Genomic DNA, 115343 nt, shown 5'->3' on the forward strand with positions numbered 1-115343 from the left:
CGAATACGTCGAGGTCCTCTTCCAGTCAGCACCGGAACTGCTGGCTCACGGCGAGCACCACGATCAGCGCCCCGCACTCGTCAGACAACTCAACGGCCTCGACGCCCCCGAGGACACCCGCCTTCTCGCCCTGTGCGAAACCGAGTACGACCCCAAAACTTGGGCCCGCCAACGACGCGCCTCGAAGAAGACCGACTCCACCGTCGTCAACCCCGACACCCTCGACGCAAAGCACCGAGTCAACGGCGAGCTCGCCCGACATCGAGTCCTGGCACAGTTCCTCACCCTGTACAAGCCCGGACGACGCAACCCCCGCAAGAAGGACCGCGAACTCACCACCGACCTCGAACTCCTGGGCCTGGAACTTCAAGGCCACCACCGCGGCCACATGGCCGTAGCAGACCTGTCCCGCGTGGCAGGCCTCGTACACCCGCGACTGACCAAAGCACTCGCCTCCGGCCCCAACGGCCTCAAGGAGCCGCTCGTCCACGTCGGGCTCCACCTGCGCCAGCAGCGCGGTGAACGGCACGTAGGCACCGACGAACCGAAACTGATGTGGACCCTCGTCGCCCTCGTTCCCCACGGCCCTTACTGGCGAACCCTCGCCTACCTTCCCGCCGAGCACGCCGGCCCTGGCACCTGGCTCGACTACGCCACCGCCAACCACCAGTTCCGGGCCAGGCCACTGCCGGAAGGCAGACGCCGCGATGACCTCCTGCCCCGGCACATCGACCACGCACTCTACGACCTGGGCAGGCACGCCGGCCGATCACAGGGATACATCCTGTATGTCTCCGGAGCCGAAGCCCGCAGCATCTGGCCCCTCCTCGCCAACAAAAACCTGGGCGAAAGGCCCGACGCCGCCGGCCTCATCAATGGGCGGCCGGCGCTGCCCGGTTTCACACTCGCACCCGACCAACGCCCCCGAGCAGTCATCCGGGTCACCTCTGGAAGCGACAACGTGGCGAGGCCAGCCCTCATCGAACGCCTCCTCCACGACCCGGAGCACGACGAAACCTGCACCGAGGAAGGCAAGCTCGCCACCGGCCTGTTCCAGATGGAAGACGCAGAACAGACATTCATCCTGTGCAACCTTCCCCACCAGTTCACAGGGGGCGCACGCTACGCCCGAGCAGGCGAGTCCTACACCCGGTGGGGCAGCAGCGACCCCAAGGAACAAGCCGAAACCTGGTACAGCCACACGGCAACGGAGATCACCGTGCTTCACCATCCAGCCGACCAGGCCCTGGTCACCTACGGCCTCACCGCTGCCCGTCTATGTGACCACGCCCTTCACTGGGAACACCGCACCCAATACCCCGCACCGATCCATCTCGGCATCCAGATGGACAAGAACCACCCCGAGTACCGCCGGACAGTCGACAACCCCGACACCGGCGATGAGGCCGAGACCTAAGCCACGAGGCAGCGCGAAGCCCAGCTGTGCCCCGCACAGCTGGGCGACACCTCCCGCATCGACACATGATGCGAAAGAGGCGGTACGGCTCGCCGTGGACCCGGAAGACCCCGCGGAGTGGAACCACTGGCTCGAGCACTTGGTCGACGGCGTCCCCGTTCAACTCGTACGCCCCATCGACACAGACCGCCCCTCCTGGGCCGCCTACGAGAACGCTCGATACCTGGGCACACTCCATGCCCAGATCGACCTCGACGGACGCTGGCACGTCCAGCGGCTGAACGAGCGCCACCTCAGCCTCGACGATGCCGTCCGCGCACTGCGCCGCCCCGATGACTAGCTAAGCAAGGCAACCGAACGCCTAAACCTGCCGCGCCGCGACGCTGGTGCTTGGTGCACCGGGCAACGCGGCACGGCAGGACGCTGGCCGGGAGACGCCGACGGGCCGCGACCCTCCCCCAGGGCGACGTGTTCGGCGCGGATGCCCGGACGAAGCCGGAATCATCCTCGGGCGAAAGCCAGCATGTGGGCCGAGGAATCCGTCAGGGCCGGGTAGGGCTCGGCGACACGTGCAGCAGCGAGCGCCGCTTCGTACATGGGGGTGCCGATCAGGTCGATACCCGCGTACTTCGTGATCGCCTTGACTGCGACCCAGCCCGGCCCCTCCACCCCGTAGACGGCGTGCTCGGCAAGCCCTGCCGCCGTCAGCTCTTCGCTGAGCTCGGCGGAGGTCTGGAAATAGGCGTGGGTAAACCCGCGGGAACCGGAGTAGCGACCTTCGTCGAGGGTGGTGCGCACACCGTCCTGGATGGCGCGCTCGGCGATGCCAGTCGTGGCAATGTAGTCGAGCAGCGGGCTATAGCGGCTGATCACGGCTGCGGCGAGGAGTCCGCCGGGCCGCAGGACGCGACGGGCCTCGCGCAGGGCGGCGAGTCGGTCGGACTGTTCGTGCAGGTGGTAGAGCGGGCCCAGGAGCAAGACGACGTCGAAGGAGTCGTCGGCCGCGGTCAAGGTCCGGGCGTCGCCAAGTTCGGTGGTGACGCCCGGGATTTCGGCGGCCTGGGCGATGTGCTTGTCGACGGGGTCGATGAGGTGCACGGTGTGGCCGTCCTCGGTGAGCCAGCGGGCGTGGGCGCCGGGCCCGCCGCCGACGTCGAGGATCCTCGCTGGTGCGGGTGGCAGCTGCCGGCGTAACAGCTCCCGGGTGCGTTCCAGTTCGAGCATGCCGGTGGCCGTGGTGTGCAGGCGTCCGGCTTCGTCGGACTGGTCGTAGAAGGCGATGATCTCCGGGCGAACGGGCTGGAAACTGGACATGAGGCCCCCCTTGTCGGTATCGGATGGCGAGCAGGCTAGGGCACTCCACAAACTGATCGCCTCGCATTTCTGGCCGGCGCGTCCCCTCGCCATCCCGCGCCCGCCTGCCTCGGCCGCCCCCGGATGGTGTCCGCCTTGTCGGCAAACGCAACAGGCCCGGAACCCCCGTTGAGGGAGTCCCGGGCCTGAAGTCATAAGTACCGATAGAGCGGCATGCCGTCCGGGACCGCTTGGACCAGCAGTCCGGGCCGGTGCCTTCATCCGCACGCGTGCCGTCTACGGGCGTCGTCGGGTACGACTCTGAGACTAGCCGTTCAGGTCCATCCGCAGGTGCAGACTGCTTCCCATGTGGCGCGGCCGGTGCAGCCTTCCGTGCGGGGGTAGCCGCGTGGGGACAGACGGTGCCGGTCGGGGCCGACGGTCGGGCATTCAGTGCCGTCGGTGTGGTAGGCGGTCAACTTGGGCAGGCTGCGAGGCAAGGGATCCTCCAAGACGGACGTGCAAGTGGGTTGGTGTCCGGGTTCAGAGAGCCCGGGTGAGGATGAGGCGGCCCTCGGTGCCTTCGGGCAGGTTGCGGCGCAGGACTGGGGCAGGTGAGGCCAGGGAGGCGGCGAACACGGCGACGAGGTCGTGCGGGACGCTGGGGCTGAACGTGGCGGCCCACTGGTACGGGGCGCCGAGTACGGGCTCGGCCCACGCCTGCCAGCCCATGAGGTCCGGGCGAGGGTCGGCGTCCTGGATCTCTGCCGGGGTGGGGCCCCAGGTGAAGCCGGCGGACAGTCCGGGGTCCCATGCGGTGGTCTCGGGCCGGTCCACGTCGCGGGCCCAGCCGAGCGCGGTCAGCGCGCCGAGGACGGCTTCGGGGCCGTCGTAGTTGAGGGCCGGGTCGGTGCGTGCCTCGACGGCGAGGAGGAAGTCCGCGACGGCTTCGTGCGGGGTGCCTGCGGTGAAGTAGGCGTTCCACTCGGCCAGTGCGCTGTCGGCGGCGGGGCGGGCGGAGACCTGCCAGGCGACGGGGAGGTCTCCGAGGTGGAAGAGGTTGTCGGTGAGGATCCATTCGGCGCCGCACAGTCGGCCGGGGCTGAGGAACAGCCAGGTGCTGCGGGCGGTGGTCCAGCTGGTCCAGCCTGCCTCGGTGAGCAGGCCGGTGATCCGGTCGGCGAGGATGCCGTCGTCGCCGGCCAGGTGGCGTGGGGTGACCCAGTACGCGGGGTCGGCGGGGTTGGGGGTGGACGGGTAGCGGGGGTGGTGCGGGTTCAGCAGCGCCTCCAGGCGGTTGCGGTACGGGTCACTGGCCGGCGCCTGCAGTGCCGGTGGCGGGGCGGCGGCGCCGCGGGGGTGCCTCGTTGGGCTCGTGCCAGGCCAGGCCCACGGCGACCGCGGGCGGAATAGGGCCGAGCTGTTCACCGCGTTCGGCGATGTAGGCGACCGTCCGCCCCTGTGTGTCCACGGTCGTGGTGATGCCGGCGATCGTGTGCTCCAGCGGGAAGAACGGGTTGATGGCCAGGCGCACAGGTGCGCTGCGGTCGAAGGCGGACAGGCGGTCAATGAACTCGCCGACGGTGATCTCGCGATCCAACAGGTTCTCCTTCAAGAACGTGAGTGAGACTGCCCTGCAGGCGTCGCGGGCGCTGTTCAGCCCAAGGTCACAGGGCAGGAAGTGGCCAAGACGTGCGAGACGGCGGCCGCAACGACCTCTGCGGGCGTGTCGACGTCGAACGACACGTGGTATCCAGGGAAGTCGGCGAGACCAGTGACCGCGAGTTTCCAGCCCTCGCCGTCGGTGCCGGGGCGTCCGGCGGGGAACCAGCCGAGGTAGAAGCGGCCGTCCTTGCTGCTGATGTGGAGATCGGCCCGGTCGTCCACGATGAGGTTGAAGTCCTCGGCGGTGAACTGGTCGATCACACTGGACGGCTGGCCGGGGCCGAGCTGCCAGGAGCGGAGCCTCAGCGCCTCGATCGTCGTCGCGAACCCGTGTTTCGAGCCTTCCGCAGCCATGAGCTCACACCTCTCTGACCTGGGGTTTCTTGGGAAGGTGTCCACGTTGACATCGGTTGCCGCGCTCCACCAGTCCTTTGCCGATCTTTCCTGTCTGCCCCAGGCGAACTGGGGCACCGAGGCCCACTGCGGGACGCCCGAATCTCACGATTGATGGACCCACGGCCTACCTGCCATGGAACCCCCGTTGGTCCGCCCTCAGCCGACGCGACGACGGTGGGCGCTGTCAGCGGCGGGTTCTAGGATCCCGGCATGATTTCCCCCGAAGAAATCGAGCAGATCATGACTCGGATCGAACTCGAAGGGGACGGTGAATTCTGCGACTGCGGGGCATGGGCGGCCCGCCTGGTACGGGGCCGTGAGTGCCCGGGGTGCTACCGGATGCGCCGGGGCATCGAGAAGTACGGGCTCACCATCTCCGAGTACAACGCCATCTGGCGCGCGCAGGGTTTTCGGTGCGCCCTCTGCGGGGACAATGACGAGCCCTGCGACGGCGGTATCCCTCACGTCGAACCACGCCCCTGGCAGATCGATCACAACCATGAGTGCTGCGGCATGAAGGGCTCCAGCAACCGTTGCTGCGTTCGCGGGATCCTCTGCCGCCCCTGCAACCTGAATGAGCTGGCGCCGTATGAGCGCAAGCGCCGTCGCGGCGCCGGCTTTGCCGTCCCGGACATCGACGCCTATCTCGCCAACCCGCCGGCGCGCCGCCCAGAAGCCCGTGTCATCCGCGGCCGCGACGATGCCTACCTGCCGACCTCCTGGGCCTTCATTCACGATGCGGAGGTGGTTAAGCACGGGTATGTGAGGTAGTCGTGAGCATTCCACCACTGATGCCCGCCGCCGCACAGACTATGGGGAGGCGTCTAGCTGGCACGCATGCACGTCCTTGGCCTCCTCTAGGAGGGGCGCGGACCGCTCGATAGGGTGATCCTGCCGAGGGCCACCTCGGCCCCTGCACCCGATCAATACGGTGTACGTGGTCTGGGACGAGCAGGGGGTTCGGGTGGCGGAGGTTTCTCCCGCACAGGCGCTGGCCCGAGCGACGGCCGTCGGTGGGCGGGTGTCAGACCTGGTACGACGGGAACCCCGAGGAGACGACCAGACGTGCCGCTGGGAGCTCGTTGTAACCCTCAGCGGCAGCCCCGAGGACCGGGCTGCCGCCGCGTGGATCATCGCCGACGAGATCATGCGGGAACGTACCGACGGGCGCCCCCGGAGCTACGGAAAATGGCACGAGGCCGCCTTGAACGGGGTGAAGCTGACCGGGAAGGATCACGTCCTGGTGGAGCACTTCGCGAAGCCCGTCTTCGAAGCGGCAGCCGCGAAGAAGGAAGGCAACCACGGGTTGGCCGGGTACGTGGGCGAATGGCTCTGGTACCTCCTGACGCGCGACCTGCCCCAGGACCCAGCGCGTGCCGTGGAGATCCTCGGACCGCCGAAGGCCTCCGTCAACGATGGAGGCGGCGACGGACTCATCGTCTACCGGGAAGACGGAACGGCCCGGGGCTTCTCCTTCCGTCTGTGGGAGATGAAGAAGTACACCGGGAAGACGAACCGGCCGGACGGGGCGATCTACAAGGGCTGGACGCAGCTCAGCACCAAGGGGGCGACCTACCTGGGAATGCTCTCCTGGGGCGACAAACTACTCGCTGACGACACCCGTGAGTTCGTGGGGAGTCTGGCCGAGCAGTGGGTCGATGAGGAGGAGTCGGTCGGCGCCGGCGTCAGCGTCGCACTGAATACCACGGCGATCCCGAAGAAGGCCTTCCACCTCGCGCACGAGCACTTCACTACCCACAAGCACCCCGGCGCGCTGCAGGGCCTGGTGGTGGCGATCGACGATCTGGAGGGCTTCGCCCATCAGGTGAGGAAGTACGTGTGGACCGCACTCTAGATCCGGCTGTCCTCGCGACCGCCCTCGGCGAGTACCGCCCCGGCGGGGTCCTGCCCTCGGCGCAGGAACTGCTGGCGGCCATCACCCAACTGGAGATCGCCGCCTTCGGCAGTGACCAGGAGATCTCGGATGACGTGCTTGCGACGGCGTGGCTCCTGCACGGACTGGCCGCAGTCGAGCCCGAGAGTCCTGGGTTCGACCCGATGCGGACCCGGCAGGCCCTCGCGGTCAGCGCGCACGTGATGGATCTGGCCCTCGCCGACGAGCGACACTCCCCGACCGAGCGGCTGAGGATCGCCTTCGCTGCCCAGGCCGGGTACCGCAGGTGCGAGCAAGAGCCCAACGCCACAGCCGTCTACCGCCAGGTCAAGAACCTGGTCAGCTTCACCTCCTCGCTCCCGGCGCATATCGACACCCTGGCCTTGGAGGCCGGTGTCGTGTTCCTGGCATTCGATCGGCCCGACCTAAACCGGGTTTTGTCCGCCTGGCGCCGGCAGTTCGCGGAGCTCCGCGAACTGATGGACGGCGATCCGCTCGCGGGCACGATGTACGGACCTGCCGAAGCCGTCGTCGATGCGGTCCACCTCTTGCGCCTGTTCCTCTCGTTCGGCGATCCGGACCATCTGCAGGACGCACGGGACCTGCTGGGCAGCGTCCTCGACGGCCGGGCCGGCCGTAGTGACCCGTCGGCCCGGTGGGTTGCGGCCCACCTCCTCGGCCTGAGCGGCGAAATGGCCACCAGCAGCTTGTACACGTTGCTCCCGGAGGGAACTCCGGACGCGGTCGCCCGGACTTTCGCGATGTCCGATCCGCCGGTGATGACGCTGTGGCCCCCGCAGCGCCAGTTGCTGAACCTGGAGCGGGGCAACCCGGTCGACCCCGCTACCGGCCGGAGCCTGATCAGCGTGCCCACCAGCGCGGGTAAGACTCTGATGGCCCAGCTAGTGATCTGTTCCCACCTGGCGCAGAAGCCCGGCCGCGTGGTCTATGTGTCGCCGATGCGCAGCCTGGGCCGGGAGATGCGGGCCGCACTGCGGGGCCGGCTGCGACTGCTGGAGCGCAAGCTGGTCGCCGAGCAGCCGGACTTCCCACTCGCCGACGGCAGTGGCTCCCTCGTCGGGGACGTGGACATCGTGACCCCGGAGCGGCTCATGCACGTGATCCGCAACGACCCGGGAGCAGCGCTGAACGAGGTCAGCCTCGTCGTCGTCGACGAGGCCCACCACCTCGCGCAGGGCCGGCGTGGTTTCGTGCTGGAGAGCCTGCTCGCCCTTCTGAGGACCCGCCCCGACGTCAGGCTGGTGCTGCTGTCCGCCGCTGTGGGTAACCGGGGTGCGCTGGCGTCGTGGCTGGACCCGGAGCGGCCGGCGGAAGAGGTGTATTTCACCGGCGACTGGCGCGGGCCGAGGCGCCTGCACGGCCTCATGTACCCGCGGCTACTCAAGGGCCAGGCCGAGCGCACCCCGCGTAAACCGAGCAAGAACCAGCCCTCCACAACCCGGGCCACAGTGCCGGTGGCTCCCCGGCTCGACGTCCGGCCGACCGCCGCCAGTGGCATCTTCGGCCGGACCTTCCCCGGTGTCGGCACCAGAGCGTATGCCTCTCCCGATTCCTGGCAGTGGAAGGCTGCCACCAAGCTCAGCGGCGGCATCGCGGACTACGAGGTATTCGCCGCCGGGGCCGCCGCCCTGACCCGGGCTGGCAGCGTCCTGATGGTCGTCGCCAGCAAAGTCATGGCCAGGAACGCCGCGCACGCCATGGCCGATCACCTGGACGTCCGCCCCGAGGCTGCGGCCCTCACCGAGTTCCTGGCCGAGACCCTCGGCGAGCACCACCCCTTGGTCGACTGCACCCGCCACGGCGTCGCCTTCCACCACGCCGACCTTCCCGACGACGTTCTCCATGCCGTCGAACAAGGACTTCGTGACGGAGACCTGCTGGCCATCGCGAGCACCACCACCCTCACCGACGGCGTTAACCTCCCGGTGCGCACCGTCATCATCAATCACACAGTCGAGGGTGATCCCCCACGCGGGAACCAGCGCGGACTCAGTCCCGCGAAACTGCTCAACGCTATCGGCCGGGCCGGCCGGGCTGGGCGTGAGAGCGAGGGGTGGGTCATCCTCACGCGCCCCTACCCTCCTGGGGCCGCGGAGTTCGAGACGCTCAATCCCGACAGCGAGCGGCTCACCGTCACCTCCGAACTGCTCAGCGAAGACGCCCTGCGGTCATTGGCTCATGCCGAGTGGCAGCTCCAGAACTCGCTCGACGGTCTGTTCGGTGTGGTGGGAACCGTCGCGGCCGACTTCGCCACGTTCGTATGGCTCGTCCTGCAGACCCACGCCGAAATCCTCCACGCACCCGGCGGCCGGTTGGACCCGGTGCGGTCGCTGCTCGCGATGGAGCAGGCCAACGACCCTTCGGTCCCGGCCCGCTGGATGGCGCTCGCGGGAAAGGTCTCCGCTGTCTACGACGCCACCGACCCTGTTTCGACCCGCCGGTGGGCCAGTACCGGAACCAGCATCGGATCCGCCCGCTTCCTCGACAAGGTCGCTGGACGCCTCGCGGAGCAACTCGTCGCCCGCGCGGTCCCCGAGGACGCCCCGAACGAGATCAGCGTCTTCTTCGAGCCGCCCGAGTGGCCGCTGGAGCAGACCTTGGGCTTCCTTACCGAGCAGGGCGCCTTCACGGACCTTCTACAGACGCCCGAGACCTTTGGGAGCTGGAAGCTCACCACCCAGCAGACCCCAAGTTTCAACGGCGACGTGCCGATTGGCGACGCGGTCCGGGACTGGATCTCCGGCACCTCCATCCCGGAACTGGCCCGTACCTGGATGCCGGACGGCATGCCGCCCCACCCCCAGATGCTGGAGCTGACCGTCCAGAGCATCAAGCAGGCCTTCGAGCACGCGATCAGCTGGACAGCCGGAGCCCTGATCAACCTCGTCAACACCCATCCCCTGCTGACACCCACTACACCGCGCCTTTTCGCGCAGACGGCCTGGCACATCCGGCACGGTGTCGACACCGACCAGGCCATCACGCTGTTGACCTCCGGCATCACCTCCCGCCGCCTGGCACATCAGATCGGCCGTGCCGCGGCGGAGGCGGGCATCGGCTCCGGTGAGCTCCGAACCTGGGTGGCCGATCAGCAGATCGACGGATGGGTCAATGCGTACAAGGCCAACGCGTACGAGGTCGAGGACCTCCTCGACTACGTGAGCAAGCCAGCCAATCCGCTCAACGAACTGCTGCGAGGTCGCCCCGTGACCATCCCTCTTGCACGGGTAGGACCGGGCACCGGAGACGGGCCGGTCACCCTGGCCCACCCGGGCAAGATGCCGGCGACCATCAGGGTCAAGCGCGACGGTAACCAGATCGCCGCCATCCCCGCCGCCTGGCATCACGCCGTCCTCACCATGATCGACAGCGGTCTCGACCTCACCCACCACCTTGAGGCCGAGCGACTGGTGACCACTTCTGCCATGGCCAGCCGGTAGGGCGCCGAAGTTGGCCAGCGCCGGACGGGCTCGGCCTCGCGGACCTGTCCGGCCGATCATGTGACTGCCGCCTGATCGGATCGCTGTCCCGTGTATGAGGCGGGGTGAACGTGGTGATCTGTCGGGCCGGTTCCTGCCCGTCAGCAATGATCGATGCGGGCGGTGGCGCGACCTTCGTCACGTGATCGACGGGATCTTGCACCGGGTGCGGACCGGGGTGCGGCCCCTATTTGACTCCTGAGCGCGTCTATCCCCCGCTGTCCGGCCCGGTTTCCATGGCAGCGTTCGGGCAAGACGCCACACCCACCGGCCGGATGCGGGCAACGCAACTGGCCCCAGGAACCTGCGGTTCCTGGGGCTTGGCCTGGGTGTTGTTCAGCTATGGGGCATGCGTACGGGATCAGCCGTTCGGCTGGCTTTCCTGGCTGGCATCCCGGCGACGTCGCAGGGCGAGCAGCGCTCCGCCGCCCGCACTGATCAGTAGTCCGGCGCCGGCGAGCAGCCACGACGTGGAGCCGCCGCCGGTCTGGGCGAGGGAACCCTTCGGTGCGGGGGATGCGGTGCTCGACGCGGTTTCGGTCGGCTGCGGAGCAGCCGAGGTCGGCGCAGTCGTGAACGTGGTGGGCGTGCTGGTCATGGTGGGGGTGCCCGACGGTGTGGTCGGTGCGGTGGGTGTCGGGGTGGTGGGTGGGTTGGTGGGCTGGTCCTTCTTGGTGTTGGTGAAGGTGGCGGTGGTCTTCTCGCCGGGCTTGGCGCTGATCTTCACTGGGGTGGAGTTGAGCTGGTAGCCGTCGGGGGCCTTGGTCTCAGTGGCGGTGTAGGGGGTGCCGGTGCGGGTGGAGACATCGATTTTGGTGGTGGCGGTGCCGTCCTTGCCGGTGGTGAGCGTGAGCGGCTTGCCGCCGCCGGTCTGTGGGGTGATGTTGATGACGGCGCCGGCGAGCGGTTTGCCGGTGTCCTTGTCCGTCTTGGCCACCGTGACTTCGGCGGGCTTGAACGGGTCGATGACGGTGAGCTTCGCACCCTGGCCGGGGGTGACGACGATGTCCTGGTCCGGGGCAAGGTCGTGGATCGGGCTGCCGGAGTTGGTTTCCTTGAGCCGCCACACGCCCGGGGTGACGCCCTCGAAGCGCAGGATGCCGTCCTTGCCGGTCTTGCCCTGAAGGGCCTTGGTGCCGTTGAGGGTGTCGAGCAGGGAGAACTCGGCCCCGGCCAGGAGGTCGCCGCCGGGGTCCTTCTTCGTGATCTCGATGTGGCCGGGCTGCGGTTCGGGGGCTTCGGCCCAAGCGGACGGTGCCCAGGTCAGGGTGCCGGTGGCGAGGGTGGCTGCGGCGGCGACGGCTGCCGGTGCGGTGCGGCGAGAAGTGGTGCGGGTACGCATGCGGTGGAACGGTCTCCTGATGTAGTGGTGGGTGCATTGCCGGGATCCCTTGACGGGGCCGAGACGGACGTCAGGGGGTGCGGCCCGGTGCGGGTGCCAGGGCTGGCAGAGCGGGCCGGCCTGTGGGCGCGGCGGTCAGGGCCGGTGGTGCCGTGGGGGTGCGGTAGCGGTGGGCTGCGGCCTTGACCAGGGCGTGCTGGTCTTCGGCGCTGAGTGCGTCGATGCGGGCCAGGGCCGCGGCGGTGCCGGGCCCGTACGGGCGGCCGGCGGTCTGGGTGATGTGGGCGACGGCCTCGGCCTCGGCGAGGACCCCGTACTCAATGGGCAGGCCGAGCGTGTCGCGGACGCCTTCGCGGGCGTAGCGCAGGTTCCGCGAGAGGGGGATGCCGTCGAGGGTGCCGTACTCGGCGAAGTCGAAGACGAGGAGTGTCGCCTGGTGGAGCAGGTCGAGGAAGTCGGTGTCGGCGGCCCAGAAGCCGGCCGGGTGATGCAGCCCGGGCGCGTCGAAGGTCGGTGTCGTACGCGGCTCCTCGCGCTGGTGTCCGCTCGGGGGTGCGGCTGGGGCGTGGGTCCACATGGTGGTAAAGGCGGTCACGGCCTGCCGTAGTCCGGTGAGATCGGCGCCTTGCCAGGGCGGTGGGCCTGAAGGGTGCCAGTCGCGGATGCGGGCGTACCCGTCGTGGCTTGGGGACTTGCCGCGTGCAGTGTCCCGCTGGGTGAAGGTGTGGTGTTCGGCGAAGGTGATGTTCTCCACGTGGAGGGCCCCGCGTTGGGGGTGGATCACGGTGAGGCGCAGTCCGTCGTATTCGCCGTGGCGGATCGTCGGGGCGAAGTCGATGCGCAGCCGCAGCGCAGAGTCGGGGGTGAGGGCGGCGTAATAGCTGTCGCCGACGACGAAGCCGGTGGCGAAGGGCGCGTCGAGTTCGGCGAAGAACTCCTGGGCGTGCAGTGGCACATGAGCTCCGGGGCGGGGTTAGCGGCGTACGGCGGGGCGGGTGCTGGTGGTCCAGCGGGGGACGCTGGTCGTAATGAGGGCCGGCCGTGGCCTCGTCCCGGTGCGGCGGTGTACGTCCAGCGGGGTCGGTGCCGGGGGCGGGGGCGGGACGACCGGGGTGAGCTGGACGTGCGGGCGCAGCAGCGAGCTGAGGAAGCTGTCCCAGCGGGCGACCGGTGCGGGGTCGGCGAGCGCGGTGGTGACGGCGGCGACCAGTGTTACGGGGGTGCCGGTGGAGGCGGTGGCGTACCAGCGGGGCCCCTTGGGTCCGCCTTCCATGTACCAGCGCGCCTGCAGCGTGGTGATCTCCTGGGCCGGGTCGAGGCGGCCGGTGGCGTACTCCAGGCCGGCCATGCCGTCGGGGGACCGTAGGGCCAGTGCGGCGCCGTAGCCGGTGTACGGGAGATTCCAGCCTGCGTTCAGGAGTGGGGCAACGGCTGTGAACCGGTTCTGGTGTGCGCCGTTGTGGAGGTAGGCGTCCGGTCCGGTGGTGTACGCGGCGGCGAGCGCGGTGGTGAAGGCGGTGACCAGTTCGGTGGGGGCCGTGTCGTTGAAGCAGACGCCCCAGGCGGGCGCGGCGAAGGGATCGGTGTAGGCGGTAATGCGCCACAGGCCGTCGTCTTCGCCTTCGGGGAGGAAGCCGAGGCGGACCTTGCGGTCCGAGGAGGCGAGGTAGAGGTTGCCGTACTCGTCGTTGTGGCGGTCGAAGCCGAGGGCGAACAGCGGCTTGAAGGCGGGGTCGACGTTCGCGGCGCTGCCGGCGAGGTAGCGGGGGGATACCCACACGTCGCCGTCGATGTCGGAGGTGTCGGTCAAGGGGCTCCAGGTCTCGGGGTCAGGCGGCGGGCGCGACGGTGATCGTGATGTTCCGGGTGACCGTGTCCAGGCGCTCGTGGGCCTGGCCGGCGTCGGCGGCGGTGACGACGACAAGGCCGACGCGGGCGACGTCGACATCGCCTTCGGGCGGCAGGGTGACGCGGTCGCCGACGTCGAGGATCCAGCTGGTCTGGTGCACCCAGTCGGCTCCGGCGAGGGCAGGGTCGATGCCCCGGGCGGTGACGGTGCCGGAGGTGTCGGGGTAGAGCAAGGCGATGGCCGCGGCCTGGTGCCGGGTCGGGGTGAGGGCGGGGCGGCGGCCGAGGGCGAGGTCGGCGGCGGCCCGGGGCAGGTCGATGCCGGTGGCGAGCAGGACGAGCTTGCCGATCAGGTCACCACCGATGCGCGCGTTGACCTCGACGATCCGTGGTCCGCTCGCCGTGAGCCGCATCTCCACGTGCTGAATGCCGGAGGTGACGCCCAGGGCGGCCACGGCGGCCTGGGCAATAGGGCCGACCTGAGGCAGCAGCGGGTCGGCGGCGTCCACGCTGTGGCCGGTCTCCTCGAAGTACGGGGCGAAGCCGACCTCCTTGCGGGTGACCGCGACCGGGGTGGTGATGCCCTGGTGGGTGACGCACTCGACGGAGATCTCCTCGCCGTCGAGGTACTCCTCCACCAGCACCACCGTGGACTCCCCGCCGTGCAGCTGGGCGCCGGTGGTGGCGAAGGAGAAGGCGTCCGGGAGCTGCTGCGGGGTATCGACGCGGATGACGCCGACGCAGGGCGCGGCTGGTGGCCTTGTCGCGGCAGGCCCGCATCACGCCGGGCCGGTCGCCGGGAAGGCCGAGGTGGCGGGCGAGGCGGGCGGTGTTGACTAGCAGGGTCTCGTTCCAGGTGAGCACGCCGACGACCGGACGGCGCGCGGCCAGGGCCTGCCCGGCCGTGAACAGGGCGTCGAGGTCGTAGGGGTCGGCCTGTTCGTGGTCGATGACGTGGGGGTGTTCCCAGGTGAGGGGGGTGGGGGTGATGACGACGGTGTCGTAGGCGGCGGCGACGGAGGCGAGGCAGTAGCCGCGGTACAGCTCGTCGTTGGGGGCGACGACCAGGACGACGGGGCGTCCGGTCGGCTGGCGGAGCGGTCGGGGATCGGTCAAGACGGGGTCCTTGTCTGCGGGGGCGGGGTGGTGGGCGGCTTCGAGGAGGGTCTGCATGTCGGTGGCGAGGCCGCCGGGCGCCTGCAGCAGGCCGGCCAGAGCCGCCGCCTCGTGGGCGGGCAGAGCATGAAGGCGGCTGGTCAGGGCGCGGAGCAGTGCGGCGGCGCAGGCGGCTTGGTCGGCGGTGTAGGCCGAGACGGGTGCTGGCTGGTCGTTGGGCATGGGCAGTTCCACGGGGGTCAGGGGGTGGCCGGGTGGCGGTCGCGCATGGCGGGTTCGCGGCGCAGGCGCCAGAACGCTGCGGTAAGTCCGAGGGCCTGCAGGGCGGCGCAGGCGGTGAGCACGTGGCCGAGGAGGGCTGGCGGGGTGAGGGCGACGAGGATGCCGGCGAGCGGGAACGGCAGAAGCATCACGAGGATGGTGATGCTCAACGTGGCGCCGAAGACCTGTTCGGGGATGAGGTGGGAGCGCAGGGTGCGCAGCACGACGGTCATGCCGCCCTCGCCGGCCATCAGCACGGCGGTGAGCACCAGGAACTGGGTGTAGGTCCCAGCCTGGGAGACGGCGAGTCCGGCCGCGGCGGCGACGAGGGCGCTGGCTGCTCCGGTGGGCCACAGGCCGACGCGGTCGATGGCGAAGCGGCAGCAGGCCACCGTGAGGAGGGAGGCAGCTGCGGCTGCGGACCAGATGACGCCGACGGCGGCGCTGGAGTACCCGAAGTGCTGGACGACGATGATCGGGGCGGCGGCCTGCAGCATGCCAGTGGCCACGTTGGAGACGGTGAGACCTGCGATCAGCCAGGCGAGCGCTGGCAGGGAGATGAGGGTCTTCCAGCCGGTGGCCAGTCCGGTCAGGGCGGAAGCGGCCAGGTCCACCTGGCGGGGCTCGCGGTGCCAGGGGGCGAGGAGCGCGCCGAGGAGGGAACAGGCGGCGATGGTGACCAGGGTGCCGGTCACCCCGGCCCAGTGCAGCAGGAATCCCGCGGCGGCGGGGCCTGCGAGGGTGGCGGTCTGGTCGATGCCCAGGAGCACCGACTGCACGCGGTGGGCGCGCTCGCCCGCGTCCCGGCTGGCGGTGGCGCCGGCGGTCTCGGCGGCGATGTAGGAGAACTCGGTGACCACGCCGGTGACGGCGGCGAGCGCCATCACCGTGACCGTCGCAGCGGCACCACTGACCTGGGGGAGGACGAACGCGGCGGCCAGCACCACCAGGGCGCGCAGTACGGAGGCGAAACGGAAGACCCTTTTGGTGCCTTGCCGGTCGACCATCGCCCCGGCCAGGGAGAACGCGGCAAGCCTGGGTACCCACTCCAGTGCGAACGCCAGGCCGGTCAGGGCCGCCGAGCGGGTGGTGGCCAGCACGATCAGCGGGATGCCGTACGTGGTCATCGCGAACGCTGCGGCATCCGCGGTGCGAGGGAGGTAGATCCGGCGCAGCAGGGACAGCTGCGGCAGGAGGGCGTGCCGGGGGCCGGCGATCACAAGCTCGGTGGTCATCGTCGCTTTCACACAAGAACGGCGCCCGCCGCAGCGAGCTGAACAGAGAGAAGGAGGAGGAGCGAGGTCAGCGGCGCGGGCCGCGCGCCTGCGGCGGGGAGTCCGCAGGATGCGCCGGACCCGCTGTCCTCGTCGGCCCGGCAGTCGGCTGGGGCCCGGAGTTGGCGGCCTGGTAGAGGGCCAGGTGGGCATCGAGGCGGCGCAGGAGTTCCCCGCGGCGGACAGCCAGGTGCTCGATGCGGGCGCCTCGGTCGCCGAGGAGGCCGTCGGTGGCCCGGAGGCTGCCGGTACCGGCCGCGGTCTTCGAAAGCTCCTCGATCGCGCGGACCGCGTCGTCGCGGAGGTGCCGCTGCACGGCGTCCAGTTCGTGGGCAGTGTTCATCACCGCGAGCACCACGGCCTGCACGTGGCCGGGCGCGTCCTGCATCGCGGTGAACGCCCATACGGACGGGTCGGTGCCGACGGCCTCGGCCACCGTGCGGGTCCCCAGACCTGCTTCGGTAGGACCGTTGGAGGTAGTGCTCACGCCGCCAGTTCCATCCCGTCCTGCGCGCGGGCGGACACCGGGTCCGGGGCGAGGGCGTCGCCGTGGTCGCCGGACCACTGCGACAGGGCGGCCCGTACGGAGTTCAAGGTGCGCGCGGCTTCGTCATCCGGCCCGGCCTCGGCGGTGGTGCCGGGGTGCTGGGCGAGCTGGCGCCCGGTACGCAGCAGTCCCAGCCGTCGGCCGGTTGTGGTGGCGTGGGTGAGCTGGCGACGGGAGAGGCCGTGCAGGGTGGTGGCGAGCATGCGGCGCTGGAGGGGGCCGTTGTCGTCGATCTCGCTGATGAGACGGATGAGCCCGTCGTGGGCCAGCGTGTCGGCGGCCTGCGACGTCTTGGAGGCCGGGGTACGGGAGGTGTTCATCGGGTGCGGCCTCCTGCCGGTGCGGGGGTGATCGGGCGGGCGGGGGTGGTGTGGGAGAACACGTCGCCCGGCTTCCAGACGGTCTGGGTCGGCCGGGGTGCTGCTGCTGGTTGGCGGGGCTGGGCGGTGAGCCACACACCGGGCCCGGCGGTCGTGGCCGGGGAGGGTGCGGGGGCCGGGCCCCAGACCGCGTGGTCGCCGGCCTCCGCCGGTGGGCGGCCTGCCGCCCAGGCGGACAGGGCCCGGTAGACCGGTGCGAGGTTCCGGCCTGCCGCGGTCAGCGCGACGTGGCCGTCGCGGTGCCGGTCGCGGGTGATCAGGCCGTCCTCGGCAAGCCGCTGCAGGGGCTGGTAGATCACGGAGAGGCTGGAGTCGGGCATCACGCTGGCGGCGATGGCCTTGGCGCTGGACGCTCCTCGCACCTGGAGCGTCCACAGGATCGCGGTGGCGTGCCGGGGTGCGAGCAGCGTGAGGGTGTCTTCGATGTCCTGGGCCTGTGCCACCGCCTTGGGTACGCGCTGGCCCGTGACGGCGTCCAGGACGGTGTCCTTCTCCAGGTGGGTACGGCCCCAGTGGGCCAGCTCCGGGAGCACCGGCAACACCGCCTTGCCGCGGGCGGACAGGCCGTACAGGACGTTGCGGCGGTCGAGGGCGGTGCGCTCGACCATCCCGGCGTCGGTGAGCTTGCGGAGCTTGGGGTGGAGCTGGCCGTCGACGAGCCAGGGCAGGCGGGTCTTGATGTCGCTGTAGCGCAGGGGCTGTTCGGCCAGGGTCATCAGTACCCACACGTTCCAGCGCGGGGCGAGCATCTGCAGGCTTTCGGTGACGCGGGACAGGTCGGCGGCGACGTTTTCGGGCATGCCGGGGGTAGGCAAAGTGGTGCTCCTGGAATGGGTGGAGGAGGGTTCAGCGCGCCCGCGCGGCCGGGGCAGCGGGTGCGGGAGCCGGCAGGGCGGGCGTGGCGGGGGCTTGCTCGGCGGGCGCGGGGGCGCGGTGCAGGCTCTGCAGGACGGCGGAGGTGTGCCGGGCCTGGGAGTCGCGGATGGCGACGGCTTCGCCGATGCGGCGGGCGCAGTCGAGGAGGTGTCCGGCGGTGAAGCGGCCGATCTCGCGGTCGGGGTGGGTCAGCTGGCGCAGGCGCTCGGCCTGGAAGGCGATGTCGCGTTCGGCGAACTCGACCGCGGACAGGGAGCCGAGGAGCGCGGCCAGCATGCTGGGGTGGCCGGTGGCGTCCGCGTGGGCTTCGAGTTCGGCGCGGGGCCGGCCGTAGAGGGATTCGATCCGTTCGGTGATGGCTTGGGAGGTGCGGTGGGGCAATCAGCGGCCTCTCGTTGCGGGCTGTGGCGGTAAGGCGGCCGGGGCTGGACGGGGACTCAGCCGGGCTGCGAGACGAGACTGGTCGAATGCGACCGGCCGGCGGGGAGGGTTGGTCGGCGCCGGCATGGTCTTAAGGAGCCAGCCCAGAGCGGTGAGGTACTCGCCGCGGGCGGACAGGGCGGCGTCCATCCACTGCGAGTCCATCCGCAGTTGATCTGCGGACAGCTCGTTCATGTCCCGGTCCGGGGCCATGGCGGCATAGACGCGGCCCCGGACCCGGGCGACCTGTTCCTCGGTCAGTGCGAGGAAGGAACGCAGCTCCAGCGCCCGCGACACCGACGGCGGCGCGATCCCGGCCGCCGCCTGCTCGTACAGCTCGCCGACCGGGGCGCCGAAGACCTCTTCGAGACGGATGTCCTGGCTGGAGGGCTTGGTGGAAGCGCTCATCGCACAGCCCCCCTCACCGGCACCGCAGTGGCGGCGGGCCGGGCAACCGGCGTGGTCCGGACGGCCGGAGCCAGTCCGTTGGTGCGTGCGGACCAGGCAGCGCGGTTGCCGGGGGCGTTGCCGTCGAGGAGGTAGCGCACGACCATGGCCCGGCCGTCGCGGACGGCGACCGCCGCGTTCACCTGGTGGGCCAGGGCCATGGCCGGGTCGTCCAGCTCTCCCGGGGTGCTGCCGAGTTCCTCGACGAGCGCGTCCTCGGCGCGGGTGAGGGCTTCCTGGGCATCGGTGAGATGCCCGTACCAGCGCAGGATCGTGGTCGTGCCGGGATCGGCGCCCGGTGCCGCCGTGACCGCGGCCCGCAGCTCGTCGGTGGTCATTCCGTAGCGGGCTTCGATCTGCTGGGTGATGACACCCACGACGTCGTCGGACTCCAGTGATTGGGACACCGTGGACTCCTCTCCAGGAAAAGTGGGCATGCCTCGCCCAAGGCGACAGGCAGGGGTGGGAGGCCCGTGCGGCGTTACCCGCCGGGCTGATTCAAGAGTCCGGACAATCCCCGGTTTGGCTAACCGGGGATGTGCTGTTACCTTCTCCGCCCGCAACACGGTCAGCGGGACCGTCCCGGATTCGGCCCTGGCGCAGGGGCCGGGGGGCGTGCCGGTGCCGCAGGCGTGCGCGCGACCGATGCCCGAAGCGCCGGCGGGGCCGGGAGCGGGGTGTCGCGGTCCTCCAGCCACGCGTCCGCCGCCTCGAAGGTCTCGAAGCCGCCCTCGCGCAGGGTGTGGGTCCAGGTGTCGGTGTCCACCTCCTCCAGCAGCACCCGGTACGGGTACGGCGCCAGTTCGTCGAGGGCCCGCAGCAGCACCGTGATCTCCGGCTTCGGGCCGTCGTCCTCGGTGTAGCTGAACAGGACGGCGAAGTTGTCCCCGTCGCCCATCAGCCGCCGCTCCAGGGCGACGGTGGTCTCGTCCGCGGGCCTGGACCCCATCCCTTCCGGCAGGCCGATGGCATCGGTGGGGCAGCCGCGCTTGATCAGCCAGGGCTGGGTCATCGAGACCAGCGGCAGGCGGACGAAGTCGGCCGTGAAGGTGCGGGCTGGGGTGTCGCGTGTGAGGTGGAGGGCGATCAGCTGCGGCTCGCCGGGGATGCCCCAGGTCGCGGTGCGGTCGTGGAGTACGAAGAAGCTGGTGCGCCCGTCCGGGCTGTGGTGGGAGGCCAGCACACTCATCTCGTGGGATTCGCTCTCCACGGCGTCCCAGAAGCTCTCCCCCATCGCGGGGTCCGAGGGCTCAAGGCCGTCGAGTCGGAAGTCGGGCTCGTCATCGGTCGGTGGCAAGGAGGTCCGTTCGTCGTGCGTGAGGTGGGCGGGCGGGCGGAGTCAGCGATGGGCCCGCGCGGCGGGCGGCGGCCAGGCACCGGTGCGGACGGCCGGAGGGGGCCCGGGCGCGTTCGTGCGCCGGGGGCCGGTGAGCGTGGCGCGTCCGACCTCGGTCAGGGTGAGGGGGACCCCGGCGTGGACGGGCCGGGAGGCATCCCGCGCGACCAGGCCTGCTGACTCGAGGCGTTGGAGTGCCGAGTAGGCGATGCGGGTGCCTGAGGAGGTGATGACCGACAGCCGCTGGGTGAGCAGGTTTTCGTGGAGTTTGGCTCCGCGGGCGATGGCCAGGAGCGCGGCAGTGTCCGGGGCCGACAGGTCCGGTGCCGCGCTGGTGTCCGGCTGTGCGGGGCTGGCGGACTGAAGTTTGACCAGGGCGGCGAGGACGGCGTCGCGGTGGGTGTCGCGGGTGGCGGCGGCCTGCCGCAGGTGGCCGATGGACCGGTCGATGCGGTCCGCGAGCGTGGTGTCCACGACAGGCTCGTCGAACAGGAGCCGGCGCAGGTGTTCGCGGTGGTAGTCCACGGCGTGCTGTGCCTGCCGCATCAGCCGGTGGGCGTCGGCCAGGGCCGCCGTCGGCTCGCCGAGCAGGCCGCGTTCGTGGTATTCGGCGAGGCCGGTCACGCTGTGACCGGTGACGGCCTGGATCTGGTCGGCAAGCGCCGCATCCGGCGCTGAAGAGGAGGCGGGTGTGGTGGAGATGGGCGGCTCCCGAAGGTGAGGGAAACGGTCGGAGGTGGGCCGAACGGCGTGCGTCGGCTCCTGAGCTGTACGCGGACGTCCACGTGGCTGCCGTGCGGTGTCTGCGTGGCGGGACCGAGGCGGTGCAGGAGGCGGAGTATCGGTGTGTTCGACGCCGCGGTGTAGACCGACAGGGTGTGGGCGCCGCTGCTGCGGGCGTGCGCGGCGGCGTGGTAGGCCATCAGCGTCCCGATGCCTCGCTGCTGCTCGGCGTCGGCGACCTGCAGGCCGAGATCCACTACCCTCGGCTCGCCGCTGAGGCGTCCGGCGGTGGCCACTGCGGTCAACTGCCCGGTGGCATCGAGGCCGAGCCATGTCGTACCAGCGGCCAGCAGGCGTTCGATATCGCGGATCGCGACGCGGGTCCGCCCCCACCGCAGGTGAAGACCGGCAGGTGAGCAGCGACGGCGGAACGCGTCGATGGGGGCGATGTCCGAGGTCCCAGCCCGCCGGATGCTGGCGAGCACAACGGTGTGGGACGGTCTGGGGCGTGGGGTGGTGGGGCGGTTCAGTAGAGGTCTTCGCCCCACGCCGCCGAGACGAAGGCGGTGCGGCGGTAGGACTTGCGGCGCCGGCCGTCCGGCAGGGTGATGTCGCGGGTCTGTATCTCGTACGGGGCCAGGAGCTGGGCCAGTCGGGGCTGAGTGAGGTCGGCGTAGGACCAGCGGCCCTCCGCGGTGCCGGGCAGGAGGCGCAGTCCGTCCACCAGGTCCGCCGACGCCAGCGCGTCCGGATCGCCGAGCGTGCAGAACACCACCAGGCACGCATCCAGCAGGTCGGCCGGTTCCGCGCCTGCCTGCCGGCAGGAGCCGTTCTCCGGACCCTGCCCGCACGGGAGGCACTCGGGTTCTGCCGGGGCGTCTCCGCTCGGGCGGCAGCAGTCCGCGTCCGCATCGGACTCGCCCTCGGCGGTCGGGGTGCTGCCGGTGACCGGGGCGCAGGGGGCGGACAGCAGGAGGGACAGCTCGACGCCGGCGGCGAGGCGGTCGAGGAGGAGCTCGGTGTACTCCTCGACGTACGTCTGGGGCGAGGTGTTCTCGGGCAGCGGCCGGGAGAACCTCTCCAGGAGCTGGCCTTCGAGGTGCTGGACGGTGGTGTGGGCGTCCAGGAGGGCCCGGTGGTGGGGGTTCTCCGGCTTGGGCTGCGTCCCGAGGAGGGTGTGGGCGAAGGCGTCGAGGAGGTTGGGGTGGGTCGTCAACGGGTGTGGCCTTTCGTGGTGAGGGGGGTGGGTGCGGGCTGGGGCAGGCCCGGCAGCGCGTACGGCGCAGGGCCGGGTTTGGGGACGGGCCGGTAGCCGGCCAGCTGGGGGGAGCGGGCGCGGGCGGCGTGGGTGAGCGCGCTGACCGGGCGCCGCTTGATGCCCAGGCGGGCGGCGGCAGTGTTGTAGACGTCGTGGCGGTCCCGCGGGCGGATGGCGACCACGTGGATCTCGGTGCGGTGCGCGGAGCCCGCTGGCGCCGGCCGCTGGGCGTAGACGATGCGCCATGCGGCACGGCTGTCGACGTAGAGCTTGCGCAGGCCGGCGAGGTCGCCGGTGAGCTTGCCGCCGAACAGGCTGGCGTTGACCACGTCCTGGAGCTGGGCGAGGGCCAGGTCGCGGATGTCGCCGGGGGCGGCGAGCAGGTCGTTCAGGGCCCGCGGGTCGAAGCTGAGGCCGAACGCAGGCCGGGGCTCGGGCCCGCTCACGACTCGCCCCCGTCCGGTGCCGCTGCGCCTGCCGGGTCCGGGATCGAGGCGCGGCTGGATCGGCCGGGGCCGCGCAGGAGACGGTGGGCGGGCCGGTCCGGATCGGTCTGGCAGGCCGAGAGAGGTCCGCCCGGTGCGCGGACGGCGGCCATGGTGTGGGTGAGGAAGTCCCGGTGCCACACCGCCATCCCGGACTGGCCCGCGTCGGGTTCCTTGTGCTGGAGGTAGGCCATCCACAGGGCGTGCAGCCAGGCCACCACGTCCAGGTGCTCCTGCCACTGCCCGCACCACGGCGCGGCGGTGGTGACCTCCGCGCCGTAGACGCGTATCAGGAAGTCCTCGACCCAGTCCGTGAGCGTGTCGAGTTCGTTCTCGTACTCCTCGCCCTCCAGTTCCAGGATCGGCCGCGGCTCCGGCGGGAGCGCAGGCGGTACGGGCATCCCCGGCATGCCGGGGAGCGAGGGCATGGCGAAGCCGGGGAAGGACATCGGGTCGGGAGCGGTGGCCAGGCTGTCAAGCTGGCGGGCCTGTTCGGCGGAGCGGTCCAGGAGTTTGAGGACGCTGGCCTGGATGCTTTCCAGCTCGGCTTCCGGTATCCGGACCGGCTCCAGTTCCTCGCCGCCGGTGGCATCTGGTGATTCGTGCACGGGAAAGGGATCTCCTCGCAGCCGTAGAGGGCATGGGGAATTCGGGAAGGGACTTCAACGATCCACGGGATCCCCGGTTTGGCTAACCGGGGATCCCGTGTTACAAAGCCCGGCAACCGGACAGGAACGGGAGTCGAACCCTCGGGAATCCGCCCCCGTGAGAGGGTGGGCGGTATCAGGCGGACAGGGTGAAGTCGTCCTGGGTGAGGGTGTGCTGGAGTGTTTCGGTGAGCCGGCCGGTGGCGATCTCGGCGTAGTGCTTGGTCTTTTCCACGCCGATGAAGTCGCGGCCCTCCAGCAGGGCGGCGACGCCGGTGGAGCCGGAGCCGGCGCAGAAGTCCAGCACGGTGCCGCCGGGTGGGCTGATCTTGACCAGCTCCCGCATCACTTGCACGGGCTTCTGCGTGATGTGCTGACGGTTCTTGCCCGAGGGCTGGGAGGCCGAGTACAGGCCGGGCAGGTAGACCTCGTTCCGGTCCCCGTCGATGGCTCCGTTGGAGCCCCAGACGATGAACTCGCAGTTCTGGGTGAAGCGGCCCTTCTGCGGCCTGGCCTGCGGCTTGTGCCAGGCAAGGACACCGCGCCACAGCCATCCGGCGGCCTGGAGCGCGTCGGTGGTGACGGGCAGCTGGCGCCAGTCGGTGAACAGCAGCGCCGTCCCGCCGGTACGGGTGAGGCGGTGGGCCTCGGTCATGATCTGGGTGAGCCAGAAGCCGTAGGAGCGCTGGTCCATGTTCTCGCCGGTGAAGTCCGGCAGGCTGTGGCCCGCGTCCGCGGAGGTGTACTTCTGGCGTGCCGTCCGGGAGGTGCGCTCCTTCGCGGTCCGCCCGCCGGAGTTGTACGGCGGGTCGGTGATGACGGAGTCGACGCAGTCGTCCGGGAGGGTGGACAGGACGCCGAGCGCGTCACCCTGGTGCAGGGAGAAAGGCAAAGAGAGACCCCAATTCAGGTCGGGAAAGGGATGGGACTCCCCAGAACGCGCCAATAGGACACACGCCAGCCGGGCAGTATGCGGGCATGGCAAGGCCACGGCAGAAAGCGCCGGCAGTTGCAAGGGGGAGTCCCAAAACTGTAGGGCACGATCCCCGGTTGACCACGGTCGCCGCCAAAACCCTTGAAATAGAGCCTTGATCATCAATTTCTTGGTCAACCGGGGATCGGCACCTACAGTTTTGGAACCGCCCCGGCACGCACCGACTGCCGGATGGCCTCCCCCACCCATGCCCTCACGGAGGATCCCTGTGCCCAGGCACACCTGACCCCAGGCCCTGCCACGCCGGAACGAGAGACAACTCGAACCGGCCCGCCGCAGGGCACCAGATCACCCATCACCCGGCACGACGCGCCCTTCTCACACACACCACGGACCGCACGGCCGGGCTTCACTCACCAAGGACACCGTTATGACGCACGCCTGCCCTGACCTGCCTGAATCCCGGCCGCCGGCACCGACCGGCGAGCGGGGAGGCGCACCGGATTGAAGGCCGTAGCCGCCGCTCTCGGCGTCGTCTGCCTCTCCCCTCTCCTCCTCGCCGGCACCGCCGCCATCGCGGCGGCCGGAAGCGCCGGTGCCTCCCGGTCCGCGAACTGCACCCCCGGCGGCGGCACCGTCGACTCCGGTGCCGTCGCCCGGCAGGTCGCGGCCATCCTCGGCGGCCAAGGCGCCGACCAGAACGTTCGCGTCGAAGGCCTGGAACTGCCCGCCGAGCAGATCCCGCACGCCAAGACCATCGTGGCCACCGGCATCGCGATGAAGGTGCCCGAGCGCGGGCAGGTCGTCGCTCTCGCCACCGCCATCCAGGAATCCCGCCTGCGCAACCTCACCTACGGTGACCGCGATTCGCTGGGGCTGTTCCAGCAGCGGCCCAGCCAGGGCTGGGGAACCCCCGAGCAGATCCGCGACCCCGTCTACGCCTCCACCCGCTTCTACAAGGGGCTGCTGGAGGTCAACGGCTGGCAGCAGATGACGATCACCCAGGCCGCCCAGGCCGTACAGCGCTCCGGCTACCCGGACGCCTACGCCCAGTGGGAGCCTCTCGCCCGGGCGCTGCAGCAGGCCATCGTCAAGACCCTCCCGAACGGCGGCCAGAACGGGCCCGGCCAACCCGACACCGGAAGCGGCGCGGGCACGGCAGGATCCGGCGGCTGCCGGCCGGGCGAGGACGGGTCCGGCTGGGGTGAAATCCCCGAAGGCGCGGTCCCCGACGGGTACAAGATCCCCGCCGATGCCTCTCCGAAGGCCCGCACCGCGATCGACTGGGCGATGCACCAGCTCGGCACGATGTACCAGTGGGGCGGCACCTGCCTCGCCCCGCGCGGGCCCGACCCGATGGGTCGCTGCGACTGCTCGAGCCTGATGCAGCAGGCGTACGCCAAGGCCGGTGTCCAGCTGACCCGCACCACGTACACCCAGGTCAAGGAAGGCGACCCGGTCCCGGCCAGTGCCCTGAGGCCCGGTGACCTGCTCTTCACCCGCGGCACCGCCGCCGTGCCCGAGCACGTCGGCATGTACATGGGCGCCGGGCTCGTGATCAACGCGCCGAAGACCGGGCGTCCGGTGCGGATCGAGAAGGTCGGCGACTGGCAGATCCTCGCCGTCCGCCGCATCCCCGCGCTGGGCAGCTGACCGCCGGCTACGCCCCGGCCTGATCCGGGCTCCCTCACGCGCCCCGAGCGCCCCTCGCGCCCCGAACGCGCTCTTCCCTTCCCCGTATTCCGCATGGCCGCTTTGCCCTGCGTACGCAAGGAGTTCCGCTATACCCATTCCACTCGCAGACCGCGTCAGCCACCTCGCCTTCGACCCCGGCATCACCCCGAAGGGTGGCGGCCTGCCGGGACTTGACGTCCTGCGCAACGTCGTCAGCTCGATCAACATGTTCGGCATCATCGCCGTGGTCGGCGCCCTGGCCGTGTCCCTCGGCGTGTGGGCCTGGGGCCACCACAGCGGCGGTCACCAGGCCGAGGCCAACGGCAAGAAGGGCGCCGTCGTGAGCGCCGGCGCGGCCCTCGGTCTCGGCGCCGCCAACGGCATCGTCGCCTTCTTCTCCGCTCTCGGCACCCAGGTGCGCTGATGGGGAGGCGCTCTCTGTCCCCCCTGCACCGTGCCACCTCCCGCTGGCCCGCCAAGCGGCGGATCACCGTCCTGGTGACCGTGACGGCCCTGCTGCTGGCGGTCGCCGCCACCGCGGCCCTGTTCACCAGCCGGGACCAGGGCAAGGCCCGCGCTCCGGCGGCGCCGGCCTCGCCCAATCCCTCCACGTCCACACCGGGCGCGCTCAAGCCTGGCGCGGGTACGGGCTCGGTTCCGTCGGCGCCGCGGCTGGCGGATCCGCTGGCCTACGCGCGGGCGGCGGCGGTGATGCTGTGGTCGTACGACACCCGCACCACCAGCCGCGACCAGCAGCTCGCCGGCATGCACGCCTGGATGACCGCCGAGAAGAAGTACACCGACTGGACGTCGCTGTCCGCCCAGGTCCCGGACCCGGTGCTGTGGTCGCGGATGGGCGACAACGCCCAGTACGCCACAGCGACCGTCACCGACGCCCGCTTCCCCTCCGCGTTCAAGCAGGCCTTGGCGGAGAACCCGACGGCGATCACCGAGGCGTACATCTACGCGGTCACCGTCACCGGCAAGCAGTCCATCGCCTGGAAGGACGGCGGTGGCGGGGCGGAGGACCGTGCGGTCACCCTCGCCGTCCAGTGTCGGCCCGGCGCCGACTGCGCCCTGGTCTCCCTCGCCCCGAGCGTCGCCCCGTAGCACGCCACTGAACAGATAAGGAGGTATCCCTCCAGTGGACTTCTGCTCCCTGCCCATCGCGAGCAAGCTGTGCACGGCGGCCGACGCCATCGACTTCGTCAACGATCCAGGCAAGGCCATCACCGAAGGCATCGGCAACTGGATCGCCAAGTCGGTCGGCGAGTTCGCCGCGGGAGCGGCCGAACTGGCCGCCGAGGCCGTTGACACCACCACCAAGGTCGACCTGCGGGCCGGGTGGTTCGTCGACAACTACGAACTGCTGCTGCCCATCGGCCTGACGATCCTCGTCGCCACCTTCTGCGCCCAGCTCATCCGAGCCGCCGTCAAACGCGACGGCCAGGCACTGGCCCAGGCGTTCACCGGCACCGCCAGCGGCGTCCTGTTCTCCTTCGCCGCCATCGCGCTCACCACCGTGGCCATCGAAGTCGTCGACGCACTGTCGGCCGGGCTGTTCGCCGCAGCGGACACATCCATCCAGGAAGCCGTGCGACGCATGGTCAAGGCCAGCTCGGTCGGCTCGATGGTGCCGCTGGGCTGGATGATCCCCGCCGTCGTCGGCCTCGGCTCCGCGATCGGAGCGCTGCTGTACTGGTGCGTGATGATGGTCCGCAAGGTCGGCATCCTCGTCCTGGTCACCCTCGCCATCTTCGCCGGAGCCGGCGGCGGCTGGGAAGCCGCCCGCAGGTGGCGCCGCGGCTGGATCGAAGCCACTGCCACCTTGGTGGTCAGCAAGCTGTTGATGACGATCGTCTTCCTCCTCGGTGTCTCCGCCCTCGGGCGGACCGAGCCGAAGGACGGCATGGCCGCGCTGGCCGACTGCCTCGCCGGTGCCGTGATCATGATGCTGGTGCTGCTCTGCCCGTACGCCACGTTCAAGTTCGTGCACTGGGCAGCCGAAGGCACCGATGGCGAATCGATCCACCGGGCCGGCGGCGCGGGCGCGCAGATCGCCAAGCAGCACACCGAGCAGGCTGCCCGGAAGGCCGCCGCGATGGCCGCGACCGGCGGTGCCGGCGGCGCCGCCGCCGGTGCCGCCCCGCAGGGGCCGGCCAGTGTCCCCGGCCAGTTCCCCGGCGACGTCGCCGCCAGCCCCACCGGCGGCAGCGGCGGGGAGAAGAACACCGCGCCCCTGCCGTCCACGGGCGGCGGGCTCACCGATGGGCTGTCGAAGGTGGTCCAGCCTCCGCCGACCCGCGTGAACCAGGACACCAGCGGCCACCTCGGCTCCAGCCCCGGCCCGCAGTCCGGGCCGCCCTCCCCGGGCCCGGGTGCCGGTGCGGTACCGCGCAGCACGCAGCAGGTGCCGCCACAGGGCGCCCCGAGCGCGACAGCCGGATCCGCCGGCAGTCCGTTCACTGCTTCGCCGCCGCCCAGCGGTTCCTGATCCGTTCGCCCCCGCCCGGGCGGGACGCCCACACCGCGTGTCCCCCCGGGCGCCAGCCCCGCGCCCCGAAAGCGGCCCCTGCCTTGTCTGATCTCTCCCTGTCCCCCCTGACGATCAAGTTCCCCCACCGGTCCCGGCGCGGCATCCTGCTCGGCCTGTCCCTGCCCCAGCTCGTCCTCACCTCCGCCACGCTCGCCCTGCTCCTGGCGACCGTGGTGTCCACCGGCCTTCTCGGCGCACTCGCCCTGACCCCCTTGTGGGCGGCCGTCGCCGCCCTCGTCGCGATCCGCCGCCACGGCCGCTCCCTGATCGACTGGGCGCCGATCGTCCTGCGCTACGCCCACCGCCGACGCACCGGCCAAACCATGTGGCTGGCCCGCGCGGTCTCCCGCCCCCAGGTGGACGGCCTGCTGCACTTGCCGGGAACCGCGGCCTCGCTGCGCGTGGTCACCCCGGCCGGATCCCAGGCAGCCGCCGTCCACGACCCCCACCACCAGACCCTCACCGCCGTGGCCCGCGTCACCAGCCGTGCGTTCGCCCTCCTCGACCCCTCCACCCAGAACGCCAACGTGAGTGCCTGGGGGCGGGCGCTGGCCGGCATCGCCCGCACCGGGCACATCGCCACCGTCCAGGTCCTGGAACGCACCGTCCCCGACTCGGGCGACACCCTCACCCGCCACTGGACCACCCACGGCCACCCGGCAACACCGGTGGCCGGGCAGGTGTACGCCGACCTCGTCGCCTCCGCCGGCCCGGCCGCAGCACCGCACGAGACGTACCTGGCGATCTCCCTGGACATGAAGGCCGCCAAGCGGCTGATCTCCCAGGCCGGCGGCGGACTGCCCGGCGCGTTCACCGTGCTCGGGCAGACCACCGCCTCCGTCGCCCAGGCCGCCCGCAGCGCCGGCCTAACGGTCACCGGCTGGCTGACCGCCCGGGAGATCGCCGCCGTCGTCCGTACCGCCTACGACCCCAGGGCTCTGGCCGGCCTGCAGCAGTGGTCCAAGCACGGTCGCGCCGAGGCCGACCCGGCAGCAGCGGGCCCGGTCGTCCAGGTCGAGGAGTACGACCGGGTCATCACCGACAGCGCCCGCCATGCCACCTACTGGGTGGAGAACTGGCCCCGCACCGAAACCGCTCCGGGGTTCCTGCACGGGCTGATGTTCACCGCGGGCGTGCGCCGTTCCTTCTCCCTTATATACGTGCCCCAGGAGCTGGAGTCCGCGCTGCGCGATGTCCAGCGCACCAAGGCCACGATCATCGCCGACGCCAACGAACGCGCCCGCCGCGGCCAGGTCGACTCCGAAGCCGACTCCGTGGAGTACACCGACGTCAAGGAACGCGAACGCCAGCTCATCGCCGGGCACGCCGACGTCGCCCTCACGGGCCTGCTCACCCTCTCCGCCGAGACCGACGCCCAACTGGACGCCGCCTGTGCGCAGATCGAGACCGCCGCTGTCACCTCCCAGGTCGACCTGCGCCGCCTGGCCTATCAGCAGCCCGACGCCTTCACCCTCGCCGCCCTCCCCCTCGCCCGCACCGCCCTGTAACCGGCACGCGGACCGGGCATCGCCTACCGCCCTGCCGCCGCTGACCCGCCCAACAGAAAGATGCCCTGCTTCTTGGCTTCCTCCCTCACTGACTCCGGCGACGCGCACCCCTACCTGCGGGCCGCCACCGCCGGCGTCCGCCACCACTCCCGCCAAACCGCCACCGCAGGCGCTCCGGCCGACCGCGCCCACCTCGATGTCCTGCACGGCCACCTGACCGGACTGCACCTGCTCCTGGACCAGCTTGCCGAGGCCACCCGGCCCGCCCACCCGGCGGCCGGACGCCACCTCGCCGCAGCGCACCTGCGGCTGTGGCAGGCCTCAGCCGGCGTCCACGATGCCTTCCACACCCTCCCCGCCACACCCAAGGCCGACGCGGACCCCGTCTGCCGCCCAGAGACGCTGCCCGAGGGGCCGCCCGTCCTCACCATCTGCCAGCGCCACCTCGCCTCCGGGCACTCCATCCGCCGCAAGACCACCCCCAGCGACCACGGCCCCCGCTCCGCCGGCACGGTGTGAGCGGCGCCCACCGCAGAATCGATCCGCTCCATGCCCCAGCAGCACCGTCCCGGCCGCCGCGCCCGCCGTGCCAGCGCCTCCCCTCTGTTCACCCCGCACGGCACCGACCGCGCCAGTCGCCGCGCCGCCCGCAAGCAACTCGCCGAAGCCGAGGCCAAAGCCCGCGCAGCCGCCGCAGTCCACGGACCCGAGCCCGCCGAAGCGCAGATGCCGACGCCCACATACCCGTCCTCCGGACGGTCCGGCGCAGCCTCCGCCCGCGGCAGCGTTCTGCGCCTGCCCGCGCACCGCATGACCACCGCGGTCGCCGCCGGCGCGTATCCGTTCCTCGCCGAGGGAGGACTCGGAGCCGACGGCATCTACATCGGCCGCGACGTCCACGCCGAAGCTGCCTTTGTCTTCGACCCGTTCACCCTGTACGGCAAGGTCGAAGGCTTCACCAACCCGAACATCCTGCTCGCCGGTGTGATCGGCCAGGGCAAGTCCGCTCTGGCGAAGTCCTTCGCGCTGCGCAGTGTTGCATTCGGCTACCGCGTCTACGTGCCCTGCGACCCGAAGGGCGAGTGGACTCCCGTCGCCCAGGCGCTCGGCGGCACCTCGATCACCCTCGGCCCAGGCCTGCCCGGCCGCCTCAACCCCCTGGACGCAGCACCGAGACCGCCTTCCGTACCCGAAGCGGACTGGGCGGGCGAGATCCGCAAGCGGCGCCTGCTCCTGCTCGGCTCCCTGGCCCGCACGGTGCTGGGCCGGGACCTGATGCCGATGGAGCACACCGCCCTCGACATCGCCCTCGACGGCGTCGTCAAGGCCGCCGCCCACGCAGGCCGCACCCCGCTGCTCGGCGACATCGCCCACACCCTCGCCCAGCCCGCCCTCCTCGACCAGGCCGCCGGCACCGTCTCCGGCCACCTCGGCGACGCCGCCCGCGACCTCGCCCACGCCCTGCGCCGCATGGTCCACGGCGACCTCGCCGGCATGTTCGACGCCCCCTCCACCGTCGCTTTCGACCCGAACACCCCGATGCTCAGCATCGATCTGTCCCGGCTCGGCGGATCCGGCGACGACACCGGCCTCGTCCTCGCCATGACCTGCGCCTCGGCCTGGATGGAATCCGCACTCACCGACCCCCGCGGCGGGCGCCGCTGGATCGTCTACGACGAGGCGTGGCGCATCCTGCGCCACCCCGCGCTCCTCCAGCGCATGCAGGCCCAGTGGAAGCTGTCCCGCGGCCTGGGCATCGCCAATCTCATGGTCGTCCACCGCCTCTCCGACCTGCTCTCCGCCGGTGACGCCGGATCCCAGGGCCGGGCCCTGGCCGAGGGCCTCCTGGCGGACTGCTCCACCCGCATCGTCTACCGGCAGGAAACCGACCAACTCCACGCAGCCGCCGCCCTGCTCGGCCTCACCAGCGTCGAGACTGAGGCGATCTCCCACCTCAGCCGCGGACGCGGCCTGTGGAAGGTCGCAGGCAGATCATTCATCGTTCAACATCTCCTGCATCCGGCCGAGCAGCACCTGTTCGACACCGACGCCCGCATGCACTGAGGTCTGCCCACCTCGCCGGGCCACCCCTCACAACCGAATCCTCTCCAGGAGGACCCCCATAGAATCCCACCCGACCACCGCCCTCTTCCCCATGCTCGATGAAGAGGAACTCCAGGCCCTTGCCGACAGCATTCGCGAACTCGGCCTGCTCCACCCCATCGTTCTTGACCCCGCCGGCCGCGTCCTCGACGGCAGAAGCCGCCTGCGGGCCTGCGAACTCACAGGTACTGAAGCGGCATTCACCAGCTACGACGGCGACGACCCCCGGGCCTACTCCCTGGCGGTCAACAGCCGCCGGCGCCACCTGACCAAGGGGCAGCTCGCCATGATCGCCGCCACAGCCTGTTCAGTTTCTGAACATCCAGGCCGTTCAGAGACTGAACAGACGGCCCGTTCAGTTTCTGAACAGGCTGGGGTCTCCCTCGCCCGGATCGGACAGGCCCGCACCGTCCTGCGCCACGCCTCAGATCTCATCGACCGCGTGATCTCCGGCGTCGTATCGCTGGACGACGCTTATGCGACCGCTCGCGAGCGCAAGGCGCAAGCCGACTCCCACGAATCACAGCTCGCTCGGCTGCGTAAGGAGGACCCCGAGCTTGCCGACCGGGTGGTGGAAGGCGAACTGACCATCCAGGGCGCCTGGGCGGAGCACAAGGCCCGCTTGGAGGAAGAGGTACGCCAGCGCCGGGTAGCCACGCAACTGCTGTGCGAGATCGTGCCGGCTCTCGCTCAGATCCCCGGCAGCCGCACCTTCAACCAGTACGACCCCGAACTCGCGCTGCCGGGCCGCACTGTCACCCGCGAAGTGATCGCATACGCCACCGAGGCGCTCGCCGAGATGGCGACCGTGTGGAAGGAGCGTGACCTGCCGTGAAGCGTATCTCCGACCCGAAGCTGCGCCAGCTCGCCCTCGACGCGGCTCATGAGGCAACCACCGACATCGGCCGCATGCACACCAACGACATGCTCGACATCCTCTGCGGGAAGCTGGACAAGCATCCGGACCTGCACAGCGTCCTGCTCAGGAAAGCGGCACAAGGCGCGCTGCGCGATCTCGGCGAGCGCCGCAGCCCCCGTCGCAACCGGACCACCGGCGGGCTCTACCACCCGGACAGCATCATGAAGCTCGGCCATGGGGTCTGGGTGTGGATGAAGGATGCCACGTTCACCCACATGACCGCGTGGGGCCGTGTCGCCGCCCAGAACACGATCCGGACGATCACAGCGGACGGGGCGAAGCAGAGGTACGTCTTCGAGCGCACCGACGCGTTCCGGCAGAACCCGACCTTCGAACGCCTCGCTCCCCAGGAAGCAGCGGTCTTCGACTACCAGCACGTCTCCTTCGATGACCTCGACGTCGAAGACGACTGGGCCGCGTAACGCCCGCACACCGGACCAGAAAGCCCCTGCCCTGAACCCCGACTTCGAGCTGTACGACAACGCCGGCCGCGACGCCGAGCAGATCCACTCCCACGCCACCGGGTCTGCAACCGCGGCTGACCTGGACCGGTGGGCGCGCAGGGATGCCGCCGGATTCCTGGCCCGCCACCGCTTCCCGGAACCGCCCCTTGACGCACCCGACCTTCGCCCTTACCTGAAGGCCCTGGACGAGTCCGCCACCCCCGTCGAGGCCGCCGTCGTCACCAGCGCCGTGCTCAACGCCTCCGAAGCGTTCGTCGGAGCCCTCAGCGACTACCTCCTCGCCGCCGGCCACCGCTACGAGTACAACGCCCCGTCCTCGGCCGACTCCCCACGCACGGCGGCGTGGAGAGCCGCGAGCGGTCTGCTGGCCTCCATGGGCGAGGCCGCTCGCGCCATCGAGACCACCCTCCGCCAGGAGTACGACACCCCAGCCCGACCGGGCAGCCACCCCGGACAGCAGCCACCGGCGCCTCCGCCGAACCCCGCATCCAGCCCCACAGCGCCCCGCCGCTAGAACCCCCAGACAGGAGGCAGCACGCACATGCTGCACCACCCCGTGAGCATCCACGTCGGAGCCCACACTGCCGCACCCATGACCCACCCGCGCACCGACCCCGTCCACCGCCTGCTGTGGGGGCGCGGCTTCTCCTACTGCCCCCGCCTGAAGGCCTACGTCGCACCGTCGGAACTTCCCGGCGACCAGCAGGAGCATCTGGTGCACCAGGCCGTCCACGCCCTCACCGCACTCGGCCATCCGGTCGCCCACTTCCACCACCAGCAGACGGGCGTCTGACCCGCCCGGCCGACCAACCCGGAGCCACCCTCTGCCCACACCGTCCACGCCCGCTCCCGCGGCCCCGAGCCCGCCGAACCTAACCACCCCTTCCGATCCGGACGGCCCCTACGCCTACGGCCTGCTGCTGCTCGACCTCACTGATCGCCTGAGCGGCGCCCCGGACCTTAACCGTGCCGCCGCTCTCGTTGACCAGATCCTCGACCCCGCCGACGGGCTGCTGGCCCGTCTCGCCGACTTCTTCGAAGCAGCCGGGGAGAAAGCGAAGGAGTCCGAGGACGACGACTCCTTCGACCTCGGCGCCGACTTCGAGGAAGCCGCCGCCCAACTCCGCGACATCGGCGAGACCCTGCACGACGCCACCGAGCGCATGACAGCCCTCGCCCCCACACCCTCACCCGTGCGCGCCCCGCGTTCCCTCGGCTCCGCCGTGCCCGTCGGCATCACCCGGCCCATACCTGGCCGCTCCCGCTGACCACCACCCACCCACTTCCTCCCGGAGGATCCCCTGGCCACCCGCTCCTTCATCGCCCGCCCCACTGAACCCGGCAGCTACGAGGGCATCTACGTCCACTGGGACGGCTACCCCAGCCACCACCTGCCCCTCCTGCTGGCCGCCTACCAGTACCGCTTCGCCGGCAGCCTCGACGCCATGACCCGCCACCTGATCGACGATGTCCCCGTCGGCTGGTCCGCGCTCGGCACCGACCTCCTCGACGGCGCCCCCGACGAGCTGATCACCGCCCTCACCCGAGGTGAGCGGTACTCCAGCGACCACCTCGACGTCATCACCCCCGACGGATCACCCCCCACCCGCGCGACTGTCCGAAATGGGCAGGCATCCGGCCTGGACTGGGGCTACGTCCTCCACGAACAAGGCATTGAAGTCATCAGCCTCCGCGAAGAACAGCACGGCCCCGTCGTCGGATGGGCGACCGACCCCCGCACCCGGTTCAGCGACCACCCGGCGCTGTGGCAGCCGACCGGACCGGTCCCCGGCCGACCGCTCTTGCCCGCTCCGAAGCTGGCCACCACCGCCGTGCTGCCCGCCGCCGGGGCGGCAACCCCGCACCCCGCACGCCGCTGACCCGTAAGGAGTCCGCCTCTGTCCGGCCAGTTCGTTCTCGGCACGCACCCGCAGTACGGGTACGTCGCCTCCTCCACCTGCATCCCCCACCACATCAGCCAGTGGTATCTCACCCGCCTCGGCTTCCAGCCGCTCTATGGCCTGCACGGCGTGTACCTGCTGAGCACCCCCGGCCACGACGGTGCTCGGCGCACCCGCGAGGCCGTCGCCAGTCTGCGCGCCAGCGGATACCCGGTCCACGCCGACTACTCCCTCGATCCCGCCAACACCACACAGGCGGCCCCGGCGCCCGATCCGCGGGCGTGGTACCGCACCATCGTGGCGCAGGCCGCAGCCGTCCGCTCCCCGCAAGACCGGCCCGCCGCGCCCGCCCGCCCCGCGCCCGCTGCCGCCACCGGGCGGCCGGCGAACACACCGACAGCCACCGGGCCGGGGCGAAGCCGTTGACGAAGGACACCGCGATCATCTCCATCACGCGCGGCTGGGGCGGGCAGGTCGAGGCCGAGGGCCCCATCGACGCGCTCGCCTCCGCCCTGCTGGACCGTGCCGGGTTCATCCGGCAGCCCACCCTCAGCGGCACCTGGCACCGGCTCCCCTTCGACATGGGCGAGGCGTGGGAGGACGAACACGCCTTCTACGCAGCCGAGATGCTCCGCGCGGCCCGCTACGCGATCCGCTTCGACCCTGCCCTGACCCCCGGCGGCCGTCCCGTACCGAACAGCCCGCGCCAGGGCGCCGGCCCCATCCCGGTACCGGCTGTGCCCGCCGCGGTGCCTCGTACCCGCTGACCACCAGGACCTTCCCATGACCACCACCCCCCAGCCCGGCCTGCCCTCGCCCAGCGAGCTGCGGCGCCAGGCCCGCACGGAGGCTGGATCGTTCCTTGACCTGCCGGAACTGTCCGATCCCGCCGACGCCCTGCGGGACTGGACACGCCGGCTGGCCGAGGCCGAGACACCCGCCCAGTTCCACGTCCTCGTCGACACCGTGACCGGCACCCACGACAGCACGCTGCTGGCCCTGCGGGACTTCCTGCTCACCGCCGGCACCTGGTGCCGCGAGCACGGCCACGCCCGGCTCGGCGAGCGCTACGAGCGCACCAGTGACCTCCTCGACGTCACCGACCGGCTCCTTCACCAGCTCGGCGTCGGCCACCTCGCCGCCACCTGGCCCGGCCAGGCACCCACCGCCCCCTCCCCTGGAAGGACACCTCACTGAACTCGGCCGAGATCACCCTGTTCACCAGCAAGCACGACGGCATCGTCGCCCTGGTCACCGGCGACAACTGGCGCTGGGCCCGCAAGATCCTGCTGGTTGCAGGATTCGCCAAGGAGGGTGACGGCAACTACGCCCTGCCCCTGGCCGACCTCCCCCGGATCCGCGCGGCCCTGACCGACGTCCACGAGCTCGCCCGCGCCTGCCAGATCAAGGTCACCGCCACCCACCAGCCCTATGTCGGCGACTTCGCCCGGGACATGGCTGAGCACCTGCCCGGCCAGTGGAGCGTGAAGGTCGAAAACTACTCCCTGCCGGTGTGGCAGGAGGACCTGGCGGCCTACCTGTGGGACACCAGCCCCCGGCCGGACGCGAAGTTCTACGGCCCTCTGCTGCACACCGTGGAGAAGTACCGGGTGCCTTGGGCAGCCGTGCTGCGCAGCGACACCGGAACCGAACTCTCCGTTGTCCAGGCCCCGCGCGACAGCCTCTACCACGTCGGCGCGCTCGCCCCCAGGGACATGTACCTGGACGAGGAGGTAGTCCCGCCTCGCAGCATCACCGTGCAGCCTTCCGCTGTCACCGCAGCGCGCCGGGTCGCCTCCGTGCTACTGGCCGACTACCGCCGGGCCGTCCTGCAGTCCCACCTCAACCACCTGTCCGATGATCTCGCATGGGCGCAGGAGGCGTTCGAGTCCGGCACTGTGCAGAGTCCGCCGCAGCCGGACCTGGCCGCCGCCTTCGCCCGCTTCGCCACCCACGCCCCTGACCTCATCGCCGCCCTGCGGCAAGCCGCCCCCGGCACGTTCGGCAGGCAGGAGGCGGTGTTCCTGGACCGTATGGACTCCGCCTTCGGAACCCATCCGTCTGGCAGCGACCCGGACAGCCTTGCGGCCGTGCCCTCTGTCGATCCGCTGGCGCTGTGGCTGATGGAAGGCGGCGAGCTGGTCAGCCTGGCCCGCACGGCCCACCCGGCGCTCATCCCAGGGCCCGCTGCCGCCGTGTCCGGCCGGTCTCCGGCCGTTGCGGGTGCTCTTCCCGCTGTCCTGCCGCCGCGTTCCGGGGCCGTCCCGAGCCGCCGATAGCCCCGCCTCCCTGGAGTGCCCATCACCTCTCGCCCGGACCCGACCCCACAACTGCATCAGGCGGTCGACTCCCTGACCGGCTACGCCGCCCACTATTCGTCGATACGGCTGCGCCTCGAAAACTCCCAGAAGGACCCGCGCAGCGCGTACGGGCTGATCACCGTCCCGGGCGCCGCCTTCGAGGGACGCGTCCGCGATCTCGCCGAGGCCTTCAAGCGACTACTGCCTCACGTTCCCGTGCTGCTGGAGTCCGCTCGCGCCGGTATCGACGCCATGCCGCCCGCCCACCACCACCCCGGATGGCGGCTGCGGCTGGACGACCTCGCGCACGCCGCCAACCAGGCATCACGCCCCGCCAACATCACCGACGGACTCGGTGACCGGCTGTGGCCGTACCTGCAGACCTGGGGCGAACGCGCCACCCTGCTGCGCGACCTCTCCCTCCAGCCCCAACAGCCGCACACGAACCGCCTCCTGAGCGCGCACGAGGAGGAGCTGTGGACCGCGCACGCCCGCTCGGCCCGCCTGCGGGGCCTGCTCCAGCCCATGGAGTCCCGCTACGACGCCGCGGGCCAGCAGATCACCGTGGCCACCGCCCTGCACCCCGAAGACCCCGACGAGGAGATCGTCCTGGTCCTGTCCGGGGACATCGACAGCCCCGGCATGCAGGTGATCGGGCACTACGACAGCCACGACGACGCCATCGCCCACCTGCCGCCCGCGGTCCCGCCCGGCGTGCTGTACCCGGCCGGGCCGCCCACCGTACGGGACACGCAGGTGCCGTCCCTGGCCGACCTGACCCGCGACGTGGCCGCAGCCCGTCATAGCGGCGAGGTCGCCGAGGCGATCTCCTACGTCACCGAGCACCCGGTCGAGGGCGGGCACCTCGGCGAGCTCACCGCGTTCCTCGACACCTGTTCGGCCTGGGCGAGCGCCATGGACACCCGCGCCGGCCACGACCTCGCTGCCCGCCTGCGGATGCTCGGCGCCCAGACCCGGCAGCTCGGCCACGAACTGCGCCTCGTCGGCTACGACATGGACGCCGCCGTCGCCGTCCTGCCCCCGCATCGCACCCCGGCCCCCCCGCCACCTCAAGGCGCCGACCACACCGGCGCTGACCACCACGCCGCTGCCGGCCACGCCGCCGGCGAACGCGATGCCCGCCCAACGCCGGTAGCGGCCTGGCCCAGCTCTTCCACCTCACCTCGTACGCCATCTGACGGAAAGCCCTGCCCTGTTGACCCTGGCCGCCACCCCGACCGCAACGCCGCCTCCCGCCACGTATAGTGCCGTTCTCGGCAGCCGGCACGTCGCCCGCCTTCTCGCCGGCACCCTGACCGGGCGCCTGCCCAACGGCATGGTCCCCGTGTCCCTCGTCCTGTGGATCACCGCAGCTGGGGGGAGCCTGGCCTTCGCCGGGATGCTCGCTGCCCTGTACGGGCTGGCGTCGGGGCTGTCCCAGCCGGTCAAGGGCAGGCTCATGGACCGGTACGGGCAGACCCGTGTCTCGGCCCCGGCGGTCCTGGTCAACTCCGGCTGTCTGCTCGCCCTCACCTGGATCGGGGCGGGCGGGCACCCGGCCGCCGTCACTGCGGTGGTCGGCGTGGCGGGGGTCTTCACGCCGCCTTTGGAGGCCGGGCTGCGGGCCCTGTGGCCGAGCGTGCTCATCGACCCCGGACAGCGTCGCGTCGTCCAGGCCCTCGACACCGGCTCCCAGGGGCTGCTCTACATCGCGGGCCCCCTGCTCGCCTCCTGGCTGGCCACCACGTACGAACCCGATGCCGCGCTGGCCGTGACCGCCGTACTGGGCCTGGCCGGCACCGTCGTGGTGCTGACCGCCGCCCCGTCGCGGACCTGGCGCCCAGCCGCCCCGGACGGCGGGGCGGCGGGCAGCGGGCGGCTGATGAACACTGCCCTCGTCCTGCTGTTCCTGGCGCTCGCCGGGACCGGCTTCACCCTCGGCGCGATGAACGTGTGGGCCGTCGGCATGGCCACCACCCACCACCAGCCCCTGCTGTCCGGGGTGCTGCCCGCGGCGTTCTCCACCGGGTCCTTCCTCGGCGGCCTGATCTACGCGCGCCGGGCCTGGCCCGGCACGACCACCACCCAGCTCCTGGCCACCAGCGCGCTGTTCCTCCTGGGCTGGCTGCCCCTGTTGGCCCAGCCCGGCCCCCGCACCGCGATCGGGCTCGCCCTCCTGCCGGGACTGTTCCTCGCCCTGGTCATCACCTGCGGATTCCACACCGTGGACACTCTCGCCCCCGCCTCCCGCACCACCGAGGCGTACGCGTGGCTGATCCTGTCCGTCGGCGTCGGCCAGGCCGCCGGCACCGCCCTCGCCGGAACCCTCGCCGACCACCCGCAGACGCTCGCCGCACTGCCCGCAGCGGGAGCCGCCACCGCCCTGCTCGTCCTGCTCCTGGCCCGCCCGAAGCTCGGGCCCGGACGCCGACCCGGACGCCACCGCCGCCCACGACCCACCCCCCGCTCGCACTCGAACTCCCATACGTCCGAAGGAGATACCCCTATGGCTGTACGCACCGCATGGAAGATCGTCCACAGCTGTGGACACGAAGTCACCCACGACCTGTCCGACCGCCCCGCCGACCGCCGGGCGTCCTTCGCACGCTGGCTCGCAGGCCGCGACTGCACCGACTGCTGGAAGGCCGCCCGCGACGGCGACAGCGCCGCCAAGCAGGAGTGGCTGGCCGCGCGCCGCGCCGAGGAGCAGGCCGCCGCGAAGGCATGGACCGAACAGTTCGACATGCCGCCCCTGGAGGGCCCCGAGCGTGCCCTGGAGTGGGGCGAGCGCTCCCGCTACCAGCTGGCGACCGCCGCCTACACCGCGCTGGTCACCGAAGGGACCTGGGACGAGGCGGACTGGGCCGTACTGGAGGAGAAGGTCCGCACGGTCACTCGGGCCGGGTGGTGGATCGACCAGCGGGAAGCCGAGGGCACCGACCTGCCGGAACTGCTCGACGCAGCAGGCGAAGCGGACCGCGGCACGGAGAACCCGTTCCGGTAAGCGCCGCGCCGAGGCGACGACAGGGGCGGACATATATAGCGGACGATCCCCGGTTAGCCAAACCGGGGATCCTCCAGACCATTGAAAGTGCTGGCCCCACCGCCAGCCGTGCTCTTCGCAGAGAGGATTTTGCCGTGCCCGAAGCCGTCTCCCGTGACGCGTGCATACCCGCCGACACCATCACCCCCGACCGGGACGTCACCCATGCCCACTTCTCCCCGGGCGACCAGATCGTGGTGATCAAGGGCGTCGCGGACGGTGAACTGTGGGGCGACGCGATGACGGTGGTCACCCCGTCCTGGCACACCCCCACCGAGGAGGACGGATGGCGGCTGCGCGACCCCAACGGTGGCGCGCTGTCCTTCATCACCGCACACCCCCGCTACCTCGTCCACCTCTCCAAGCGCTGCCCGGACTGCCTGATCTACCAGCGCGCCCTGCGGGACTACCTGCTGCCGAAGGCCGACGGGGACAAGCCCCTGGACGGAGGCTGGTACTCCATCACGGACCGCAACCAGCTGGTCCACACCGCAGACCAGCGGAGCGCCCGGTGATCGCCCGCCTGCACCGCCGGCAGCACGCCGCTACGGCCGCGCTGGGCAACGCGCTGGAGCGTCCAGTCAGCTTCACCCGCGAACTCAGCCACCGCATCGTGGCGTCCTGGGACCGGCTGGACCCGCGCTCCGGGTTCGCCGAGCGGGAGGCATGGAGCGAGTTCCAATGGGCCGCGCACCTCAGCCAGGCACAACCGCGCTCCGAGGCGGGCGATTCGCCGCTTTTCCTTCATTTCAGCGTCCGGTTGCACCGCATGGACCGGCCGCTCGCCCCGGCGCAGTGGTCGGAGATCGCCCACCGGCTCGCCCGCACCGCAGCCCTGGCCGCGCCTGCGGACGGCGAGCCGTGTCGGTGGATTGCTCTCCAGTTCCGGCACGGGCGACTGGATGTGATCGCCAGCCTGGTCCGCGAGGACGGGACCCTCGCCCGCACCCCAAGGCGGCTGGCCGAGGAACTCGCCCGGCAGGCCCGGATCCTCGAGTCCGAGTTCGACCTCATTCCCGCCCGGCCCCCGGCCGCCCGCGAGGACCAGGTGATCGCCGACCCCCTGGTCGCCGCGGAAGCCACGCCCGCTCAGATCGCCGAGCAGATCCGCGCCCTCACCGACGAGGTGAACGGCAGCCTTGCCCAGGCCCGGCGCCTGGCCGAACAAGCCGCCCACCAGCTGGCGACACGGCCCGAGGTGTACGCCCGGCGCGGCGCGCACCAGCTGGAGTGGGCAGCCGGGCGTCTGTACGGGCTGCTCCACGACCTCGAAGGCACCTCCGAGACGCTGGCCGACCCGCCCGCACTGCTGCGCAACGCCGTGGTCCGCTCCACCCGGCGCCCCGCCCACGCGGCACGGCGATCCCGCTGAACCACCTTCGAAGGGAGCCTGTTTGCCCCTGGCCGAACGCCACCTCGCCCTGCGGCGTGACCCGCGCTCCGGTGAAGTCCTCGCCCGCGGCGGCGACGCCGTCGCCCGCAGCATCCTTGAGCGCACCGGCTTCGTCCCCGTCATCCGCTACCACGACCGCTACCACCGGCTGCCGAAGAACCTCGACCGGTCCGAGGAAGAACGCCTGGCCACGCGCGCCGTGGCCCGCCTAGAGGCAGTCGGCTACCACATCGAGGCGGACAGCGCTTTCGCCACCGAACACCGTGAGCCGTACTACCTGCCCCTCGGCGCCCAGGTCGCGCACCTCGCCGCCCGTATCCGCGAAGCCGAATCCACCGAAGACCTCGCGGCCGTGCTGACCGAGCTGACCGCCGACCACGACGGCATCCTGCCGGCCCTGGCCGAAGTCCTTGCCGCCGCTGCCGACTTCTACGAGCACCTCGGCGGCCCGGCCGACGCCTACACCGCGCAGCGGCTGCGCTACCTGTCAGGGGAGCGGCTCGCCGCCGTCGACGCCGACCTGCGCGCCACACGCAACGAACTCGCCGACCGGAACACCCCGCACCCCCACCGCCGCCCCTGCACCGGCGAGGTCGGCCCCGGCGAGACCGAGGCGTCAACCGTCTGCCCCTGCCCCGCCCCGGTCACCACCCCGCTGCCCTCCGCACCGGCCGCGCCGCCGCCCGCCCCCGTCGGCCGACACCGCTGACCACACCATCCCGCCCCGGCCCGCCCCGACTTGAGGAATCCATGCCCGCCCACCACCACGAAGAGCTCGGTGCCTTCGCCGCGATCCTCACCCAGCTCCTGCCCGGCACCTGGACCCACCAGCTCCGCCGGCACACCGCCCACGACGACCAGGTCTTCCTCACCGCCGACGTGTGGGACATGAACCAGATCGCCGAAGCCGTCGCCACCACCGCCCTCACCCACGACGCCATCCTGACCCGGGACGACGGCCTGCGTCTGTTCCTCATGGACCACCCCCGCCACGAGGACACCTTCCTCATCGCCGCCATGGCCCCTGCGGACACGGCCGCCGAAGCCTTCCGCGGCGTACCCGAACCGGACGGCATCGCGATATCCGACGACCCCGAGCAGGCCGCCGACGCCATCACCACCCGCCTCCTGCCCCGCCACGAAACCGCCCTCGCCCACGTCCGCGACAACGCCGCCCGCCTCACAGCCACCGCGGCCGGGCCGCACACCGTCGAGATGACCTGGACCGAGGACGGCGCCCTCACCGCCGCGGCCACCAGCGATAAGGCCGCCGGGATCCTGGCCGCCAACGGGTTCGTCCACGACCCAGACCGGCAGGCGTACGTCCTCTCCGGTGACGACACCGCCGTCCAGGCCCGCCACGTACGCACCGCCGGCACCCAGCTCGCCGCCCTCGGCATCGGCGTCGCCCTGCGCCGCCCCACGCCCATCACCACCGTGGACACCACGCCCGTCCCGGTCCCACGCCAGCACGCAGCGGGCAAGGCCCGGTCCCGGTGAAGGAGCCCGACGGCTCGCCGGACCCCCGCACGAACCTGATCGCGGCGGTGGGTTCCCCTCGCACCCGCTGATGCCCTGGGCACCCGCCGCATCCTTCCCTCCCGCCCGAGGAGCCCATGCCCCCCGCACGCCCCGACCTGGCCGCCTACGCCGACGCCCTCGCCACCCGGCTGCCCGGCACCTGGACCACCGCCTACAGCCGCAACCCCGCCTACGCCGACCAGCTCCCCACCACCGCGGCAGTCTGGGACGCCGGCGCCGTCGGATACGCCGCGTCCAACTTCGTCCTTGGCCACCAGGCCGTGCTCGCACGGCCCGACGGCGCACGCCTGCTGCTCTTCGACCGGCCCCTGCGCCCCCGCCAGTTCATGGTCGCCGCCCTGGAGCCGGAGGCCCACCACGACGCCTTCCACGGCGTGGCCGAACCAGGCGGCATCAGCGTCCCCGTCGACCCCGCCCGAGCCGCCGCCCAGGTCGCCCGCCGTCTGCTGCCCCGCTACGAGGCCGCCCTGCGCCAGGTCCGGCACAACACAGCGCACCCTCCGCCGCGGCGGCCGGCACCACCCGTGATCGCCGGAATGGTGAGCATCGCCTGGTATCCGGACGGCGTGGTCGGCGCCGTCACCGGCGTCCGCGACGCCACCTCCGCCCTGTACGGCGCCGGGTTCCAATTCCACCCCTACCAGCGGATGTTCCTGCTGCCCGCCTCCCTGGGCGACCGCGAGCAGATCGCCCGCATCGACATGGCCGCTCAGCACCTGGCCCGGATCGGCGTCGGTGTCACGGTGCGCCCCGCCCCGGCCGCCACTCCCGCGACGCAGCCCGCCCCCCGCCCGACCCGGCCGGCCTTGGCCGCACCAGGCCGCTGACCCCAACCCCGCCGCCTTGAAGGAGTCCCCGCCTTGGGCAATCTCGCCGATGAATCCGGCACCGACGTCGAGATCTACCGCCGGGCCTTCACCCCCGACGCCATCCACATCGTCAGCCGCACCGACGCTCCCGAAGAACTCTTAGCCCTCCTCGACAGCGCCGGTCTGGAGCGCAAGACCGAGGCCATCTACACCTGGTACGAAACCCCCCAGGGACTGAGCGAGGCCGCACAGAAGCAGCTCGTCACCCGCGCCGTGCTCCCGCTGCTGATCGCCGACTACAAGGTCAACATCGACCCCGACGTCTACGACGTGACCGCCTGGGCGCAGAACCTCCGCGAGCACCGCGCCGCCCAGGCCCAGTCCGCGGGAGCGCCGGCCCTTCCGCCCCCGGGGCCGGCAGGCCCCCACCCAGGCCGTACCCGCTGACCCCCAGTTCTCAGCCAAGTGTCCGGCCCGGCCCGGCGGGGCCGGGCCGGGCCCCCACCTCACCCACCGGAGCATCCACGATCCCCAACCCCTCGCGGCTTCCCGCGCCGATCACGGCAGACCGCCGTCCGCGCCTGGCCGTTTTCCTGATGCGCCGCTACCTGCGCGCCGTGACCGCCACTAGCGCCGGCCGCCACCACGTACGCGCCACCGGACCCCTCGGCGCGCTGGATGAATCCCGGCACCGATCCCCTCGCCCCTGACAACAACCGGGAGGACCATGACAGACCCGACCCCCGATCCCGTACTGCTGGCACGGCACATCGCCCAGCAGATCAGCCGACTCACTGACCACCTTGCCGTCGCGCCGCCTCGGCAGGCCGCCCAGATCCTCGGACACGTCCTGGCACCCGACGGTGTCCTCGACGGGATTACCGGGCTGGTCGCCGCCGGATCCCGCTTCGTCAAGGACCGCGCCACCTCCGGAGCTCTGCCGCCGGAGGTGTGGCTCGCCCTCGGCCGCGCCTCGAACGATCTCGACGCCATATGCGGTGACCTCGCCGAACACACCGAAGACATCCACCGACTCACCCAGACCCCGGCAACCGCCACAGCCCGGCCGGTCGCATCCGCCCTCGTCGCGCGGAGGCACCGGTGAAGAAGCAGCAGTGGACCGGCTGGGGCCCGTCCGCCGACCAGCCGGAACAGCACTACCTGATCGAACCCCGACACCTCGGCGGCGGCGGCGACCCCCGCTACATCGCCGAGTACCTGCGCGCCTCCGGCTGGAGCGACCACACCCGCAGTGGCGGGCCGTACGTCTTCGAGAGCCCCGACCGCACCGTGCGCATCGGCTACGACCCCACCACGATGCCCGGCGGCTGGACCGTCTCCGGGCAAGCGGTCGGCGAACACCAGGCGGCCTGGCACGCCACGTTCACCATGGCCGTGCCCGTCGAGATCGTCGCCGGCCTGACCGACAGCCTGACCAAACCGCGCTCCGCGCACGCCCCCAACGTGTGGGCCCCGCTCGAGGAGCACGGCTGGGAGACCGAACGCGGACAGCACTTCACCGCCGTCTCCCCGGACCGCAACGCCTGGGTGCAGTACCACCAGAACGAACCTGGCCAGGCCCACTGGTGGGCCGGCGCCCGCACCGAGCACGGACGCGCATGGGACGCGGTCTTCACCTCCACCACGCCCCTGCACCTCGTCCAGGGCTTCTCAGCAGCGCTCGCCGACCCGACCCCGGTGATGCGACCGCGCGGACACGTCCCCGCAACCAAGTGGATCAAGACCACGTCCGTGTCGGTCCGGCCCTCCGAGCTCGGTGCGTGGCAGCAGGCCCGGATCACCGCGGCCCGCGCCGCGACCTGGGCCCGCAACTCCTGGGCCGCCGCCCGCCCCCGCAAGCACACCCCCACCACCAGCCCGTACGCGGCAGCAGGTTCTCGTGGCCGCCGATAACCAGGGAAGGGAGATGAAGCCCTCTTCGTGAGCATCAATGAGCGGCACCTGGCCGCTTTCGCCGCCGACCACAACGTCTTCGGTTCGCCCGTCAGTCCTTGCTACCTCGCTGGCCGCGGGGACCCCCGGCACGTCACCCACGCTCTGTGGGCCGCCGGATGGACCACCGCCTCCGACCCCCTGCACCCGGCGATCCGCATGACCAGCCCCGACCATTCGCTGCGTCTCGACATCAACTTCGCCGATCGCCGCTCCGGCTGGAGGGTCAGTCCCGAATTCGGGCACAGCTACTGGTCAGCCTCCTTCAGCACCGACACGCCGGTGGAGATCGTCGCGGGCCTGACCGACGCCCTGATCCAACCCGAACCCGACACTGCTGCTTCCCCGGTCTCGGACCTCCTCACCGCCCGCGGCTGGCAGCACACCACCGACGAGGCAGGAACGCAGACCCTGCTCTCCCCGGACGGCACTGTCCAGGCGGAGCTGCGCGTCAGCCCCTCAATCGGGGTGATCGGCTGGCAGTTCACCGCCGCATACCGCCACGGCGAGTACGGCCCCGAGGGGCTGGTGTGGCGGGCCGACTTCCACGAGAACACCCCGCCCCACCTTCTCACCGCAGTGACCGCCGCGGTGTGCCGCACCGACCCCGTGCTGCGCGCCCGGTTCGACCACGTCTCCAGCCACTACGTGAGCGTCGACGCGGAGTTCGCCATCGGCGACGCGATGGTCGCCGCTCACAAGCAGCGCCTGGCCCTGGCCCGGCGCCACCGGCCCCGCCCGCCGAAGCCCAACCCGGGCGTGGCCGGCCCCGCGCCCGCCGCCCGTACCACCGCGGCGGGCCCCGCACGATAGCCCCCGCCCTCCAGTTCCAAGGAAGCCCTCACCTCGTGTCCCTGTCCGCTGACGAAGACCACCAGCGTGCCCTCGTCCGGCTCACCCGGTACATCACGGAGGCGGCGGAGATCCTCGCCCGCTGGGACGCCTACTCAGACGCCGAGGGGTGGCCCCACGACCCCCTCGCCTACGGATACCGGCAGCGCCGCCGCGATGCCGACACGTGGGAGGCGTTCGCAAAGATCAGGTTCGTCGCCCTCACCCACCTCCTGCCGTTCGCGGAGCGGCAACTGACCAACATCCCGACACTCTGTGTCCGTCCCCGTTGGTCCTGGCAGCTGAAGACGCTGCGTACCTCGCTCGACGATCTCTACTGCCTCCAGGAGCACTGGCTGGCCGAGCGGGACGCCCTGCCGGACCGGGCCGTGCCCGGGACGGAGGAGTACGACGAACCGCTTGCCGACCGCAATGCCGAAGTGTGGCACCACCTCGATACCTGGGCCGTCCACGGCCAGGCGCTCCTCGACATCGACACCGCTGCCCGGCAACAGCCCCGCCGCCGCACCAGTCCGCCCACGGCAACCGTCATCTCCGCCGCGAGGACGAAGCCCGCATCCAGGAGAACACCCTGACCGATCCCACTGCCCTGCTCGTCGAGCAGGCCCTCGTCCATCCCCGCTACCTCGCCGGACCCGGTGACCCCGCCTGGGTCACCGCCGCCCTGCACCACGCCGCCGGATGGATCCACAGGCACGACCCGCTCGTGCCACGTACGCAGCTCACCAGCCCCGACCAGGTGGCGGTACTGCACCTGGCGCCCGACCCGGACCAGCCCTGGTGGGTCGTGCGCCAGCACCGCACCGACACGAACCCAGCGTGGTCGGTGAAGTTCGGTGCCCGCACCCCCGTCGAGATCATCGCCGCCCTCACCGACGCCCTCACCGCACCCGCAGCCGCCCCCGCAGTAGGAAGCCCGTACGAGCCGCTTCTGGCCGCTGGATGGCGGCCGGGGCGTGACCACGACGGCCTGACCTCGCCCGACGGCATCGCCCACGTCGAGCACTTCACCGACAACGGCTTCAACAGCTGCTTCATCGACGTCGCCGTAAGCGGCGACCCCGAAGGGCAGGTCTGGAAGGCCTTCCTCAGCGGCAGCACCCCGCCCCACCTGGTCACCGCGGTCACCCGCGCGCTGGCCGACCCCACCCCCATCGCCCGCGACCCGCACCGCCTGCCCGACCTCGGCCACCACCTGCACACCACCACCGTGCAGGTACCGGCCGCCGACGTGGCGTTCGCCCTAGAACGGCGGATCGAGGCCCTCACCACCCTCCGGCCGAACACCACGCCCTCCGCCGCACCGCCGGCGGCCCCGCCCTCGCCCCGCCGTACCCGCTGACCCCCTCTGGAACCGCCCCCTTGCCCAACTCCTCCTCCAACTCAGGCAACGACGGCTACGACATAGCCTTCAGGGCACTGCTCGGCGCCATGGCCGTCATCATCCCCGCATCCTCCCTCGCCTGGCTCGGCGGCAACGCCCTCGCCTGGGCCACCGACGCCGGCGACTGGGTGCCCTACCAGCCAGCCGCCGCCCTCCTCCACCCCGACCAGCTGTGGCCCGCCGCGGATGAGACCGCGCTGCTGATCGCCACCCGCATGCTGCCCGCCATAGTCCTCATCGCGCTCGTCCTGGGCGGGCTCACCTGGTGGCGGCGTCGCACCGGCGCCGCCGGCGGAGGCAAGCGGAAACGTATCGCCGGGATGGCCAAGCGGTCCGACATCGAGCCGCTGCTCGCCAAGGCCATCACCGCCAAGGCCCGCTCCCTGCGCCCCAGCCTCAAGCACGCCAAGAACATCGACGCACACGACACCGGCGTCCTCCTCGGCAACCTCCAGGGCAGCCGGCACGAGGTCCGGATGGGGTACGAGGACGTGGCCGTCGCCATCATGGCACCCCGCTCCGGCAAGACCACCTGCCTGGCGATCCCCGCCATCCTGGGTGCGCCCGGACCGGTCCTCCTCACCTCCAACAAGGCGGCCGGGGACGCCTACACCGCCACCCTCGACGCCCGCGGCCAGGTCGGCCGGGTGTGGTCCATGGACCCGCAGCAGATCGCCCACGCCGAACGGGCCATGTGGTGGAACCCCCTCGCCGACGCACGCACCCTCGACGGAGCGGGCCGTCTGGCCGGGCACTTCCTCGCCGCTTCTGTGGATGCCTCGCAGCAGGGGGACTTCTGGTCCAAGGCCGGATCCAACATCCTGTCCCAGCTCTTCCTCGCCGCCGCGCTCGACGAACGGCCGATCACGGACGTGATGCAGTGGCTGGCGTTCCCCGCCGACCGTACGCCGCTGGACATCCTGCGCGACCACAAGTTCACCGCAGTTGCCTCCCAGTTGAAGGGCACCGTCGAAGGCCCGCCGGAAACCAGGGACGGCATCTACGAGACCGCCCGCCAGTACGCAGCCGCCCTCCTCAACAGCGAGATCGCCGCCTGGGTCACCCCGCAGAAGGGTGTGGCGGAGTTCCGGCCCGCCGAGTTCGTCACCTCCCTCGACACGCTGTTCCTGCTCAGCAAGGACGGCGGCGGCGGCGCCTCGGCGCTGATCGCGGCGTGCGCGGACTCGGTGATGCGGGCCGCGACCGCCCAGGCCGAACGCGCTGGCGGACGCCTGGACCCGCCGATGCTGGCGATCCTCGACGAGGCCGCCAACGTGTGCAAGATCAGCGACCTCCCCGACCTGTACTCCCACCTCGGCTCCCGCGGGATCATCCCGATCACCATCCTGCAGTCCTACCGGCAGGGCCAGAAAGTGTGGGGCGACGCCGGCATGGACGCCATGTGGTCCGCGTCCACCGTCAAGGTCATCGGCAGCGGCATCGACGACCCCGACTTCGCCGACAAGCTCAGCAGGCTCATCGGCGACCACGACGTCGAGACGAAGTCCACCTCCGTCTCCGACTCGGGCAAGTCCACCTCCATCAGCATGCGGCAGGAACGGATCCTGCCGGCGGACGCCATCCGCGCCCTGCCGAAGGGCACCGCGCTGTGCTTCGCCACCGGCATGCGAGCCGCCATGCTCGACCTGCGGCCCTGGTACCTCGAGCCCGGCGCTGATCAGCTGTCCGCAGCATCCGCCGCCGCATCGAAGGCGATCACCGCCCGCGCCGTCGCCAAGGCCGCACCGCGCCAATCCGACTTCGGGACCGCCGCGTGAGTGGGCAGCGGCTGCACTCGATGCCAGTCCGTTCCTGGAAGGCGAAGGTGTTCGCCACCCGGCCCTGGTCTCATGCCGAGCTGGACTCTCGGCGCCCGCCCGCAGCGGCACGTGGCCACCGGCCCGCTAACGAACGATCGGCGAATACGGCCTGTCCGGCATCGACCACTCCGCAACTCCATCGCCGCCAGCTCACTGAGACTTCTCCAATCCTGGAGATCTGCGCCGAAGGCTGCCGGTTCGTCTCCGACCACCTCGCCGAGCACTTCACGTCCGGCCCCCGCCAGACCCGCGCTCGCACAGTAGGCGCAACAGCGGCCGTCCCGGGGCAGCAGCCCTCCCTGACGGCAGGCCGCGGGCCGCGCGGTGACAGCCACATCAGACCCAGTCCCCACTGGCTCACAACAGGAGGCCTACCCTGTCCCTTCCCTACCAACTCTGCCTCGCCGAGGCACTGTTTCCCCACACACAACGGCTGCTCGCCGAGCTCGCCTCGTGACCGCCTCCCCGCTGTCGGTCCTGGATCTGTTCGCGGGCGCGGGGGGCTGGAGCCACCCCCTGAAGGTATTCGGCATACGCGAGGTCGGGCTCGAGTGGGACGAGTGGGCGTGCCAGACGCGGGCCGCTGCCGGGCAGCTGACGATCCGCACCAACGTGGCCCTGTATCCGACCTGGCCCTTGGTGGGTCGGACTTCGGGATTTCTGGCGTCGCCACCGTGTCAGGCATGGAGCATGGCCGGAAGGAGGCTCGGCCTGGTTGACCAGCCGCTCGTCCACCAGGCGGTCGCCGACCTCGCGGCCGGGCGCGACACCCGCGCCGGCCTGCTCGCCGCCTGCCATGACGACCGCAGCCTCCTTGCGGCAGAGCCGATGCGCTACCTCCACGCCCTGAACGCGGTGGGGCAGCCGGAGTGGATCGCGATGGAGGAAGTCCCCGACGTCCTGCCCCTGTGGCGCCAGTACGCCGTCATCCTCAGGAGCTGGGGGTTCTCGGTCTGGACGGGCATCCTCAACGCCGCCGACTACGGCGTGCCCCAGACCCGGCGCCGGGCGATCCTGCTCGCTTCCCGTGTCCGTACCGCGGAGCCGCCGGCGCCCACGCATGCACCGGTCGCGGAGCCGGAGTCGCTGTTCGGGCCGGGCCGCGAGCGGTGGGTGTCGATGGCAGAGGCGCTCGGCTGGGGCGCCACCGACCGGCCCACACCGACCGTGTGCGCTGGCGGCGGCCCGGGCGGCGGCCCTGAACCGTGGCCGTCCGGCGCCCGCAGGACACTCGCCGATGCCCGTGACCGCGGCCGGTGGAAACACCACCCCGCGCCCGGCCGCATCGACGGGCGCACCCGGTCCGGCGGCCCGGCCGGGAGGACCACGGGTGGATCGGGCTGGTCCTGGTCGCTGCGGAGCAACAACCAGGCCAACGCCACTATCCGCACCATTGACGAGCCGGCCGGGACGCTGTTCTTCGGGCACCGCGCAAACGAATGCGTGTGGGTTGCTGAACCCACCGCCGCGGAATCGGGGGCGGGCGCCCCTTCGGATCCGGCGCCGGAGGCGATCCGTATCACCGCCGCCGAGGCCGGTGCCCTGCAGTCCTTCCCCGCCGACTACCCCTGGCAGGGCAACAAGGGCCAGCAGTTCGCCCAGATCGGCAACGCCGTCCCGCCCCGCCTGGCTGCCCACCTCCTCGCCCCACACGTGGGCGTCACCCTCACCCGCGACGACTTCACCCTGGCCGCATAAATTGCCCCAACCCAACATCTACGACGTCGACTTCGACCTGCTCGACATCCCGCCTGCCCCCGCCGGCCACTACGCCGAGCAGGCCCTTCTCGGCGCGCTCCTCCTCCAACCCGACCGCCTCAAGACCCTCGGCACCCTGCACCCAGCCGAATTCGCCAACGCCGGGCACCTGGCGGTGTTCCACGCCGTGATCACCCTCACCCCGCCCCCGCCCGAGGTCCACACCAGAAAGCCGGTCTGGCTCACAGCCGTTCTGGAGCACGCCCGGCCCGCCGCCCGCGGCCTGACCGCCGCCTACCTCCACCACCTCGTCAGCGCCTGCCCAGACCCCGCCCACGCGCCCACCTACGCGGCAATCGTCCGCGCCGGACACGCCCGCCGGACCCTGACCGCCCACGCCGAACAACTCGTCCACACCGCCGGGGACAGCATGCAGGAAGACCAACCCACCGCCGTCCTCACCGCCGCCGACACACTCGCAGACGTTGTGGACCACCTCGCCGGCCGGTTCCCCGCCCACTCCAGCACCCTGCCCCGCACCCCCACCCCCACTCACCCTGCCCGCGACCCCGACCACGAGGACTTGCAAGACGAACGCCTGCTCCTCGCCGCACTCTGCGCCCGCCCCCGCCCCGCCGAGGCCGCGCGCTGGCTCCAGCCCGGCGACTTCCTTGCCCCCCTGCACGGCCGCCTCTTCGGCTGCCTGCTTAACGTCGCCCGGCGCGGCGACCCCATCGACCCGATCACCGTGCTGTGGGAAGCCCAGCACCAGGGGCTGATCACCCCCGCCTTGCCTCCGGCCGATCTCCTCGGCATGCTCACCGATGGCCACGGCGTGGCCACGGAGCACTGGGCCGAGGTCGTCCTGCGGCGCGCCCTGCTCGCCCGCGCCCACACCACCGGCCTCACCGTCCTCGCCTACACCCAGGACGACACCAACACTGTCCACCAGCTCCTGGCCGGCACCCGACGCGCCCTCGCCGACCTCGCCGCCGTCCGCGCCCGCTGGCACCGCGCCACCGACCCCACCCTCCCCAGGACCACCCAGTCCGCGGTCCCGGCCTCCCCCCGGGCCGGACCCGTCCCACTCCGTCCTACAGCCACCACGCGGGCCGCCCGCTGACCGACCCGTTCCAGGCTCCGGCCGGCCCCCCGCCGGCCGGAGCCGCCACCCCGAAGGCGCCGTATGCCCCAGTCAACACCCGACACGCGCATCCACTTCGCACTCCCCCCCGACCTTCCGCCCGCCGTCACCGCCACCGTGACCGGTGCCAGGAGCACCTAGGTTCTGTCTCTTTGGTCAGCGCCGGGTCCAGATGAGGATGCCGGCGAGGTGGAGTGCGGCCTGGTATGCGATGGCGAGTTTGTCGGTCCGGGTGGCCAGGCCGCGCCACTGCTTGAGGCGGTTGATGCACCGCTCGACGGTGTTGCGTTGCTTGTAGGTCTCGGGGTCGAAGCCTGGCGGGCGGCCGCCTCGGTGGCCCCGCCGCTGGCGGTGGCCGACCTGGTCGGACGGCTGCGGGATGACCGCCCGGATGCCCCGGCGCCGCAAATGTGCACGGATCGCGCGGGAGGAGTACGCGCGTCGGCCAGGACCACGACGGGCCGGGTCCGTGGCCTGCCTGGGCCGCTTCGGGGCACGCGGATGCGGGACATCACCGTCGCGAAAGCGGGTGCGTCACCGGCCTGGCCTGCGGTGACGGTGAAGGCCAGAGGCCGTGCACCGCCGTCCGCGGCGAGGTGGACCTTGGTGCTCAGTCCGCCGCGGGAGCGTCCGAGGGCGTGGTCGCCGGGCTCGACTGAGCGGGCCGCCCCTTTTTGCGTGCCCCGGCGGCATGCTGGTGTGCCCGCACGACGGTGGAGTCCACCGACACTGTCCAGTCGAGGTTGTCATCGGCGTCCGCAGCTGCCAGGACGGCGGCCAGGATCCGTTCCCAGGTGCCGTCGACTGCCCATCTGATCAGCCGTTTGTGGGCTGTCTTGAACGAGCCGAGCTCGTCGGGAAGGTCCCGCCAGGGCGAGCTGGTGCGGTACTTCCACGCGATGGCCTCGAGGGTGCGGCGGTGGTCGGCCCACCGCCGCCCGCGGACCGGATCAGCCGGCATCAGCGGCTCGATCCGATCCCACATCGCATCAGTGATCACTAATCGGACAGACACATCCGATCAACTGACCTACCTATCAAAGAGACAGCACATCTAGGCCCAATTCACTCTCGCCGCCCGGGGGTTCCGCGACACCGGCGCAGGCTCCATGGTGCTCGCCCGCATCGAACCGCGAAGAGCCGCAGACCCAGCAGACCGCCCAAGAACTCCACTCCAGCACGACTACGACGTCGACATCGGGCCCGCCCGCCAAGAGGAGATCGACACGGAGTGGACCTGGGTCCTGAGTCTGCAAGTCCAACGGCCGTATGGGAGGACCCGCGTACGGGGGATGACGCGGGTCCCCTGTCCGAAGATAACGCGCCCGAGTCGTGTGCAGGCACACTCCCCGAGTGCGCCGGCCATCGTCGGACCATTGGAAGTCCACCGCCATCCATCCCCGAGCCGTCGAGAGGAACCATCACGAACTCAGAGCAGCAGCCCCCTTAGCGTTCCTCCAATGCCCGTGGTCTGGCCACGGGCACCGGGCCATCACGCCAGGGTGTAGCTCTGCCGGAAATAGTCAGCTGCGCGCTCCAGGTCCCGCTCCGTCTGGAGCGTCAGCTCCAGGTCGCCGGTGCCATGGTGGCCGAGCCCCGTCACATCACGCGCGAAACCAGGCACGAGGTCGACCGCCGCCGGGTCGGCCTTCAGGTAAACCAGTAGCTTGGCCTTCTTCGGCGGGACCAGGCACGCGTAATTCTGCATACGCCGGTACGCGGTGTAAGTCTGGTTCGAGACCTTCGTGAGGTCATCACCGAACCCGAGCAGGACCTCATCGACCGCCGCGGCCAACTCCGCCATCGCTTCTTCCTTCGCCGTGCCCCGGGTCCGGCTGCCAGACTTCCGCGCCGCGGCGCGGCCGGGAAAGGAGGCCACCGTCTCAAGGCCGAAGTGCTCGCCGCCAAAGTACCGGTAGCGGACCAAGTCGATGGCGTGCCGGTGCTCGCGGACGGCGTGGATGTCGTAGCGGGTGAAGTCGCCGGCCACGCAGATCAGCCTTGGTGCGCTCCAGAGCACCTGGGCCGCGACATGGGCGCCGAGCCGGTCGCGGACCAGATGCCGAAACGTATCCCGGTGGTCGAGCAACCAGGCCATGTAGAAGAGACCCTGGTTTATGACTCCTGCGTCGATGCCGCGTTTGTACTCGACGATTACCGGTGCACCGTTCTCGTCGATGCCCAGCGAATCGATCCGGCCAGCGTGCACCGGTCCGGTGCTGTACTCGCTCGCCAGGAACCGGACCCCGAACATGGTCTGCATGTGCCCCTCGACGAGGTCCTGCACATCGGCCTCAACCTCAGCCAAACGCGGCACGACCTCGGTCACGCCGCTTTTCGTGTCGAACAGCTTCAGGTCAGACCCCTCCCTCTCCGTACCGAACCTCTGGCCAACACCCAGCTGTCCAAGATTGTTTCCGGCACGCAGGATGAGTCAGGATTTCCTCACGACCGACACCGTACATCTCGGATGCGGAGTTCGAGAGCTTGGCGGGATTCGGGCCCACTGAGCCCAGTCCAGCACGCAGAACGAAGCGGCCTTCCGCGCGAGGATGGGTCCTCGAGCGGAAGGCCGCCTGTTCATGCTGGCGCACCATCAGAAAAAGCGTCGGGCGGCGGTGCGTCAAGCTCGCGTTGCGTCGAACCTAACAGCGGCCTCACAACAGGGGCCGCTACTGCCGCAGCGGCCTCGGCAGTTCAGGTATCCAGAGCGGAAGCCGTTGCCGGACCATGAGGCGCAAACAGGAAAGAGCCCACGAACCCATTACGGTGGCCGTACCCGTTCTCAGCCGGTTCCCACCGCAAGATGGTGAATCAGCCTAGAACTAGCGGGGCCACTCCCCCACGGAATCCGGTTACGTAGCGCCAGCCAACTAGCCCGTGGTGTTACGCCGTTGCAACCACTCCTGCGGCGTCCTCACTCTCGTAAAGCTCATCGCTCTCAATCTCCACATCGTCGACCTTGACCACCGGATCACCGCTGGAGTCAGACAGCTCAAGGCCGAGCCAGCCCTTGAGTCGTGTGTAGGCCAGACGTAGGAGGATGTCAGCACGCTTATTCATGAACGCCGGATCCAATTCGTCCTCACGCAGGCCCAGTGCTCGCAGGTGCGGGAGGTAGCGCGACATGGCCGCCAGGTCCTCAGTCGTCTGCGCGAAAGTGAAGCCAGAACTGTTGAGGATTGACTTGGCGTCGTCGGCCGTCGAGGCACCGAGTGCCGCGTACAGGACCTTCTTCTCAGTCCAAGGCCGCGAGCTGAGGGAAGCGTTCGCAGCTCCTGGCGCCAGGACCAGATTGCCCAGCTTATGTACAGCCTCTTTATCGCTGTAGAACTCCTCATCCCACCCGCTCGTGGCCGACTGTGGCGCGATGTGTTCGATCGTGAGGTGCGTCTCGTCCTCCCAACCGTCTGCGGTGAAGCATGAGGCGACCCCCGCCTTACCTTGGATGATCAGTCCAGGATTCTCCTGATCTTCAATTGTGTCGTGATACGCCGCCAGAAGAAGGAAACGGGCCAGCGGGGGGCTAATTTTATAGAGCGGCAGCGCGGAAGCATCTGCCAGAAACGACGCCAAGTTCGGGATGCCGCCCTTACCCTTGGGGTCCGACAAACGCGCCGCAAGTTCCTTCTTCAGCGCCTCAGCGTCGACGACCGGATCAGGCTTCGTTGCATCGGGCTCTGCCCACTGCCGAGCGAGGGGTCCAATGCCCGTGAGTGAGTCCGCCCCGGCCATGACAGCCCGGTACTGGCTGTCGATGTTACCCGTGGTGCGGCGAGTTGCTCGCCAGAAGACCGTGAAGGCAGTGATTGCCTTGATCGCCTTCTCGAACTCGGCGATGCGCTCTTCCCTCGCCTCACCTTCGTCTGCGTGGACAGCCTCGGAGTAGAACCGCACTAGCGGCGCGATGGCAATCGTATGCTTGAGTGAATTAAGGAAGGCCAGACACAACTTCACGGTGTCCGTCATGGCGGACGCTTCTAGCCCGGGTAGCGCGCGAGGCGCGTTATTCGCAGGTTCCCAGGCATTTCCAATGAAGGCCGCAGTGTCGCGAAGGTGGCGCAGGTACGCGCTTCGATCATCAGCCGAGTCCTTGTGGCGCTCAAATGTATCGCGCATGTAGACCCGCTGGTCCGGGAGGCGCTTGGAGAGCTTCTCTCCAGTCTCTGCCAGCGCAAAAGTGACCAGCAGGTCTCGCGTTGCGTTCTGAAGCCTGTCTCCGACGGCGAAACGGTCCAGGTAGCCCTGAACCGCCTTCATGTATTCGTATGCGCCCGAGTCCTCGTAGTCCTGAATCTTCTCTGCCATCACCACCCGAGGAAGGAAGGTCTCGAAGGCGGTCAGAGGCTCGCCCGTGGTATTCAACGACTCGAAGATCGTGAAGGCGTAGTCCTCGTCCTTGCCTTGGACGACCGTCAGAGCGATGCGGTTCAGGACATAGGCGGCAAACATGACGAGCCGCATCAGCTCGGCCTCAGGCTCGTCTTCCAACTCTCCTAGCAAAGCGCAGAGTTCGGAATCGAGTTCATGATTGAAGAGCGCACGCTGGAACTCGATGTTGGTGGCAAGGGTTGCTAGCGACGGCAGATCCTCCAGCTCCTCGATGGACTTTCGCTGCGATAGCTTGTTCAACCCCGTGCGGATCTCGCTGTACCTCTTGATGAGGTCAGCTTCGCCGTCGCCCGCGTTCTGCCGCGCAACCGGCTTGAAGTCCGTCGGATTAGAGGTTGCTGGCTCACTATCGACCAGCAATGAGTACCGGTAGATGAGGTTGGCGATCGGCGACTCATACTTCTTGAGCTTCTCGTCCCTTGCCCACTGATCATCGAAGGCTCGGATGAGGCGCGGGTAGATCGGCGTAGTTCCGAAGTTCTTTCGCTCGTAGAACGCAGCCCCGAGCATCTGCAGGATGTCGCTCGTTTCCGAGTACAGGTGAGTCCGAGCGCTGTCGGTCGGATCCGGCGTCTTGCCCTTGAAGATTTTCCATGCACGCTGACGAATGAGGTTGTGCAGGCCGACCAGCAGGATCAACAGACTTGACAAACGCTGCTGCCCATCGATCACGGTAAGGACCTTGGACGGGACCTCGGACTTGACGATCGGCTTCACCGTGACGTGGTTGACATCATGGATGGTGATGACCGTCCCCAAGAAAGTGAAGCTGTCCGGCGCCTTACCTAGGTTCTTGAGGCCGTGCAGTGTATCGTCGAGCAATTTCTCGACCTTGTCTTTGCCCCAGCCGTACGGACGCTGGTAGGGCGGCAGGTAGAGGCCCAAGCCATTGTCAGACAGCAGTTCGCGCACACTCTTGCTCTGCGCCTCGAATATCTCCTTGGCCTGCGTAGGCATCCATAGTCCCTTTGTCGTTCAGCAGGTTCGGTCTGACTAGATGTGGCACACGAGGCAAGGTGTCGTCGCCACCGTTCTCAGCAAGGACATCATCTAGTACTCCAGGCTGGTTTCGTAGCATATCCAGCACGTTCGTTGAGTGAGGGTCAGCAGCCTTGGAGGCACGAGCTGTTGGCTGGCGGCGTCTACGCCAGAGAGACCGGTGCGGCAGCCGGACCGCAGACGAGAGGTGGGTTGAACACCCGGCTCATGGGGCCCTCGTCGGTGTCGCCATCGTTCACGTCAGCAGGGGCGCGGGCGTACCCGTACAACCAGCCCGACAGGGTGAGCAGGACCGGCTGCCGATCGGCCCATGGGTGAGCTACTTCGACGCAGCCGAGCAGGCTGGGGTCCGCGCAGGGCCCACGACCTCGCCGCGCTCGACCGTGGGCACCGCGCGGCGAGCGTCCACTTCGAGGATGCCCTCGAGCTCAGTAAGCCTGGTTTCGAGCGGGTGAAGGTCACGGACCGGGTCAGGCCGGCCGCCGCACGGTTCGACGAGGACAAGGCGGCGCGGGGCGCCGCCGCCACAGGCGCCGACCCATCGGTCCTGTGCGGGCGGGCGGAGTCGAGCAAGGTGTTGAGCCGGGAGGCGGCGAGGCTGGAGTCGACGCGGGCAGCGTCGTCGAACGAGGTGCGACCCCGGGGAAGGATCTGGCCGCCGCCCGCCCGACCGCCATCGCAGCCTGAGACCATCGAGCGGATGGGCAAGCACCGTCGACCCGGCCCCGCGAACCGGCCGTTGCGCACGTTGATGCCGCCGACCTGCCCGCCGCGTACAACAAACGGCGCCGGCCGCCGATGGGCATCTACCGGCGCCATCAGCCCGCGCACGGCGGCTCCAGACACCTGCGGCCCGACGAGCTGGGCGGGCTGCCGGAAAGTACAAGGGCACGGTGTTCGTCGAGGCCCGTGTCGAGCTGACCATGAGTCTGAAAGACGCGGCAGTCGACCAGAGCGCCCGGCACAGCCTCGCCACCCAGCAGCTGCCCGAACGCACGAGTCCCTCGGCTCCCGCGAGCCCGTCATCAGCGGCCTCAAAACCGCCCGACGCCCCGCCTCCCGACTGTGCCCTGTACAGGCGCGGCCGCGGGCCCCAGTGTCCGGCCGGTGCTGCCGTCGCCGGGCGCTTCCCCACACGAATCCGTCTCTGGGCGTTGCCCGCACCCTCACTCGGCACCGAGAGGCGACACTCTCCTCGGATATGAGCCCCGATCCCTGCGGCATCTAAGGCGACCACCCGCCCCTTGACGCGTTCACGAACGCGCTGACATCCCCCGCGCGGTTGCCCGGCCCACTAGCGCTCCCGCAATCGACTACAGAGTGTTACCACACGCCTGAATGCCTGAGACGCCCGCAGGGCAAGGGCAGCGCGGCTTGACTGCGCGAAGGCCACCTTTCCGGCGGGACACACAGCCCGTCGCGGGAGGCGACTTTTCTGCAATGACGGCCCGTCAGAAGAAACGTCCGGCGTGCGTCGAACGTGCGTCACGCGTGCGTCACGTGCGTCAGATTTGCGTCAAGATATCGCCCGTAACGCACGTAGCGCACATAACGCACACTCGACGAAACCGCAGGTCAGGCACCCTTTTCGGCAGGCTCAAGGATCGCGACGCACTCGACATGGTGGGTCATCGGAAAGAGGTCGAACGCCCGCAGGGTGCGGACGCGGTAGCCCTCGGACTGGAAGTAGGAGAGGTCGCGGGCCAGGGCGGCCGGGTCGCAGGCGACGTAGGCGATGCGGCGGGCGTTCAGGCCCGCCACGTGGCGGACGGTCTGCTTGCCGGCGCCGGCGCGCGGGGGGTCCAGGACGACCAGGTCGCACTCCGTGATGCCGGTCCGCGGCAGGACCGACTCGACCTTGCCCTGCTCGATGCGGACCCGGGGGAAGTCGGCGAGGTTGTGGCGGGCGTCCTCCACCGCGCGCTTCGTCGACTCGATGCCGAGGACGGCACCGGTCTCGCCGAGGCGCTCGGCGAGGGCGCCGGCGAAGATGCCGACGCCGCAGTAGAGGTCGAGGGCCATTTCGCCCTTGCGGGGCATCAGGCCCTGCATGACGGCGCGGATCAGGGTGTCCGCGGCCTGCGGGTGGACCTGCCAGAAGCCGCCCATGCCGACGCGGTAGGTGCGGCCGTCGGCGCGCTCGCGGACGAAGGGGCGGCCGTGGACGCGGTGCACACCGCCGTCCTTCTCCTCGACGCGCAGGACCGAGACCGGCTTGTCGAGCTCGACGAGCGGGAGGCGGCCGCCGGGGCGGGGGGTGAGGACGACCTGGCGGTCACCGGAGCCGGAGGCGGCGATCGCCTCGACGGTGGCCATCGCGGGCCATTCGCGCTTCTCGATGCCGAGTTCGGTGACGCCGGGGGCGGCGATCATGCAGTGGTCGACGGCCTCGACGTCGTGGGAGCGGTGCTTGCGCAGGCCCGCGCGGCCGTCCTCGTCGATCGCGAACTGGACGCGGGTGCGCCACGCCGGCACCTCGCCCGCGGGCAGCTTGTCGCCCTCGGCGGGGACGACCGTGCCGTCCCAGCCGGCCTCTTCCGGGGTGAGTCCGGCGAGCCGGCGCAGCTGTTCGGCGATGACCTCGCCCTTGAGGCGGCGCTGGGCGCCCGGCTTGGCGTGCTGCCAGTCACAGCCGCCGCACTTGCCGGGGCCGGCGTACGGGCAGGGGGCCTCGACGCGGTCCTTGGACGCGGTCAGGACCCGTACCGCGTCGGCGCGCAGGAAGCGGGAGTCGGCCTCGCCCTCGGTCACCTTCGCAACGACGGTCTCGCCCGGGAGGGCGTGGCGGACGAAGAGGACCCGGCCATCGGCGGTGCGGGCGATGCAGTGGCCGCCGTGCGCGACGGGGCCGACCTCGACCTCGTACTCCTCCCCGACCAGGGACTGCTTCTCGTTCTGCGTGGCCATGGCGGGGGGACTCCAGAGGTTCGGGAGGAGGGTGGTGCGGAAACGGCCGGGCGGCCGACCCACCAGTCTACGTGGATCCCGCCCGGCCGTTCACCACGACCACCGCCGGCCGGCCCGCCGGACACCCGTACGTCGACCGGCCGGCCGCCGCGGCCGTTGCGCCTACCCCTTGGAGCTGGGCTCCTTCGCCCGCGTGTCCACGGGCCCGCGGCGCACCGCGCCCGGTGCGTTCCAGTCCTGCCGCTTGCGGGCCCGCTGCTTGGCCAGCTCTGAGGACTGGAGCTGGTACGGCACCGAGGTGACCATCACGCCGGGCGTGAAGAGCAGGCGGCCCTTGAGGCGCAGGGCGCTCTGGTTGTGGAGCAGGTGCTCGTACCAGCGTCCGACGACGTACTCGGGGATGTACACGCTGACCGCGTCGCGCGGGTTCTCGCTGCGCAGGCCCTTGACGTACTCGACCACGGGACGGGTGATCTCGCGGTACGGCGAGTCGAGGATCTTGAGCGGTACGTTGATGCCGCGGCGCTCCCACTCCTCGCGCAGCGCCTTGGTCTCGGCCGGGTCCACGCTGATGCTGAGCGCCTCCAGCCGGTCCGAGCGGGTCAGCTTGGCGAAGGCCAGGGCCCGCAGGGTCGGCTTGTGGACCTTGGACACGAGGACGATGGAGTGCACCCGGGAGGGGCGCACGCTGTCGTCGCTGGGGCCCTCGTCGGCGGCGATCTCGGCGGAGACCCGGTCGTAGTGCTTCCGGATCGCGGTCATCGTGCCGTAGAAGATCACCATGCCCAGCAGGGCGACCCAGGCGCCGTGGGTGAACTTGGTGGCGAGGACGACGACGAGCACGAGGCCGGTGAAGGTGGCGCCGAACGCGTTGATGGCCCGGGAGCGGATCATCCGGCGGCGGGCCGACTGGTCGCGCTCGGTGCGCAGGTGGCGGTTCCAGTGCCGGACCATGCCGATCTGGCTGAGCGTGAAGGACACGAACACGCCGACGATGTACAGCTGGATCAGCTTGGTCGAGTCGGCGTCGTAGATCCAGACGAGCAGTATGGCGGCGCCGGCGAGCAGCACGATGCCGTTCGAGAACGCGAGCCGGTCGCCGCGCGTGTGCAGCTGGCGCGGCAGGTACCGGTCCTGGGCCAGGATCGAGCCGAGCAGCGGGAAGCCGTTGTACGCCGTGTTGGCGGCGAGGAACAGGACGAGCGCGGTGGCGGTGGCGAGCAGGATGAAAAGGAAGCTGCCGTTGCCGAAGACCGCCTCGGCGACCTGGGAGATGACCGGGTTCTGCACGTAGTCGGGGCCGACCGGCTTGCCGTCGACGAGGAGGTCGACGGCGGGCTTCTCGGCCATCCGTACGTTGGTGGCCATGGCCAGGCCGATGATGCCGCAGAACATGGTGACGGCCAGGCCGCCCATGAGGGCGAGGGTGGTGGCCGCGTTCTTGCTCTTGGGCTTGCGGAAGGCGGGGACGCCGTTGCTGATGGCTTCGACGCCGGTGAGGGCGGCACAGCCGGAGGAGAAGGCGCGCAGCAGGAGGAAGATCAGCGCGAAGCCGGCCAGGCCCTGGTGCTCGGGTTTGATCTCGAAATCGGCGGTGGGTGCCTTCATGGTTTCGTCGAGGACGATCCCGCGCCAGGCACCCCAGGCGATCATGATGAAGACGCCCGCGCAGAAGACGTACGTGGGAATCGCGAAGAGTTTTCCGGATTCCTTCACGCCGCGCAGATTCATCAGCGTGAGCAGAAGGATCATGACGATCGCCGAGAGCACCTTGTGCTCGACGACGAAGTCCACGGCGGAACCGAGATTCTCGACTCCGGAGGAGATCGAGACGGCGACCGTGAGCACGTAGTCGACGAGCAGGGCACTGGCGACGGTCAGTCCGGCCTTGGGGCCGAGATTGGTGTTGGCCACCTCGTAGTCGCCGCCACCGCTGGGGTAGGCGTGCACGTTCTGCCGGTACGAGGCCACCACCGTGAACATCAGCACGACGACCGCGACCGCGATCCAGGGGCTGAAGTGGTACGCCGACACGCCCGCGATGGAGAGGACGAGAAGCACCTCACCCGGGGCATATGCCACGGAGGACAGGGGGTCGGACGCGAAGACGGGAAGGGCGATCCGCTTCGGGAGGAGAGTTTCTCCGAGGCGGTCGCTGCGCAGCGCCCGGCCGATGAGGATCCGTTTGGGCACGTCGGTCAGTTTGGACACGCAGAGGATGTTAAGCGTTCGAAAAGAGCGCTGACCAACCACCACCCGACCATCACACGACCGCCACCCCACGAGCGGACATCCCGTGCACCCGTCGGGCGTCACCGGTGTCCGCCGGTGTTCACGGGCCGGCGCCCGGGTTCAATTGCGCGCCCGCTGTGCACAAGAGGTCACACTGGTGACCGCCCGTGTGTAGCTTGGGCCATGGTCTGAGACCCTGTGAAGCCTGAGCACCACGAGGGTCTGAACTATTGACAGCCGGAAGGACGGCCGTGCACATCGTCATTATGGGCTGCGGAAGAGTGGGTTCCGCTCTCGCGCAGACCTTGGAGCAGCAGGGGCATACGGTCGCCGTCGTCGACCAGGACCCCACCGCGTTCCGCCGGCTGGGATCGGGGTTCGGCGGCCGCCGGGTCACGGGAGTCGGCTTCGACCAGGACACCCTGCGCGAGGCCGGGATCGAGGAGGCGGGAGCCTTCGCCGCGGTCAGCAGTGGTGACAATTCCAACATCATCGCGGCCCGCGTGGCGCGCGAGATGTTCGGTGTCGAGAACGTCGCCGCCCGCATCTACGACCCGAAGCGCGCCGAGGTCTACCAGCGGCTGGGCATCCCGACCGTGGCCACGGTCCGCTGGACCGCCGACCAGATGCTGCGCCGGCTGCTGCCCTCGGGTGCCGAGCCGCTGTGGCGCGACCCGAGCGGAGCCGTGCAGCTCGCAGAGGTGCACACCGCCCCGGCGTGGATCGGTCACAAGGTCAGCCGGCTCCAGGAGGAGACCGGGGTCCGCGTGGCGTTCCTCACCCGCCTGGGCGAGGCGATGCTCCCGACCTCGCAGACCGTGCTGCAGGAAGGCGACCTCGTGCACGTGATGATGCGCACGGACGAGATCGACAAGGTCGAGGCGGCCTTCGCCGAGGGTCCCGAGGAGGCACACGCATGAGGGTCGCGATCGCCGGGGCCGGTGCCGTGGGCCGCTCCATCGCGGGCGAGCTGCTGGAGAACGGCCACGAGGTGCTCCTCGTGGACAAGGCCCCGACCGCCATCTCGGTGGAGCGGGTGCCGCAGGCCGAGTGGCTGCTGGCCGACGCCTGCGAGATCACCTCGCTGGACGAGGCGGCGCTGCAGCGCTGCAACGTGGTCATCGCCGCCACCGGCGACGACAAGGTGAACCTGGTCGTCTCGCTGCTGGCCAAGACCGAGTACGGGGTCCCGCGCGTGGTGGCCCGGGTGAACAACCCGAAGAACGAGTGGCTCTTCAACGAGTCCTGGGGCGTCGACGTCGCCGTCTCGACCCCGCGCCTGATGTCGGCGCTGGTCGAGGAGGCCGTGAGCGTCGGCGACCTGGTCCGGCTGCTGCGCTTCAGCCACGGCGACGCGAACCTGGTCGAGCTGACCCTGCCGCCGGAGTCCCCGATGGCCGGCGTGCAGATCAGCGACGTGGCCTGGCCCGAGGACACCTCGCTGGTCACCATCATCCGCGGCAACCGGGTGCTCACCCCGCACCCGGAGGAGACCCTGGAGGCCGGCGACGAGCTGCTGTTCGTGGCCGCCCAGGCCCGCGAGCAGCAGCTGGAGGAGCTGCTGAACGCCCGCCGCGACGGCTGATCCCGCCGCGGCAGGGCACTCGTACGCCGTCCGCCGCGGCAGGGCACGTACGCCGTCCGCTGCGGCGGCGCACGGACGCCGGAGGGCCCCGGAACCACCACGGTTCCGGGGCCCTCCGTACGCGTACCGGCTACGCCTCGCGGGCCGCCGCCTTGCGTTCCTTCTCGGCCTGCTCCTCGGCCTCCCACTCGGCGATCACGTCGATCGGCGGCGGGGCCTTGGCCAGGAAGACCCAGGTGAAGTACACGGCCAGCACCATGGGCGGCAGTTTGAGCGCCACCAGCAGCCAGCCGAGCTGCGTCTCGTCCCCCCAGAAGTACAGCGGGAAGAGGATGGCGTACTTGGCCAGGAAGATCAGGCCCCAGGCCAGGCTGGCCTTGGTGTACGCCTGCTTGCGCCCGGGGTTGCGGGTGCGCCAGGAGAGGTTCTCGCGGAACACCGGGCCCAGGACGACGCCCAGCAGCGGGAAGCCGACCAGGGCCGACACCGTGAAGGCCAGGCCCAGGCAGGCCCCGTAGATCATGCCGGGCAGGTAGAAGCCCTTGGCCGAGCCGGTGAACAGGGCGAAGGCCACGCCCACGCCCACGCCGAAGACTCCGCTGAAGGCATGCTTGACGGTGTCCTTGCGCAGCAGGCGCACGATCACCAGCAGGACGGCCACCCCGCCGGCGGCGATGGCGGACATCCGCACGTCCTTGTTGAACGTGTAGATCATGACGAACAGCAGGCCGGGCAGCATCGTCTCGACGGTGCCCCGGATCCCTCCGAAGGCGTCGAAGAGCGCCGCCTGCGTCACGGCCTTGACGTCCTGATCCTGCGTGCCCTGCCCCGTCGGACCCGCGCCCGGGTCCGCTGCGCGGCCCTCGTCGGGTCCCGCGGTCGGTTTGTCGAGTGACGTCACCGGCTCAGTGCTCCTGTCCCAGCGGTCGGAGTTCGTACTTCGGGTTGAAGAGCACCCGGCGGCCGTGGCTCATGGCGATCCGGCCGGAGGCGATCATCTTGCGGCCCGGCTCGATGCCCACGATCGAGCGTCGGCCGAGCCAGACCACGTCGAGCGCGGCCGAGCCGTCGAACAGCTCGGCCTCCAGGGCCGGCACGCCGGCCCGCGGGCGCAGGGTCACCGTGCGCAGGGTGCCGGTGACCTTGACTATCTCGCGGTCGTCGCAGTCGCAGATGCGGGTGCACCCCGCGGCCTCTGCGTCTTCCTGCAGCTCCGCGGAGTGCAGCTCTTCCTGCGAGGTCGACAGCCGTTCGATCATCCGGCGGAACCGGCCGCCCTGCTTCGCCGGCTTCACGGGCTTCTCGGAACGAGGTACAGCACTCATACAGGAAGCCTACCGGCGGGGCGGCCGCCTCTCGAAGCGGTATGGCCCACCTCTCGGGGCGGCCGGCTCACTTCTCGAAGCGGTACCCCATGCCCGGCTCGGTGATGAAGTGCCGCGGGTGCGAGGGGTCCGCCTCCAGCTTGCGGCGCAGCTGGGCCATGTAGACCCGCAGGTAGTTGGTCTCGGTGCCGTACGAGGGCCCCCAGACCTCCTGGAGCAGCTGTTTCTGGCTGACCAGCTTGCCGGTGTTGCGGACCAGCACCTCGAGCAGGTGCCACTCGGTGGGGGTGAGGCGGACGTCGCGGCCCGCGCGGCTGGCCTTCTTCGCGGCGAGGTCGACGAGGAAGCCGTCGGTCTCCACGACGACCTCCTCCTCGCCGCCGCCCGCGACCGGCTCGGCACGGCGTACGGCGGCCCGCAGCCGGGCCAGCAGCTCGTCCATGCCGAAAGGTTTCGTCACGTAGTCGTCGGCGCCTGCGTCGAGCGCCTCCACCTTCTCGTCGGAGCTGTGCCGGGCGGACAGCACGATGATCGGCACCCGGGTCCAGCCGCGCAGCCCCCGGATCACCTCGACCCCGTCCATGTCGGGCAGCCCGAGGTCGAGCACGACCACGTCCGGGTGCCGGGCCGCGGCCAGTTCCAGGGCGGTCGCGGCGTCGCCCGCGGCGTCGACCTCGTACCTGCGCGCCTTCAGGTTGATCACGAGGGCGCGCACGATCTGCGGCTCGTCTTCCACCACGAGCACCCGGGTCATTGGGGTCCTGCTTTCTGTCGCTTCGGTTCGGCGGTGGTGCCGTCCCCGGCGGGGGACGGGCGGTACGGGGTGCCCACGGGGGCCGGGCCGCCGGCGGGGAGGGTGAGGACCATGGTCAGGCCGCCGCCGGGGGTGTCCTCGGCGCCGAGCGTGCCGCCGAGGGCCTCGGTGAACCCGCGGGCGACGGCCAGGCCGAGGCCCACTCCGGCGCCGCGCGGGGCGTCCCCGTGCCGCTGGAACGGCTCGAAGATGCGCTCCTTGGCCTCGTCGGGCACCCCTGGCCCGCGGTCGACCACCCGGACCTCGACGTGCCCCCCGTGCGCGCCGGCGGTCACCAGCACCCGGGCGCCCGCCGGGCTGTACTTGACGGCGTTCTCGACGATGTTCGCGACCGTGCGCTCCAGCAGCCCCGGATCGACGGCGACCATCGGCAGGGATTCGGGGATGTCCAGCTCGACGCTGTCCTCGGGTACGCCGCCCAGCGCCATCGGCACCACTTCGTCGAGGTCGGTCGGGCGGATGAGGGGGACGACCGTGCCGGTGTTGAGGCGGGACATGTCGAGGAGGTTGCCGATGAGGTGGGCGAGCCGGTCGGCGCCCTCCTCGATCCCCTCGAGGAGTTCGGCCCGGTCCTCCTCGGACCATTCGACGTCGTCGGACCGCAGCGAGCTGACGGAGGCCTTGATGCCGGCGAGCGGAGTGCGCAGATCGTGGCTGACGGCGGCCAGCAGCGCGGTGCGGATCCGGTTTCCCTCGGCGAGCCGGCGGGCCTCCTCGGCCTGACGGAGGAGGCGCTGCCGGTCGAGGACCCCGGCGGCCTGTGCGGCGAACGCGCCGAGCACCCGCCGGTCCTCCGCGGGCAGCGCCCGGCCGGACAGGGCGAGCGCCATCCGGTCGCCGATCGGCACGTCGACGTCGGCCCCCTCGGGGCGGGCGGCGGGCGCGGGGCCGACGCCGGCCGCCCGGGTCCACCCGTTGCCGTCGGCCCGTTCCAGCAGGGCCACCGATTCCATCGCGAACGTCTCCCTGACCCGCTCCAGCAGGGCGTCCAGGGAGTCCTCGCCGCGCAGCACGCTGCCGGCGAGGAAGGAGAGGATCTCGGATTCGGCGCTCAGCCGGGCGGCCTGCTGGGTGCGGCGGGCCGCCAGGTCGACCACGGAGGCGACGGCCACCGCCACGGCGAAGAACACGGCGAGGGCCACGATGTTCTTCGGGTCGGCGATGGTGAGCCGGTGGGTGGGCGGGCTGAAGTAGTAGTTCAGCAGCAGGGAGCCGATGCCCACCGAGGCGAGGGCCGGGAACAGGCCGCCCAGCAGGGCCGCCGTCACGGTCAGGGCCAGGAACAGCAGCATCTCGTTGGCGAGGCCGAGGCCGGCGGCCGTGTGCGTGAGCAGCACGGCGAGCAGGACCGGGCAGAGGACGCCGACCGCCCAGCCGGCGAGGCGGCGGGTCCGGCCGAGCCGAGCCCCGCGGGCCGCGGGCAGCCCCCGGCCGCGGGCCGCGGCGTCGTGCGTGACCAGGTGGACGTCGAGGTCGGGGCCGGATTCCCGGGCCACGGTGGTGCCGACCGCGGGCCCGAACACGTACTGCCAGGGCCGCCGGCGGCTGACGCCGAGCACGATCTGGGTGGCGTTGACCCCGCGGGCGAACTCCAGCAGCGCTCCGGACACGTCGTCGCCTATGACGTGGTGGTAGCTGCCGCCCAGGTCCTCGACCAGAGCCCGCTGGACCGCGAGTTCCCCCGGGGAGGCGGCGCCGAGGGCGTCGCCTCGGGCGACGTGCACGGCGAGCACCTCGCCGCCGGCGCCCTTCTCGGCCAGCCGGACCGCCCGGCGGATCAGGGTCCGGCCCTCGGGGCCGCCGGTGAGGCCGACCACGATCCGCTCGCGCGCCTGCCAGGTGGTGCTGATGCCGTGTTCGCCGCGGTACTGCCGCAGGTGTTCGTCGGTGCGGTCGGCGACCCAGAGCAGGGCCAGCTGGCGCAGCGCCGTGAGGTTCCCGGGCCGGAACCAGTGGGACAGCGCGGCGTCGACCTTCTCCGGCCGGCAGACGTTGCCGTGGGCCAGCCGCCGGCGCAGCGCCTGCGGGGACATGTCGACCAGTTCGATCTGGTCGGCCCGCCGCACCACCTCGTCCGGCACCGTCTCCCGCTGCCGCACCCCGGTGATGGACTCCACCACGTCGCCGAGCGACTCCAGGTGCTGGATGTTCACGGTGGAGACCACGTCGATGCCCGCCCGCAGCAGCTCCTCGACGTCCTGCCAGCGCCTGCCGTGGCGCGATCCCGGAACGTTGGTGTGCGCCAGCTCGTCGACCAGCGCCACCGCCGGCCGCCGCGCGAGCACCGCGTCGACGTCCATCTCGGTGAACGCGGCGCCCCGGTGCTCCAGGGAGCGGCGCGGCACGAGCTCCATCCCGTCCAGCAGGGCCTCGGTCCGCGGCCGGTCGTGGTGCTCGACGAACGCGACGACGCAGTCGGCGCCGCGCTCCACCCGCCGGCGGCCCTCGGAGAGCATCGCGTACGTCTTGCCGACGCCCGGCGCCGCACCGAGGTAGATCCGTAGCTTTCCGCGTCCCATGTCCTCATTGTCTGTCACGTCCGGTCTGTGCATCGCCCGGGGTACGCCCTTGACCAGGGCTTTCAGGGCTGTGCGGAAGATCGGGGCGTGACAGCCTCCCGGCCGTGGAGGTTTTCGGACAGTCCGAGGAGAACCCGGTTTCCGGGAAGTCTGCCCGTTCTTGACGGCCCCCGTACGCCACCGGCCCGAGCCTTGACGCCTCCTTGACGGACGCCGCCGCCGGGCCGGGAACGCCGATGGGCCGTACCCCCCGAAGGGAGTACGGCCCATCCGTCGTGCGGGTCAGCGGACCTCGGTGATCTCCGGGCCGCGCTCCAGCTGGCCCATGCCGCCGGAGAAGCGGGAGCCGTCCTGCTCCTCGGTCTGCACGCCGTCCGGCACCATCTGGGCGTCGTTCGGCAGCTTGAGGACGATCGGGTCGCGCGGGGCCATCGGGCCCTCGCCGCGGACCACGACGGTGTCCCGGAAGATCTGCTCCAGCAGACCGGCGGCCTCGGGCTGCACCGCGCCCTGGCCGGAAATCACGCCGCGCAGGAACCAGCGCGGGCCGTCGACGCCGACGAAGCGCACCAGCTGCGCGCCGCTCGCGCCGTTGGGCAGCTGTACGGGGACCTGCGCGCGCAGCTCCCAGCCCAGCGGGCCCTCGACCTCGTCGATGATGCCGCCCTGCTGGGTGATGCCCGAGGCGATCTCCTCGCGCACCTCGCCCCAGATGCCTTCCTTCTTGGGCGCGGCGAAGGCCTGCAGCTGGACCGCGCTGTCGCGCAGCACGACGGTCGCTGCGACGATCGCGTCACCGGCGACCTCCACGCGCAGTTCCATGCCCTCGACACCGGGCACGTAGATGCCGCCCAGGTCGACCCGGCCCTCGCCGGGGGCGCCGACCTCGGAGATGTCCCAGGGGCCGTCCGGCCGCGGGGCCGGCGGCAGGTTGATCCTGCGCGGCTCGCCGGAGGTCAGCCCGGTGAGCTCATCGGTGTCCTCGGCAGCGACACCATCGACGACCTGCTCGGCCTCGTCGCTCCCGCTGACGGAGCTGTTCTTCTTGCGACGTCCGAACACGTCACTGTCCTTCCCGGTCGGAGACGACCGAAGCGTAGCCAGTCCCACCCTGCTGCCCAGCGCCGGATCCGGCCACAGCCGCATGCCCGCCGGTTGACCCGAATCCCCCCTCGGCCCGTGCCGAGCCGGGAAGTTCCGCCACCTCGTGGAAGCGCACCTTCTCGACCCGCTGGACAACCAGTTGGGCAATGCGGTCGAAGCGCTCGAACCGGACGCTTTCGCGCGGGTCGAGGTTGACCACAATCACCTTGATCTCCCCACGGTACCCGGCATCCACCGTCCCTGGGGCATTCACGAGGGCGAGCCCGCACCGGGCGGCCAGCCCGGAGCGCGGGTGCACGAAGGCCGCGTAGCCGTCGGGCAGGGCGATGGACACCCCGGTGGGGAGTACGGTCCGCTCTCCCGGCGCGAGTTCGGCGGCCTGTGTGGTCACGAGGTCGCAGCCGGCGTCGCCGGGGTGGCCGTACGCCGGAATGGGGACCTCCGGGTCGACCCGGCGGATCAGTACGTCCACGGGGACGTGGTTCTGGGACATCAGGGGTTCACCTCGAAAGCACGTGCGCGCCTGACCTGGTCCGGGTCGGCCATGGCCGCCTGGATCTCCTCGGCCCGGCCGTTGTCGATGAAGTGGTCGACCTTCACCTCGATGAAGAGGGCGTCCGCGCGGACCGCGACCGGGCCGTCGGGGCCGCCGATCCGGCCGACCGCCGTGGAGTAGATCTTGCGGCCGGCCACCGCCGTGACCCGGGCCTCCAGGTGCAGCACGGTGTCCACGGGGACGGGCCGCACGAAGTCGGTCTCCAGCCGGCCGGTCACCGCGATCACCCGGAGCAGCCAGTTCAGGGAGCCGAGGGTCTCGTCGAGGGCCGTGGCCAGCACGCCGCCGTGGGCGAGCCCGGGGGCGCCCTGGTGGGCGGGCCGGACGGTGAACTCGGCGGTGACGCTCACGCCGTCGCCGGCCCGCGCCTCCAGGTGCAGCCCGTGGGGCTGGCCCTCGCCGCAGCCGAAGCAGTGCGCGTAGTGGGCACCGAGGAGCTCGCCCGGTGCCGGGGCGTCGGGGTGCCGGACGGGCGCGGTGGCATCGTCCGGGGGCGTCAAGGCCGTGTTTCGTCCACTCACAGGCGCAGACCTTACCCGCGCGGCTACCCGCCGGTCGCCCCGTGCCAAGCTTGGGGACATGCAGCTCCCCGCCTCGCACCACGACGAACGCCTGACCGCCCCGCGCTCCTGGTGGCTGATCGCCGCTCTCACGGGCGTCGCGTGCGCCCTGATGCTGCTGCCGCTGGGCACCCTGCCGCTGCTGGCCGGGCTGGTCGCGGGCACCGGCCTGGCGGGGCTGCTGGTCAGCTCGTACGGGTCGGCACGGATCCGGGTGGTGGGCGGGGTACTGGCCGCCGGCGACGCCCGGATCCCGGTGACGGCACTGGGCGAGCCGGAGGTGCTGGACGCCGAGGAGGCGCGCGCCTGGCGCACGTACCGTGCGGACACCCGGGCGTTCATGCTGATGCGCAGCTACGTGCCGCAGGCGGTGCGGGCCGAGGTGACCGACCCCTCGGACCCGACTCCGTACGTGTACCTGTCGACGCGGCAGCCGCAGGCGCTGGCGGCCGCGCTGCGGGCGGCGCGGATCCCGCAGCAGGCGGACGGCCGGGCGTAGGGGCGGCCGCGGTCCGCGGTCTACTGGTCCGGGTCAGCCGGTCCGGTCCGCCGGGCCTTCGAGGGCCGGGCGGGGGCGGCCGGGGCCCGGCAGCGGGTCCGGGTGCCGGTCGAGCGGCGGCAGCTCCCCGAGGACGTCCCAGGGCACGGCCCGGTACCGCAGGTCGGCCTGGACCTTGAGGGCGAGCCGCTTGGTGTCGCGCCGGTTCATCAGGGCGCCCACCGCCGCGCCGACCATGAACGGCATCAGGTTCGGCAGGGTCCGGACCATGCGCTTCATGATCTGCTGGCGGAGTTCGCGCTTCATCCGGCCGCCGAGCGCCGCGTTGACGCTCGCGGGCCTGGTGACGTCGATGCCGCGCTCTTCGGTCCAGGCGGTGAGGTACGCCATGCTGCGCTCTTTGAGCGTGCCGGGCGGCCGCAGGCCGTAGACCTCGTGGAGTTCGGCTATCAGCTTCAGTTCGACGGCCGCGACGCCGGTGATCTCGGCGGCGAGCTCGGCGGGCATGGCCGGCGGAACGGGCAGCATGGCTGCCGCGCCGATGCCGGCACCCACGGTCGAGCTGCTGTTGGCCGCGCCGGCGATCAGCTTGGCGGCCAGCTGGTCGGGACCGAGGCCGGGGAACTGGGCACGCAGGGTGGCGAGGTCCCGGACGGGGATGCGCGGGGCGACCTCGATGACGAGGTCTGCCAGGTGGGCGAGCCCCGCGCGGGCTCCTTCGCCGCCCTTGCGGACCCCGTGCACGACGGCGTCCACGGCCTTGTCGGCCTTGGCGCTTCGGTAGAGGCGACGCGCCCCGGACTTCAGCCGGGGCTCTGACGGCCTGTCGCCGCTGTCGCCTGCACCGGACCCTGCCGGTTCGGCGGAGGGCACGGAGAGGGCTTCCAGGCCCGTTTCCGGGCCCGTGCCGCCTTCATGCGCCTCCGCGGATCCCAGCTCCCTCCGGAAAGGTCGTTTCCGGAACGGCGTCGAGCCTGCCACGGCGTCGTCAGTCGCAGTCGACGCAGATGGGCTGGCCGTTCTTCTCGCGGGCCAGCTGGCTGCGGTGGTGCACCAGGAAGCAGCTCATGCAGGTGAACTCGTCGGCCTGCTTCGGCAGCACCCGGACGGCCAGCTCCTCGTTGGAGAGGTCCGCACCCGGCAGCTCCATGCCCTCGACGGCTTCGAACTCGTCCATCTCGATGTTCGAGTTGGACTTGTCGCTGCGCCGGGCCTTCAGCTCTTCAAGGCTGTCGTTGTCGACGTCGTCGTCGGTCTTGCGTGGGGTGTCGTAATCCGTTGCCATGTTCGCTCTCCCCCTCTGGGTGTTAGCGGTGTCTCAGCGCACGTAACGCGCGAGAGGCCGGACTTGTGCCCGACCTGAGGCGGAGATTTTGCCTCACATCAAGGTCTGTTACTGAATCGACACCCAGCCGCACGCCTGAAGGGGCGATCGGCTGGGATGGCGAACGGGACCGTACACGGTCCCGCGGTCGTGGTGCACGGGCGCCACCCCGTGTATTTTCCGCCTTTCAAGGAGCCGGAAACCCGGACTTTCCCGGGCTTTCCGGCCCCTTGGGGATCACGGAACGTGCATGCGCGGGCACTCGGAACTGTGATCGATCACACATGAACCGACATTGGGCAAGTGTGGCAGATTTCGCCCGAAGCGAATATCCCGGCCAACTCGGACACGCCCCGCCGACCGCCGCTCAGAGCGGCAGCGTGACACGCATCACCAGGCCACCGCCCTCGCGCGGCACCGCGGCGATCCGTCCGCCGTGCGCCCGGGCGACCGATCTGGCGATCGACAGGCCGAGTCCGACGCCCTTGTCACTGCCCGTGCGCTCGGTCCGCAGCCGCCGGAACGGCTCGAACAGATTGTCGATCTCGTACGCGGGAACCACCGGTCCCGTGTTCGACACCATCAGCACCGCCTGGCCGTGCTGCGCCTCGGTGGTGACCTCGACCCAGCCGCCTTCCGGAACGTTGTACCGCACGGCGTTCTGGACCAGGTTCAGGGCGATCCGCTCCAGCAGCACGCCGTTGCCCTGGACCACGGCCGGCGCCCGCTCGCCGCGGATCTCCACGCCCTTCGCCTCGGCCTCCGACCGCGCCTGGTCGATGGCCCGCGAGGCCACCTCCGCCAGGTCGACGGGCTTGCGCTCCACGATCTGGTTGTCGCTGCGGGCGAGCAGCAGCAGGCCCTCCACGAGCTGCTCGCTGCGCTCGTTGGTGGCCAGCAGCGTCCTGCCGAGCTGCTGGAGCTCCACGGGCGCCGCCGGGTCCGAGAGGTGCACCTCCAGCAGCGTGCGGTTGATCGCCAGCGGGGTGCGCAGCTCGTGCGAGGCGTTCCCGACGAACCGCTGCTGGGCCGTGAAGGCCCGCTCCAGCCGGTCGAGCATCTCGTCGAAGGTGTCCGCGAGCTCCTTCAGCTCGTCGTCCGGCCCGTCCAGCTCGATCCGCCGGGTCAGGTCCGAGCCGACCACCCGGCGGGCGGTACGGGTGATCTTCCCGAGCGGGGAGAGCACCCGGCCGGCCATCGCGTAGCCGAAGGCGAAGGCGATGATGCTCAGGCCCAGCAGGGCCATCAGCGAGCGGCTGAGCAGGTCGTCCAGCGCGTGCTTGCGCTGGGTGTCCATGCACGCGGCGATGGCCGAGTTGAACTGCTCGATGCTCTGGTCCCCGGCGACGCCGGGACAGGTCGAACTGGTCACCGTGATCTTGGTCCCGGACACGATCCGGAACGGCGGCGAGCTGCCGACGTGCAGGGCCTGGGCCGCGAGCAGGTAGATGATCGAGAGCAGCAGGATGCCGGCGATCAGGAACATGCCGCCGTACAGCAGCGTGAGCCGTATCCGGATGGTCGGCCGCAGCCACGGGAACGGGCTTTCGACCTGGGCCGGGTCCCAGGTCGGTTTCGGCGGCGCCGACGGGGGCGGCGGTGTGGTGGCCACCCGCGTCAGATCCGGTAGCCCGAGCCGGGCACGGTCACGATGACGGGCGGCTCGCCCAGCTTCCGGCGCAGGGTCATGACGGTGACGCGCACCACGTTGGTGAACGGGTCGGTGTTCTCGTCCCAGGCCTTCTCCAGCAGCTGCTCCGCCGAGACGACGGTGCCCTCGCTGCGCATGAGGACCTCCAGCACGGCGAACTCCTTGGGCGCGAGCTGCACCTCCTTGCCGTCCCGGAACACCTCGCGGCGGTTGGGGTCCAGCTTGATGCCGGCCCGCTCCAGGACGGGCGGCAGCGCCACGGTGGTGCGCCGGCCCAGGGCCCGGACGCGGGCCGTCAGCTCGCTGAACGCGAACGGCTTGGGCAGGTAGTCGTCCGCGCCCAGCTCCAGGCCCTCCACGCGGTCGCTGACGTCGCCGGAGGCGGTCAGCATCAGGACGCGGGTGGGCATGCCCAGCTCGACGATCTTCCGGCAGACGTCGTCGCCGTGGACCAGCGGGAGGTCGCGGTCCAGCACCACCACGTCGTAGTCGTTGACCCCGACGCGCTCCAGGGCGGCCGCGCCGTCGTACACGACGTCGACGGCCATCGCCTCCCGGCGCAGTCCGGTGGCCACCGCATCGGCGAGCAGCTGCTCGTCCTCGACGACGAGTACGCGCACGTCGATTTCCTTCCTCGTAGCCCATCGGGCGGGGTGTTGTCGGGTGCCCGGAGCGGTCCGCGGACGGTCCGCGGGCAGTCCCCTGAGCCCTCCCATCCTGCCGGTTTCGGCCGTAAACCGGCTGTAAGACGACCTTTCCCGGTGGAGGCGAGGATTCCCGGGCCGGGCGAGGTTTCTGGGTCCCGGGAGGCGGGGAGGACGAGATCACGCCCTCAACCACCCCCGTAGAGCGGCGTGCCATGCCCCGGCCGAGAAGGAGGCGCATCCATGGACGCATTCACGGCAGGTCTGCTGCAGCGCATCAAGACCGCGGAGTCCGACCTCACACGGGCGCGCGAGACCGGTGACGACTTCCTGGCGGAGGTCGAACAGGCGGAGCTGGAGGATCTGCACCGCCTGGCAGCCGAACACGGCGTCGCCGTGTCCGCCGCCTGACCCGACCACGAGGGCCCCGGACCGCCTGCGGGCGGTCCGGGGCCCTCGTCATGCGGCCGCCGGGGTGCAGCGGGCGTCAGTCGTGCCAGGCCCCGGCCTCGTCCAGCAGCTGCGTCAGGGGGCCGAAGACCGCCGGGGTGGCCGCCACGGCCAGTTCGCCCGAGGCCGGCTCGCCGGGCCGGCCGCCGGTCCGCGCACCCGCCTCACGGGCGATCAGCTCCCCCGCCGCCAGGTCCCAGGGGTGCAGCCCGCGCTCGTAGTAGCCGTCCAGCCGGCCCGCGGCCACGTCGCACAGGTCCACGGCCGCCGAGCCGCTCCGCCGGATGTCCCGTACCCGGGGGACCAGCCGCTGCGCCACGTCCGCCTGGTGGCTGCGGACGGCGTGCACGTAGTTGAAGCCGGTGGCCACCAGGGCCTGGTCCAGCGGCGCGGCCGCCCGGCAGCGCAGCGGCCCGCCGCCGGCCAGCCAGGCTCCGCCGCCGCGCACCGCGTGGTACGTCTCCCCCCGCATCGGCACGGCGACCACTCCGGTCACGGTCTCGCCGTGGTATTCGGCGGCGATGGACACCGCCCAGGAGGGGAGCCCGTAGAGGTAGTTCACGGTGCCGTCGAGCGGGTCGACGACCCAGCGGACGCCGGTGGTACCGGACCGGCTCGCGCCCTCCTCGCCGAGCAGGCCGTCGTCGGGCCGGTGCTCGGCCAGGAAGCCGGTGATGAGCTTCTCGGCGGCGATGTCCATCTCGGTGACGACGTCGATCGGGCTGGACTTGGTGGCGGCCACCCCGAGGTCGGCGGGGCGCCCGTCGCGCAGCAGCTCCCCGGCCTGCCGGGCGGCCTCCAGGGCGAGCCCGAGCAGCTCGGCGGTCAGCGGATCGGTCACGGGTTCGGTCTCCTCGGTGCTGGTACTGCGGCGGCGCCGGTTCAGGCGTACGGGCTGTCGGCGCCCGCGGCGGCGGGGCGCGGGGCGCGGGCGGGGCAGCAGCCGACCGGGCAGAGGTCGTGGCTCTGGCCCAGGGTGCCGACCCAGCACTCCTCGGGGCGCTCGCCGCGCTCGCGGGCGGCGCGTTCCAGGACCAGCTCGCGGACCGCCGCGGCGAACCGCGGGTCGGCGCCGACGGTGGCCGAGCGGACGACCGGCAGGCCGAGTCCGGCGGCCTTGGCGGCGGCCTCGGTGTCGAGGTCGTAGAGGACCTCCATGTGGTCCGAGACGAAGCCGATGGGCACCATCACGGCCGCGGGGACGCCGTCGGCGTGCGCGGCCTCCAGGTGGTCGCAGATGTCCGGCTCCAGCCAGGGGATGTGCGGGGCGCCGCTGCGGGACTGGTAGACGAGCTGCCAGGGGTGGGCGGTGCCGGTCTCCTGGGCCACCCGGTCCGCGATCACCCGGGCGACGTCGAGGTGCTGCTTGACGTAGGCGCCGCCGGAGCCGTCGTCGGTGTGGTCTCCGGCCGGTCCGGAGGTGTCCGCGGCGGCGGTGGGGATGGAGTGCGTGGTGAAGACCAGGTGGGCCTTCTCGCGGACGTCCGCCGGCAGCGCGGCCAGCGCCGCCGTCACCCCGTCGATCATCGGCTCGACGAAGCCGGGGTGGTTGAAGTAGTGCCGCAGCTTGTCCACGCGGGGCCGGTCGAGCCCCTCCGCCTCCAGGGCGGCCAGGGAGTCGGCGAGGTTCTCGCGGTACTGGCGGCAGCCGGAGTACGAGGCGTACGCGCTGGTGGCGAGCACGGCGATGCGGCGGTGGCCGTCCCGGACCATGTCGCGGAGGGTGTCGGTCAGGTACGGGGCCCAGTTCCGGTTCCCCCAGTAGACCGGCAGGTCCAGGCCGTTCTCGGCGAAGTCCGCGCGCAGGGCGGCGAGCAGTTCGCGGTTCTGCTCGTTGATGGGGCTGACCCCGCCGAACCCGAAGTAGTGCTGTCCGACCTCCTTCAGGCGCTCGCGCGGGATGCCGCGGCCGCGGGTGACGTTCTCCAGGAAGGGCACCACGTCGTCGGGGCCCTCCGGGCCTCCGAAGGAGAGCAGCAACAGGGCGTCGTAGGGACGGGCGGCGGACTGATCACGCAGGTCTGGCATGACCGGAATCCTGCCACCCGGGGCGCACGGGCGGTAACCGGCGCTGCTCCGCGAGACAGGTAAGGTCTACCTAACTTATCTGTGCAAAACCCGTGCGCGGCATGACACCGCGCCGTAACCTGTACCGGCCACCTACCTGTCTCCGGAGGGCCCCCTTGGCCAGTCCTTACCGCGCCCTCTTCGCCGCCCCCGGCACCCGCGCGTTCACCGCCGCGGGCTTCCTGGGCCGGATGCCGCTCTCCATGCTGGGCATCGGCATCGTCACGATGATCTCCCAGCTCACCGGCCGGTACGGGCTGGCCGGCGCGCTGACCGCGACCCTGGCGCTGTCCGCGGCGGTGCTCGGCCCGCAGGTCTCCCGGCTGGTCGACCAGCACGGGCAGCGCCGGGTGCTGCGGCCCGCGGTCCTGATATCGGTGGCCGCGATATCCGGGCTGCTGCTGGCCGCCCGCCTCGACGCCCCGGACTGGACCCTGTTCGTCTGCTGCGCGGTGGCCGGCTGCACTCCCAGCATCGGCGCCATGCTGCGGGCCCGCTGGAACGCGCTCTACCACGAGTCCCCGCGCGAGCTGCACACCGCGTACTCCTTCGAGTCCGTGATGGACGAGGTCTGCTTCATCATCGGACCGATCGCCTCCATCGGCCTGTCCACCGTCTGGTTCCCCGAGGCCGGGCCGCTGATCTCCGCCGTGCTGCTGCTGGTCGGCGGCTGGTGGCTGACCGCGCAGCGGGCCACCGAACCGGCCCCGCACCCGCGCACCCCCGGCGCCGACCGCAGCTCCGCACTGCGCTCCCCCGGCCTGCAGGTGCTGGTGGCGACCTTCACGGCCACCGGCGCGATCTTCGGCTCCATCGACGTGGTGACCGTCGCCTTCGCCGAGGAGGAGGGCCACAAGGCCGCCGCCAGCCTGGTCCTCGCCGTCTGGGCGCTCGGCTCCTGCCTGGCCGGCCTCGGCTTCGGCCTGCTCCATCTCAAGGGGCGGAAGGAACGCACCTGGGTACTGGGCATCGCCGCGATGGCCGTGAGTATGATCCCCCTCCTACTGGCCGGGAACCTTCCGTTTCTGGCCGTGGCGCTCTTTGTCGCGGGCCTGGCCATCGCTCCCACGATGGTGACCACGATGGCCCTGATCGAGGCGCACGTACCACGCGCGAAGCTGACCGAGGGCATGACCTGGACGGGCACCGGGCTGGCGGTCGGCGTCGCGCTCGGGTCCTCCGTGGCCGGCTGGGTCATCGACGCGGCCGGCGCGCAGTCCGGGTACGTGGTCTCCATCTCGGCGGGGGCGGCCGCGGCGGCGGTGGCGTTCGCGGGTTACCGCAGGCTGACGAAGCCCGCGCAAGGGGAGGAACCCGATGGGTACGACGAGCACGACGGCAAGGCGGACCGGAGCTCCGAGCACGTGGCGTAACTGGGCGGGCACCGTGTCCGCCACCCCCGTCCGGACCCTCGCCCCGACGACGGTGGCGGGGGTACAGGAGGCGGTGCGCCGCGCCGCGGCCGACGGCCTGAAGGTGAAGGCGGTCGGCACCGGCCACTCGTTCACGGCGGCGGCGGCCACGGACGGGGTGCTCATACGCCCGCAGGCGCTGTCCGGGATCCTGGAGCTCGACCGGGCGGCCGGCACGGTGAAGGTGGCCGCCGGCACCACCCTGAAGGACCTCAACGTGGCGCTGGCCCGGGAGGGACTGTCGCTCACGAACATGGGCGACATCATGGAGCAGACGGTGTCGGGCGCGACCAGCACCGGCACCCACGGCACCGGCCGGGACTCGGCTTCGATCGCCGCGCAGATCCGCGCCCTGGAGCTGGTCACCGCCGACGGCAGCCTGGTGAGCTGCTCGGCGGACGGCACCGAGGAGGAGCGGGCGCTGTTCGCGGCGGCCCGGATCGGCATCGGGGCGCTCGGCGTCGTCACCGCGATCACCTTCGCCGTGGAGCCGCTGTTCCTGCTGACTGCCCGTGAGGAGCCGATGCCCTTCGCTCGGGTGACGGACGAGTTCGAGCAGCACTTCGCGGAGAACGAGCACTTCGAGTTCTACTGGTTCCCGCACACCGGCAACTGCAACACGAAGCGGAACAACCGCAGCGCCGGCCCGGCGGCCCCGCCCGGCACGCTCAGCGGCTGGATCGAGGACGAGCTGCTGCCCAACGGGGTCTTCCAGGTGGCCTGTTCGGTGGGCCGGGCGTTCCCCGCGACCGTCCCCGGCATCGCCCGTGTCGCCAGCCGCGCCCTGTCGGCGCGTACGTACACGGACATCCCGTACCGGGTGTACACGAGCCCGCGCCGGGTGCGGTTCGTGGAGATGGAGTACGCGCTGCCGCGCGAGCGCGTGGTCGAGGCGCTGCGCGAGCTGAAGGCGATGGTGGAACGGTCGGACCTGCGGATCGGCTTCCCGGTGGAGGTCCGCACCGCGCCGGCCGACGACATCGCGCTGTCGACGGCCTCGGGCCGGGACACCGCGTACATCGCGATACACATGTACCGCGGGACGCCGTACCAGGCCTATTTCACCGCGGCCGAGCGCATCTTCACGGCGCACGGCGGGCGCCCCCACTGGGGGAAGGTGCACACGCGGGACGCCGCGTACTTCGCCTCGGTCTATCCGCGCTTCGGCGAGTTCACCGCGCTGCGCGACCGGCTGGACCCGGACCGGGTGTTCGGCAACGACTACCTGCGGCGGGTGCTCGGGGACTGACCGGCTGCCGCCAAGGTGCCCGCCTTCGGCCGCCTTCGCCCTGCCGCCTTCCTCAGCCTTCCGTCCCTTGCCCGGCTCCGGCTCCACTGCCGGAGTCCGGGCCGGCGCCGGTCGCCGGACTGCCCGTGGGGTCGGGCCGGTCCGAGCCGCTGCCGGACGGGGTGGGGGCCGGCGTGGGCTTCGGTGTCGGAGTGGGGGTCGGCGTCGGGGTCGGCATGGGAGTGGGCGTGGGCTTCGGGTCCGGGCTCGGGGTCACCGGATCGCTGCCGCCGCGGTCCGGGTGCCGGCCGTCGCGCCCGTCGGGGCTCGGCGTGGCGGGCGCGTCCTTCGTGCCGCTGCCCGAGCCGCCGTCAGAACCGCCGGTGAAGGCGGTGCGCAGGGTGGAGGAACCAGTGCCGCCCAGCGCCGAGCCGGACAGGCTCTCGTACGCGGTGATGCCGCCCATCGAGATGCCGAAGACGACGGCGGCGGCGAGCGCGGTGCGCTTCCAGCCGCGCAGCCGGGTGCCGTGGGTGGAGGCGGAGCCGAACTGCCCGTCGCCGGGGGCCGGGTCGCCGTACGCCGGAGGCCCGTACGCCGGGTCGGCGCCGCCGGGGGTGGCACCGGGGGCGCGCAGGAGCATGGTGCGGTCGTGCCGGTCGTGCGCCGGGAGCGCACGGGCGGGGGCAGCCGCGTGCGGCAACCGGTTCCGCTCCTCGGCAGGCGGATCCGCCGGCACCTGCCGGGCCCCGGGGCGGACTTCGCGCAGCTGTTCGCCGGTACGGCGGAAGAAGTGCTGGATGACGGGTCCGCCGGCCGTTGCGACGACGCTGACCACACCCGCGCCGAGGATGGTGCCGTACACGCCCAGTTGGGAGGCGAGCACGGCGGCGGCGACCGTGGCGAGGGAACTGCCGGCGACCTGGGCGACGCTCAGGTCGATCCGCTTCTCCTTGTGCTCCCCGTCCGCCGCGCCGCTCCCCGCCTCCTGCTTGCGTTCCGCCTGCATGCGTACCTGCCGTGTCCTGCGACGCCACTTACAGCAGTTACTGACAGATGGGCGAAGAAGATAGTTCCATTTCTGATGATTCTGTGAACCATGACACCCCAAATCGCCCGCATCCCAAGGGGCCGTAGGGCGAGCGCCTCTCGAACTCCCCGGCCACGGGAGAACTTCGGCGGCGCGGCGGTCCACCCACATGGCCCGAATGGAGTACTGTGGCGAGCCCTGGGACCGTCCGTCCTTTCGGATGTCCGGACCCGGGAGAGGGGGCCGATTGATGGAGAAACGGCACTCGACACCGGCGGCGCCGCGGCACCGCACGGCCGCCTGCTGCACAGAGTGACCACTCGGTCACTGTGCGTGGCCAACAGGTAACCGTGCCATAACGGCGATCAAGGGCGCATGCCCGACACGCCGGTTTAACTCGGCAAGGTTGTGGCAGGCTGCACCCGGGCAGGCCACACTCGACTAGCGGAAGCAGCGACGCACGTGACGTCGGCAGGCACCACCCGGGAGGTCCCCATGCCCGAACTGCGTGTCGTGGCCGTCTCCAATGACGGCACACGACTGGTGCTCAAGGCTGCGGACAGCACGGAGTACACCCTTCCGATCGACGAGCGGCTGCGTGCGGCCGTCCGCAACGACCGGGCGCGGCTCGGGCAGATCGAGATCGAGGTGGAGAGCCACCTCCGCCCCCGGGACATCCAGGCGCGGATACGGGCCGGTGCCTCCGCTGAGGAGGTCGCACAGCTCGCCGGCATCCCCGTCGACCGGGTACGGCGCTTCGAGGGCCCGGTGCTCGCGGAACGCGCGTTCATGGCGGAGCGGGCCCGCAAGACCCCCGTCCGCCGCCCCGGCGAGAACACGGGCAACGGCCCGCAGCTCGGCGAGGCGGTCAACGAGCGGCTGCTGCTGCGCGGCGCCGAGAAGGACACCGTGCAGTGGGACTCCTGGCGCCGTGACGACGGCACCTGGGAGGTCCTCCTGGTCTACCGGGTGGCCGGTGAACCGCACTCGGCGAGCTGGACGTACGACCCGCCGCGCCGGCTGGTGCAGGCGGTCGACGACGAGGCCCGCTCGCTGATCGGCGAGACGGACGACCTGCCGGCGGCGCCCGAGCCGAGCTTCCCGTTCGTGCCGCGGATCGCCCGGCTGCCGCGGGACCGGCCGCTCGACCGCACCCTGGACCGGCCGGACCGTCAGCTGCCCGCCGTGGCCTCGGCCGGCGCGCCGGCCGAGCCCGAGGAGGAGCGGGACTCGCTGACCAGCCTGCTGGAAGCGGTGCCGAGCTTCCGCGGGGACCTGGTGGTGCCGGAGCGTCCGACTCCTGTGGAGAGCGCGGAGGACGCGGAGGCCGCAGAGCCGCCGGCGGCCTCGGCGGCCTCGGCCGGCTCTGCGTACGCCGACGTGCTGATGCCGCGGACGGTGGCCGGCCACCGCGACCGGCTGACCGGAACCACCGACCGGCAGGCGGAGGCCGATGGCGTCCGCCCTGGCCGCCGGGCCGCGGTGCCCAGCTGGGACGAGATCGTCTTCGGCACACGGCGCAAGAAGCAGGAGTAGCAGCGCGCATGGAAGCAGCCGCCCGGGTGGACCGGGCGGCTGCTTCCGGCTGCGCGAACCGGAGCCGACCGGCGGGGCCGACCGCCGGGCCCCGCCGCGCCGTGGGCACCGGTCAGAGCGGGTCCGGTCCGGTGGCCACCGGACGGGACGGGTCCGAGGACCACTGCGACCAGCTGCCCGCGTACAGCGCGGCCGGGATGCCGGCCACCTCCAGCGCCAGCACCTCGTGCGCGCCGGACACACCGGAGCCGCAGTACACGCCGACCGGTGCCCCCTCGGCGGCGCCCAGAGCAGCGAACCGGGACCGGAGTTCGGCCGGCGCCAGGAACAGGCCGTCCGCCGTCACGTTCTCCGTGGTGGGGGCCGACAGTGCGCCCGGGATGTGGCCGCCGACCCGGTCGATGGGCTCCACCTCGCCGCGGTACCGCTCCCCCGCACGTGCGTCGAGCAGCACACCGGTACGGGCCAGGGCGGCGGCCGCGTCGGAGTCCAGCAGCCCCAGCGCACCCGGAGTTGGCTTGAAATCGCCCTCAACCGGGGCCGGGACGTCGGTGGTGACCGGGCCGCCGGCCGCAGTCCATGCGGCCAGGCCCCCGTCCAGGACCTGCACCGCGGTGTGACCCGTCCAGCGCAGCAGCCACCAGGCCCGGGCCGCCGCCCACCCCAGTCCGCCGTCGTACACGACCACGGGGGTGCCCGCGCCGACCCCGGCGCGGCGCATGACCGCGCCGAAGGCCTCCGTGTCGGGCAGCGGGTGGCGGCCCTCCGTGCCGTCGCCGACCGGGCCGGCGAGCTCGTGGTCGAGGTCGACGAAGACCGCGCCGGGCAGGTGCCCCGCCGCGTACGCGGGGCGCTGGTCGGGGCCACCCAGCTGCCAGCGCACGTCCAGCAGCACCGGCGGCCGGGCGCCGTCGAGCCGGGTCCGGAGCTCGGCGGCGGAGACGAGGGGCGAGGCCTCGGAAAGGATGTGGGTCGTCATGCGGCCCATCTTCCTCCCCACCGGGGGCGGGCGTGTAACACCCCCGACATCCGGTTCCCGTACCGATTCGGACATCTCTGCGCGAGGCACGGTGAAAGCGGCGCGGCCGGGCGCACGAGCCCGCCGGTAGTGCGAGCATCTGGCGCAGCACCGTGCGGCGCAGCGGGCGCACGCGGGCACGGAGAGAGGCGGCCATGAGCGAATCGGGAATGCGGCGCGCGCCCGGCACACCGTGCTGGGTCAGCCTGATGGTGCACGGGCTCGGCGAGATCGAGGATTTCTACGCCGCCCTGTTCGGCTGGGAGTACGCGCCCGGACCCGTCCAGCTGGGCCCCAACGTGCGGGCCTCCGTCAACGGGCTGGAGGTGGCGGGAATCGGCCAGCTGCCGCCCGACCGGCACCTGCCCACGGCCTGGACGACGTACCTGGCCACGGACGACGCCGACGCGACGGCCGAGGTGGTCCGCAGCTGCGGCGGCACGGTCGCGGTCGGCCCGCTCGACGCGGGCGAGGCCGGCCGGGTCGCGATCTGCTCCGACCCGATCGGCGCGGTGTTCGGCGTCTGGCAGGCGGGCACCCACCTGGGCACGCGGCTCACCGGCGCGCACGGCACCCCGGCCTGGAACGAGCTGGTGACCCAGGACACCGGGGTCGGCAAGTTCTACCAGTCGGTGTTCGGCCACCTCACGGAGGCGACGGTGTCGGCCGACCTCGACTACCTGACGCTCCATCTGGAGGGCCGCCCCGTGGCCTCGGTGCACGGTGTCGGCCGGGCCCTGCCGCACGACCGGGGCGCGCACTGGATGACGTACTTCGAGGTCGACGACCCGGATGCGACCGCGGCCCTGGCGGCGGAGCTGGGCGGCCGGATCGTGCAGCCTCCGCGCGACGAACCCGGGCACGGCCGCACGGCCCTGCTCGCCGACCCGGAGGGCGCCGTCTTCACGGTGGTCCGCTCGTCGGGCGAATGAGCGGAGCCCGTCCGGCGCGCACCGGCCGGGCCCGGGCGGTCAGGTGGACGGTTCGGGGGCCGGGCGGGGCTCGTCCGGGAGCCGCGGGCCGGTGCGGGTACCGGCGGCGCGGGCGGTGATCAGGACGGCGGCGAGCAGGATCGCCGCGAGCAGGCCCGCGGCGGCCCACCCGGCGGTCGCGGCGTAGGCATCGATCAGGTCGGCCCGGTAATCGCCGGACGGCCACTCGCCGCGGCGCAGGCGGGCGGCGGTGATGCTGCCGAGCAGGATCCCGGCCAGCACCGTGCCGACCTGCTCTGCCACGGCGCCGGTCGCGGCGACCGGCCCGGTGCGCTCCGGGGCGACACCGGCCGTGACGGTGGCGAGGAGCGGCCCGAGGGCCGTGCCGAGGCCGAGGCCGGCAAGGGCCATGGCGGGCACCAGGGTGCCCGCATAGCCGGTGTGCATGTCCAGCCCGGTCAGGAGCAGCAGCCCCCCGGTGCCGGCAGCCAGGCCCGCCGCGATCAGGATGCGGGGCGCCACCCGGTGCTGGAGGCCGGCGGCGGCCGGCACGACGGCGCCGAGCACAGCGGCGGCGGCCAGGGGCAGCAGGGCCGCGCCCACCTCGACCGGGCTGTATCCGAGGGCGAGTTGACCGTGGCCGGCCGCGGTCGTGATCACCGCGTCGAAGGCACCGCCGACCGCCAGCAGGGCGAGGAAGGCCCCCACCCGGTCCCGACCGCGGACCCGCGGCGGCTCCGGCAGCGGGCCGCGGGTGCCGGCCTGCCACCACAGGTACACCGCGAACAGAGCGGTGCCGACGACGAGCAGGCCCACGACCACCGGATCGAGCCAGCCCAGCGGGTCCACCCGGACGAGGGCGACTCCCACGGCGATCAGCCCGCCGGTGCCGAGCAGCAGACCGACCCCGTCGAAGCGGGCCCCGGCGCGACCCGGACCCGCGGGCACGAGGGCGAGGACGGCGACCAGCGCCAGGACCGCGAGGAGCCCGGAGGCGGCCAGGGCCAGTCGGACGTCCAGGAGTTCCAGGACCAGTCCGCCCGTGAACAGGCCGAGGACCGGGCCGGCCGCGGATATCGCCGCGTACCAGCCGAAGGCCCGGCCGCGTTCCCTCGGGTCGGTGAACCCGGTGGACACGTAGGCCAGCGCGGCGGCGGTCAGCAGACCGGCGAAGACGCCCGCGGCGCCCCGGATCCAGACGAGCAGGTACGGTCCGTCGGCCAGGGCGGCGAGGACGGCGGCAACGGCGGTGCCGCCCGAGCCGATGGCGAGCACGGCCCGGCGGCCGAGGAGGTCGGCGAGGTTTCCGCCGAGCAGGAGCACGGCGGCGAAGGCGAGGCCGTACGACCGGTAGATGCCGCTCAGGTCGGAGCCGGGCAGGGCGAGATCGGCTTGGAGGGCCGGCAAGGCTGTCTGGAACGTCGCCAGATCGAGCAGGACGACCAGCTGCGCCAGGGCCACGGCCACCAGTCCGCGCCACCGCCGCGGGTGGGGGCCCGCCGGGCCCCCCCCCGCGGCGGGCGGCGGCCCGAAGCCCTGCCCGGCCCAGGCCCCGGCCGGAGCGGTGGGCGCGTATCCGGGCGGCGGAGTCGGCGGCGGGCCGGCGGGGGGCCGGGGCGCGGGAACGGGCCGGGGCGCGGGCGAGGCCGGCACCCGCGGGTCGGAGCGTCCGGCCGCGTCGCGCACGGAGTCCGGCACGGGCCCCGGTCCCGCCCTGTCACCGCCCGCCTCCGGGGCGAAGTCCAGCAACCGGGCCGCATGGCGCCCGAGTTGTGCGAGCACCGCACCCGGCAGCCATTCCCCGGGCGCGTCGGCCGCCGTGTCCGCAGCGATCTGCCGCGGCGTCGGCCGCCGGGCCGGGTCCTTGTCCAGACAGGCGCCCAGCAGAGCGGCCAGCGACTCCGGCACCCCCGTGAGGTCCGGCTCCTCCTCGGCGATCCGGAAGAGATGCGCGTGCAGACCGGTGTCCGGGGCGCCGAACAGCAGCCGTCCGGTGGCCGCGTACACGAGGACGGCCCCGAGGCAGAACACGTCGCTGGCGGGGGTCAGTTCACGTCCGCGGACCTGCTCCGGCGACATGAACCCCGGCGACCCGACCAGCATGCCGGTACGGGTGAGCAGACTGTCGCCGGCGAGACTGTCCATCGCCCGCGCGATGCCGAAGTCGATGACGCGCGGCCCGTCGACGGTGACGAGGACGTTGGACGGCTTGAGGTCGCGGTGGATCAGCCCCGCCTCGTGCACCGCCTCCAGCGCGGCGGCCAGCCGGTTGGCGAGCGTGCGCACCGAATGCTCGGGCAGCGGACCGAAGTCCTCGGCGACCACGCTGCGCAGGTCGGGCCCGGGTATGTACTGCGTCGCCACCCACGGCACGGCCGCCTCGGGGTCGGCATCGAGCACGGCCGCGGTCCAGCTTCCGCCCACCCGCCGCGCCGCAGCCACCTCGCGCGCGAACCGCCGCCGGAACTCGGGGTCTCCGGCGTACTCCCCCTGCACGACCTTCACCGCCACCGTGCGCCCGGCTTCGGAACGCCCCAGATAAACCAACCCCATCCCCCCGGCCCCCAGCCGGGCGATCACTCGGTACGGCCCAATACGACGCGGGTCTTCGGCGATCAACGGCTCCACGGAAGCAACGTAGCCCACCGGACGGACACGCGGGGGTGCCTGTGGAAACAGAGCCCGGCCCTCCGGACCCGGCCGTCTCAGGCGTGGTCTCAGGCGTGGTTCACCGGCAGGACATCCGGGGAGAGGGTGCCTGCGTGGGCGGTGGCCGAGGTCATGTGGCGGCGGTGGTGGCGGCGGCAGAGGACCTCGTAGCCGATCTGCTCCGCGGGGCGGTTGACGTCGCCGACGACGACCTGTTCGCCCTCGACGACCATGACGCCGCCGACCGTGCGGGCGTTGTGGGTGGCGCGGGCGCCGCACCAGCACAGGGCCTCGACCTGGAGCTGTTCGAGGCGGTCGGCGAGTTCGATCAGCCGCTGGGAGCCCGGGAACAGCTTGGTGCGGAAGTCGGTGGTGATGCCGAAGGCGAAGACGTCCATGTCCAGGTCGTCGACGATCCGGGCCAGCTGGTCGATCTGCGCGGGGGCCAGGAACTGGGCCTCGTCGGCGATCACGTAGTCCGCCTTGCCGCCCGCGGACAGCTCGCCCACCAGGTACGCGTAGACGTCCATGCTGTCGGTGACCTCGACGGCGTCCGCGACCAGGCCCAGCCGCGAGGAGATCTTGCCCTCGCCGGCCCGGTCCTGCCGGGTGAAGATCACGCCTTCGAGTCCGCGGGCGGAGCGGTTGTGCGTGATCTGCAGGGCCAGGGTGCTCTTCCCGCAGTCCATGGTTCCGGAGAAAAAGACCAGTTCGGACATCGGGGGAAGGCGGCCTTTCGGGTCGGGGCAGGCAGGCGGGACGGACGAGCGGGGAGGAGAGGAGAGGACGGGAGGACCGCGCGCGCTCAGGCGGAGCGGACCTCCAGCAGCGGCACGAGCTGCTCCGCCGGCGTCATCGAGCCGTGCATGCCGGTGAGGGCGGACTCGTTCGGCTCGTTCACGGAAGCGGTGATGGCCACGTCGGCCTGGGCGGCGGCGACCACGTCCCCGATCCGGCCCAGCACCCGCTCGTCGCACTCGCCGGGCGGCCCGAACCAACCGCGGTCCAGGGCCTCCTCGCGGCTCGCCACCCAGAACCGGTCGCCGAGCACCTCGCGCCACACGGTCAGGACGTCGGCCTCGGCGCCCGGTACGGCGTACACGTGCCGGGCCCGGCCCTCGCCGCCCAGCAGGGCGACGCCCGCACCGAGTTCCCAGTCCTCGTCGAAGTCGATCCGGGAGTCCTCGTCGAAGGGGACGTCGACCATGCCGTGGTCCGCGGTCACGTACAGCGCGGTGCGGGGCGGGAGCTGCTCGGCGAGCCGCTGCACGAGCCGGTCCACGTACATCAGCTGGCCGCGCCAGGCGTCGGAGTCCACGCCGAAGCGGTGCCCGGCGCCGTCCAGCTCGCTGTAGTACGTGTAGACGAGCGAGCGGTCGCCCGCGGCCAGCCGGTCGGCGGCCAGGTCCATCCGCTCCTCGCCGGTCATCCGGCCGAGGAAGGTGCCGCCGCTCAGTGCGATCTTGGTCAGCGGGGTGCGCTCGAAGCCCGGGGAGGAGACCTGGGCGGTCGCGACGCCGGCGTCGTGGGCGAGCTGGAAGACGGTCGGGTACGGCTGCCAGACCCGCGGCGAGGTCCACGGGTTCCACCGCAGCTGGTTCATCAGCTCGCCGGTGGCGGGGTTGCGGGCCGCGTACCCGGGCAGGCCGTGCCGGGCCGGCGGCAGGCCGGTGCCGACGGAGGCCAGCGAGGTGGCGGTGGTCGCGGGGAAGCCGGCCGTCAGCGGGCGGCCGGTGCCGCCGCGGGAGCTGCCGAGCAGCGAGGTCAGGTACGGGGCCTCGGCCGGGTGCGCCTTGATCTGCTCCCAGCCCAGCCCGTCGATCAGGAACACGCAGTTCCGGTCGGCCGGGGTCAGCTCGGGGATGGCGGCGGTGAAGCCGGGGACGCCGAGCCCTGCCGCGAGGGTGGGCAGCAGGTCGGCGAGCGAACCCGAGCCGTACGCGGGTACGGGTGCGCCGGCGAGGTCGAGGAGCTCGGGCTCCTCCCAGTTCTGGGTCGCGGACCAGCTCATCAGCGGGCGGCCGGGCGGATCGCCGCGGTGGCCTCGGAGAGCGCCTGGGCGAAGGCCAGCGTCTGCCGGACCGCTTCCGGGCCGTCGCCGGCCTCGCTGACGCGCAGGCTCAGGTCGTCGGCCGTGGAGTTGCCGGTGTAGCCGTGGTCAGAGTCGCAGTTCGGGTCGCCGCAGGCGGCCGGTTCGAGGTCGATGCGGGAGACCGCGCCCCAGCCGATGGTGAGGACGACCTCGCGCGGCAGGGTGCCGGGGGTGTACGACTCGGGGTTCGCGACGACCCGGCTGACCACGACGGAGGCGATGCTGCCGAGCTTCACGGACTCGGTCGAGGTGGTCGCGTACGGGGACGGCGAGCCGGCGTCGGCGGCCTGCTCGTCGGTGTGGCTGACGATGAACCGGTTGTCGGTCAGGACCAGCACGGTGACGTGGCGGCGCACCTCGTTGGAGTCGAAGGTGGTCTCCTGGTGGACCAGGTACGACGAGATCGGCTCGCCGCCCACGGCGGCCTCAACCGCCTCGGCCACGAGGGCCGGGTAGTAGCCGCTGCGCTCGATCGCTGCGCGCAGCCCCTGGGTGGTCGTACCGGATTTCGCCATGGGGTCCATCCTAAGGCCCGTACGGGGCGCCTCGACCTGCCCGGAGGGAGGCCTGCGGCACTCAGTAGCTGGGCAGGGTCCGCGGGCCCAGGTCGGTGCGGGCCGGCGGATGGGCGAGGCGGACGGTGGCCCCGAGGACGGTGAGGCCCTCGGCGGCGACCACCACCGGTTCCAGCGTGACCGCGGCCACCTCGGGGTGCTCGTCGACCAGCCGCGAGACGCGCAGCAGCAGCTCCTCCAGGGCGGCCGTGTCCACCGGGTCGGCGCCCCGCCAGCCGAAGAGCAGCGGCGCGGCGCGCAGCGAGCGGATCAGGCCGGCGGCATCCCGGTCGGTGGCCGGGACCAGCCGGTGCGCGGTGTCGCCGAGCAGCTCGGAGGCGACGCCGGCGAGCCCGAAGGAGAGCACGGCGCCGACGGCGGGGTCGATGACGGACCGGACGACGGTGTCGACGCCGCGCGGGGCCATGGCCTGGACGGCCGGCTGGAGCTCGGTGGGGGTGCCAAGTGCCTCGGTGAGCTCCTCGTAGGCCCGGCGCAGCTCCTCCTCGCTGCCGAGGTCGAGCCGTACGCCGCCCAGGTCGGGCCGGTGCCGAAGGTGCGGGGCGGTGGTCTTGAGGGCGACCGGGTAGCCGAGCCGGCGGGCCGCTGCGGCGGCGGCGTCGGGGGTGGGCGCGGGCAGGGTGGGGCGGACGGTGATCCCGTAGCAGGCGAGCAGCGCGTGGGCGTCGGCCGCGTCGAGGGTGCGGGGGGTGTCGCCGGCGGGTCCGCCCTGGAGGGCGGTGATCCGGTCGGCGGCTGCGGCGGTGTCGATGTCCTCGTATTCGGGGACGAGCCCGCCGCCCTCGGCGTTGGCGCGCCGCCACTGGCCGTGCCGGACGGCCTCGGCGAGGGCGCGTACGGCGCGCTCGGCGGCGGGGTAGGCGGGGATGCGGGTGGCGGCGGTGAGGGCGGCGGGCAGCTCGTCGAGTTCGACGTGGACCACGGCGACGGGCTTGCCGGGGGCCTCGGCGGCGGCCGAGCGCAGGGCCTGGGCGAGGTCGGAGGTCAGGGTGGTCTCGCCGACGGAGGGGATGGCGGTGACGATCACGGCGTCGTTGGAGGGGTCGGCGAGGGCGGCGGCCAGGGCGGTCCGGAAGTCCTCGGGGCCGGCGGCCGTGGTGAGGTCCTGCGGCGGGCGCGGGCGCAGCCCTTCGGTGAGGCAGGCGTCGTACGAGAGGACGCCGAGGGATTCGGAGTTGCCGAGGATGGCGATGTTCGGACCGGCGGGCAGGGGCTGCTCGGCGAGCAGCAGGCCGACGTCGACGAGTTCGGTGACGGTGCCGACGCGGATCACGCCGGCCTGGCGGAGCAGGGCTGAGACGGTGGCGTCGGGCAGCCGGGTGCCGGGCACCGCGTGTCCGGCGGGGCCGACGCCGCCGTGCCGGCCGCCCTTGGCGACGACGACGGGTTTGACGGCGGCGGTGCGGCGGGCGAGGCGGGTGAACTTGCGCGGGTTGCCGAGGGTTTCGAGGTAGAGGAGGGCCACGTCGGTGGCCGGGTCCTCGTACCAGTACTGGAGGACGTCGTTGCCGGAGACGTCGGCCCGGTTGCCGGCGGAGATGAAGGAGGACAGCCCGGCGCCGCGCCGGACCAGGCCGGAGAGCAGGGCGATGCCGATGGCGCCGGACTGGGTGAACAGGCCGATCCGGCCGGGTTCGGGGTTGCCTGGGGCGAGCGAGGCGTTGAGTCCGGAGGAGGTGTTGATGACGCCGAAGGCGTTGGGGCCGATGATCCGCATGCCGTGGGAGCGGGCCTGGCGGACGAGTTCGCGCTGTCGCTCCAGGCCTTCGGGACCGCTCTCGCCGTAGCCGGCGGAGAGCACGACCAGGCCCTGTACGGCGTGTTCGCCGCAGTCGGCGACGGCTTCGGGGACCCGTTCGGCGGGGACGGCGATGACGGCGAGGTCGACGCCGCCGGGGATGTCGCCGACGGAGCGGTGCGCGGGGGCGCCCGCGAGTTCGGTGGTGCCGGGGTCGAGGGCGTTGTTCACCGCGTGGACGGGGCCGGCGAAGCCGCCGGCGAGGAGGTTGGCGAGGGCGGAGCGGCCGACGCCCTTCGGGGAGCGGCTGACGCCGACGACGGCCACCGAGCGGGGGTTGAGGAGCCGCTGCACGGAGCGGGCCTCGGCGCGCTGCTCGCGGGCCCGCTGGACGGCGAGGGATTCGGCGGTGGGCTCCAGGTCGAGCGTCAGGTGTACGGAACCGTCCTCGAAGCTGCGCTTCTGCTGGTAGCCGGCGTCGGTGAACACCTTGATCATCTTGTTGTTGGCGGGGAGCACTTCGGCGGCGAAGCGGCGGATGCCGCGCTCGCGGGCGACCGCGCCGATGTGTTCGAGCAGCGCGGAGGCGACGCCGCGGCCCTGGTGGGCGTCCTGGACGAGGAAGGCGACCTCGGCCTCGTCGGCGGGGTGCGAGGCGGGGCGGCCGTCGGGGCCGATCCGGTCGTAGCGGACGGTCGCGATGAACTCGTCGCCGACGGTCGCGGCGAGGCCGACCCGGTCCACGTAGTCGTGGTGGGTGAAGCGGCGGACGTCCCGGTCGGACAGCCGGGGGTAGGGGGCGAAGAAGCGGTAGTACTTCGACTCGTCCGAGACCTGCTCGTAGAAGCTGACCAGGCGCCCCGCGTCCGCGGTGGTGATCGGCCTGATCCGGGCGGTGCCGCCGTCGCGCAGCACCACATCGGCTTCCCAGTGGGCGGGGTACGAGGGGTCCGACACCGTGGTCATGGGGGCAAGCGTACGGGTCGCCTGCGCGCGGCGTGCGAGGCAAGCCGGGTCGAACCGGTGCAAGCTGGGGAAGGCCGAACGGCATGCATTTTCGGGCCGATGGTCGGTCCGAGCATCCGGAGTGCCGTGAGAGACTGGTCTAGACAACCGTAAGAACCTGAAGGGCATCACCATGGCAGAGCGCCGCGTCAACGTCGGCTGGGCCGAGGGCCTGCACGCTCGTCCCGCCTCGATCTTCGTCCGTGCGGCGACGGCCTCCGGGGTCCCGGTGACCATCGCGAAGTCCGGTGGCGACCCGGTCAACGCCGGTTCCATGCTCGCGGTCCTGGGTCTGGGCGCCCAGGGCGGCGAGGAGATCGTCCTCGCGTCCGAGGCCGAGGGTGCGGACGCGGCCCTCGACCGCCTGGCGAAGCTGGTCGAAGAGGGTCTCGAGGAGCTTCCCGAGACCGTCTGATCCGGTTCCCGGACCGCCTGCACGACACGGCGGGGCCGTGGCTCCCGTCCCAGGGAGCCGCGGCCCCGCCGTTTGCATGTCCGGGGTCCGAAAAGCCGGGGTGAAAAGCACCGCGAACTCCCGGCGGAATTCACGGCAGCGGAACAGAACACGTCCGGGAAATATCCCCGCCCCTGAGGGGCCCGCGCATTCCGTATTTCTACGCGCGCATTGTTAAAGCCGCGATCCAGCCGTGTTGACGGCAGGTTGCGAAGTCCTCACGCGTCCGCCGTCCGGGCGGCGCAGCCGGTGGACGGCCGCGGCCCGGTCCACGTGCCCGGTGGTCAGCGCGCGCGCCCGGACGGCGTCCCCGCGGGCGACGGCGTCGACGATCGCCCCGTGCTCGGCCCAGGACTCCACCGGGTTCAGCGGCACGTCCACGGTGTACATCCAGGCCGTCTTGTGGCGCAGCTGGGTGAGCAGCGCCACCAGCCCGGGGCTGCCGGAGGCCTGGGCGAGCGTCTCGTGGAACCAGCCGCCGAGCGCGCGCAGGTCCTCGCGCTCGCCGCGCCGGGCCCGCTCCTGGCCGAGCCGGACGAGGCCCCGGAGCACTCTGAGGTGGCCCTCGGTGCGCCGCTGGGCGGCCCGGGCGGCACCCAGCGGCTCCAGGAGCAGCCGGACCTCCAGCAGGTCGGCGGCCTCTTCGGTGGTGGGCTCCGCCACGCAGGCGCCGGCATGCCGGCGGGTGGTCACGAACCCCTCGGACTCCAGGGTGCGCAGCGCTTCCCGCACGGGCACCCGGGAGACCCCGTACCGGCGGGCGAGCACTTCCTCGGTGAGCCGGGCGCCCGGCTCGAAGACACCGGAGACGATGTCCTCGCGGATGGCCGTGCACACCGCATGCGCAGGAATTCGCAAAACCGGACCTCCGCTTCTCCCCGCACCATGCGGTCGGCGACTGATGTGCTGCGACTCTATTTCAGCACAGCGGAATTCCGGAGGGCTTCCGCCGGGAAAACTCCGTATTTCGGCCACGCCCCGGACCGGTCCTCCCGGACACGCCGAAGGCCCCGGCTCGCGGGAGCCGGGGCCTTCGGGGAGTGCGGGGTGCGCCGCGGGTCAGATGCTGACGCCGTGCGAGCGCAGGTACGAGATCGGGTCGATGTCCGAGCCGTAGTCGGCGCCGGTGCGGGCCTCGAAGTGGAGGTGCGGGCCGCTGGAGTTGCCGGTGGAGCCCGACAGGCCGATCTGCTGGCCGGGGGTGACCTGCTGGCCGACGACCACGTTCAGCGAGTTCATGTGGCCGTACTGGGTGTACGAGCCGTCGTTGTGCTTGATCACGACGTTGTTGCCGTACGCACCGCCCCAGCCGGCCTCGACGACGACGCCCATGCCGACCGCGCGCACGGAGGTACCGGAGGCCGCGTGGAAGTCGATGCCGGTGTGGCTGCCGGAGGACCACATGGCGCCGCCGGCCTTGTACTGGGTGCTGACGTACGAGCCGTCGATCGGGGAGACGAACTGGAGCAGGCGCTTGCGCTCGGCCTCGCGCTCGGCACGCTCCTTCGCCTCACGCTCGGCCTTGGCCTTCGCCTCGGCCTTGGCGCGGGCCTCGGCGGCGCGCTGCTTGGCCTCGGCCTCGGCCTGGGCCTCGGCGGCGGCGATCTCGGCGGCCTGCGCCTGGGAGACGGCCTGGGCCTCGATCTGGCCCGCGGTGTCCTCGGCGACGACGACGGTGTTGAGACCCGTGTCCTCGAACCGCTCGGGGGCCGTGTCGGCGGCGAACGCGGGGGCCGCGAGCGAGCCCACCACACCGGTGGCGGCGAGAGCGGTGACCCCGGCTATACCGGCGGCCTTGCGGTTCAGACGGCTGGAACCACGGTGCTTGCCGGTGGGACGACTGCCAAACGCCATGAAGGGGCTGATCCTTTCCTTCCCTCTCGCCTACCGGGTTAGCTGACGGGTTCGGAGCAGGAAGGTCTCCTACGGGCCCCCTCTGGCGAGGCGGTCCGATTCACCCCAGGGACTGATGTGGGTCCCCGGCTCCCCAGGCTCGCGCCTGACGGGGACTCGGCGATTGCTGTCCGGTGCCGCGGGTGCGGCGCTTACAGCTGACGGACAGCAAGCCCGACGCTAGGCGGATCTTCATCCAATCGCCAAACACACGCGCGCTTTTGTGGCGTACGCCACTGCTCAGAAGGTCAACCATCAGACCTAATCGGACATTTGAGACAAGATGGGGCCCTGACGGAAAATCCGTCAGGGCCCCGGGGGTTTCAGGCCACTTCGGGCCGCTCCCGACGGCTAGGGGGCGACCACGGTGACGTCACCGATGCCCAGTGCCCGCACCGGCTCCTCGATCTGCGAGGCGTCGCCGACAAGGACCGTCACCAGGCGGTCCACCGGGAACGCGTTGACGACCGCCGAAGTGGCCTCCACCGTCCCGGTTCCGGCCAGCCGCGCGTACAGGTCCGCCTGGAAGCCGTCCGGCAGCTCCTGCTCGACCTGGTCGGCCAGGGTGCCCGCGACCGCGGCGGCGGTCTCGAACTTCAGCGGGGCCACGCCCACCAAGTTCTGCACGGCCACGTCCCGTTCGCTGTCCGTCAGACCACCCTCGGCCAGCGTCCGCAGCACCTTCCACAGGTCCTCCAGTGCCGGACCGGTGTTCGGGGTGTCCACGGAGCCGCTGATGGCGAGCATCGCCGCGCCCGTGCCCGCCGCGGTCGAGCGCAGCACCTGCCCGAAGGACCGCACGCCGTACGTGTAGCCCTTCTCCTCGCGCAGCACCTTGTCGAGGCGCGAGGTCAGGGTGCCGCCGAGGCAGTACGTGCCGAGGACCTGGGCCGGCCACACCCGGTCGTGCCGGTCGGCGCCGATCCGGCCGATGAGCAGCTGCGTCTGGACCGCGCCGGGGCGGTCCACGATGACCACGCGGCCGGTGTCGTCGGCGGTGATCGCCGGCACCGGGCGGACCTCGGCGGTGCCGCCGGTCCAGATGCCGAGGGTGTCCGCGAGGACCTCGTCGAGGTCGGTGCCGCTCAGGTCGCCGACCACCACGGCAGTCGCCGTGGAGGGCCGCACGTGCGCCTCGTAGAACGCGCGCACGGCGGCGGCGTCGATCCGGGCCACCGTCTCCTCGGTGCCCTGGCGCGGCCTGGACATCCGCAGGGAGGCCGGGAACAACTCCTTGGAGAGCTGCTTGGCCGCCATCCGCGAGGGGTTGGCCAGCTCGTGCGGGATCTCGTCGAGACGGTTGCGGACCAGGCGGTCCACCTCGCTGTCGGCGAAGGCGGGGGCGCGCAGCGCCTCGGCGAGCAGGCCGACCGCCTTGTGCAGGCGGGAGACCGGCACCTCCAGGGAGACCCGGACGCCCGGGTGGTCGGCGTGCGCGTCGAGGGTGGCGCCGCAGCGCTCCAGCTCGGCGGCGAACTCCTCGGCGGAGTGCTTGTCGGTGCCCTCGGACAGCGCGCGGGCCATGATCGTGGCCACCCCGTCCAGACCCTCCGGCTCGGCGTCCAGCGGGGCCGCGAGGATGATCTCGACCGCCACCACCTGCTGGCCGGGCCGGTGGCAGCGCAGCACCGTCAGGCCGTTGGCCAGCGAGCCCCGCTCCGGGGCCGGGAAGGCCCAGGGCTTGGCGCTGCCCGCCTCGGGGCGGGGGTGGAAGGTCATGGTGGCTGCGGTCGCGTCGCTCACTGGGCCGCCTTCTCGGTGTCGTCGTGCTGTCCGGCGGCCGCCTCGGCCGCATCCGTCTCTTCGGGGTCCCCGTCCGCGCCCTGGGCGAGCGGCTCGTACACGAGCACCGCGCGGTTGTCGGGGCGCAGCCGGGCGGCGGCCACGGCCTGGACCTCCTCGGCGGTGACGTCGAGGACCCGCCCGACGGCGGTCAGCGCCAGCTGCGGGTCGCCGAAGAGGACGGCGTACCGGCAGAGTTCGTCGGCGCGGCCGGCGACCGTGCCGAGCCGGTCCAACCACTCGCGCTCCAGCTGGGCCTGGGCACGCTCCATCTCCTCAGCGGTCGGCCCCTCGGCGGCGAACCGGGCCAGCTCCTCGTCGACCGCGGCCTCGATGCGGGGCACGTCCACGCCACCGGAGGTCTTGACGTCCAGCCAGCCCAGCGAGGGCGCGCCGGCCAGCCGCAGCAGGCCGAAGCCGGCGGCCACGGCCGTCTGGTCGCGGCGCACCAGGCGGTTGTGCAGGCGAGAGGACTCTCCGCCGCCGAGCACGGTCAGCGCCAGGTCCGCGGCGTCGCACTCGCGGGTGCCGTCGTGCGGCAGCCGGTACGCAGCCATCAGCGCGCGGGCCGGCACGTCCTCGGCGATCTCCTCGCGCAGCTGGCCGCCCATGGTCTCGGGCAGCGAGCCGTCCCGCGGGGGCTGCTTGCCGTCGTGCGAGGGGATGGAGCCGAAGTACTTCTCGATCCAGGCGAGGGTCAGCTCGGGGTCGATGTCGCCGACGACCGACAGCACCGCGTTGTTGGGGGCGTAGTACGTACGGAAGAAGTTCCGCGCGTCCTCCAGCGAGGCCGCGTCCAGGTCGGCCATCGAGCCGATCGGGGTGTGGTGGTACGGGTGGCCCTCGGGGTAGGCCAGGGCCGTCAGGCGCTCGAAGGCGGTGCCGTACGGCACGTTGTCGTAGCGCTGGCGGCGCTCGTTCTTGACGACGTCCCGCTGGTTCTCCATCGACTCCTCGTCGAGGGCGGTCAGCAGGGAGCCCATGCGGTCGGCCTCCAGCCAGAGCGCGAGCTCCAGCTGGTGGGCGGGCATGGTCTCGAAGTAGTTGGTCCGCTCGAAGCTGGTGGTGCCGTTGAGGGACCCGCCCGCACCCTGGACCAGCTCGAAGTGCCCGTTGCCGGGTACGCTCGCGGAGCCCTGGAACATCAGGTGCTCGAAGAGGTGAGCCAGACCCGTGCGCCCCTTGACCTCGTGGCGCGAACCCACGTCGTACCAGAGGCAGACCGCCGCGACCGGGGTCAGGTGGTCCTCGGAGAGCACCACGCGCAGGCCGTTGGCCAGGCGGTGCTCGGTAGCCGACAGGCCGCCGGTGGCGTCCTGAGCTGTGGCCGTGTGACCCATGGGCATGTGGTCCCTTCGATCGCGATGCAGGGTTTTCTGTCAGCCCTGCCACTGTATGCAAGCGTGCCGACACCCGGAGAAGTTCCCGGTCACCCCTGGGTCGGGGTCGGCGTTGTCAGAGCGGCGGTCCACAATGGACCGCGTCAGACCCAGACCTTGGTAAGGAGCCGCAGCAGCGATGGCCCGCCGCAGCACGAAGACCCCGCCGCCGGAGGATTTCGAGGAGAAGATCCTCGACATCGACGTCGTCGACGAAATGCAGGGCTCCTTCCTTGAGTACGCCTACTCGGTGATCTACTCGCGGGCCCTGCCGGACGCGCGGGACGGCCTGAAGCCGGTGCACCGCCGCATCGTCTACCAGATGAACGAGATGGGCCTGCGCCCCGACCGCGGGTACGTGAAGTGCGCCCGCGTCGTCGGCGAGGTCATGGGCAAGCTGCACCCGCACGGCGACGCCTCGATCTACGACGCGCTGGTGCGCATGGCGCAGCCGTTCTCGATGCGGGTGCCGCTGGTCGACGGCCACGGCAACTTCGGCTCGCTGGGCAATGACGACCCGCCGGCCGCGATGCGGTACACCGAGTGCCGGATGGCGGACGCCACCTCGCTCATGACGGAGTCCATCGACGAGGACACGGTCGACTTCACGCCCAACTACGACGGCCAGGAGCGCGAGCCGGTCGCGCTGCCCGCCGCGTACCCCAACCTGCTGGTCAACGGCTCGTCGGGGATCGCGGTCGGCATGGCCACCAACATGCCGCCGCACAACCTCGGCGAGGTCGTCGCGGCCGCCCGCCACCTGATCCGCCACCCGCACGCGGACCTGGAGGCGCTGATGCGCTTCGTGCCGGGTCCCGACCTGCCCACCGGCGGCCGGATCGTGGGCCTTTCCGGCATCAAGGACGCCTACGAGAACGGCCGCGGCACGTTCAAGATCCGTGCCACGGCGTCGGTGGAGGACGTGACCGCCCGCCGCAAGGGCCTGGTCGTCACGGAACTGCCGTTCACGGTGGGCCCCGAGAAGGTCATCGCCAAGATCAAGGACCTGGTCGGCTCGAAGAAGCTGCAGGGCATCGCGGACGTCAAGGACCTCACCGACCGCTCGCACGGCCTGCGCCTGGTCATCGAGATCAAGAACGGCTTCCACCCGGAGGCGGTACTCGAGCAGCTGTACAAGTTGACGCCGATGGAGGAGTCCTTCGGCATCAACAACGTCGCGCTCGTAGACGGCCAGCCGCTCACCCTGGGCCTCAAGGAGCTGCTGGAGGTCTACCTCGACCACCGCTTCGAGGTCGTCCGGCGCCGCAGCGAGTTCCGCCGCACCAAGCGCCGGGACCGGCTGCACCTGGTCGAGGGCCTGCTCGTGGCCCTGCTCGACATCGACGAGGTCATCCGCCTGATCCGGTCCAGCGAGAACTCGGCGCAGGCGAAGGAGCGCCTGATCGGGCACTTCTCGCTGAGCGAGGTGCAGACCCAGTACATCCTCGACACCCCGCTGCGCCGTCTGACCAAGTTCGACCGGCTGGAGCTGGAGTCGGAGCGCGACCGCCTCACCGGCGAGATCGACGAGCTGACCGGGATCCTGGAGTCGGACACCGAGCTGCGCAAGCTGGTCTCGGCGGAACTCGCCGCGGTCGCGAAGAAGTTCGGCACCGAGCGGCGCACCGTGCTGCTGGAGTCGGCGGGTTCGCCGGTCGCCGCGGTGCCGCTGGAGGTCGCGGACGACCCGTGCCGGGTGCTGCTGTCCTCGACGGGCCTGCTGGCCCGCACCACGACGGGCGAGCCGCTGCCCGAGGGCGACGGCAAGCGGGCGCGGCACGACCTGATCGTGTCCTCGGTGCCGGCCACCGCGCGGGCCGAGGTCGGCGCCGTGACCTCCACAGGCCGGCTGCTGCGGCTGTCGGTCATCGACCTGCCGCAGCTCCCCGACACCCACGCGGCGCCCAACCTCGCCGGCGGGGCTCCGCTCACCGAGTTCCTCTCGGGGCTGGAGCCGGACGAGAAGGTGGTCTGCCTGACCACGCTCGACGAGTCCTCCCCCGGCCTGGCGCTCGGCACCGAGCAGGGCGTGGTGAAGCGGGTGGTGCCGGACTATCCGGCCAACAAGGACGAGCTGGAGGTCATCACCCTCAAGGAGGGCGACCGGATCGTCGGCGCGGTCGAGCTGCGCACGGGCGAGGAGGACCTCGTCTTCATCACCGACGACGCCCAGCTGCTGCGCTACCCGGCCGGGCAGGTGCGGCCGCAGGGCCGGCCGGCCGGCGGCATGGCCGGCATCAAGCTGTCCGAGGGGGCGAAGGTCATCCACTTCTCCGCGGTGGACCCGGCGGCCGACGCCTACGTGTTCAGCGTGGCCGGTTCGCACGGCACCCTGGACGATTCGGTGGCCACGGCGAAGCTGACCCCGTTCGACCAGTACCCGCGCAAGGGCCGGGCCACCGGCGGCGTGCGCTGCCAGCGGTTCCTGAAGGGCGAGGACCTGCTGGTGCTGGCCTGGGCGGGTGCGGGTCCGGCCCGCGCCGCCGCGGCCAACGGCACTCCGGCCGAGCTCCCGGCCCCCGACCCGCGCCGCGACGGCTCGGGCGCGGCGCTGGGATCGCCGGTCGCGGTGGTCGCCGGCCCGGCGCTGTAGGACGTACGGCAGGCACTCCTGCCGCCGTGGATCAGGCCTGATCATCCCGATCAGGCCTGATCCGTCCGGCCCTCAACTACAGTCGGTGGCAGGGACCGAAGGTGGGGGTAGGCACAGCGCATGAGCCGTCGATCGAGTGGGCCGGCCGGCATCTGGGCCGAGGCCCAGCGGCAGCACGACCAGGCCCGGCTGGCGCAGCAGCGGGAGAGCGAGCGCCGGCAGCGGGCGTACGAGCGCGAACTGGCGCGCAGTCAGCGCGAGCACCAGGCGGCGTACCGCCGGCACCGTGAGGCCGAGGCCCGGGGGCAGACCGAGCAGATCGAGGCGGAAGTGGCCCGGCTCCAGGGGATGCTGGCGGCCGGCTGCCGGACGCCCGCGTTCCGGATGACCGTCATGCGCCGTCCCGAAGAGGTGCAGCCGTTCGACCCGGGCGCCCTCGCCCAGCCCGTCCCGATGCCCGAACTGCGCTACTTCCAGCCGCAGACCGGCTGGGGGCTGACGGCCGGCCGCCGGGAGCGGGCCGAGCGCGAGGCCCACGCCCGCTATACGGAGGCCTGGCAGACCGCGCAGGCCGCCGAGGCCCGGCGCCGTCAGGACCTGGCCGAGTACCGGGCCGGCTACGACCGCTGGGCGGCCGAGCAGCTGGCCGGGATCCGCGCCCACAACGACGGTCTGGCCGCGCAGGCGCAGGCCCTGCGCGACGGCGACCCCGACGCGGTCGTGGACTACTTCTCCGCCGCCCTCTACGCGTCCGCGGCCTGGCCGCAGGAACTCCCCCGGCAGGTGGCGGCGGCGTACGACAGCCGGCTCCGCGAGCTGGTGCTGGCCTGGGAGCTGCCGGGGTTCGGGATCGTCCCGCAGGCCAAGTCCGTACGGTTCGTGGCGAGCACCGACGAGGACCGGGAGACCGCCCGCCCGGTCACCCAGCGGCGGGCCCTGTACCGGGACGCGCTCGCCCAGTGCCTGCTGCTGGTACTGCGCGAGGTGTACGCGGCGGACGAGTTCGGGGCGCTCGACTCGGTGGTGGTCAACGGTTTCGTGGACGACCACGATCCGGTGACGGGCCGGCAGGCCCGGCTGGTGCTGGCGAGCGTCACGGCCGCCCGCGGCACCTTCCAGGGCCTGCACCTGGAGCAGGTGAGCGCGGTGGACTGCCTGGTGGAGGGCCTGCGCGGGCAGCTGTCCGCGCGTCCCGACCAGCTGACCGCGGTCCGCCCCGGGCGGCTGCCCGAGGAAGTCGGCGCGGACGTGGTCACGCACGGCGGCGCGGCCGCGGCCGCGGCGGCGCAGGGCGACGAACCGGACCTGTTCGCGATGGACCCGATCGACTTCGAGCACCTGGTCGCGGAGCTGTTCCGGGCGATGGGCATGGAGGCGGTGACCACCCAGCGGTCGGGGGACGGCGGAGTGGACGTGGAGGCGGTGGACCCGGCGCCGATCCGCGGCGGCCGGATCGTGGTCCAGGTCAAGCGCTACCGGAACACGGTGCCGCCGACCGCGGTCCGGGACCTGTACGGCACGGTGCAGGACGCCGGGGCGAACAAGGGCGTGCTGGTCACCACCTCGTCTTTCGGCCCGGGCTCGCACCGCTTCGCCGAGGGCAAGCCGCTGGAGCTGGTCTCCGGCCCCGACCTGGTCGAGCTGCTGCACCGGCACGGGCTGCGGGGCCGGCTGGGCCCGGGCGGGGCCGCGGCGGGCGGTGGCGGCGCGGGTGGGCGGAGCCGGGCGGCAGCAGCCTCGCGGGCGCCGGCGCAGGCCGCTGTGGAACCCCGTGTTCCGTCGCCGCGCACGAGCTCCGAGCACAACGTGCTGGGGATGTCCTGGTCCGGCTCGGTGGTGCTCGACGTGTGCGCACTGGTGTGCACCGGCAGCCGGGCGCTCGGCGACGAGCACTTCGTCTACTTCAACAACCCGCAGACCCCGGACGGCTCGGTCCGCTCGGGCACCCACACGCCCCCGGACCGGGCGGCCGTGGAGGTCTCCTTCGAGGCCCTGCCGGCATCGGCGGACCGGCTGGTGCTGGTGGCCGCGGTGGACCCGGAGACCGACCCTGCCGCCGACCTGGCCGGTTTCACGGACGCCCGGATCCGGCTCCTGGACGCCTCCGGGGAGGAACTCGGCACGCTCGAGGTCTCCGACGGACGTCCAGGCGAGACCGCCCTGGTGCTCGGCTCCTTCCGGCGCCGGCCGAACGGCGACTGGGACTTCGTCGCCGGCGGCAAGGGCTACCGCGGCGGCCTGGCGGACCTGCTCGGCGACCACGGGATCGACGTGGCCTAGGAGGTGGGCGTACGGCCCCGAGCCGGGCGTGACCCGGGCTACGACGGGACGCCGGGGGCCCGGTCCGCGTCCAGGTCCGGGTACAGCGCCAGGTACGCGTCGTCGTCGGGCCCGCCGTCCGGGTCCGGGCCGAAGTCGCCTTCCGGGCCGAAGTCGTCTTCCGGGTCGAAGGGGTCGACGTCCGCCTCGGCTCCCGGCCCGGGCCCGAAGTCCAGGTCGGCAGCGAAGTCCGGCACCGGCTCGAAGTCCGGCCCGATCCCGGCATCCGGCTCCGCATCGGGTTCCGGTTCCGCGCCGGCAGGCCCGGTGCCCGCTGCGTCCCCGGGCCGCTCCACGTACCGCAGCACCCCCCACATCGCCTCCGGCGCGGTGTCCTGCGGCCGGGGTTCGCGGCAGGCCGCCAGCTCCGCCAGCAGGGCCTCGCGGTCCGTGCCGGAGCCGATCAGGACGAGCCGGGTCACGCGCTCCTCGTCCCGGCCCCAGGGCTGCGGGGTGAAGCCGAGGAACCGGCCCACGGCGTGGACCTCGTACTTCTCGGGGTGTCCGGGGACGCCGAAGTACACCTGGCCCTTGATCCGGTAGAGCCCGGCCGGCCTGCGGTCGAGGAAGTCGATCAGGCGGCGCGGACTCAGCGCCTGCTCCGACGTGAACTCGACGGTCTCGTACGCCGTGTGCACGTGGTCGGCACGGCCCGCCCGCTCGTGATCCTCGGCCTCGGCCACCAGGTCCTCGAACGAGAGCTGCCCCCGCGTCTCGGTCCACGGCCGGCGGTCGAAGAGCAGCCCCGGGTCGATCCGGCCGTGGTCGGCGCGCACCAGCGGCGTGCCGGGGCACAGCCCGGCCACCACGGCCCCGATCCGGTCGAGCGCGTCGGCGGCGACCCGGTCGGCCTTGTTCAGGACGACGAGATCGGCGACGGCGAGGTGCCGGTCGGTCTCCGGGTGCCGGTCCCGGGTGGCGTCGAACTCGGCCGCGTCCACGACCTCCACCATGCCGCCGTAGCGGACTGCGGGGTTCTCGGCGGCGACCAGCATCCGGACCATTTCCTGCGGCTCGGCCAGCCCGCTCGCCTCGATGACGATCACGTCGATCCGGTGCTCGGGTGCCGCGAGCTTCGCCAGGTACGCGTCGAGCTCGCTGCCGTCGACCGCGCAGCACAGGCAGCCGCCGCCGATCGAGACCATGGAGTCCCCGACCTGGCCGGCCACCTTCATCGCATCGATCTCGATCGACCCGAAGTCGTTGACCACCACCCCGATGCGTGTGCCGCGGCTGGTGCGCAGCAGGTGGTTGAGCAGGGTGGTCTTGCCGGATCCGAGGAATCCGGCGAGGACGACGACGGGGATGGGCTGCCTGCTGGTCACCTGCCCGATGGTAGCCAGGCGCGGGTGCGGTCCGGGGTTCCGGAAAGCCCGGGCGCCGTTCTACCGTTCGTACCCATGAGCGCGACACCGGTACGGGACAGCAGGTCGGGGCACCTGAGGAGGATGCTGCCCCGGCGGGTGTTCTCGCAGGTCCTGCTGATGCAGCTGGCGATCGCCGCGGGCGTGACCGTGCTGGCGACCGGCCTGTTCCTGGCGCCGCTCAGCAGCCAGCTGGACGACCAGGCGATGCGTCGCGCGCTCGCCATCGCGCAGGGCACGGCAGCCGACCCGCGCCTCGCCGAGGACCTGCTGGCCGGGCGCCCGGTGCCGGACGGGCCGGTGCAGACGGCCGCGGAGCGGGTCCGGCAGGCCACCGGCGCCGAGTACGTCGTCGTCCTCGACCTCCAGGGCATCCGCCGCTCGCACCCCAGCCCCGACCGGATCGGCCGGCACGTGTCCACCGACCCCGCGGAGGCGCTGGCCGGCCGTGAGGTCATGGAGATCGACGACGGCACCCTCGGGCGGACCGCCCGCGGCAAGGTGCCACTGCGCGACGCGAGCGGGCGGATCGTCGGCGCGGTCTCGGTCGGCATCGCGTACGACAGCGTCCGCGACCGGCTGCTCGGGGCCATCCCGGGGCTGCTCGCCTACGCGGGCGGCGCCCTGGCGGCGGGCGCGCTCGCCGCCTACCTGATCTCCCGGCGGATCCAGCGGCAGACCCGTGACCTGGCCTTCTCCGACATCTCGGCGCTGCTCGCGGAGCGCGAGGCGATGCTCCACTCGATCCGCGAGGGCTTCGTCGCACTCGATGCGGACGGCCGGATCCGGCTGGTGAACGACGAGGCCCAGCGGCTGCTCGGGCTGGGACCGGACGCGGCGGGCCGCCCGCTGGACGAGGTGCTGGGCGGCGGGCGCACCGCTGACGTGCTGGCGGGCCGGGTCACCGGCGAGGACCTGCTGGCCGTGCAGGGGCCCCGGGTGCTGGTCGCCAACCGGATGCCCACCGAGGACGGCGGCGCCGTGGCCACGCTGCGCGACCGTACCGAGCTGGAGCAGCTGGGCCGCGAGCTGGACTCGACGCGCGGCCTGATCGACGCCCTGCGGGCTCAGGACCACGAGCACGCCAACCGGCTGCACACCCTGCTCGGCCTGCTGGAACTCGGCCTGCACGAGGAGGCGGCCGAGTACGTGACCGAGGTCGTGGGGGTGCACCGGGCCACGGCCGAGCAGGTGACCGAGCGGGTGCAGGACCCGCTGCTGGCGGCCCTGCTGGTCGGCAAGGCGACGGTCGCCGCCGAACGCGGCGTGGCCCTGCGGCTGTCCGACGACACCCTGCTGCCCGACCGGCTGGTCGACCCGGGCGGGCTGGTGACCGTCCTCGGCAACCTGGTCGACAACGCCCTCGACGCGGCGGCCGGTTCCGCGGCACCCCGGGTCGAGGTGGCACTGGCGGCAGAGGGGCAGGCCGTGGTGGTGCGGGTCCGGGACAGCGGACCGGGCGTGCCCGCCGGCCAGCGCGAGCAGATCTTCACCGAGGGCTGGTCCACGAAGCAGCCTTCGGCGCACGGCAAGCGCGGTCTGGGCCTCGCCCTGGTGCGCAGGCTGGCCGAGCGGCAGGGCGGCAGCGCGCACGCCGCCGAGGCAGCGGACGGCGGCGCGGAGTTCGCCGTCGTGCTCCCTGAGGCCCTGCGGTGACCGACCGGATGATCGACGTGCTGGTGGTGGACGACGACCGGGGTGTCGCCCTGGTGAACGCGGCGTACGTGGCGAAGGTTCCCGGTTTCCGGCCGGTGGCCCGGGTGCACTCCGCGGCCGAGGCTCTCGCGTACGTCGAGGGGCACCCGGTGGACCTGGTGCTCCTGGACCACTACCTGCCCGACGGCACCGGCCTCGACCTGGTACGGCGGCTGCGCGAGCTGGGCCGGCACACCGACGTGATCATGGTGACGGCGGCCCGTGACCTGGCCACCGTGCAGTCCGCCATGCGGCTGGGCGCCCTCCAGTACCTGGTCAAGCCGTTCGCCTTCGCCGGGCTGCGGGCCAAGCTGGAGGCGTACGCGGCGCTGCGCCGCACCCTGGCCGCGGGCGGCGAGGCGGAGCAGGCCGAGGTGGACCGGATCTTCGGTGCGCTGGCCGCGGCCGGCGCACCGGTGGAGCTCCCCAAGGGCCACTCCCCCACGACCGCCGAGCTGGTCCGCCAGGTCCTCAGGGCCGCGGACGGCACCCTGTCCGCCCAGGAGATCGCCGAGCGGGCCGGGGTCAGCCGGCAGACCGCCCAGCGCTACCTGAAGCTGCTGGAGCGCAGCGGCCGGGTCCGCCTCAGCCTCCGCTACGGCGAGACCGGACGCCCCGAGCACCGGTACGAGTGGGTCCCGGCCGGCCCCTGAGCCCCCGGACGTCTCAGACCGCGCCCGCCCCGGTCAGGGCCCGCACCTCGGTCTCGGCGTGCCGGGCCTCGTCGGGCTCCTCGCGGGAGGTGACGGTGCCCAGCCAGCCGGCCAGGAAGCCGAGCGGGATCGAGACGATCCCCGGGTTCTGCAGCGGGAACACCTGGAAGTCCACCCCGGGGAACAGGGCGTCGGGGCTGCCGGAGACCACAGGTGACAACACCACCAGCAGGACCGCCGGCACCAGCCCGCCGTACACCGACCAGACCGCGCCCCGGGTGGTGAATCCGCGCCAGAACAGCGCGTACATGAGCACGGGCAGGTTCGCCGAGGCGGCCACGGCGAAGGCGAGGCCGACCAGGAAGGCGACGTTGAGGTCCCGGGCGAGCAGTCCGAGCCCGATCGCCAGGGTCCCGATGCCCACGGACGCGACCCGCGCCACGGCCACCTCGCTGCGCTGGCGGGCGTGCTTGCGCCTGAGCGAGGCGTACAGGTCGTGGGCGACGGAGGCGGAGGAGGCGAGGGTGATTCCGGCGACGACCGCCAGGATGGTGGCGAAGGCGATGGCGGCGACGACGGAGAACAGCACGGTGCCGCCGGTGGTGCCGCTGCCGCCGCCGAGGACCAGGGCGAGCAGCGGTACGGCGGTGTTGCCGGAGGCGTTCGAGGCGCGGACGTCGTCGGGGCCGACCAGCGCGGCGGCGCCGAACCCGAGCACGATCGTCATCAGGTAGAACCCGCCGATCAGGCCGATCGCCCAGACCACGGACCGGCGGGCGGCACGGGCCGTCGGCACGGTGTAGAAGCGGGACAGGATGTGCGGCAGGCCCGCGGTGCCGAGGACGAGCGCCAGGCCCAGGCTCAGGAAGTCGAACCGGGCGGTCCAGTCCCCGCCGTACTTCAGCCCGGGTCCGAGGAACCGCTCGCCGTGCCCGCTGCGCTCGGCGGCGGACAGCAGGAGCTGGTTGAAGTTCCCGTGGAACTTCACCATGACCAGCACGGTCAGGGTGACGGCACCGCCCATGAGCAGCACGGCCTTGACGATCTGGATCCACGTGGTGGCGCGCATCCCGCCGAAGGCCACGTAGACCACCATCAGCGCGCCCACTCCGATCACCGTCCAGACCCGCGCCGCGCCGCTGTGGGTGCCGAGCAGCAGGCTGACCAGGCTGCCGGCGCCGACCATCTGCGCGACCAGGTAGAGCACCGAGACGGCCACGGAGGAACTGCCGGCGGCGATCCGCACGGGCCGCTCGCTCATCCGCGCGGCCACCACGTCGGCCAGCGTGAAGCGGCCGCAGTTGCGGACCAGCTCGGCGACCAGGAAGAGCACGACCAGCCAGGCCACCAGGAAGCCGACGGAGTACAGCAGCCCGTCGTAGCCGAACAGCGCGATCAGTCCGGAGATGCCGAGGAAGGACGCCGCGGACATGTAGTCGCCCGCGATGGCGAAACCGTTCTCCATCGGGGAGAAGAGCCGGCCCCCGGCGTAGAACTCCTCGGCCGAGCCCCGCCGGCTGCGGCTCACCCAGGTGGTGATGGCCAGGGTGACCGCGACGAAGCTGCTGAACAGGACCAGGGCGAGGGTCTGGTGGCCGGTCTGCGGTCCGGAAGTCAGGGCGCCCGCTGCCAGTGCCGGGCCGCTCACCGCCCGCTCTCCCTGCCGTGTCCCCGGCCCCGCTCCTGCTCGAAGACCGTCCAGCGCAGGTCGAGCGCGGCCCGGTCCCGGCGGAGCCGGGCGTGCCGGGCGTAGGCCCAGGTCAGCAGGAAGGTCGTGAGGAACTGGGCGAGCCCGGCGACCAGCGCCACGTTCACGGCGCCGAGCACCGGACGGGCCATCAGCCCGGGCGCGGCCACGGCGGTGAGCACGTACGCGAGGTACCAGGCGAGGAAGGCGGCGGTGGCGGGGACGACGAACCCGCGGTAGCGGCTGCGCACCTCCTGGAATGCGGCGCTGCGCTGGACTTCCAGGTAGATGGCAGCCGTACCGGTGTCCGGCCGGTCGGTGCGGCCGGGGCCGGCGGGGGCGGCGGGCGCCATGGCCGGCTCCCCGCCCTCGCCCCAGCCCGACGCGAGGGCGTCGTACCAGGGGTCGTCGAGCCGGATCGTTCCGGCATCACGCCCTTCGTGCTTGTCCACCGCACACTCCTTGCCCGCGGCCGCAGTGGCTGCGTGCCCACAAGGATGTGCGGAGGGGCGGTTTCCGGACTCGCGTCTCGGCGCTCTTCACCCCATCAGGTGACAGGGTGAAGAGCGCCACGGGTCCGGTGTCCCCCGGCCGCCCGGGAATCAGGCGTCAATGCGCGAGCGGTCCAGGGTGGCCGCGGAGCCGGTGATGAACTCCTTGCGCGGGGCGACCTCGTTGCCCATCAGCAGGTCGAACACCTGCTCCGCCGAGTCCAGGTCGCCGATGTTGATCCGGCGCAGGGTGCGGTGGCGCGGGTCCATCGTGGTCTCTGCGAGCTGGTCGGCGTCCATCTCGCCGAGACCCTTGTAGCGCTGGATCGAGTCCTTGTAGCGGACGCCCTTGCGCTGGTACTCCAGCAGCGTCTGGCGCAGCTCGTTGTCCGAGTACGTGTAGACGTACTTGTCCTGGCCCTTCTTGGGCTGGACGAGCTCGATCCGGTGCAGCGGCGGCACGGCCGCGAAGACCCGGCCGGCCTCGACCATCGGCCGCATGTAGCGCTGGAAGAGCGTGAGCAGCAGGCAGCGGATGTGGGCGCCGTCGACGTCGGCGTCGACGAGCAGGACGATCTTGCCGTAGCGCGCCGCGTCGATGTCGAAGGTCCGGCCCGAGCCGGCTCCTATGACCTGGATGATCGCGCCGCACTCGGCGTTCTTGAGCATGTCCGAGACCGACGACTTCTGGACGTTGAGGATCTTGCCGCGGATGGGCAGGAGGGCCTGGAACTCGGAGTTCCGGGCGAGCTTCGCGGTGCCGAGCGCGGAGTCGCCCTCGACGATGAACAGCTCGCTGCGCTCGACGTCGTCGCTGCGGCAGTCGGCCAGCTTGGCGGGCAGCGAGGAGGACTCCAGCGCGGTCTTGCGGCGCTGCGCCTCCTTGTGCTGGCGGGCCGCGATCCGGGTCCGGGCGGCCGCGACGACCTTCTCCATCACGGCGCGGGCCTGCTGCTTGTCGTCCCGCTTGGTGGAGGTCAGGAAGGCCTTGAGCTCGCGGGCGACCACCGCGGCCACGATCCGGGCGGCCGCGGAGGTGCCGAGCACCTCCTTGGTCTGGCCTTCGAACTGCGGCTCGGCGAGACGGACGGTCACGACGGCCGTCATGCCTTCCATCGCGTCGTCCTTGACCACGTCGTCCTCGGCGACGCGGAGCAGCTTGGCCGAGCGGAGCACCTCGTTCACGGTCTTGGTGACCGAGCGCTCGAAGCCGCTCACGTGGGTGCCGCCCTTGGGGGTGGCGATGATGTTCACGAAGGACTTGACCGTGCTGTCGTAGCCGGTGCCCCAGCGCAGCGCGATGTCCACGCCGAGCTCGCGGGTGACCTCGGTGGGGGTCATGTGGCCGCGGTCGTCGAGGACCGGGACCGTCTCCTTGAAGGTGCCCTGGCCGGTCAGCCGGAGCACGTCGCAGACCGCCTTGTCCTGGGTGAGGTACTCGCAGAACTCGCTGATGCCGCCGTCGAAGCGGAAGACCTCCTCGGTCTTGCCGGCGCCGTCGATGCCCCGCTCGTCGCGGACGACGATGGTCAGGCCGGGTACCAGGAAGGCGGTCTGGCGGGCCCGCTGGTAGAGGGTCTCCAGCGAGAGCCGGGCGTCCTTGAGGAAGATCTGGCGGTCGGCCCAGTAGCGCACCCGGGTGCCGGTCCGGGTCTTGGGTACGCGCTTGCCCTTGACCAGGCCGTTCGCCGGGTCGAAGGCGGCCTCGGGGCCGGCTTCGGCGAAGAGGCCGGGGACGCCGCGGCGGAAGCTGATCGCGTGGGTGGCTCCGTTGCGGTCGACCTCGACGTCGAGACGGGCGGAGAGGGCGTTGACGACCGAGGCGCCCACGCCGTGCAGGCCGCCGGAGGCCGCGTACGAGCCACCGCCGAACTTGCCGCCGGCGTGCAGCTTGGTCATGACGACCTCGACGCCGGACAGGCCGGTCTTGGGCTCGACGTCGACCGGGATGCCGCGGCCGTTGTCCCGGACCTCGACGGACTGGTCGTCGTGGAGCACGACCTCGATGTGGTCGCAGAACCCGCCCAGGGCCTCGTCGACGGAGTTGTCGATGATCTCCCAGAGGCAGTGCATCAGGCCACGGCTGTCCGTGGACCCGATGTACATGCCGGGACGCTTGCGGACCGCCTCGAGCCCTTCGAGGACGAGCAGGTGCCGCGCGGTGTAGTTGGAGCCGTCCCGGTCTGCTCCGGTCAGCAGCGCGCTGGAAGGCACGGACGTGTCGGCGGTCACGCAGTTCGCTCCTCGCTGAATTTCTCTTCTGGCCCGTTCGGGCTCAGGGGTGGGTCGGCCACCGCTCAGAGGGTACCGAGGCCTGGTAGAGCCGGTGCAACGCCACCCTTGCGGCTTCTCCAGCCTAGTCCAGAACCGTACGGATGTTCGATCCCTCGATGGAGTGAAGCAAACATCACGTTCCCTTCGAGGCATGAACCATTTAGGGTTCGGGCACGTCCTCATGAACAACCGGCACCCGCCGGAAGGCCCGGGGACTGCGACCGACAACGACAACAACGCGAAACCGTAAAGCAACGCAATACGGCTCCTTCGCCGCCAACCGGCAACAGCCGGCCAGCTCGGAAGGAAAAGTTTCGAGGAAAAGCCGCGAGCGGGAACGTTTTCGGCCTGGTTGGATGTTGACCCTGGTACGACAGCTCGTCGAGCTAGAGAAGAGGCGACGTGACTACTGTTCTGACCCCCGCGACCCCGCTGACGGCCGCTGACCGATGCGACCGTTGTGGCGCCCAGGCATATCTGCGCGTCGTCCTGCTGAGCGGCGGTGAACTGCTCTTCTGCGCCCACCACGGGCGCAAGTTCGAGCCGGAACTCAAGAAGATCGCCGCGGAAATACAGGATGAGACCGAGCGGCTCACGGCCGTCCAGGCCAGCGCCGACACCGAGGAACGCTGACAGGCCTCCATCCCGACGAGCCAGGACCGGTCCAGGACCGGTCGACGGGCGGTCCCCCTGCGAACCAGGGGAGACCGCCCGTCCTCATGTCCGCGCCCGGACCGTTCCGCTCAGCCCTCGACCAGCCCGATGAGCGGGGCGATCCGCGTGTACACCCCCGGGCTGTCGGCACGCCCGCAGCCGCGGCCCCAGGAGACCAGCCCGATCAGCTTCCCGTGGGCCACCAGCGGCCCTCCGCTGTCTCCCTGGCAGGCGTCCCGGCCGCCCCGGCTGTCTCCTGCGCAGACCATCGCGTCGGCCCGGTAGCGGCCGTCCGGGCCCCCGGGATAGGCCTCCTCGCAGGCCGCGTCGTCGAACACCGTCACCTGCGCGGACCTTAGCCCGGTCACGTAGTCCCCGTAGCCGCTCGTGTCACCCCAGCCGTATACGGCCGCTTCGGTCCCCGGCGCGTACGCCTCGTCCCCCGGCCCGGCCATCGGGAGTACGTAGCGTGCCGGAACGGCTTCGGCGAGTGTCAGTACCGCGAGATCGCCCGCGTTGGTCATACGGTCGTACGCGGGATTGACGCGGGCCTCCCGCACCTCGACCTCGTGCCCGTCCGCTCCCAGCAGCTCGGTCCGCCCGACGACCACCCGCAGGTCCCGCAGCGACTCGACCGGGCCGCCGATCACCTGCCGGGCCAGGCAGTGCGCGGCGGTGAGCACCTTCGCGGGGGCGACCACCACGCCCCCGCAGAACTGGCCCGCCCGCGTACCCCCGAACCGGTCACGGCTCGCCAGGGCCACGACCCACGGGCTGTCCGACACCCGGACCGGCCGGCCGCCGATCACGACGCTGTCGGCGGCGGCGGGGGCCGCCGGGGCCAGGGGCGCCACGGCCGCGCCCGCAGCCAGGGAGAGCGCTCCCGCCAGGGTGCGGGCAAAGGGACGACGCATGGGGCCTCCTGACGCAGTGTGTGCATGACCCCACCCAGGGTGGTACGGGGTGCCCTGCGCCGCACCCGCGCGCACGGCGGAGGCCCGGTGTCCCACGGTCGGGACACCGGGCCTCCGGTGAGCGTCTGCGCGGGGCCCTCGGGCACCCTGCGCCGGATCAGTCGAGGTAGTCGCGCAGCACCTGGGACCGCGACGGGTGGCGCAGCTTCGACATCGTCTTGGACTCGATCTGCCGGATCCGCTCACGGGTGACCCCGTAGACCTTGCCGATCTCGTCGAGGGTCTTGGGCTGGCCGTCGGTGAGGCCGAAGCGCATGGACACCACGCCCGCCTCGCGCTCGGAGAGGGTGTCGAGCACCGAGTGCAGCTGCTCCTGGAGGAGCGTGAAGGAGACGGCGTCGGCCGGGACCACGGCCTCGGAGTCCTCGATGAGGTCGCCGAACTCGCTGTCACCGTCCTCGCCGAGCGGGGTGTGCAGGGAGATCGGCTCACGGCCGTACTTCTGGACCTCGATGACCTTCTCGGGGGTCATGTCGAGTTCCTTGGCCAGCTCCTCCGGGGTGGGCTCGCGGCCCAGGTCCTGGAGCATCTGGCGCTGCACGCGCGCCAGCTTGTTGATCACTTCGACCATGTGCACCGGGATGCGGATGGTGCGGGCCTGGTCGGCCATGGCGCGGGTGATCGCCTGCCGGATCCACCAGGTCGCGTACGTGGAGAACTTGTAGCCCTTGGTGTAGTCGAACTTCTCCACCGCGCGGATCAGGCCGAGGTTGCCCTCCTGGATCAGGTCCAGGAACAGCATGCCGCGGCCGGTGTAGCGCTTGGCCAGCGAGACCACGAGGCGGAGGTTGGCCTCCAGCAGGTGGTTCTTGGCGCGGCGGCCGTCCTCGGCGATGATCTCCAGCTCGCGCTTGAGCTTGGGGGCCAGCTTGTCGGCGTTGGCCAGCTTGTCCTCGGCGAAGAGGCCGGCCTCGATCCGCTTGGCGAGCTCGACCTCCTGCTCGGCGTTGAGGAGCGGGACCTTGCCGATCTGCTTGAGGTAGTCCTTGACCGGGTCGGCGGTGGCACCGGCCACGGCGACCTGCTGGGCGGGGGCGTCGTCCTCGTCGTCGTCGGAGAGCACGAAGCCCTTGGCCTCGCCGGTCTCCTCTTCCTCGCCCTCGCCGGGCTTCCCGCCGGGGCCCTCTTCGAGCGCCTCTTCCTCACCGGGCTCGTCGGAGTCCTTCTTGGCGGCGGTCTTCTTGGC

General features: G+C 71.7%; 108 protein-coding genes, 2 pseudogenes and 1 riboswitch (2 of these 111 running past the window's edge). Of the genes and pseudogenes, 51 read left to right on the plus strand and 59 right to left on the minus strand.

Annotated elements, in window-relative coordinates; translation table 11 throughout:
• Together LG634_RS01925 and LG634_RS01930 are read left to right on the plus strand one after the other, a co-directional pair.
• On the plus strand, positions 1-1417 hold the 3' portion of the coding sequence (locus LG634_RS01925; RefSeq protein ID WP_226731784.1) for an RNaseH domain-containing protein. Its footprint begins 1370 nt before the window's first position; 1417 of the gene's 2787 nt are visible here — the last part of the coding sequence; its start codon lies beyond the left edge, outside the window; it ends in the stop codon at positions 1415-1417.
• Positions 1401-1757 (plus strand): hypothetical protein, encoded by a 357-nt coding sequence (locus tag LG634_RS01930; RefSeq protein WP_226731785.1) that lies wholly within the window; start codon positions 1401-1403, stop codon positions 1755-1757. The genes LG634_RS01925 and LG634_RS01930 overlap by 17 nt, the downstream gene beginning before the upstream one ends.
• A 161-nt stretch (positions 1758-1918) precedes the next feature.
• Here LG634_RS01930 and LG634_RS01935 read toward each other — a convergent pair whose 3' ends face one another.
• From LG634_RS01935 to LG634_RS01950, 4 genes are all read right to left on the minus strand, one after another.
• The gene (locus LG634_RS01935) at positions 1919-2731 is read right to left on the minus strand and encodes a class I SAM-dependent methyltransferase (RefSeq protein WP_226731786.1); all 813 of its coding nucleotides are present in this window, start codon (positions 2729-2731) and stop codon (positions 1919-1921) included.
• 522 nt (positions 2732-3253) lie between these two features.
• Positions 3254-4003, minus strand: a complete 750-nt coding sequence (locus tag LG634_RS01940; protein WP_226731916.1) for an SPDY domain-containing protein — start codon at positions 4001-4003, stop codon at positions 3254-3256.
• 16 nt (positions 4004-4019) lie between these two features.
• A complete protein-coding gene (locus tag LG634_RS01945) occupies positions 4020-4310 on the minus strand; it encodes a hypothetical protein (protein ID WP_372482355.1) in 291 nt (96 codons plus the stop codon).
• A 56-nt stretch (positions 4311-4366) separates the two neighbouring features.
• Entirely contained in the window at positions 4367-4729 is a 363-nt protein-coding gene (locus tag LG634_RS01950; protein WP_226731787.1) for an SPDY domain-containing protein, read from the minus strand.
• Positions 4730-4981: 252 nt separating this feature from the next.
• Between LG634_RS01950 and LG634_RS01955 the strand changes: the two genes are divergently transcribed.
• The 3 genes from LG634_RS01955 (at position 4982) to LG634_RS01965 (ending at position 10126) form a co-directional block, all read left to right on the plus strand.
• Positions 4982-5542 carry an endonuclease domain-containing protein gene (locus LG634_RS01955; RefSeq protein ID WP_226731788.1) on the plus strand — a complete coding sequence of 187 codons (561 nt, stop codon included), beginning with the start codon at positions 4982-4984 and terminating at the stop codon, positions 5540-5542.
• A gap of 250 nt (positions 5543-5792) precedes the next feature.
• Positions 5793-6626 (plus strand): hypothetical protein, encoded by an 834-nt coding sequence (locus LG634_RS01960; protein ID WP_226731789.1) that lies wholly within the window; start codon positions 5793-5795, stop codon positions 6624-6626.
• Complete coding sequence (locus LG634_RS01965; RefSeq protein WP_226731790.1) at positions 6611-10126, plus strand: DEAD/DEAH box helicase; 3516 nt, start codon at positions 6611-6613, stop codon at positions 10124-10126. Before LG634_RS01960 ends, LG634_RS01965 begins: the two co-directional genes overlap by 16 nt.
• 400 nt (positions 10127-10526) lie before the next feature.
• Here the strand turns inward: LG634_RS01965 and LG634_RS01970 are convergent, their stop codons facing one another.
• The 18 genes from LG634_RS01970 to LG634_RS02055 form a co-directional block, all read right to left on the minus strand.
• Positions 10527-11507, minus strand: a complete 981-nt coding sequence (locus LG634_RS01970) for an MSCRAMM family protein (RefSeq protein ID WP_226731791.1) — start codon at positions 11505-11507, stop codon at positions 10527-10529.
• 70 nt (positions 11508-11577) lie between these two features.
• Positions 11578-12462 (minus strand): chorismate mutase family protein, encoded by an 885-nt coding sequence (locus tag LG634_RS01975; RefSeq protein ID WP_226731792.1) that lies wholly within the window; start codon positions 12460-12462, stop codon positions 11578-11580.
• 18 nt (positions 12463-12480) lie between these two features.
• A complete protein-coding gene (locus LG634_RS01980) occupies positions 12481-13317 on the minus strand; it encodes an SPDY domain-containing protein (protein WP_226731793.1) in 837 nt (278 codons plus the stop codon).
• A 19-nt stretch (positions 13318-13336) separates the two neighbouring features.
• Entirely contained in the window at positions 13337-14086 is a 750-nt protein-coding gene (locus LG634_RS01985) for an ATP-grasp domain-containing protein (protein WP_226731918.1), read from the minus strand.
• Positions 14087-14710: 624 nt separating this feature from the next.
• Positions 14711-15967, minus strand: coding sequence for an MFS transporter (locus LG634_RS01990; protein WP_226731794.1), 1257 nt, complete (start codon positions 15965-15967; stop codon positions 14711-14713).
• Between the two features lie 67 nt (positions 15968-16034).
• The gene (locus LG634_RS01995; RefSeq protein ID WP_226731795.1) at positions 16035-16493 is read right to left on the minus strand and encodes a hypothetical protein; all 459 of its coding nucleotides are present in this window, start codon (positions 16491-16493) and stop codon (positions 16035-16037) included.
• Entirely contained in the window at positions 16490-16873 is a 384-nt protein-coding gene (locus LG634_RS02000) for a hypothetical protein (protein ID WP_226731796.1), read from the minus strand. Before LG634_RS02000 ends, LG634_RS01995 begins: the two co-directional genes overlap by 4 nt.
• Positions 16870-17733 carry a winged helix-turn-helix transcriptional regulator gene (locus LG634_RS02005; RefSeq protein ID WP_226731797.1) on the minus strand — a complete coding sequence of 288 codons (864 nt, stop codon included), beginning with the start codon at positions 17731-17733 and terminating at the stop codon, positions 16870-16872. The genes LG634_RS02000 and LG634_RS02005 overlap by 4 nt, the downstream gene beginning before the upstream one ends.
• Before the next feature lie 46 nt (positions 17734-17779).
• Complete coding sequence (locus tag LG634_RS02010; RefSeq protein WP_226731798.1) at positions 17780-18190, minus strand: hypothetical protein; 411 nt, start codon at positions 18188-18190, stop codon at positions 17780-17782.
• Entirely contained in the window at positions 18191-18637 is a 447-nt protein-coding gene (locus tag LG634_RS02015; RefSeq protein WP_226731799.1) for a hypothetical protein, read from the minus strand.
• Positions 18634-19083, minus strand: coding sequence for a hypothetical protein (locus LG634_RS02020; protein ID WP_226731800.1), 450 nt, complete (start codon positions 19081-19083; stop codon positions 18634-18636). Before LG634_RS02020 ends, LG634_RS02015 begins: the two co-directional genes overlap by 4 nt.
• Before the next feature lie 161 nt (positions 19084-19244).
• A complete protein-coding gene (locus LG634_RS02025) occupies positions 19245-19973 on the minus strand; it encodes a hypothetical protein (RefSeq protein WP_226731801.1) in 729 nt (242 codons plus the stop codon).
• Between the two features lie 42 nt (positions 19974-20015).
• The gene (locus tag LG634_RS02030; RefSeq protein ID WP_226731802.1) at positions 20016-20636 is read right to left on the minus strand and encodes a hypothetical protein; all 621 of its coding nucleotides are present in this window, start codon (positions 20634-20636) and stop codon (positions 20016-20018) included.
• Entirely contained in the window at positions 20633-21283 is a 651-nt protein-coding gene (locus LG634_RS02035; protein WP_308072214.1) for a GNAT family N-acetyltransferase, read from the minus strand. Before LG634_RS02035 ends, LG634_RS02030 begins: the two co-directional genes overlap by 4 nt.
• Complete coding sequence (locus tag LG634_RS02040; protein WP_226731804.1) at positions 21262-21951, minus strand: DUF3631 domain-containing protein; 690 nt, start codon at positions 21949-21951, stop codon at positions 21262-21264. The genes LG634_RS02035 and LG634_RS02040 overlap by 22 nt, the downstream gene beginning before the upstream one ends.
• Positions 21948-22439 (minus strand): type II toxin-antitoxin system RelE family toxin, encoded by a 492-nt coding sequence (locus LG634_RS02045; protein WP_226731805.1) that lies wholly within the window; start codon positions 22437-22439, stop codon positions 21948-21950. Before LG634_RS02045 ends, LG634_RS02040 begins: the two co-directional genes overlap by 4 nt.
• Complete coding sequence (locus LG634_RS02050; RefSeq protein WP_226731806.1) at positions 22436-23086, minus strand: DUF4913 domain-containing protein; 651 nt, start codon at positions 23084-23086, stop codon at positions 22436-22438. The genes LG634_RS02045 and LG634_RS02050 overlap by 4 nt, the downstream gene beginning before the upstream one ends.
• Positions 23087-23261: 175 nt before the next feature.
• Positions 23262-24017 carry a DNA-methyltransferase gene (locus LG634_RS02055; RefSeq protein ID WP_226731807.1) on the minus strand — a complete coding sequence of 252 codons (756 nt, stop codon included), beginning with the start codon at positions 24015-24017 and terminating at the stop codon, positions 23262-23264.
• Between the two features lie 546 nt (positions 24018-24563).
• On the opposite strand from LG634_RS02055, the gene LG634_RS02060 reads away from it, so the two are divergent.
• The 11 genes from LG634_RS02060 (at position 24564) to LG634_RS02110 (ending at position 34056) form a co-directional block, all read left to right on the plus strand.
• Positions 24564-25712 carry a C40 family peptidase gene (locus LG634_RS02060; RefSeq protein ID WP_226731808.1) on the plus strand — a complete coding sequence of 383 codons (1149 nt, stop codon included), beginning with the start codon at positions 24564-24566 and terminating at the stop codon, positions 25710-25712.
• A 130-nt stretch (positions 25713-25842) separates the two neighbouring features.
• Positions 25843-26157, plus strand: a complete 315-nt coding sequence (locus LG634_RS02065) for a DUF6112 family protein (protein WP_226731919.1) — start codon at positions 25843-25845, stop codon at positions 26155-26157.
• Positions 26157-26843 (plus strand): hypothetical protein, encoded by a 687-nt coding sequence (locus LG634_RS02070; protein ID WP_226731809.1) that lies wholly within the window; start codon positions 26157-26159, stop codon positions 26841-26843. Before LG634_RS02065 ends, LG634_RS02070 begins: the two co-directional genes overlap by 1 nt.
• 34 nt (positions 26844-26877) lie before the next feature.
• The gene (locus LG634_RS02075) at positions 26878-28227 is read left to right on the plus strand and encodes an SCO6881 family protein (RefSeq protein ID WP_226731810.1); all 1350 of its coding nucleotides are present in this window, start codon (positions 26878-26880) and stop codon (positions 28225-28227) included.
• A gap of 83 nt (positions 28228-28310) precedes the next feature.
• On the plus strand, positions 28311-29777 hold the full coding sequence (locus LG634_RS02080) for an SCO6880 family protein (protein WP_226731811.1): 1467 nt from the start codon (positions 28311-28313) through the stop codon (positions 29775-29777).
• Between the two features lie 72 nt (positions 29778-29849).
• The gene (locus LG634_RS02085; protein ID WP_226731812.1) at positions 29850-30296 is read left to right on the plus strand and encodes a DUF6238 family protein; all 447 of its coding nucleotides are present in this window, start codon (positions 29850-29852) and stop codon (positions 30294-30296) included.
• Between the two features lie 30 nt (positions 30297-30326).
• On the plus strand, positions 30327-31841 hold the full coding sequence (locus tag LG634_RS02090) for a putative type IV secretion/conjugal transfer ATPase (protein ID WP_226731813.1): 1515 nt from the start codon (positions 30327-30329) through the stop codon (positions 31839-31841).
• 91 nt (positions 31842-31932) lie between these two features.
• Complete coding sequence (locus tag LG634_RS02095) at positions 31933-32715, plus strand: ParB/RepB/Spo0J family partition protein (protein ID WP_226731814.1); 783 nt, start codon at positions 31933-31935, stop codon at positions 32713-32715.
• On the plus strand, positions 32712-33221 hold the full coding sequence (locus tag LG634_RS02100) for a hypothetical protein (protein ID WP_226731815.1): 510 nt from the start codon (positions 32712-32714) through the stop codon (positions 33219-33221). The genes LG634_RS02095 and LG634_RS02100 overlap by 4 nt, the downstream gene beginning before the upstream one ends.
• Positions 33187-33777, plus strand: coding sequence for a hypothetical protein (locus LG634_RS02105; protein WP_226731816.1), 591 nt, complete (start codon positions 33187-33189; stop codon positions 33775-33777). Before LG634_RS02100 ends, LG634_RS02105 begins: the two co-directional genes overlap by 35 nt.
• A 27-nt stretch (positions 33778-33804) precedes the next feature.
• Positions 33805-34056: a hypothetical protein gene (locus LG634_RS02110; protein ID WP_226731817.1), complete on the plus strand. Its 252-nt coding sequence runs from the start codon at positions 33805-33807 to the stop codon at positions 34054-34056.
• Positions 34057-34135: 79 nt separating this feature from the next.
• Here LG634_RS02110 and LG634_RS02115 read toward each other — a convergent pair whose 3' ends face one another.
• The gene (locus LG634_RS02115; RefSeq protein ID WP_226731818.1) at positions 34136-34411 is read right to left on the minus strand and encodes a hypothetical protein; all 276 of its coding nucleotides are present in this window, start codon (positions 34409-34411) and stop codon (positions 34136-34138) included.
• A gap of 297 nt (positions 34412-34708) precedes the next feature.
• On the opposite strand from LG634_RS02115, the gene LG634_RS02120 reads away from it, so the two are divergent.
• The 4 genes from LG634_RS02120 (at position 34709) to LG634_RS02135 (ending at position 36361) form a co-directional block, all read left to right on the plus strand.
• Complete coding sequence (locus LG634_RS02120; RefSeq protein ID WP_226731819.1) at positions 34709-35143, plus strand: hypothetical protein; 435 nt, start codon at positions 34709-34711, stop codon at positions 35141-35143.
• Positions 35144-35293: 150 nt separating this feature from the next.
• A complete protein-coding gene (locus LG634_RS02125; RefSeq protein ID WP_226731820.1) occupies positions 35294-35590 on the plus strand; it encodes a hypothetical protein in 297 nt (98 codons plus the stop codon).
• The gene (locus tag LG634_RS02130; RefSeq protein WP_226731821.1) at positions 35587-35931 is read left to right on the plus strand and encodes a hypothetical protein; all 345 of its coding nucleotides are present in this window, start codon (positions 35587-35589) and stop codon (positions 35929-35931) included. The genes LG634_RS02125 and LG634_RS02130 overlap by 4 nt, the downstream gene beginning before the upstream one ends.
• A gap of 16 nt (positions 35932-35947) precedes the next feature.
• Positions 35948-36361, plus strand: a complete 414-nt coding sequence (locus tag LG634_RS02135) for a hypothetical protein (RefSeq protein ID WP_226731822.1) — start codon at positions 35948-35950, stop codon at positions 36359-36361.
• Here LG634_RS02135 and LG634_RS02140 read toward each other — a convergent pair.
• Complete coding sequence (locus tag LG634_RS02140) at positions 36355-36630, minus strand: hypothetical protein (protein ID WP_226731823.1); 276 nt, start codon at positions 36628-36630, stop codon at positions 36355-36357. The two genes, LG634_RS02135 and LG634_RS02140, sit on opposite strands and share 7 nt — an antisense overlap.
• Here LG634_RS02140 and LG634_RS02145 point away from each other — a divergent pair.
• The 17 genes from LG634_RS02145 to LG634_RS02230 all read left to right on the plus strand — a co-directional run bounded on the left by LG634_RS02145 (position 36619) and on the right by LG634_RS02230 (position 53081).
• The gene (locus LG634_RS02145; RefSeq protein WP_226731824.1) at positions 36619-37443 is read left to right on the plus strand and encodes a hypothetical protein; all 825 of its coding nucleotides are present in this window, start codon (positions 36619-36621) and stop codon (positions 37441-37443) included. The genes LG634_RS02140 and LG634_RS02145 overlap by 12 nt on opposite strands.
• A 15-nt stretch (positions 37444-37458) precedes the next feature.
• Positions 37459-38730 carry a hypothetical protein gene (locus LG634_RS02150; protein WP_226731825.1) on the plus strand — a complete coding sequence of 424 codons (1272 nt, stop codon included), beginning with the start codon at positions 37459-37461 and terminating at the stop codon, positions 38728-38730.
• Positions 38681-40468 carry an MFS transporter gene (locus LG634_RS38130; protein ID WP_308072217.1) on the plus strand — a complete coding sequence of 596 codons (1788 nt, stop codon included), beginning with the start codon at positions 38681-38683 and terminating at the stop codon, positions 40466-40468. The genes LG634_RS02150 and LG634_RS38130 overlap by 50 nt, the downstream gene beginning before the upstream one ends.
• A 134-nt stretch (positions 40469-40602) precedes the next feature.
• The gene (locus LG634_RS02165) at positions 40603-41022 is read left to right on the plus strand and encodes a hypothetical protein (RefSeq protein WP_226731826.1); all 420 of its coding nucleotides are present in this window, start codon (positions 40603-40605) and stop codon (positions 41020-41022) included.
• Positions 41019-41879: a hypothetical protein gene (locus LG634_RS02170; RefSeq protein WP_226731827.1), complete on the plus strand. Its 861-nt coding sequence runs from the start codon at positions 41019-41021 to the stop codon at positions 41877-41879. Before LG634_RS02165 ends, LG634_RS02170 begins: the two co-directional genes overlap by 4 nt.
• A 22-nt stretch (positions 41880-41901) precedes the next feature.
• On the plus strand, positions 41902-42609 hold the full coding sequence (locus LG634_RS02175) for a hypothetical protein (RefSeq protein ID WP_226731828.1): 708 nt from the start codon (positions 41902-41904) through the stop codon (positions 42607-42609).
• Between the two features lie 41 nt (positions 42610-42650).
• Positions 42651-43400: a hypothetical protein gene (locus LG634_RS02180; RefSeq protein WP_226731829.1), complete on the plus strand. Its 750-nt coding sequence runs from the start codon at positions 42651-42653 to the stop codon at positions 43398-43400.
• Positions 43401-43516: 116 nt separating this feature from the next.
• The gene (locus LG634_RS02185; protein WP_226731830.1) at positions 43517-44269 is read left to right on the plus strand and encodes a hypothetical protein; all 753 of its coding nucleotides are present in this window, start codon (positions 43517-43519) and stop codon (positions 44267-44269) included.
• Positions 44270-44302: 33 nt separating this feature from the next.
• The gene (locus tag LG634_RS02190; protein ID WP_226731831.1) at positions 44303-44698 is read left to right on the plus strand and encodes a hypothetical protein; all 396 of its coding nucleotides are present in this window, start codon (positions 44303-44305) and stop codon (positions 44696-44698) included.
• Between the two features lie 280 nt (positions 44699-44978).
• Positions 44979-45356, plus strand: coding sequence for a hypothetical protein (locus LG634_RS02195; RefSeq protein ID WP_226731832.1), 378 nt, complete (start codon positions 44979-44981; stop codon positions 45354-45356).
• A complete protein-coding gene (locus LG634_RS02200) occupies positions 45353-46165 on the plus strand; it encodes an SPDY domain-containing protein (RefSeq protein ID WP_226731833.1) in 813 nt (270 codons plus the stop codon). Before LG634_RS02195 ends, LG634_RS02200 begins: the two co-directional genes overlap by 4 nt.
• A gap of 27 nt (positions 46166-46192) precedes the next feature.
• On the plus strand, positions 46193-47017 hold the full coding sequence (locus LG634_RS02205; protein ID WP_226731834.1) for an SPDY domain-containing protein: 825 nt from the start codon (positions 46193-46195) through the stop codon (positions 47015-47017).
• Between the two features lie 35 nt (positions 47018-47052).
• On the plus strand, positions 47053-47631 hold the full coding sequence (locus LG634_RS02210; RefSeq protein WP_226731835.1) for a hypothetical protein: 579 nt from the start codon (positions 47053-47055) through the stop codon (positions 47629-47631).
• 131 nt (positions 47632-47762) lie between these two features.
• Entirely contained in the window at positions 47763-48398 is a 636-nt protein-coding gene (locus LG634_RS02215) for an SPDY domain-containing protein (protein WP_226731836.1), read from the plus strand.
• A 20-nt stretch (positions 48399-48418) separates the two neighbouring features.
• The gene (locus LG634_RS02220; RefSeq protein ID WP_226731837.1) at positions 48419-50218 is read left to right on the plus strand and encodes a type IV secretory system conjugative DNA transfer family protein; all 1800 of its coding nucleotides are present in this window, start codon (positions 48419-48421) and stop codon (positions 50216-50218) included.
• Between the two features lie 510 nt (positions 50219-50728).
• On the plus strand, positions 50729-51958 hold the full coding sequence (locus LG634_RS02225) for a DNA cytosine methyltransferase (RefSeq protein WP_226731921.1): 1230 nt from the start codon (positions 50729-50731) through the stop codon (positions 51956-51958).
• A 1-nt stretch (position 51959) separates the two neighbouring features.
• The gene (locus LG634_RS02230) at positions 51960-53081 is read left to right on the plus strand and encodes a DnaB-like helicase N-terminal domain-containing protein (protein ID WP_264202602.1); all 1122 of its coding nucleotides are present in this window, start codon (positions 51960-51962) and stop codon (positions 53079-53081) included.
• A gap of 177 nt (positions 53082-53258) precedes the next feature.
• Here LG634_RS02230 and LG634_RS02240 read toward each other — a convergent pair.
• The 5 genes and pseudogenes from LG634_RS02240 to LG634_RS02260 form a co-directional block, all read right to left on the minus strand.
• Positions 53259-54087 (minus strand): annotated as a pseudogene (locus LG634_RS02240) (IS5 family transposase).
• 507 nt (positions 54088-54594) lie between these two features.
• Complete coding sequence (locus tag LG634_RS02245) at positions 54595-55431, minus strand: DUF5655 domain-containing protein (protein WP_308072220.1); 837 nt, start codon at positions 55429-55431, stop codon at positions 54595-54597.
• Between the two features lie 557 nt (positions 55432-55988).
• Entirely contained in the window at positions 55989-58451 is a 2463-nt protein-coding gene (locus LG634_RS02250; protein ID WP_226731838.1) for a DUF262 domain-containing protein, read from the minus strand.
• Positions 58452-60068: 1617 nt separating this feature from the next.
• Positions 60069-61400, minus strand: a complete 1332-nt coding sequence (locus LG634_RS02255; RefSeq protein ID WP_226731839.1) for a class I SAM-dependent RNA methyltransferase — start codon at positions 61398-61400, stop codon at positions 60069-60071.
• Between the two features lie 162 nt (positions 61401-61562).
• On the minus strand, positions 61563-63611 hold the full coding sequence (locus LG634_RS02260) for an APC family permease (RefSeq protein WP_226731840.1): 2049 nt from the start codon (positions 63609-63611) through the stop codon (positions 61563-61565).
• A 272-nt stretch (positions 63612-63883) separates the two neighbouring features.
• Here LG634_RS02260 and LG634_RS02265 point away from each other — a divergent pair, with 272 nt between their 5' ends.
• A complete protein-coding gene (locus LG634_RS02265) occupies positions 63884-64552 on the plus strand; it encodes a potassium channel family protein (protein ID WP_226731841.1) in 669 nt (222 codons plus the stop codon).
• The gene (locus LG634_RS02270; RefSeq protein ID WP_226731842.1) at positions 64549-65217 is read left to right on the plus strand and encodes a potassium channel family protein; all 669 of its coding nucleotides are present in this window, start codon (positions 64549-64551) and stop codon (positions 65215-65217) included. Before LG634_RS02265 ends, LG634_RS02270 begins: the two co-directional genes overlap by 4 nt.
• Positions 65218-65347: 130 nt before the next feature.
• Here LG634_RS02270 and LG634_RS02275 read toward each other — a convergent pair whose 3' ends face one another.
• From LG634_RS02275 to LG634_RS02305, 7 genes are all read right to left on the minus strand, one after another.
• Positions 65348-66118, minus strand: coding sequence for a DUF3159 domain-containing protein (locus LG634_RS02275; RefSeq protein ID WP_372482356.1), 771 nt, complete (start codon positions 66116-66118; stop codon positions 65348-65350).
• A 4-nt stretch (positions 66119-66122) separates the two neighbouring features.
• Positions 66123-66542, minus strand: coding sequence for an OB-fold nucleic acid binding domain-containing protein (locus LG634_RS02280; RefSeq protein WP_226731843.1), 420 nt, complete (start codon positions 66540-66542; stop codon positions 66123-66125).
• Positions 66543-66609: 67 nt separating this feature from the next.
• Entirely contained in the window at positions 66610-67296 is a 687-nt protein-coding gene (locus LG634_RS02285) for a response regulator (protein WP_226731844.1), read from the minus strand.
• A complete protein-coding gene (locus LG634_RS02290) occupies positions 67293-69875 on the minus strand; it encodes an ATP-binding protein (protein WP_226731845.1) in 2583 nt (860 codons plus the stop codon). Before LG634_RS02290 ends, LG634_RS02285 begins: the two co-directional genes overlap by 4 nt.
• A 282-nt stretch (positions 69876-70157) precedes the next feature.
• A complete protein-coding gene (locus LG634_RS02295) occupies positions 70158-70937 on the minus strand; it encodes a DUF3710 domain-containing protein (protein WP_226731846.1) in 780 nt (259 codons plus the stop codon).
• A 1-nt stretch (position 70938) separates the two neighbouring features.
• Positions 70939-71472 carry a dUTP diphosphatase gene (dut, locus tag LG634_RS02300; protein WP_226731847.1) on the minus strand — a complete coding sequence of 178 codons (534 nt, stop codon included), beginning with the start codon at positions 71470-71472 and terminating at the stop codon, positions 70939-70941.
• The gene (locus LG634_RS02305) at positions 71472-72056 is read right to left on the minus strand and encodes a PaaI family thioesterase (protein ID WP_226731848.1); all 585 of its coding nucleotides are present in this window, start codon (positions 72054-72056) and stop codon (positions 71472-71474) included. Before LG634_RS02305 ends, dut begins: the two co-directional genes overlap by 1 nt.
• Positions 72057-72114: 58 nt before the next feature.
• Here LG634_RS02305 and LG634_RS02310 point away from each other — a divergent pair, with 58 nt between their 5' ends.
• Positions 72115-72594 carry a DUF3093 domain-containing protein gene (locus LG634_RS02310; protein ID WP_226731849.1) on the plus strand — a complete coding sequence of 160 codons (480 nt, stop codon included), beginning with the start codon at positions 72115-72117 and terminating at the stop codon, positions 72592-72594.
• Positions 72595-72627: 33 nt separating this feature from the next.
• Here LG634_RS02310 and LG634_RS02315 read toward each other — a convergent pair whose 3' ends face one another.
• From LG634_RS02315 to LG634_RS02330, 4 genes are all read right to left on the minus strand, one after another.
• Positions 72628-73575, minus strand: a complete 948-nt coding sequence (locus LG634_RS02315; RefSeq protein ID WP_226731850.1) for an EcsC family protein — start codon at positions 73573-73575, stop codon at positions 72628-72630.
• A 7-nt stretch (positions 73576-73582) separates the two neighbouring features.
• A complete protein-coding gene (locus tag LG634_RS02320; RefSeq protein ID WP_226731851.1) occupies positions 73583-73879 on the minus strand; it encodes a DUF4193 domain-containing protein in 297 nt (98 codons plus the stop codon).
• Positions 73880-74285: 406 nt separating this feature from the next.
• Positions 74286-75530 carry a sensor histidine kinase gene (locus LG634_RS02325; RefSeq protein ID WP_226731852.1) on the minus strand — a complete coding sequence of 415 codons (1245 nt, stop codon included), beginning with the start codon at positions 75528-75530 and terminating at the stop codon, positions 74286-74288.
• A 5-nt stretch (positions 75531-75535) separates the two neighbouring features.
• Positions 75536-76189, minus strand: a complete 654-nt coding sequence (locus tag LG634_RS02330; RefSeq protein ID WP_150206941.1) for a response regulator transcription factor — start codon at positions 76187-76189, stop codon at positions 75536-75538.
• Positions 76190-76456: 267 nt separating this feature from the next.
• Between LG634_RS02330 and LG634_RS02335 the strand changes: the two genes are divergently transcribed.
• Positions 76457-76624, plus strand: coding sequence for a hypothetical protein (locus LG634_RS02335; RefSeq protein WP_226731853.1), 168 nt, complete (start codon positions 76457-76459; stop codon positions 76622-76624).
• Positions 76625-76700: 76 nt separating this feature from the next.
• Here the strand turns inward: LG634_RS02335 and LG634_RS02340 are convergent, their stop codons facing one another.
• On the minus strand, positions 76701-77504 hold the full coding sequence (locus tag LG634_RS02340; protein ID WP_226731854.1) for an inositol monophosphatase family protein: 804 nt from the start codon (positions 77502-77504) through the stop codon (positions 76701-76703).
• A 41-nt stretch (positions 77505-77545) separates the two neighbouring features.
• Positions 77546-78691 carry a ferrochelatase gene (locus tag LG634_RS02345; protein WP_226731855.1) on the minus strand — a complete coding sequence of 382 codons (1146 nt, stop codon included), beginning with the start codon at positions 78689-78691 and terminating at the stop codon, positions 77546-77548.
• A gap of 155 nt (positions 78692-78846) precedes the next feature.
• On the opposite strand from LG634_RS02345, the gene LG634_RS02350 reads away from it, so the two are divergent.
• Together LG634_RS02350 and LG634_RS02355 are read left to right on the plus strand one after the other, a co-directional pair.
• Complete coding sequence (locus tag LG634_RS02350) at positions 78847-80103, plus strand: MFS transporter (protein ID WP_226731856.1); 1257 nt, start codon at positions 78847-78849, stop codon at positions 80101-80103.
• Entirely contained in the window at positions 80048-81391 is a 1344-nt protein-coding gene (locus tag LG634_RS02355; RefSeq protein ID WP_226731857.1) for a D-arabinono-1,4-lactone oxidase, read from the plus strand. Before LG634_RS02350 ends, LG634_RS02355 begins: the two co-directional genes overlap by 56 nt.
• A gap of 52 nt (positions 81392-81443) precedes the next feature.
• Here the strand turns inward: LG634_RS02355 and LG634_RS02360 are convergent, their stop codons facing one another.
• Positions 81444-82379, minus strand: a complete 936-nt coding sequence (locus tag LG634_RS02360; RefSeq protein WP_226731858.1) for a hypothetical protein — start codon at positions 82377-82379, stop codon at positions 81444-81446.
• A 483-nt stretch (positions 82380-82862) separates the two neighbouring features.
• On the opposite strand from LG634_RS02360, the gene sepH reads away from it, so the two are divergent.
• Positions 82863-83936 carry a septation protein SepH gene (gene sepH / locus LG634_RS02365; protein ID WP_226731859.1) on the plus strand — a complete coding sequence of 358 codons (1074 nt, stop codon included), beginning with the start codon at positions 82863-82865 and terminating at the stop codon, positions 83934-83936.
• Positions 83937-84048: 112 nt separating this feature from the next.
• Here the strand turns inward: sepH and LG634_RS02370 are convergent, their stop codons facing one another.
• Positions 84049-84915 (minus strand): sulfurtransferase, encoded by an 867-nt coding sequence (locus LG634_RS02370; protein ID WP_226731860.1) that lies wholly within the window; start codon positions 84913-84915, stop codon positions 84049-84051.
• Positions 84916-85109: 194 nt separating this feature from the next.
• Between LG634_RS02370 and LG634_RS02375 the strand changes: the two genes are divergently transcribed.
• The gene (locus LG634_RS02375) at positions 85110-85886 is read left to right on the plus strand and encodes a VOC family protein (protein ID WP_226731861.1); all 777 of its coding nucleotides are present in this window, start codon (positions 85110-85112) and stop codon (positions 85884-85886) included.
• 39 nt (positions 85887-85925) lie between these two features.
• On the opposite strand, the gene LG634_RS02380 is transcribed toward LG634_RS02375, so the two are convergent.
• The 5 genes from LG634_RS02380 to LG634_RS02405 all read right to left on the minus strand — a co-directional run bounded on the left by LG634_RS02380 (position 85926) and on the right by LG634_RS02405 (position 93906).
• The gene (locus LG634_RS02380; protein ID WP_372482357.1) at positions 85926-88439 is read right to left on the minus strand and encodes a bifunctional serine/threonine protein kinase/MFS transporter; all 2514 of its coding nucleotides are present in this window, start codon (positions 88437-88439) and stop codon (positions 85926-85928) included.
• 164 nt (positions 88440-88603) lie between these two features.
• A complete protein-coding gene (locus tag LG634_RS02390) occupies positions 88604-89254 on the minus strand; it encodes a thymidine kinase (protein WP_226731862.1) in 651 nt (216 codons plus the stop codon).
• 86 nt (positions 89255-89340) lie between these two features.
• Positions 89341-90546, minus strand: a complete 1206-nt coding sequence (locus LG634_RS02395; RefSeq protein WP_226731863.1) for an alkaline phosphatase family protein — start codon at positions 90544-90546, stop codon at positions 89341-89343.
• Positions 90546-91142 (minus strand): DUF5998 family protein, encoded by a 597-nt coding sequence (locus LG634_RS02400; RefSeq protein WP_226731864.1) that lies wholly within the window; start codon positions 91140-91142, stop codon positions 90546-90548. The genes LG634_RS02395 and LG634_RS02400 overlap by 1 nt, the downstream gene beginning before the upstream one ends.
• 61 nt (positions 91143-91203) lie before the next feature.
• Positions 91204-93906: a bifunctional acetate--CoA ligase family protein/GNAT family N-acetyltransferase gene (locus LG634_RS02405; protein WP_226731865.1), complete on the minus strand. Its 2703-nt coding sequence runs from the start codon at positions 93904-93906 to the stop codon at positions 91204-91206.
• Positions 93907-94078: 172 nt separating this feature from the next.
• On the opposite strand from LG634_RS02405, the gene LG634_RS02410 reads away from it, so the two are divergent.
• A complete protein-coding gene (locus LG634_RS02410) occupies positions 94079-94360 on the plus strand; it encodes an HPr family phosphocarrier protein (protein ID WP_226731866.1) in 282 nt (93 codons plus the stop codon).
• A 213-nt stretch (positions 94361-94573) separates the two neighbouring features.
• On the opposite strand, the gene LG634_RS02415 is transcribed toward LG634_RS02410, so the two are convergent.
• From LG634_RS02415 to LG634_RS02430, 4 genes are all read right to left on the minus strand, one after another.
• Positions 94574-95257: a GntR family transcriptional regulator gene (locus tag LG634_RS02415; protein WP_226731867.1), complete on the minus strand. Its 684-nt coding sequence runs from the start codon at positions 95255-95257 to the stop codon at positions 94574-94576.
• 201 nt (positions 95258-95458) lie between these two features.
• Entirely contained in the window at positions 95459-96253 is a 795-nt protein-coding gene (locus tag LG634_RS02420; RefSeq protein ID WP_226731868.1) for a M23 family metallopeptidase, read from the minus strand.
• 12 nt (positions 96254-96265) lie between these two features.
• A riboswitch (cyclic di-AMP (ydaO/yuaA leader) is annotated at positions 96266-96425 on the minus strand.
• A gap of 218 nt (positions 96426-96643) precedes the next feature.
• Positions 96644-98011: a M16 family metallopeptidase gene (locus tag LG634_RS02425; protein ID WP_226731925.1), complete on the minus strand. Its 1368-nt coding sequence runs from the start codon at positions 98009-98011 to the stop codon at positions 96644-96646.
• 20 nt (positions 98012-98031) lie between these two features.
• A complete protein-coding gene (locus LG634_RS02430; RefSeq protein WP_226731926.1) occupies positions 98032-99414 on the minus strand; it encodes a M16 family metallopeptidase in 1383 nt (460 codons plus the stop codon).
• A gap of 178 nt (positions 99415-99592) precedes the next feature.
• On the opposite strand from LG634_RS02430, the gene LG634_RS02435 reads away from it, so the two are divergent.
• Both LG634_RS02435 and LG634_RS02440 read left to right on the plus strand, forming a co-directional pair.
• Complete coding sequence (locus LG634_RS02435; protein ID WP_226731869.1) at positions 99593-102046, plus strand: DNA gyrase/topoisomerase IV subunit A; 2454 nt, start codon at positions 99593-99595, stop codon at positions 102044-102046.
• Between the two features lie 120 nt (positions 102047-102166).
• Positions 102167-104326: a restriction endonuclease gene (locus LG634_RS02440; RefSeq protein ID WP_226731870.1), complete on the plus strand. Its 2160-nt coding sequence runs from the start codon at positions 102167-102169 to the stop codon at positions 104324-104326.
• Between the two features lie 317 nt (positions 104327-104643).
• Here LG634_RS02440 and LG634_RS02445 read toward each other — a convergent pair.
• Positions 104644-105690: pseudogene (locus LG634_RS02445) on the minus strand (CobW family GTP-binding protein); the annotation flags it as partial.
• 75 nt (positions 105691-105765) lie between these two features.
• Here LG634_RS02445 and LG634_RS02450 point away from each other — a divergent pair.
• Together LG634_RS02450 and LG634_RS02455 are read left to right on the plus strand one after the other, a co-directional pair.
• Positions 105766-107385: an ATP-binding protein gene (locus LG634_RS02450; protein ID WP_226731872.1), complete on the plus strand. Its 1620-nt coding sequence runs from the start codon at positions 105766-105768 to the stop codon at positions 107383-107385.
• An 8-nt stretch (positions 107386-107393) separates the two neighbouring features.
• Complete coding sequence (locus tag LG634_RS02455) at positions 107394-108077, plus strand: response regulator (RefSeq protein ID WP_226731927.1); 684 nt, start codon at positions 107394-107396, stop codon at positions 108075-108077.
• Positions 108078-108090: 13 nt separating this feature from the next.
• Here LG634_RS02455 and LG634_RS02460 read toward each other — a convergent pair whose 3' ends face one another.
• From LG634_RS02460 to LG634_RS02470, 3 genes are all read right to left on the minus strand, one after another.
• Positions 108091-109695, minus strand: coding sequence for a monocarboxylic acid transporter (locus tag LG634_RS02460; RefSeq protein WP_226731928.1), 1605 nt, complete (start codon positions 109693-109695; stop codon positions 108091-108093).
• A 26-nt stretch (positions 109696-109721) separates the two neighbouring features.
• Positions 109722-110216: a DUF485 domain-containing protein gene (locus tag LG634_RS02465; RefSeq protein ID WP_226731873.1), complete on the minus strand. Its 495-nt coding sequence runs from the start codon at positions 110214-110216 to the stop codon at positions 109722-109724.
• Between the two features lie 150 nt (positions 110217-110366).
• Positions 110367-112487, minus strand: a complete 2121-nt coding sequence (locus tag LG634_RS02470; protein WP_226731874.1) for a DNA gyrase/topoisomerase IV subunit B — start codon at positions 112485-112487, stop codon at positions 110367-110369.
• Between the two features lie 444 nt (positions 112488-112931).
• Between LG634_RS02470 and LG634_RS02475 the strand changes: the two genes are divergently transcribed.
• Entirely contained in the window at positions 112932-113162 is a 231-nt protein-coding gene (locus LG634_RS02475; protein WP_226731875.1) for a DUF7455 domain-containing protein, read from the plus strand.
• A gap of 110 nt (positions 113163-113272) precedes the next feature.
• Here the strand turns inward: LG634_RS02475 and LG634_RS02480 are convergent, their stop codons facing one another.
• Positions 113273-114097 carry a serine protease gene (locus LG634_RS02480; RefSeq protein ID WP_226731876.1) on the minus strand — a complete coding sequence of 275 codons (825 nt, stop codon included), beginning with the start codon at positions 114095-114097 and terminating at the stop codon, positions 113273-113275.
• A gap of 157 nt (positions 114098-114254) precedes the next feature.
• Positions 114255-115343, minus strand: the 3' portion of a protein-coding gene (locus LG634_RS02485; RefSeq protein WP_308072224.1) for an RNA polymerase sigma factor. Its footprint extends 480 nt past the window's final position; only the last 1089 of its 1569 coding nucleotides appear in the window; the start codon falls outside the window, past its right edge; the stop codon is at positions 114255-114257.

The sequence above is a fragment of the Streptomyces bambusae genome (genome assembly GCF_020532645.1).
GTDB classification, from domain to species: Bacteria; Actinomycetota; Actinomycetes; order Streptomycetales; family Streptomycetaceae; genus Streptomyces; species Streptomyces bambusae.

Bases quoted from the DNA above. Each gene is read 5' to 3' on its own strand.
- LG634_RS01930 (WP_226731785.1), top strand. From the start codon at position 1,401: ATGAGGCCGAGACCTAAGCCACGAGGCAGCGCGAAGCCCAGCTGTGCC.
- LG634_RS01935 (WP_226731786.1), bottom strand. From the start codon at position 2,731: ATGTCCAGTTTCCAGCCCGTTCGCCCGGAGATCATCGCCTTCTACGAC.
- LG634_RS01950 (WP_226731787.1), bottom strand. From the start codon at position 4,729: ATGGCTGCGGAAGGCTCGAAACACGGGTTCGCGACGACGATCGAGGCG.
- LG634_RS01955 (WP_226731788.1), top strand. From the start codon at position 4,982: ATGATTTCCCCCGAAGAAATCGAGCAGATCATGACTCGGATCGAACTC.
- LG634_RS01970 (WP_226731791.1), bottom strand. From the start codon at position 11,507: ATGCGTACCCGCACCACTTCTCGCCGCACCGCACCGGCAGCCGTCGCC.
- LG634_RS01990 (WP_226731794.1), bottom strand. From the start codon at position 15,967: ATGACCACCGAGCTTGTGATCGCCGGCCCCCGGCACGCCCTCCTGCCG.
- LG634_RS02000 (WP_226731796.1), bottom strand. From the start codon at position 16,873: ATGAACACCTCCCGTACCCCGGCCTCCAAGACGTCGCAGGCCGCCGAC.
- LG634_RS02005 (WP_226731797.1), bottom strand. From the start codon at position 17,733: ATGCCCGAAAACGTCGCCGCCGACCTGTCCCGCGTCACCGAAAGCCTG.
- LG634_RS02015 (WP_226731799.1), bottom strand. From the start codon at position 18,637: ATGAGCGCTTCCACCAAGCCCTCCAGCCAGGACATCCGTCTCGAAGAG.
- LG634_RS02070 (WP_226731809.1), top strand. From the start codon at position 26,157: ATGGGGAGGCGCTCTCTGTCCCCCCTGCACCGTGCCACCTCCCGCTGG.
- LG634_RS02090 (WP_226731813.1), top strand. From the start codon at position 30,327: ATGCCCCAGCAGCACCGTCCCGGCCGCCGCGCCCGCCGTGCCAGCGCC.
- LG634_RS02095 (WP_226731814.1), top strand. From the start codon at position 31,933: ATGCTCGATGAAGAGGAACTCCAGGCCCTTGCCGACAGCATTCGCGAA.
- LG634_RS02105 (WP_226731816.1), top strand. From the start codon at position 33,187: ATGACCTCGACGTCGAAGACGACTGGGCCGCGTAACGCCCGCACACCG.
- LG634_RS02110 (WP_226731817.1), top strand. From the start codon at position 33,805: ATGCTGCACCACCCCGTGAGCATCCACGTCGGAGCCCACACTGCCGCA.
- LG634_RS02120 (WP_226731819.1), top strand. From the start codon at position 34,709: ATGACCCGCCACCTGATCGACGATGTCCCCGTCGGCTGGTCCGCGCTC.
- LG634_RS02135 (WP_226731822.1), top strand. From the start codon at position 35,948: ATGACCACCACCCCCCAGCCCGGCCTGCCCTCGCCCAGCGAGCTGCGG.
- LG634_RS02145 (WP_226731824.1), top strand. From the start codon at position 36,619: ATGGCTGAGCACCTGCCCGGCCAGTGGAGCGTGAAGGTCGAAAACTAC.
- LG634_RS02180 (WP_226731829.1), top strand. From the start codon at position 42,651: ATGCCCGCCCACCACCACGAAGAGCTCGGTGCCTTCGCCGCGATCCTC.
- LG634_RS02185 (WP_226731830.1), top strand. From the start codon at position 43,517: ATGCCCCCCGCACGCCCCGACCTGGCCGCCTACGCCGACGCCCTCGCC.
- LG634_RS02195 (WP_226731832.1), top strand. From the start codon at position 44,979: ATGACAGACCCGACCCCCGATCCCGTACTGCTGGCACGGCACATCGCC.
- LG634_RS02250 (WP_226731838.1), bottom strand. From the start codon at position 58,451: ATGCCTACGCAGGCCAAGGAGATATTCGAGGCGCAGAGCAAGAGTGTG.
- LG634_RS02255 (WP_226731839.1), bottom strand. From the start codon at position 61,400: ATGGCCACGCAGAACGAGAAGCAGTCCCTGGTCGGGGAGGAGTACGAG.
- LG634_RS02270 (WP_226731842.1), top strand. From the start codon at position 64,549: ATGAGGGTCGCGATCGCCGGGGCCGGTGCCGTGGGCCGCTCCATCGCG.
- LG634_RS02280 (WP_226731843.1), bottom strand. From the start codon at position 66,542: ATGAGTGCTGTACCTCGTTCCGAGAAGCCCGTGAAGCCGGCGAAGCAG.
- LG634_RS02285 (WP_226731844.1), bottom strand. From the start codon at position 67,296: ATGACCCGGGTGCTCGTGGTGGAAGACGAGCCGCAGATCGTGCGCGCC.
- LG634_RS02290 (WP_226731845.1), bottom strand. From the start codon at position 69,875: ATGGGACGCGGAAAGCTACGGATCTACCTCGGTGCGGCGCCGGGCGTC.
- dut (WP_226731847.1), bottom strand. From the start codon at position 71,472: ATGTCCCAGAACCACGTCCCCGTGGACGTACTGATCCGCCGGGTCGAC.
- LG634_RS02310 (WP_226731849.1), top strand. From the start codon at position 72,115: ATGCAGCTCCCCGCCTCGCACCACGACGAACGCCTGACCGCCCCGCGC.
- LG634_RS02320 (WP_226731851.1), bottom strand. From the start codon at position 73,879: ATGGCAACGGATTACGACACCCCACGCAAGACCGACGACGACGTCGAC.
- LG634_RS02335 (WP_226731853.1), top strand. From the start codon at position 76,457: ATGGACGCATTCACGGCAGGTCTGCTGCAGCGCATCAAGACCGCGGAG.
- LG634_RS02345 (WP_226731855.1), bottom strand. From the start codon at position 78,691: ATGCCAGACCTGCGTGATCAGTCCGCCGCCCGTCCCTACGACGCCCTG.
- LG634_RS02355 (WP_226731857.1), top strand. From the start codon at position 80,048: ATGGGTACGACGAGCACGACGGCAAGGCGGACCGGAGCTCCGAGCACG.
- LG634_RS02360 (WP_226731858.1), bottom strand. From the start codon at position 82,379: ATGCAGGCGGAACGCAAGCAGGAGGCGGGGAGCGGCGCGGCGGACGGG.
- LG634_RS02370 (WP_226731860.1), bottom strand. From the start codon at position 84,915: ATGACGACCCACATCCTTTCCGAGGCCTCGCCCCTCGTCTCCGCCGCC.
- LG634_RS02375 (WP_226731861.1), top strand. From the start codon at position 85,110: ATGAGCGAATCGGGAATGCGGCGCGCGCCCGGCACACCGTGCTGGGTC.
- LG634_RS02380 (WP_372482357.1), bottom strand. From the start codon at position 88,439: ATGGGGTTGGTTTATCTGGGGCGTTCCGAAGCCGGGCGCACGGTGGCG.
- LG634_RS02390 (WP_226731862.1), bottom strand. From the start codon at position 89,254: ATGTCCGAACTGGTCTTTTTCTCCGGAACCATGGACTGCGGGAAGAGC.
- LG634_RS02395 (WP_226731863.1), bottom strand. From the start codon at position 90,546: ATGAGCTGGTCCGCGACCCAGAACTGGGAGGAGCCCGAGCTCCTCGAC.
- LG634_RS02400 (WP_226731864.1), bottom strand. From the start codon at position 91,142: ATGGCGAAATCCGGTACGACCACCCAGGGGCTGCGCGCAGCGATCGAG.
- LG634_RS02405 (WP_226731865.1), bottom strand. From the start codon at position 93,906: ATGACCACGGTGTCGGACCCCTCGTACCCCGCCCACTGGGAAGCCGAT.
- LG634_RS02410 (WP_226731866.1), top strand. From the start codon at position 94,079: ATGGCAGAGCGCCGCGTCAACGTCGGCTGGGCCGAGGGCCTGCACGCT.
- LG634_RS02420 (WP_226731868.1), bottom strand. From the start codon at position 96,253: ATGGCGTTTGGCAGTCGTCCCACCGGCAAGCACCGTGGTTCCAGCCGT.
- LG634_RS02425 (WP_226731925.1), bottom strand. From the start codon at position 98,011: ATGACCTTCCACCCCCGCCCCGAGGCGGGCAGCGCCAAGCCCTGGGCC.
- LG634_RS02430 (WP_226731926.1), bottom strand. From the start codon at position 99,414: ATGGGTCACACGGCCACAGCTCAGGACGCCACCGGCGGCCTGTCGGCT.
- LG634_RS02435 (WP_226731869.1), top strand. From the start codon at position 99,593: ATGGCCCGCCGCAGCACGAAGACCCCGCCGCCGGAGGATTTCGAGGAG.
- LG634_RS02440 (WP_226731870.1), top strand. From the start codon at position 102,167: ATGAGCCGTCGATCGAGTGGGCCGGCCGGCATCTGGGCCGAGGCCCAG.
- LG634_RS02450 (WP_226731872.1), top strand. From the start codon at position 105,766: ATGAGCGCGACACCGGTACGGGACAGCAGGTCGGGGCACCTGAGGAGG.
- LG634_RS02455 (WP_226731927.1), top strand. From the start codon at position 107,394: ATGATCGACGTGCTGGTGGTGGACGACGACCGGGGTGTCGCCCTGGTG.
- LG634_RS02480 (WP_226731876.1), bottom strand. From the start codon at position 114,097: ATGCGTCGTCCCTTTGCCCGCACCCTGGCGGGAGCGCTCTCCCTGGCT.